Here is a 111808-nt window from a genome sequence, read left to right on the forward strand (position 1 = left end):
AGCTGCGCCCGCAGGCAGATCGAAACGGGTGTGCGTGTTTTCATCGAGGCCGATGAGCAAGGCCTCCAGCGCCGGGCTGAGTTGCCCCTGTCCCAACGTAAACGTGGCGGGTGTGCCGCCGAAGGTGTTGACCGCATCGACGCCGCCCGGATCGCTGAGGCGGTAATGCAGGGTGAGATAGGAATCAGGCTGGACGCAAGGCACGATGATGGGCGGGCAGGCAAAATAGCTGCTGAAAGCGAGCCGCAAAGGCGACGTAAACCGCATTTTAGGGGGAACCCTGCATGGCCACACGTATCGCCGATCTACCTGCTGATGCGCGACCGCGCGAAAAATTGCTGGCGCGAGGTCCGCACGCCCTGGCCGACGCCGAACTGGTCGCCATCGTGCTGCGCACCGGGGTGCGCGGGCAGAGCGCCCTCGATCTGGCCGCCGCCTTGCTCGATCAGTTTGGCGGCCTGCACGGCCTGCTCAACGCCTCATCCGAGCAACTCCGCAAAATCAAAGGGCTGGGCGCGGCCAAATATGCCGAGATTGCCGCCGTGCTGGAACTCGCTCGCCGCACCCTGAACGAGCAGATGATGCAGCAACCCCTGCTCGATTCGCCCGCTGCGGTGCGCGACTATTTGCGACTCTGGCTCGGGCCGCAACCGGTGGAAATTTTCGCGGTGCTGTTTCTCGACAGCCAGCACCAGCTCATCGCCTCGGAAGAGCTTTCTCGCGGCACGCTGGCGAGCACCAGCGTCTATCCGCGCGAGGTCGTGAAAGCCGCGCTGCGCCTGAACGCCGGTGCGCTGATTCTGGCGCACAACCATCCCAGCGGTCTGGCCGAGCCGTCCGCTGCCGACCGCGCGCTGACGCAAACCCTGAAATCGGCGCTGGCCCTGGTGGATGTGCGCGTGCTCGATCACCTGGTGGTCACCCGGCATAGCGTGGTTTCGTTTGCCGAACGGGGTCTGTTGTGAAACCCGCCGCGTCTGCGCTCAAGGCAAGCAGCCAGGACGCATTGCGCGACTTGCGCCGACGCCTGCGCCAGCCGCCGCAGCCTGCGCGCACGAAACCTGGGCCAACTCCACCGCCCATCGCGGCCGCTCCCGCCGCGGCTGTGCCCACCTCCGCAGATCGCGCCCTATTTCGCGCGGCCACTGCGGGCGCCAAGGTCTTGGGGGCATCGATCCACCCTCCCCCGCCAGGATTGCAGCCCGCGCTGCCCAAACCCATTCCGCACCAATCGCTGCGCGACGAACGGTTGGTGCTGTTAGAGGCGATGTCCGACGAACTCGATCTGGATCATTTGCTGGAGACCGACGCCGCCCTATCCTGGCGGAGAGAAGGCGTGGGATCGGACACCCTGCGCAAGCTGCGCCGGGGGCACTGGACGATCCAGAACGAAATCGATCTGCACGGTCTGCGCCGCGACGAGGCGCGTGAGGCTCTGGGTCAGTTTTTACGCACCGCGCTGCAGCGCGAATGGCGCTGCGTGCGGGTGATCCACGGCAAGGGGCTGAGTTCGCCCTTGCGCGAGCCGGTGCTCAAACACAAGGTGAGAAGCTGGCTGATGCAGCGCGACGAAGTGATGGCCTATGTGCAGGCCCGGCCCAGCGATGGCGGCGCCGGTGCTCTGGTGGTGCTGCTGCGCTCGGCCCGGCGCACTGAACGCGGCGGTTGAAACAATGCTTAAAACAAGCCCGCGATTTGAGAGCGAAGTTGAGAGCACAGAGCGGCGGGCTCATTGGGGCAAAGCGGTCAACCATGCACCACATTGCCCGCCGGCATATTGCCGGGCTCGGCTTTGTTGCGCATCCAGTCGGCCGTACCGGCGAAGGCTTCGTGCAACTGGCGGCGCAGTGTGTCGTCCATCTCGACTTCGTTGAGGGTCTGCACCATACAGGCCATCCACTCGTCGCGCTCCTTGGTGCCGATGGCGTAGGGAAAGTGGCGCATCCGCAGGCGCGGATGCCCATATTGCGGGGAATACAGATCGGGCCCGCCCAGCCAGCCGCTGAGAAACAGGTAGAGCTTCTCCCGCGTTTCTTCGGAATTCGTGGGATGCATGGCCCGCAGATCGGCATATTGCGGCTCCAGATCCATCAAGTCGTAGAAATGATCGACCAACCGACGCACACCCTCCGCGCCGCCGAGGCGCTGATAAGGCGTGCTGGAAACCGGCTGGGGGACAGGTGCGGCGGGCGTGATGGCGATGGTTTCTGACATGGAGCGGAGCAGTTTGCAAACAAGGCTGAAACAAAAGAACCGCGATTATGGGAGATGCGCCCCGGCAGAACTTGCCTCAGGTCAATCTGCAATCAATCGTCCCGCAAAGCGGCAAAAGATTTTCAGCTCATTTTCAAGTCAAGGTGCGCAAACTCTGACCCGGCGCCCGGCGCAGCACATCGCGCAGACTCCACCACCCGGCCGCCATCGCCAGCATGGAGGCCGCCAGCATGGCCGCGGGCCAGAGCCACCACGGCGGCTGCCAGGGAAACAGAAACACCCAGTGCGCCAGCGCGGCGCTCACCCCCGCCGCCCCAGCGGCGCCGAGCAGTCCGGCCAGCGCGCCGACCCACATCATTTCCACCAAGGCCATACGCCGCAGCAACTGCGAAGAGGCGCCCAGGGCGCGCCACACCGCCATTTCGCGCGAGCGGTCCTGCCGCGACAACGCCAGCGAAGCGGCGAGCACCGCCAGCCCGGCCGCCAGGGCGAACAAAAACAAAAACTGCACCGCAGTGATGACCTGCTCGACCAGCTTGCGCAAATGCGCGAGCAGGCTGCCGACATCGACCACGGTGAGATTGGGAAACTGCCGCACCAGGGTGTCGTCCATGCGCTGCGCATCTCCGGGGGCGCGATAGGCGGCCAGATAGGTCACGGGCTGATTTTTCAGCAGGGCCTGCGGCAGCAGCACAAAGAAGTTGGCATGCATGGAGCTCCAGTCGACATGCCGCACGCTGGTGATGGGTGCGGTCACGCGCTGTCCCGCAATGTCGAAAGTCAGGGTGTCGCCGAGTTTGAAGCCCAGGGTTTTGGCGATGCCCTGCTCCACCGACAGGCCTTTGGCATCGGGCCCGCCGGTATCGTTCCAGTCGCCTGCGACCAGGGTATTGGCCTTGGGCAGGGTGGCGCTGGCTGAAAGATTGAATTCGCGGTCGATCAGGTCGCGGGCGCGGATGCTGTCGTAGTCGCGTCCAAAGACCGGCTTTTCGTTGATGGCCACCAGACGGCCGCGCAGCATGGGATACCAGTCTTCGTGGTTCACGCCATCGCGGCGCAGCGCGGCCAGAAAATCCTGGCTCTGCGCGGGTTGGATGTTGATGACAAAGCGATCGGGCGCGTTGGCGGGTATGGAGGCACGCCAGGCGTCGATCAGACTGGTGCGCATGAGCACCAGCAACACCAGCGCGAGCAAACCCAGACTCAGCGCCGTGATCTGAATCACCGCGCTCCACGGCCGGGTGGCCAACTGACGCGCCGCCATATGCATCAAACCGCCGGCGGCGACGGATGACGCCGCATGGCCGCGTATCCAGCGCCGCAAACCCCGCATCATCAGCCAGGCCAGCAAGGCGAACACCAGCGTCAGGCCGATGAAACCACCCGCGGCAATCAGCCCCAGGCGAAGGTCGCCGGCCTGCAGCCAAAGCAACAGGCCGAATGCCCCCACACCTGCCAGCACCGTGATGAACGGCGCGGACTGCAGGCGGCCCAGACTGCGGCGCAACACCGCCAGGGGCGGTACGCGCGCCAACTGCAGAATCGAGGGCAGGCCAAAGGCCAGCAGCAGCACCATGCCCGTCGCCCCGGCGAACAACGCGGGCGCCCAACCGGGCGCGGGCAGCTCGCGCACCTGAACCTGTATCAGCCCGTGCAGCAGCCCGATCATCGCCGCCTGCACCGCCAGGCCGAGCAACACCCCCAGCGCCGCCGCAAAGCCGCCCAGCCAGACAAACTCGGCAGCGTAGCGACGGAGCAAAACACCCTGACGCAGCCCCAAAGCCTTGAATACCGCGCAGGGCTGCAAACGTCGGCGCGCAAAGTCGCGGGCCGACTGCGCCACCGCCACAGCGGCCATGAGCGCGGTGATCAGCGCCACCAGATGCAGAAAATCAGAGGCGCGCTTGAGCGTCTGTTCTTGCGCCGGGCCGCTGTCGGCCACGGTTTCCACCCGCATGCCGCGCGCGGAGGTTTGGCGAATCTGCTCCTGCGCCCACTTGGCGTAGGCAGCTGCTGCCTGCGACGGCCCAGACAGCGCGAGGCGATAAGTCACCCGGCTGGCGGGCTGGATCAGCCCGGTAGCAGGCAAATCGGCGCGATTCATCATCACCCGCGGGGCGAAATTGATGAAGCCCGCGCCGGTATCGGGCTCGCGCACCAGAATGGCCGCGATGCGCAACCGCGCATTGCCCAACTGCAACAGATCACCCACCTGCAGCCGCAGAGCGCCAAGCACACTGGCATTCACCCAGACCGTACCGGGCTCGGGCGGCCCGCTGCGCGACACTTCCGGGGCCTGCAGCCCGTCGCGCAGCACCACCTGCGCGATCAAGGGGTAATGCGCGCCCACCGCCTTGAGCGAGACCAGCCGGGTGCGGTCACCCGTGACGTCGAGCGCCATGCTGGGAAACACCGCCGTCTGCATAGAGCGCAGTCCCTGCGCCTGCGCGTGCTGCAAATACAGCGGTTTCAGCGGATGATCGCTGACGATCACCACGTCGCCACCGATCAACTGCGCAGCATCACGCACCAGCGCGCCCTGCAGCCGCTGGGCCACGAAGCCCACGGCCGACAACGCGGCCACGGCCAGCACCAGCGAGAAGAACAAGAGCCGCAGTTCGCCGCTGCGCCAGTCACGCCAAAGCTGTCGCAAGGATTGCATAGAGAGATAGACCGTGGAGTGAATAAGCGGGGTGGAAAGAAGCCGTATTGTCCACAGCCCCCCATCTCTGTGCCGGGGCGAGGGTTTGAAACCGCTGAGGAACGCGCGCTACTTGGTCAGCGCCAGGAACACTTCCGGCAATCTCTCGGGCAGGCGCTCGATGTTGTCGATCACGGTGTAGCGGCGGCCAAAAATGTCGGACACATAGGCATCGGCGCGCGGGTCGAGGCTGATGCAGTAAGTGAAAAGACCGTTGCGTTCGAGCTCTCGCACCGCCTGGCGGGCGTCTTCGATGAGCAGGCGCTCGTCTTGCACGTCGATATCGGCGGGTTCGCCGTCGGTGAGGATGAGCAGCAGCTTTTTGTCGCTCTTGCGCGCGCGCAGCGAGTGGGCGGCGTGCCGCAGCGCCGCCCCCATGCGGGTGGAATAGTTGGCCTGCATCGCCGCGAGACGCGCCTTGACTTCATCGCCCCACGGCTCGCCAAAGCCCTTGAAGTGCTGGTAGCGCACCTCGTGCCGGGTGTTGGACTGAAAACCGGCGATGGCCAGCGGATCGCCCAGGCGGTCTATCGCCCAGGCGAGCAGCGAGACGGCTTCCTGCGAGAGTTCGAGGATGGTCTGGTCTGATCCTTTCACCTTGTCGTTGAGCGAGGCGGAGAGATCGAGCAGCAGGGTCACGGCAATATCGCGCCCGTTGGTGCGGTGGCTCAGATTGATGCGCGGATCAGGGTTGGAGCCTGCCTTGAAATCGATCAGCGAACGAATGGCCACGTCGAGATCGAGTTCGCTGCCGTCCTCCTGATAACGAATGCGCACTTTGTCCTGCGGCTTGAGCAATTCCAGCATTCTTTGCAGGCGCTTCGCCAGCGGGGCGTGCTTTTGCAGCAAGCGGTCGATGTCGCCCGCCTGTGCAGACGGATGCAAACCCTCGTACACGCTGACCCAGTCGGGCCGATAGGTTTGGCTGTGATAGTCCCATTCGGGATAGTGCCGCGGCGGCAGGCGCGGCAAGTCGTCCTGCGCATCGTTGCGGCGGGTTTCGTCGAAGCGCTCTTCCTCGTCCCCTTGTTCGATGAAGCGCCAAAGATGCCGGTTGTCGTCGCGGTAGTCGATAACGGTGTTTTCGAAGTGCACTTTGGCAAACTGGTCGCTCTGGCGGCGGGTTTTCGCCACATAGGCCAGAGCCAGCGCGGCGATGTCTCGGGTGGATGAGGTGCCCTGCGCCATCAGCGCGTGAAAGCGGGCAACGAAGGTATTCAGATCGGCGTCGCGGTAGCCGTGCTCGGGATCGAGCAACGCCCGCGACAACATCGCCAGACGGTGGCGCAGACAGGACGTGGTGGCGGGATCGCAGGCGTCTTCGACAGGCCGGGGATGCAGGGCGAGAAACAGCCGCCGCAGTCCGGCGTATTCGCGGATCAGCAGGGTTTCAACCCGGCAGTCCTCGAAAAACTCGACCGCCATGCGCTGAAACGGGCTCCAGTTGTCGGCAATCTGCGGGGTGGACCAGCGGCGGTGGCCGACCATGTGGGCGAGCATCGCCCGGTAACGATCGAGGCCCGAGACGCCAGAAGCATCGTCTTGCACATCAGGCAGACGAATGCCCAGCGGGTCGTAATAGGGAACCGGCTTGCGCAGTTCGTCGAAGGCGGTGGAGTAAGGAATCAGCAGATCGCCGTCCCGCCACAAGGCGCGCAGATACAGATCGAGATGGCGCTCTACATCCACCAGCAGCGTGCCGTGGCGCTCGCGCTGCAGCACGGCGCGCGCGTCGGCCGATTGCAGGCTGAAGTAATCTTTTTGCCGTTCGGGATGGGTGGCATAGTTGCGCACGCCGTAATCGACCCAGCGGCGCAAGCCGCCGATGTCGAGCTGGGCCAGCAAGGTCGGCGCCTGATTGAAAAAGTCCGGCAGCCCCGGACTGGGATAGGTGGTGTGAAAGCCGTGGATGGAGCGCGTGGTGCGCGCCATCAGGTCGAGCGTGAGATCGAGATAGTGCTGGAGTTGCTCGCCCGCTTGCAGGCGCTGCGCCACGGGGGCCAGGGTCTGCAAAAAGGGCGTGATGGCCCGACCGTTGGGCGATTTTTGCAGCCCTTGCACCACGGCCATCACGGGCGCCAGCAGGTCTTCACCCACGGCGCGGGCGGTGGACGGCCAGGCTTCCAGAAAGGCCAGCAAAGGCTCGGCGCCCCGCCCAAGTTTGCCGATGATGCGGCCCGCTTCGAGGAAGGCGCTCAGTCCATCGGGTGTGAGCGCGCCTTGGGCATCAGCCATGCAGGCCGGGAAGATGGCCTCCACGAGAGGAAAGCGCGTGTCGAGCTGCGCCCAACTGGCGCGTATCGAATCGTCCGTCAGGGCGTCACTCATCATGGTTCGGCTTGGTTTGCCGCACTCAGGCGAAAGTCACGTCGATAGCGTGATCGAGCGTCTGGCGAATGTCGGCATCGTCGGTGATGGGGCGCACCAGCGCCATGCGGCAGGCGTCTCCTGCATCAACGCCGTCGCGGATCAACTGCGCGGCGTACACCATAAGGCGTGTGGAAATGCCCTCGTCGAGACCGTGCCCCTTGAGATTGCGCGCGGCGTGGCCGATTTTCACCAGCTTGGCGGCCGTCTCGGCGTCGAGGCCGCTTTCCTTGCACAGAATGGTGGTTTCGAGCCCGGCCTCGGGGTAGTCGAAATCGAAGGCGGTGAAGCGCTGTTTGGTGGACTGCTTCAGATCCTTCATCAGCGACTGATAGCCCGGGTTATACGAAATCACCAACTGAAAATCGGGATGCGCCTGAATCAGCTCGCCCTTCTTGTCGAGCGGCAGGGTGCGGCGATGGTCGGTCAGCGGGTGGATGACCACGGTGGTGTCCTGACGCGCCTCGACAATTTCGTCGAGGTAGCAGATCGCGCCGATGCGCGCGGCGGTGGTCAGCGGCCCATCGAGCCAGCGCGTGCCGCCGCCTTCGAGCAGATAACGTCCGACCAGATCGCTCGCCGTCATGTCTTCATTGCAGGCCACGGTGATGAGCGGCTTGCCCAGCCGCCACGCCATGTGCTCGACAAAGCGCGATTTGCCGCATCCCGTCGGCCCCTTGACCATGACCGGCAAGCGATTGCGGTAGGCGGCCTCAAACAAGGCCACCTCGCGGCCCTGCGGCTGGTAATAGGGCTCTGCTTGAACCCGGTACTGCTGCGCGTCAATGCTCATGCATCCACCTCCAAAACAACACGCCCCCGTGAAACCGGGGGCGCTGAAACCTTCAAAAACGACGTCGTCAGGAGCGGCTTACTTGTGGACGCCCAGTTTGTCGCGCCAGCCCGGGAAGAGCTTGTCGGCATCGCCCGGGAAGGATTCGAATGCGCGCGCGAACTCTATGTGCTCCTTGGCGTACTCGATCGGATCGGCTCCGGCCTTCCAGCACTCATAGGCCTGGCGCAGCGACTTGGCGCCAGCTGCCGGCGAGTCGATATGGCCGTAGGAGCCGCCGCCCGCGGTGTTGATCACGTTGCCGTGGCCCAGGTTCTCGAAGAAGCCGGGCAGGCGCAGCGCGTTCATGCCGCCGGAAATGATGGGGGTGGTGGGCTTCATGCCGTACCACTTTTGATAATAGACCGGGCCTTGGCACTCGTCGCGCTCGATCATGTAGGCGATGTTGCGGTCGTCGCCCTCGCCTTCCATCTTGCCGTAACCCATGGTGCCGACGTGGATGCCGGAGGCGCCTTGCAGGCGGCTCATCTTGGCCAGCACAAAGGCGGTGTAGCCGCGCTTGGAACTGGGCGAGGTGATGGCGCCGTGACCCGCACGGTGATAGTGCAAGTACTGGTTCGGATACTGGCGACGCGCGGTGGTGACCATGCCGGGGCCGCCCACGTAGCCGTCCACCAGGAAGGCCAGCTTGTCAGCATCGGGACCGAAGACTTCCAGCGCGAAGTCCGCGCGGGCGCACATCTCGTGATAGTCGTCCGCGGTGATGTTCATGGAGAACAGCTTGGCCTCGCCAGTCTCGTCTTGCGCGCGTTTCATGGCGTCGTAGACCAGCGGAATCACCTTTTTCACCGGGGCGAATACCTGATTGCCCTGCGGCTCGTCGTTCTTGATGAAATCGCCCCCCAGCCAGAACTGATAGGCCGCCTGGGCAAATGGCTCCGGGCGCAGACCCAACTTGGGCTTGATGATGGTGCCGGCGATATAGCCGCCGTCCTTGATCGGCCGACCCAGAATGCGCCACAGGTTGGAGATGTCGGTGGCCGGGCCGTCGAACATCTGGATCGCGCGCTCGGGCACATAGAAATCGATCATCTTGCCGTACTCGACATCGCCCATGCCCTGGTTGTTGCCGATCACCAGCGTGAGGAAGGACACGATCATGAAGCGGCCGTCGATCACATTCCGATCGAACAGTTCGATCGGATAGGCGATGCGCATGTCTTCCGTGGCTTCATCGATGAAATAAACCAGGGCATCGACCCCCTTGGTGAAATCGTCCGTCGTGCTGACTTCCACATTGGTGCCGGTGGACGATTCGGCCGCAAAGTGCGCCGCCGTCGCCAGATAGTCATAGCCCGCTTTGGGCTTCATTTTGTAGGCAACAAGGATGTGCTTGCCACCGGCGATCAGATCCGATTCCTTGAGATCGAGATTGGCGTAGCGGCTGGATTGATCGTGAGCCATGTCGTTCCTCTGTGCGTTGGCCTTTGTCGGCCGGGTGGGTTGAAAAAAATCAACTATAGGATCGCTTAGTTCATAAGGTAAACTAAGACTTTTTTGCAGTTAGAGAATTTTTCACTGATGATCAGAATCACCTTCCGGCAACTCGAAATTCTCCAGGCTGTAGCGGACTGCGGCAGTTTTTCGCGCGCCAGCGAAAAGCTACATCTCACCCAGCCTGCTGTTTCGATGCAGATCAAACAATTGGAGAATTTGCTCGATATGCCCCTGTTCGAGCATGCGGGCAAAAAAATCCGACTCACCGAAGCTGGCAACGTCGCCCTGCGCAGCGCCGGAATCGTCACCCGCGAACTGAACGACCTCGAACAGTCTCTGGCCAACTTGAAAGGACTCAGAGGCGGCGTGCTGACGGTGTCTGTCGCCAGCACGGCCAGCGTATTTGCCGCTCGCCTTATGGCGCTGTTTCGACGCCAGTTTCCAGACGTCGAGGTCAGCCTGAATGTCGTCAACCGCGAAACCCTGCTGCGTCACTTAACCGAGAACGTCAGCGATCTCGCGCTGATGGGCACGCCGCCCGAGGGATATCAACTCAGCGCGCAGCCCTTCATGGACAACCCGCTGGTCATCATCGCCGCCCCCGACCACCCGCTCGCCAGAAAACGCGCAATCCCCCTAAAGCGCCTGCTCGAAGAGCCCCTGGTCGTGCGGGAACCCGCATCAGGCACCCGCGGCGCCCTGGAGAACTTCATCCGAGAACGACAGTTACCGTTCAAGCCGACCATGGAAATGAACAAAAACGAGGCGATCAAACACGCCGTCGAAGCCGGTCTGGGCGTGGGATTGGTCTCGCTGCACACGGTGCAGGCGGAACTCACCTCTGGCCAGTTGAGCGTTCTCGACGTCGAAGGTTTTCCGCTCAAGCGCCAGTGGTTTCTGGTGCAACGCGACGGCAAACGACTCAGCCCCGCCGCCCAAGCCTTCGCCGAACTCGTGCTAAGTAAAGGGCCAAGCATCATGGCAGCCGCAGAAACAAAAACGGGTTAGCGAAATCGCTAACCCGTTGATTTTATTGGCGGAGTGGACGGGACTCGAACCCGCGACCCCCGGCGTGACAGGTCTAAATACAGTATGCTTGGAACCCGCGTAAATGCTTGATTCCAACACCTCAATGCATGCATTTGGGGGAATCTAGGGGGAATCGGCCATTCTTTGGGAACATCCATGGCCTACATCGAAAAACGAAAAAACGGATACCGTGCGCAGGTGCGCAAGCGCGGCTTGCCGTCGATCAGCCGCACCTTTGACCTGCTCGCCGACGCAGAAGCTTGGGCGCGGGAAATCGAGCGGGAAGCACAGCGAGGCAACGTTGCCGTGCTACGACAAGATGCGCAGCGGGTGACAGTCGCCGAAGCGATGGATCGCTACCTTGCCGGGCCGGTGCAGGCCATGAAGTCGGCGAAGGATGTTCGCACGCGCCTCGGCAAGGCACGCGAGCGCTTCGGCGCTCACTACTTGTCCAATGTGCGAGGGGTGGACGTGTCGGCCTGGCGCGATGATCTGCTTCAGGAAGGGCTGGCACCGCAGACCGTTATTCACCACATCAACGCGTTCTCCGCCCTCTTTTCGTTCGTCGAGAAGGATTTGAGCATCGATTTGCCCGCAGGCAACCCGGCGAGCAAGGTGCGCAAACCAGCCGCGCCGCCAGCGCGGGATCGTCGGCTGCGAGCAGGCGAAGTCGATGCGCTGCTGGCCGCTGCCGCGCAGGCGCGTGCGGTTGGGCTTCGACAGATCATCATTCTTGCCGTCGAGACTTCGATGCGCCTTGGGGAACTGCTCGGGCTAGAGTGGTCGCGTATCGACTTGGCCAGGCGCACGGCGCACCTGGTGGACACCAAAAACGGCAGCGCCCGCACGGTGGCGCTGTCCAGCGCGGCGGCGGCGGCGCTGCAAAGCCTGCCTCGTCGCCTCGATGGGCGAGTGTTTGGCTGGCAAGCCAAGGACTCTTTTGAAAAGACGTGGCAGCGATGCATCGCCCGCGCCAAGGCTGCCCATGACGAAGATTGCGCCAGGAATTGCAAAAAGCCCGATCCGGCATTCATGGATGGGTTGCACTTCCATGACCTGCGCCACGAAGCCACGTCGCGCTTGTTCGAGAAGGGTTTGGGCATCATGGAAGTGGCGAGCATGACGGGGCACAAGAGCCTGAGCATGCTCAAGCGGTACACGCACATCGAGGCGGAAAAGCTGGCGAAGAAGTTGGGGTAGGTGACCTGCCACAAGTTTTGCCAACATTATCCTCACCATGGCCCGAGATGCCACAAAAATGAATAAAAATAGATTTTTTGAACTATATTATCCATACCTACCATCGTTAATCACTATAATTGGCGCCATTCTTATGGCCGCTGGATTATTGATAAATGATTCCACTGCGCGTTTCATTGGAGCACTATTTGCAGCCGCGGGAACATTTTGGTCTGGACACCGCCAGATAAAATCCAGCGCCGAAGCAAGGATGCGCAATGAGAAAATTTTAGAACTTTCTGAGAAATTGAGAGAAGCGCTCACGGGTGGCAATTCATTTTGCTACGGTACGTTGCTTTATGCTGGTCCAGGTCGTTTTTTATGGTCATTTTTACATGTCGGGGAATCGCCGCTATATGACACTCAGGTACGCATATGCGATCTGCGAAAACAAGATCAGATTCTAGATACAACGCTGCATCTTGGAACTTTGTTCCCAGGGCGAAGCCACTTCGACTATAGCGGCAAACTGAACTCCAGCATCGAGCACGGAACGCACATTCAAGCCTTTAATCTATTTTTTGTAGCCAGAAATGGAAGCTGGACCCAGGAGATTCGCTGGAATGAAATAAAGGGCGGCGGAATAGCGGTTGCGAATCGTGTTATTCGTGACGGAACGGCGCTTAATACACCACTTCTCCTCCAAATATCTCCCGACTACCAAGGTCAAACCCCAGCAGATAAAGCGTGGCCCGCAGGTTAGCAATTGCGGATTCGAGCACGAAGCGCGGTTGGAGAGCGAGAACCCCCTTCGGAGCCGGGCCGGGGGTGTCTGAAGCCCCCTGCCCGGTGGTGGCGGCCCGCTGGCCGCCGCCAGGGTTGCCCCTGGTTCTGCTCGCGCGGGGAGTCTGCACTGATCAGGCTGCCTTTTTCGTTGGGGCTTTTGCCTCACTCTCCGCCGCTTTGGCTTTCTCCGCTGCGGCTAGGGCGTCCATGTGCTCTTGCATGATTTCCTTGAGCGCTTGAGGCACAAAGCGCCCGAGTACATCGCGCATCAACGGCTGATAGCCAACCTTGTGATGATTCGCAATGATCTTGTACTGTTCAATGAGTTGCTTCGGCAATCGAATCGAGATTGATTGCAGGCCCAGTGCTTCGTCGAGAGACTTGGATGCGTCCTCACCGGAATTCTGGGCATTGACGAGGCTCGCTCCGAGGGCGCGCGTATCCCATGCGTCGTTATCCAGCTTGGGGCGTGCCGGAGCCTTGGTTGCGGTTGCCATGTTTTCTCCTTGTGTGTGTGTTTACTAGAAATATTCAGTCAGCGTGTTGATGCTTTGTCGCGATAGATGTCAATTTCAGTCCGGTTTGGCTCGTAGGCAGTCTTAAGTTGAATAGTTGGGCCGTTTTGGACAAACACAATCTTGAGTAGGCGTCCTCGATTCGTTCTCGCCAAAAACCATTGCGTGGGCGGATCAGTGCGATGTTGCTCTCGATCATCGGTGAGCAATCCTCCATCCCTGCTGAGAAAGCACTGTTCGATCTCCTTCCGTTCAACAAAGTGCTTTTTCTCGATCTTTGCAAGAACTTCCGGGGTGATGAGCAGAGCTTCCATGGGCGTCTCTTTCTTGACATGAGAGTTGAATCATAGTCGATCTGTATATACAGACAATCTGTCCGGTCTTCATGCGTGCGGTTGCGCAACACAAGCCGTGGAATTTGTGCGAAGCCTATTGCAATCATCCTTTTGTACGATCACAATAATCTCTGTTTAATATTAAACGGAGATGTTATGATCGTTTGCGTGGGGAACACAAAGGGCGGCGTGGGAAAGACGACGCTCGCCGTGAATTTGGCGATTGCTCGGGCGCTCACTGGGCGCGATGTGTGGCTGATCGACGGCGACCGACAAGGCACGGCGCAGACGGCCATCAGCATCAGGGCAGAGGGTGGGCACAGCCCAGGCATTGCCTGCTCGCAGTATTCAGACGGGCCGACGCTACGGGCGCAGGTGCAGCAGCAGGGGCGCAAGTTTGACGACATCATCATCGACGCTGGCGGGCGGGATTCCACGGCGCTGCGTGCCGCCTTGGTGCTGGCCGATGTGCTGGTGGTGCCATTCCAGCCTCGGTCCTACGACGTTTGGGCACTCGCCGACATCGCCGGTCTGGTTGATGAGGCGCGCAGCGTGCGAGATGGGCTGCGGGCGTTCGCGGTCTTGAACTGTGCCGATCCGGGGGAGAGTTCGGCGGATAACCTGGAAGCTGCGGCAGCGGTCGCCGATGTGCCGCAATTCAAGTACCTGGCGACACCCCTGCGGCGGCGCAAGGCTTACGCGAATGCGGCGGGCTCGGGGCTGTCGGTGCTGGAAGCCAAGCCGGTTGATCGCAAGGCCGTCGATGAGCTGCAAGCCCTCGTCAACGCATTGTTTTAATATCAATCCGAGATTGAAAAAGACTGAAAGGACAATGCAATGGCGATTGTGAAACCGAAGGGCAAGGCATCAGTGGTGGATGCGTTTATCGGCGGGGCGCCCGATGCGGCGCCTGCGCCGAAGGTGGTCAAGGGCGTGATGCTAGGCAATAAGCGTCAGATCACGTTGACCATCGCACCAGAGCTGCTGGCCAGGGTAGACGCGCTGGCCGGGCAGATCGGCCAGTCAAGGGCGGCAGTCATCAATCTGGCGATTCGTCAGGCGGTCGAGCGCGGGCTGACGATCGAGGGGCTAACCAAGGCATCGTGACGCTACAGTGCAGTTAGCCGGAGGAGTTCGCCCATGACTTTTTTTGAAACATACGGGAAAGAGATTTTTTCTTTGCTCGTGCCTGTGGTGACGTTTTTACTCAACCGCCACTTCAAATCCAAGGCAAGGCTTTTGGTGGCTTTGCCTCATCAGTTCACTTTCTTGGTGCAACAACCGCTCTTGAATGAGAAGGGCGAAGTAATTTCCCAAACACAAACCGTCAAGACCAACTCGTTTATCGTCCGCAATGCTGGGCGAGAGTCCGCAACCAAGGTTGAACTCGTCTTCAACTGGAAGCCTATGTGCCTCAATCTCTGGCCGGTCCGTCATTACGAAGAGCACGTTGAATCAGATAAGCGCTACGTTCTGATTTTTGACAACCTTGCGCCTGGCGAGGCACTTGGCCTTGAGGTGATGTCGGTCAACATCGACTTACCAAGTCTCGTGAATGTTCGGAGCGAGCAGTGCATCGCACAGAACATCAACATGTACCCCCAGCCTGTTGTTAGCAATGCTGTTCGCGTCGCAGCAACGGGATTCATGGCCCTTGGGCTCGGCGCGGCTGTCTATCTTGCGATCATTCTGGTGCAATTTCTTGTCCTCCGCACGCCGTTTGGGCACTAAATAAAAAGCCGGGCACACAGCCCGGCAAGCGACGCCAGGATAAACAGTTATCCGCGCCGAGTGCGCAGCAGCTTGGCTGCAATCCAGACTGCCGCCAAGCCAACGGCGGCGGCGAGGACGGCCGTACCGACGCTCAGGTAATGGAACAGCTTGAAGATGGCTGCATAGATCAGCCCATGGATCAGCGAGCTGACGATCATGTTTGCGATGTCGAAGTGATGCATGGTCAGCCCTCCCCGCGCAGTTTGTCGCGCAGCTCGATCAGGGCCAGCCAGGCGGCCACGCCACCAGCGGCTCCGGCCAGCGCCCAGAGCGGGCCGCCGGCCATGGCGCCTGCGATGGCGCCCAGCAGGGCAAACCAGAAGGCGGGTAGGCGCAGGGCTTTGATGAGCAGCAGGGCCGCGCCCTTCTTCAGGGCCACCCAGAACAGCAGTCCCGCCATGGCGCCCAGAAGCGCCCATGCAGGGCCTGCGAAAGCGCCGACAAGAACAAGGCCCAGCAAGGCGAACAGCAGTTCGGCTTTGAAAATCCGCGAACGCATGGCGGCCTCCTTCAACCCAGCGGCAAGGCCCGAGCCTTGCCGGTGCGGTCCATCAGGACTTGCACGCGCTCGCCCACGTTGAGCTGCACGTCAGCCGCCTGGGTGATGGCGAGCATCCGGCCGTCATCGAGCTTGACGGTCACGAGCAAGCCCGATTCCTTGGCGGCGGCGCCTTCGAGCGCCTGGCCGCCCATCAGGCCAGCCAGGGCGCCCGCGATGGTGGCGAGCTTCTGCCCTGTGCCGTTGCCGATCTGGTGGCCGATGGCGCCGCCCGCCAGGGCGCCGCCGAGCGCCCCAGCGCCGGAGCCTTGCCCGGCGATGACGACGGCGTGCACGGCAAGCACGGTCCCGAGCTGGACACTCTGCACGGATTGCGCACCCTGCATGGTGTAGCCCTGGGCGCTGGCCTGGGGCGTGCCGGTGCCCATAAGGGGATTGGTGGCGCAGCCGCCGAGCATCGCTACGGCGAGCGCTGCGGCAGCGAGGGAAAGGGTTTTCTTCATGTTGAGACTCCAAGGAGACGCGGCCCACGTCGAACCGCATGGGTATTCAGCGGGCGGCGAAATGCCCCGGCACAAAGCCGGGGGCTGGGGGGTCAGTCTTCGCTGGGAAGCATCACCGTGATGCAGGGCCGCCCGTTGTCGCTTGGGCCGACGATGAACTTGAGTGTCACTTTGCGGGGCTGGACGCCCCGGCCTGCCGTGGGCGTGCGCAACAGGCTGAAATAAAGAGGCTGCTGGCTGGCGTCCAGGCCGCGATGCAGTGCCTGGCGAACCGCGATGCTGAGCATCCACACCACGTCCCACAGCCTGCCCGATTCGCTCTGGCCGGCGTAGCCCTTGCGTGCTTCGGTTTGGTCTGTCCATTCCACACAATCGGCCCATGCGGCGCTGGTCAGCGCCACGGGCCAGACAATGCCGGCCTCGCGGGCGGTGGTGGATACGTCGATCAGTTGCCCGTCCTCGATCGCTTGCGCGCGGGTGTAGACGTGAATGGGTTCGCCGAAGATTTCTTGCATGGTGGCGGTCGTTGTTTGCATGGTGGTTGCTCCTGGAATTGGCCCGGCCAACGAGCCGGGCGGGTATGGTTAGCCGGTGATGTGCACGGGGTAGAGGGTGACGCCCTGCGGACCTGCGCGCATGACCCAGCGCCCAGCCCGCCCGTACAAGCTGGTCAAGCGGTAATCCTTCGGGGTTGCGGCCCATTCGGCCCAGCTCATCAGCACCAGTTTTGGCTCGGTGTTCACCCCCTCATTAGGAGTGAGGGCCTGCGTGGACGGGGCGGCGCTCTGCGCGGTGCGGGGGGTGTTGAGGGTTGCTGTGTGCATGCTGGTTCTCCGGGGTGGTTCAGGTTCTCATCGGTCGGTCGGGCACTCACCCAACGACCTTTCAAGCCGGTGCCTGACACGACCGAAGGGAGTGACTGGCATGAAGGGCGGCAAGGGGCATGACAGGCGCAGGTTCATCGCGCCTGGCGTGACACTTGCAGAGGGCTTTAGCCCGACCCTGAAAGGCGCAGAAAGTCGCGTGCCCGACCGACCGATGAGAACCGCCCGGCGGACTCGCACGCGGCGAGTCTCACCCGCACCATGCGAAGCAAAGCCCCGTTGGCGCCGCGCAGCGGCGTTGCCTCGCCCGCGTGCGGGCGCTGTATGGGGTGTGGCCCCGTCGCAGACGGGGGGCTTTCGGCCTGGCGCTGCGCGCCTGGCCTGCCGTTGGTGTTTGGCACTGGTGCGCTTGCGCACGGGTGCTGCAGTGGCCTTTGCGATAGGGATGGAAGCCGGTAGGCCGAGACCCGCAGGGGCTCGGGGCGCAGCCCGACAGCCCGGCCATCGCCCACAAAATCATCACTGTCATGTGCAACCTCGCAAAGCCTTGCCGCACAAGGAAAACGCACCGCACCATCCCCAGCCTTACCCACAGAATCTGTGGACAAGATCGCGATGGCGGCGCAAGCCGCTATCGCGGTTAGGTGTTGGTGTCGTGATCTGCAGGCGTGTCAGGCAATCGCTCGGCCCAGCGTTCCCGGATCACCTCACTGGGTGCCGCGTGCGGCCCCAGAGATTCCAGAAAATCCACTTCCGCCCGCAACACCTCGCGCAGGTCGGCTGGCAAAGCCAGCACGGCGCGCAAGACGCCGAGCGGATACGCCTCGCCGGGTGCGCAGGCGATGCGATGGCCGCGCAGCCGCAGAATGCGGCCTGCAAGGACCAATCTATACGCTGCGCGGGGATTCATCGCGCCAGCGCCGGCGTAGCTCGGCGCGTATTTTGCGCAGCGCCCGCCAGTCACTCGGGGTTGCGGACACATACACCGGGCCCATGGGCGTGGAGATCACCCAGTGCCCGCCCCGCGTCGGGCGGACCTGGGCCTGCGGAAACTCCTCCAAGAGTTGCCGCAGGGGCTTCTTCATGCGCGGCGCAATCATGCGGCACTCTCCTGCCCAGAAACCCGAGCCTGCGCCAGGGCGAGCGCGGCATCCAGGATGCGCTCAGGGGCGCAGCCGCACATGCAGGTCAGCGTGTAGCGGCCCTGGCTCAGTATGACTTCCAGGCTCGCGGCGCTTGCGCCCGCGTGGCTCGGGCACTGCATCAACCAATGCCCGGAGTCGATGGCTTCGGCGGCGTGCATCAGGGCCAACAGCGCAGCCCCGTCTGTTTGGATCAGGGGCCGCATGGTCAGAAGCTCACGCCGTAGGTCAGGCCAAAGCGGTCCTGGCTGGGCAGCGCTCCATCATCGATGTGCTGGTAAGCCAGGCGCACGGTGCCGCCGTCGATCTCGAAAAGATCGAGGCCGATGCCGGCGGCGGCGTAGCGCCCGCCGAGCAGGCCAGTCGAATGACCGAGCTTGAGCGTGCTGTCCAGCGCCACGGCGGGCGCGATGGCGTAGGCGGCGCGCAGCACGCCGGCGACGTGGCGGGCCGTATAGCCCGCATCTTTCCACCGGCCGGCTTCGGCCCCGGCCTCCAGGCGCCATGCGTCGGCCGGGTCGGTCATGCGGTACAGGCCAAGACCGAAGGTCTGCCCGGCCTGGTCGCCAGACCGCAGGCCCTGCACGATGGCCAAGCGGGCGACCAGCGGCAAAGCCGCTGGGTCGGTCGCTGACACGGCGGCGTGCAGGGTGACCAGCGGCTGGTCGCCGACACCGGCGATGTGGCCGATGGCTGTGCCGCCGGACAAATCGAGCTGAGCCGCATGCGCTGCGCCGCAGGCGAGCAGCGCGGCGGTGGCGATAAGGGTATGGAGTTGCTTTTTCATGGAGTTGCCTTTCAGGTTGCGCAGGGGCAAAACGCCCCCGCTGTACGTATTCAGCGGCTGGCGAAATGCCTCAGATCGGGGCGACCAGTTGCAGACCGATGAAGCCCGAACCGCTTTGAGTGTTTGGAACCGCCAGCAGATTGATGCCAAAGCCTTGCGCGGTGCGCAGGCGCAGCACTGCGCCTGCCGCTAGCGGTTCGCATGGCACCTCGGAGCGGTGATAGCCTGAGACCAGGCCAGCGGCGAGGCCCGCGCTGGCCGTCAGGCCGCCGGGTAGATCAAGCCGCATGGGCGTCCAGACGCCCAGCGCGTAGGCGCTGGTGCGTCGGTAGCTGTTGCGGTAGAAGCCCACGGCAGCGCCCCAGTCCGGGCTGGCCTGGTATTCCAGGCCCAGCCCCGGATTGACCTGGTTCAACTCACGTCGCGCCCACGCTTCGGTGTGGACGCTGGCGAGGTTGAGATCGAGCGAGAGCCGCGACGCCGGTGCGTCGGCGGCGTGTGCTGCGGTGGTGATGGCCAGCAGCGACGCTGCGGCCAGGGTTTTCAGGTGAGACATGCAAGGCTCCAAGTGAGTGGACTTGCATCTCTTCAGCAGGTGGCGAAATGGGTCAGCTCGCCGGTGCCGGTGAGGCAGAAAAAACCCCGCCGAAGCGGGGTGTAGTGAAGTGGCTGGCGTCTAGCGGTTGCTGCGAAGCCAGCGAACTGCGCTGACTGCCGCGAGGAATGCGAGAGTGCCGCTGGCCGTCCAGTAGGTGGCGAAATGCAGCGCCGTGATGTAGGCGATTGCCGCGACGCCGCCCGCGATCCAGAGGGAGAGAGGGGCTTCGTGCTGAACGTCAAGATGTTGTTGCATATCGATCTCCTGATGCCGGTGCCTCCGGCGTGGTCTGGGCGGGTTGCCCTCAAAAAACGAGCTTTTCTCCCGTGGGCTTTGAGCGGCAGGCAACGTGCCAGGCTTGCCCTGGCGCGAGGCGTGCCAGCGCTTGCACGGGGGAAAAGTCGGGGCAACCTGCACAGGCCACGCTTGCCCGCTGGGGAGATATGCATCAGGTCGAGATGCAGGGGGCGAGCCTGGCCGCTTGGGCATTCTGAGGAGGTGCGCACCGATTGACGCATTCTTTCGACCTGTATACGATGCGTCGTCCTTACGCGCTTCTACGTTTCGGGTTACGTAGAAAATGTCGGGCGTTTCGCCAGACTCGTATTGATTGGGTGCATTTACCGCTGCGAAACCGGATTCGGGTTTTCCTGCGGGCACTCGGAAAACCCGAATCCGGTTTCGCAGCGCATTTCTGGTAAGGACTCTTTGAAGAACGAGATCAGATGAGGGAAGCTCTTCTCGAAAAAATTGATCTTCCCGCATCACGCTTGAAGCCCTATCAGGGCTTCATTTTTTTGTGCGGCGGACCAACAGATATTTGCTCCACAAAACCAACATCAATTCGCGATGCTATTCACCGGGAACTCGTGAAAGATCGCGAAATAGATCGCCGCATACGTCTTGCAGAGGACTACAAAGACTGGTCACACGAAGCGGTCTATCGGGATCTAGTGTCTTTCGAACGCCATCTCGCCGAACTGTCCTCAGTTATTGTCCTGGTGCTTGAAAGTCCTGGCTCCATTGCTGAACTTGGTTTGTTTTCAGTGATTGATGAGTTCAAGAAAAAGCTTCTAGTCTTTGTCGACACGGTTCACTACCAAAGCGACTCCTTCATTAAGCTAGGCCCGATCGACTACTTGGAGAAGGTTTACGACAACAATGCTGAATGCCATCGGTGGATGCAACGCACCGGTTCACGAACCACCTTTGATCCATCTGCTGCCGAACAGCTTCAGCCGGAGTTAGCAGACGCAGTCCGAGCGCGCGCAGCGAAGCCAACTCCGGAACGCGGCTTTAATCCAACAAACTGGCTTGATGGTGCTCTACTTGTCTGTGATCTACTGAGTCTTTGCTCCGCACTCACCCTTCGGGAGCTTCGCCAGTTGTTGGGCGACATAGGCTGTGCGCGAACTGAGACCGAGGTCAAGCAGCTTCTGTTTTTACTCCAGCGCGTCGGCCTGATCGCGATGGAGCCGAAGGGCGATCAGCGCTTCTACGTCGGCATTGAAGACAGGCAGTTTGTTCACTTTGATCTTCGCGACAAAACCTTTGACGTAATGCGCTTTCGGTCGGACCTTTTGACACATTACGAAAAGGACGATAAGAAGCGCTTCCGTGCGATTCAGGAAGTCAGGAGCCGCCGTGCTTAGTCAAGCCGACATTCTCCAGCGTATGGCTGCCGACCTTGCGATGCTTCCATCGCACTTGGCGAAGATCATTCAAACGGCCCCACTGCGATACAAGCTTTTCGAAATCCAGAAGAAATCTGGCGGCAGGCGCGAAGTTGCCCAACCGGCGCGTGAGGTAAAGGCAATTCAGCGATGGTTAATTCGAGAACTGGGTCCACGCCTGCCGGTACATGAGTGCGCAACCGCGTATCGTGAAGGTTCGTCGATCAGAAAAAACGCTGAGGCACACGCAAGCAGTCGCTACATGCTAAAGCTGGACTTCACAAACTTCTTTCCATCAATTGTTCGAAGCGATCTACATGCCCACCTTGATCGTCACTGCTCCGACTATCTTGATCCCTCTGCTCGAAAGCTAATTGCGCACGTAAGTTGTTGGGCTCGCCACCGAGAGCCACCGTTACGGCTCTGCATTGGTGCGCCTAGCTCACCGCTACTTTCAAATAGTTTGATGTTCGAGTTTGACAACCGCCTTGCTGCCGTAGCCAAGGATGATGGTGTCGTTTACACGCGCTACGCTGATGACATTACCCTCTCTTCGCGGGACCGAGGCAAGATCGACCGCTACACGGAGATAGTGCAGACTCTGCTAGAGAGTCTGCAGTACCCCAAGCTCACTCTTAATGAAGGCAAGACTGTGCTCGCGTCTCGGGCAGGCAAGCGGGTCGTAACTGGACTGATCTTGACTCCAGAGGGCAGTGTGTCGATCGGCCGCGACAGGAAAAGGCTCATACGGGCGATGTATCACCGCAGCCTCACCAAGCAGCTTGACTCCAAGGAGACTCAGGTACTTGCGGGACTCATCGCGTTTGCAGATAGCATCGAACCAGGCTTTTCTCAGCGACTAAAGGGCTCTGTTCGACCATAGCCCAATCATCATTCGACCCGCGCTTGGCCATCACGCCCTGCTGTCCACGGGCGGGGGCTCAGCGCCGTGCGCCCGGAGCCGCCCCCGGCGCAGCCGGGGTGGACGCAGACCACTGCGGCACCATGGCCGACGGCATCGCCGCGGCCTGGGGCTTAATGTAGAAGTCCAACGTTGGGGCGTGGGCTGCCTGCGTGGCCGCAGTGGTGTCCAGCACGGACTCGATGCTGTGCAGGCCAGCGGCAAGCGTCACGCTGGCTGAACCGACCTGCGCGGGCGCGTCAGCGGACCACAGCGCGTTGAAATTCCGCTTGAGAGAAAACAGCGGATCAGCACGCCCGTCGAGCATCACACGAGCAGTCGCCGAAGCATTGCCTGCAAGGTTGGCAGTGATGAGATAACTGCCGGTCGCGGGTGCGTTGAAGTCGAAGGAATAGGCAAGCCGAACCGGCTTGCCTGCGGTCACAAAATTCGCCATGCTGGTCGGCACTGCGCCAGAAAAACTCGCCGTCGGTGACGAATTGATGACCGTGCCGACGGTCTGACCTGCAAGGGTCGTCGGGTCTTGCCCCTGTGCTGCAGCGACGGTTTGGACAGTCAGTTGCCAGGCCCCGGACTTCATCTGGCTTGCGGGTGCTGGCAGGGCCGGAAGCTCCACCTGCAGCGGGGCAGTGGGCGCGGTTGTGGTGGCGCTCGTGACGGCTGACTGGGGCTGCACCGGGGCGGGCGCCGGGGTCCGCAGAACTGCGGGCGCTGGCTGTGGCGGCGGTGTGATAACCCGATGCGCTGATTCGATCTGGGCGGGCGTCGGATGCCCGGCCAGCAGCCCGCTGATCAGCGCCACGGCGAGCAAAAGGATGAAGGCACCGCCGGCATACAGCAGCCGGGGAGACACGCCGAATCTCTCGGCGATTGGGTTGATGCGCTCTACGGCGAGCGCCCGGATGTGGTCGATGGTGTCGGAGATTTTGTCTTGAGACATGGTGAGGTTCCTTCCGTTGACATTGAGCGCGGCACATGCCGCTATTGCTATTCAGCGGGTGGCGAAATGCGCCGCGCATGCGGCTGGTCTTGGCCGCGAGCGGCTCTTACTCCGCGCATGCGGGTGGGTTGGGCCGACTATCGAGGCGGCTTGCTTGGTGCCGTTCCGCTTGCGGACGGCTTGCTGTTCGGGGAGCCAAGCCAGCCAAGATGCGCGCTGTGCGCGCTTACTTGGCTTGGACTTGGGGCGCGTCCGTTCAGGACGCCGCCCCCTGAGTGCCCGGCGGTTCGCGCCGAGCAAGGCCCGGGGCAAGCAGCCGACATGACAGACCCGCAGGGGCTGGCGTGGCGGGTGCTGCCCTGGGCCGCGCCGAGGCCGACCGCCGTGGACACGAGGGGCGGGGGGAGCCGACATCATGACGCGCGGACGGGATGTGGCTTGACAAGCGACAGCGCAGTCGAGCCCCCATCCCGCCAGCGACATGATGTTGGGGGGCTTGCCCCGGGCTGCAGCGTAGGTCCCGACTGGCCCGCTTGCGGGCGTGACGGGAGTCTCGGGCTGGCGGGGAGTGGCCGTGGCCACGAGCCGACAGTCTGAGACCGGAGGGGCTTCCTCATGCCCCGGAGCCCCTGACGACGCAGTCGGCAGGGCGAGTCTGTTCCCGCGCCGCGCAGCGGGGTGGGAACAGACTCGCCCTGCCGCAGGCGGGGGTGCAGCCCCTCTTTTGACTTACCCGAAGTAAGCCCTCCCGCAGGGAGGGGCCGCCAGGCGCCCGTCCAGGGCCGTCTTCGGGGCAGTTGCGCTGCTCATCGCGCGTTGCGCCGACGATTCGCGCCGTGCGTATCGCGCCGAGGTGACGACACGAGCGGACGGGCGACGCTTGCGCATGGGTGCGGCGCGAAGCGTGCAGGCGCTCGCAGGACACGCTGCAAACAAAGTGTGTGACAAGCGTCACACACGGCGTTTACAGAGCGGCGCTGTCCAGGCGCTGCGGCGTGGCCTGGGGCGGCGTCGCGGCGGCAAGCTCGGCACGGGCCGACTTGACGGCAGTGGCGAGGGCGCGGGCGCAGACTTCAGCCGTGTCGAACTCGAAGCCTGCGGCTCCGGCGTCGATGCGCAGGGCGTCGATCTGAGCAAGCAGGTCGGCATCTACCCGCACGCTGAGCGTGCGGGTCTTAACTTGGTTTTTCGCTTTCAGGATTGCCATGGTGATGCTCCTTTCGGTGGGGGTCAGGCGAGGGATTCTGTAAACATGTTGTATAGACAGAAGCGGAAATTCTGGTGATGCTTGGCGGGGTCGATCAGGGTGTCAATCCCCGCGATGCGCACGCGATTGACACCCAAGACCATGGCCTGCACGCGCTCCATCGTGTTGGCCTCGGGAAACGTCCAGACCACACGTTGCCACTTGCCTTGATGCATCGCGTTCAGGTGACCTTCGACGATGGCGGCATAGCGTTTCGGCGACTTGATCGACCGCTCGGCCTCGATGGCGATGCGCAGGCCGTCGCAGGTCAGGAGCACAGCGTCGGGCTTCTTCTCGCCTTGCTTGACTGCTGCAAGCCGGTCGCCATTGACCCATTGCTTGACCTGGCCGCTGGCGGTGGCCTCGATGCGCAGTCGCTGGATGTCCAGCGTGTGCTGCAAGAACATCACACTGAACCGCGCGGGGTCAAACTGGCGGTCGATGACCTTCTCTGTGGCTGGGTCGAAGGCGTGCGCCTGGCCCAGCGTCGTGATGCCGACGATGGTGATGCTCTGCAGGCCCTCGAACAACTGGATGGGCCAGCGTTTGATGAGTCCGGCGGCTTCCAGGGGTGCGAGCGTCTGGCGGGCGGCACGCTCGCCGACGCCCATGACCAGGCCGGCGACTTTCGGGGTGGTGTATAGCTCTTCGCGTAAAAAACGCAGCAGCAGGCGGCGCTTTTCGGCGGCCCGCGCGAAGCGCTGGGCGTGGTTGGTGATGATGGGCATGGAAGCTCCTTTTGTTTGCAGGTTGTGGACGCGGTGTAAACACCACACCACTATTCAGCGGGTGGCGAAATGCAGAAATGCACGGCGGGGGGGGGGGCGGGGAACCCGCCGCCTACCGGCGGCTGCGGTGGCGGCGTGCCCCGCTGCTACCGCAGCTCGGGGGAGTTGGTCTGCAAGGCTGTAGCGGGCGCCGGTCAGCGCGGGCGGCTCAGGTCGCGCAGGAGGTCGCTCAAATCGTTGGCCGTGGTGCGCGTGGGCTCGGGGGGCGCTTCGTTCTCCACTGCATCCGCCTCGGCCTGGCGCTCATCCGGCTGCTCATGGTCATCGTCAGCCGCGACGATGGGGGCGTCTGTTTCGGGCTGCGGGGCCTGCGGCTCGGCGCCCGGCTCTGGCACGATCACGGGCGCGGGCGTCGGGCCAGAGCGCAGCCACCTCGTGGACAAAAAGCTCGCCGGCCCGCGCCCGATGATGACGCCGACGCTGGCCTCACCAGACTCGGGCTTGGGCAGGTGGGTGAAGATGTGGCCGGGCATGTGTGACGACTTCTCCATGCGCCGGCTGACGGACTCGCCCTGCGAACTGCGGGTGATAGATGTGGTCTCCGAGCTGGCTTGGCCGGTGATCGCCTCCAGCTCGCGGGCCGTGGCGGCGTCAAGCATTTTGTAAACAAATTTCAAACCGCTGTTGCCCCAAATCGCCCCTCTGACTGCCTTGGGGTTCAACCCTGGGCAGTCGTCGAGGTCGCCGAGACTTTGGTGAGCAAAAATCAAATGCGCATTTCTGTCTCTGATGGTGCCGGCGGCTCGCAGGGCAGCGGGGGACAAGAGATATTTCAGCTCGTCCAAAAACGCGGTGACCGGCCTCGATTGCTCGGGTCGCTCCTCCAAAATTTGCAGCACGCGCTGCAGGATCAACTTCTGTGCCGCCACAATCTCAAGGCGAGTGGTCGATCCCATGATGTAGATGACGCCAGGCTTACTGAGCGCGGCGGCCAGGTCGAAGCCGCCGGAGGGCACGTGCAGCGCCCTCACCCGCCCGAGCTGCCGCAGCTCACGCCAGAGGTTTTCCTTTTCTGTCACCCGCTCGTCCCCGCTGGCGGTGGCGATCAGGGCCTGGATGTCCGCGCCCTCCATCGCCGATTGGGCAATCCAGCTCGTGGCCTCGCGGTCGCCCCCCCTATAAAAATCTACCCCTGCGTCCCCAGTTTTTCCTAATTCGAGCCCGACTTGAAGCAGTTCTTCCACCTGGTCTGGGCGGCATCCAAAGAAGGGGTTGATCTGAGGCCCAGCTTGCGGGCGCAGGTCTATGACATGCACGGGGAAACCGTGCCGCTGGCCCATCCGAGCCAGCGTGCCGGGGAGCATGCGGTCCGGTTTTGGATCAAACACCACGACCGTTTCACCCGCCGCCGCGAGCTGGGATAACAAAACCCCTGCCAACGACGATTTACCGACTCCACTCTCTCCCAAAATCTCAATGTGATTCTTGTCGATGACGTGCTGCGGGTAATAGACGGGTTTTCGATTACCATCGAGGCCAAGGAAAATCCCTTTTTTCAGGTTGATGTAATGCTCGGGGTCAAAGCCTTTTGCCAGTTTCTTGAGGTTGGCGGCGTCGGTTTTGACATCTGCGACGGAAGATTTAACCCCGCCGCGATAGGTCAGGGCATCCCACGCAAAATACAGGGCGAGAATAAATCCGCCGATAGCAGTTAATGACGATGCAGCCGGGTGATTGAATATTTGCAGCAGTTTGGCGGCGAGATAAGCTGCGCCGAAAATCAAAATGAAATTCCGGGCTGCGGTGAAAATTCGAGATAGGAAGTTCATTCTTCGGCCTCCCGGCGACGGAACACCCCAGCCAAGACGGCCATAGCGGCCATTGCAGGGGCGAACGCGCCTGCGGCAAGGGCTACCCATGTTGCGCCCCAATCAAACCCGCCCTGCGCCTCTTGGATGCGCTGATAATAATCGACTGCAATGGATAACCAGTTGCCAAGGCCCATAAAATAATCGGGGGCGATGCGGAATAATACAGAGCCGACGATATAGGCAATTGCGGGTTCCAGCAGGTGAGAATATGAGAGATAAAACAAGCCGCCTGCGATACCGCCGAGAATAAACACCCCGAAAATCACTTTTATTTTCCAGTGCAAAAGTTTTACTTGATCGTATTTGTCGAACATTTTTAATCCTCCAAGAATTCAGGAAATGCGTTGAGAAAATCGATTATGCGAGACAGAAAACTCGTGCCGTCGGGTTTCTGATAGGTCAGAAACACTTCTGGGTTTTCTTCTGGCGGTGCTTGGAAAATGCGGCCGCCATTTCTAACCGCGATGCCCTCATCCCCAGCCTGAGCCAGGCGGTCGATGAACCGCTGCCTGGCCTTGTCGGCTTGGGTAGCCTGTTCTGCCTGTGCTTCCAGCTCGACATTGCGCCGCGCCTCCCAGGTCCAGTCGCGGCCTGGGTTTTGGAGAAGGCACTTTTTGAAATACAGGAATGCTTGTTGTCCTTGCAGGCCCTTGGATTTGATATGGGGTGCCAGGGAGCGATGCGCGTCCTGTAGCTTGCAGTTCTGGCCCTTGCAGATGCCAGCCAGTTTTCCAAGCTGGCCGCTAGACAAGTTGAGCGCGTCTTTTATCGCTTCGAGTTCATCCCCCGGCGTGCCTTGGGGTTCTGGGTCTTGGTTATCCACAGGCTCGGCCGCCAGGCCGGTTCTTATTTGTTCCTTTCCTTTGTTCCTTTCATTACTTACATAGTCTCGGGTTTTCCAGGATGCTTGTTTCGGCTCTTCAGGGAAGCAAGTTTCCGGGATTACCGGAAACTTGCTTCCAGCATCCCCGCAAAGGAAGAGCAGGTACTTTTGTGGATCGACCCTGTAGTGCAGTTTGGCTGGGATGCCCTTCAGTTTTTCTTCTAGAAGGCCCATGCCGCGCAGCTTGCGACGGACCGCAACCTGGGCATCCGGCCCGAGCTGCAGCATGTGTTGCCAGCTCCCGAGTTTCTGAAAAAGTGACCCCCTTTCGTCGTTTGGCGCAGCGGCTGGTGCGCCAGACTGAGGAAGGAAAAACCAGCCATCGGTGCTGCGACAGGTCGCGGAAAGGAAGGCCGCCTGCTGGAGAAAAGCGGCGATTTGCAGGTCGCCGCAGGCCGCGACCAACGCGGTGGGGATGGAGAGGCGCGGCCCATCCAGCTTCTGGATGATGTCCCAAGCGTCCATCATCAGCCCTCCAACAGGCTGAGCTGGCCTGGCAGCGCCATGCGCGGGCCGCCCCTTACCCCTCGCGAGGTGCGGGCCCTGCGCGCTGGTGGGATCGAGTAAAGAGCTTGGTGAAGGGAGTGAAAGTCGTCGAAGCCCAGCAGGTCCCCATGAAGCGCCAGCGCGACGCGCTGGCGCTTGGCCGCGATCTGCGCCATCCGAGGAGTGCATCGGTCCCTGGTGGCGAGCCGGTGGGTGTCCAGAAGCGCCCGGAAGTCGTCCATCAGCTCGCGCAGGTGCAGGTCGTCCCTAGCCTGCTCCTCCTCCTCGGCCTGAATGAAGCCTTCCTGCCCGTCTTCCTGCTCCTCTCCCCACTCCACAGGCTGGGCGGGTAGGTTTGCAGTCAGCCGACTGGCCGACTGGCAAGAGGCAGGGCGGCCGCCGCCGACAATGCGGCTGCCTCGTTGGCGGCGCCGCAGCGAGCGCCCCTGCTCATCAAGCTCTGCGAGCGAGTCGGCGTTGAGATCGGCCAGGTCGATCCCGCCGGCCGCCAAAAATCGATCAGCCAGCGCCTCGATTTGCTGGTGAGTGAGTTTCATGCTGCACCCCCTGCCATGGCCTTGCGAGGGCGGCCCCGCCGCGTGGGTGGAGGCGTCACTTCGTCGCGCAGTGGTGGTTCAGGCTGCTGGCCCAGCAGGGCCGCCTGAATGTCGGCCACCAGAATTACCTTCTTCACCTGGTCCCCAATTCTCAGATGACGGATTGGAAAGGGGAAAACGCGCCGCGCCTGCAAGTTTGTAGCTGACTTGTTTCCAGTCGTCACAGAAGCAGAATAGCCTGCCAAAAAAAGCGCCTCGCCTGGTGTAACGGCCAGTCTTTGAGGCATTTCATGTAATTTCGTTTCCATGTTCCCCGGTTCGCCTTGTGATGCGATGGGGAAATTCTCAAGCTGACCGAGTTTGCATTCCAGGGTAATTCAGGCTAGAATTTGTCCTAGGTTATCTGTCTGTTTTATTTACTGTATTTCATCATGCGCGCAACATCGGAAATGAAAGAGGCGTGGCGGGCCTGCGCATCAGAAATTCGGCAGCTCAGTGGGCTTGGGACTGGGTTGCTGGAGCGGGCGCTGGGGGTGGGTGATGGCAGCGGCCGTAGCTGGCGGCGCTGGATGGCATCGGCGCCGCCGATGCCCCGCCGCTGGTGGGATTTGGTGGAAGAAGCGCTGCGCCGGGGGTGGGTGTCAAACCAGGCCGTGCAGACCCTGCTGGGCAGCGTAGAGGGCGCCGAGAAGCGCCTGGAGGGATTTCTCCAGCGGGAGATCGAGCGGCGCGCTCCGCCGCAAATCGAACATCCCGAGCTGCCGTTTGATCTCCCCCCGACTGTCCCGTCGGCAGAGATTGCACACCTGCACAAAAGAGCAAAGCAGTATGGCGATGAGGCATTTTTTTGCCTCGTCACCCAGATGCACTCAGAAATGAACTCTCGCGAGGCGGCGTGGTTGCTGATGCGTGCCGCCGAGCGGCAGGCTCAGCGGGTCGGAACCCGCGCGGCCCTGGCCGGTCTCCAGAAAGACCCACAAGGGGCAGAATGGCTGCATGCTGCTGAACTTCTCAAGCCCCTGATAGGCCCCACGTTGAAGTCGGCGGAGATGGAGCAGGGTCGGCCAAAGGGCAATCCAGGGCGCGGGCGCTGGCGGCAGCGCGATGCGCTGCTCGACGCATTGCAAGCCGCCTATGAGCGGATGGGTTACCCGCCACCGCCGGCAGCATGAAGGCCCGGCGTGGGGGAAACGTGGGGGAGCGCCCTAGGGAATGATGGGGCACCTTGGGGGAATTGTGGGGGAATCGTTCCCCCAAAAGGGCGAAAAAAAGCCCACATTGTTAGTGTGGGCTTGTTCTGTAAGCACTTGATTTACTTCGTTTTATTGGCGGAGTGGACGGGACTCGAACCCGCGACCCCCGGCGTGACAGGCCGGTATTCTAACCAACTGAACTACCACTCCATGCAGATTCGGTTTGTTGAATCTGGCGTCCCCTACGAGATTCGAACTCGTGTTATCGCCGTGAAAGGGCGGTGTCCTAGGCCTCTAGACGAAGGGGACTAAACCTTCAAATATTGCTTGAATTTACTTGGTGGAGGTAAGCGGGATCGAACCGCTGACCTCTTGCATGCCATGCAAGCGCTCTCCCAGCTGAGCTATACCCCCGAAAGCAAACCAGCATTCTATACCGATTTTTTCCGTCGTTGCAAGCGCTATTTCGTTGTGCTTATAGTGAACCGCTCAGTGACGCGCAGTCTCGGAAACCGGCGCATCCACAGGCGCGACTGACACTTCAACGGCCTTGGCGGGAATTTCGTCTTCCAGTGCCACAGGAACGCGCTCAAGCGCTAGGTCCAAGACCTGATCAATCCATTTCACCGGGATGATGCTCAGGTTGGCTTTCACGTTTTCGGGCATCTCCTGCAGGTCCTTGACGTTTTCTTCGGGAATCAGCACCGTCTTGATCCCTCCTCGCAGCGCCGCGAGGAGCTTCTCTTTCAGGCCGCCGATTCCGAGCACCTCACCTCGCAGGGTGATTTCTCCAGTCATGGCAATTTCAGCCTTGACGGGAATGCCCGTCATCGCGGAGACGATCGCAGTCGTCATGGCAATACCGGCGCTCGGACCATCCTTGGGCGTCGCGCCTTCGGGGACGTGAATGTGCAGATCGCGTTTCTCGAACAACTCGTCCTTGATGCCAAGGCGTCGTGAGCGAACCCGCACCACGGTGCGAGCGGCCTCGACCGATTCTTTCATCACATCGCCCAGAGATCCGGTGCGCAAAATGGCACCCTTTCCGGGCATAGCGGTAGCCTCGATGGTCAACAAATCGCCGCCGACTTCGGTCCAGGCCAAGCCCACCACCTGACCGACTTGATTCTGTTTTTCGGCGATGCCAAAGTTGAAACGCCTCACGCCGATGAAGTCGTGAAGGTTGTCTTCGGTGACCACAACCTGATCGGTGTAGGTTTTAAGCAAGCGTCCTTTGACGGCTTTGCGGCAGATGCGCGAAATCTCACGCTCCAACGAGCGCACCCCCGCCTCGCGCGTGTAGTAGCGAATCAGGCCTCGAATGGCGCTTTCCGTCACATCGAGCTCGTCTTTCTCTACCCCGTTGTTCTTCATCTGCTTGGGCAGGAGATAACGCTGGGCGATGCTGACCTTTTCATCCTCGGTGTAGCCGGCCAGACGAATGACCTCCATCCGGTCGAGCAGCGCTGGAGGAATGTTGAGCGAATTCGAGGTGGCGACGAACATCACATCGGACAGATCGAAATCAACCTCGACGTAGTGATCGCTGAAGGTGTGGTTCTGTTCGGGATCGAGCACCTCCAACAAGGCAGAGGACGGATCGCCGCGGAAATCCATGCCGAGTTTGTCCACCTCGTCGAGCAGGAACAGAGGGTTGCGAACCGCCACTTTGTTCAGGCTCTGCAGGATCTTGCCGGGCATGGCGCCGATGTACGTGCGGCGATGGCCACGAATCTCGGCCTCGTCCCGCACGCCGCCCAGGGCCATGCGCACGAACTTGCGCCCGGTCGCGCGAGCGATGGATTGACCCAGCGAGGTCTTGCCCACCCCCGGAGGGCCGACCAGGCAAAGAATCGGCGCCTTGACCTTGTCCACGCGCTGCTGAACCGCGAGATATTCCAGGATGCGTTCCTTGACCTTTTCGAGGCCGTAGTGATCTTCCTCCAGCACCGCCTCGGCAAATGCCAGATCGTGGCGCACCTTGCTCTTCTTGGACCAGGGCAGGCTGATCAACACGTCGAGGTAGTTGCGCACCACCGTGGCTTCAGCCGACATCGGGGACATGAGCTTGAGTTTTTTGAGCTCGCCTTCGGCCTTCTTCTTGGCCTCTTTGGGCATGCGCGCAGCCTTGATCTTTTTCTCGATCTCCTCGATGTCCGCGCCGTCTTCGCCCTCGCCCAGCTCTTTCTGGATGGCCTTGACCTGTTCGTTCAGGTAGTACTCGCGCTGGCTTTTTTCCATCTGGCGGCGCACCCGACCACGGATGCGCTTTTCGACTTGAAGAATGCCGACTTCACGTTCGAGTTGTTCAAGCAAATTTTCCAGACGGGCATGCACGTCGTGCAAATCGAGCACAGACTGTTTCTGTTCCAGCTTGAGCGGAAGATGTGCGGCGATGGTGTCAGCCAGACGGCCCGGATCGTCAATGCCGGAAATCGAGGTGAGAATTTCAGGCGGGATTTTTTTGTTCAGCTTCACATACTGGTCGAACTGCGCCACCACCGCGCGCCGCATCGCTTCGGATTCCGCGCTGGTTTCCGAACTGGATTCGATAGGCACAGCTTCGCAGGCGAAATAGTCGCCGTTGTCCCGGATGTTCAGGGCGCTGGCCCGCTGCGCGCCTTCAACCAGCACCTTGACCGTGCCGTCGGGCAGCTTGAGCATCTGCAAAATGCTCGATAGACAGCCCACATCGAACAAATCGTCGGGCTTGGGCTCATCTTTGGCTGCGGCCTTCTGCGCGACCAACATGATCTGCTTGCCGCTTTCCATGGCCGATTCCAGCGCCTTGATCGACTTGGGACGCCCCACAAAAAGGGGAATCACCATGTGGGGAAAAACGACCACGTCTCGCAAAGGCAGCAGCGGCAACGCAGTGAGGTCGGTGTTTTGCTCAGGGGTATCGGACATGTAGGTCACCCGAAAATAAGTTGGTGTGCAGATGGGGACTCAGGCTGAATTTGCAAGCAGGCGATGCTGGCAACCTCCTGCTTGCAACCGCCGGCTGGCTGCCGTCAGGTTCCCGACGCCTTTGCCGCATCCTGGTAAATGAGCAGCGGTTTGGCGCCGGACGCAATCACGTTTTCGTCAACGACGACGCTCGCCACGCCTTGCGCATTGGGTAGGTCGAACATGAGGTCAAGCAAAGCCTGCTCAACGATGGAGCGCAGCCCGCGGGCGCCAGTCTTGCGCTCAAGCGCCTTGTGCGCAATCGCATCGAGTGCGGCCGGACGAAACTCAAGTTTGATGCCATCCATCTCGAACAGCTTCTGATATTGCTTGACCAGCGAATTCTTGGGTGCCGTGAGAATTTCGATCAGCGCGGGCTCATCAAGTTCTTCCAGCGCGGCCACCACCGGCAGACGGCCCACCAGTTCGGGAATCAGGCCGAACTTGACGAGATCGTCCGGCTGAGCCTGAAGGAAAGTCTCCGAGACACTGCGCTCAGACTGAGTTTTGACCGTGGCCGAAAAACCGATGCCCGACTTCTCGGAACGATTGCGGATCACCTTTTCCAGACCGTCGAACGCTCCGCCGCAGATGAACAGAATATTGGTCGTATCGACCTGAATGAAATCTTGATTGGGGTGCTTGCGCCCGCCTTGTGGCGGCACCGAAGCCATCGTGCCTTCGATGAGTTTGAGCAAAGCCTGCTGCACGCCCTCGCCCGACACATCCCGCGTGATGCTGGGGTTGTCCGATTTGCGGGAGATCTTGTCGATCTCGTCGATGTAGACAATGCCGCGCTGCGCCCGCTCGATTTCGTAATTACAGTTCTGCAGCAGCTTTTGAATGATGTTCTCGACATCTTCGCCCACATAACCGGCTTCGGTCAGCGTGGTGGCGTCGGCGATCACGAAGGGTACGTTGAGCAACCGGGCCAGCGTCTGCGCCAGCAGGGTCTTGCCGGAACCCGTGGGCCCCACCAGAAGAATGTTGCTCTTGGCCAGCTCGACATCGCTGGTCTGGCCGATGTGCTTGAGCCGTTTGTAGTGGTTGTACACCGCGACGGCCAGAATGCGTTTGGCCGCCTCCTGCCCGATCACATACTGATCGAGAATGGCCTTGATTTCAGCCGGCGTCGGCAAATCGGAGTTCACCACCTTGCCATTGGCGTCCGTCGCAGTCACTTCATCGCGAATGATCTCGTTGCACAGGTCGATGCACTCATCGCAGATGAAGACCGAAGGGCCGGCGATGAGTTTCTTGACCTCGTGCTGGCTCTTTCCGCAAAACGAGCAGTACAGGGTCTTTTCACCGGAAGATGATTTTTTCTCAGCCATGGGCGTGTATCTACTTGGAGGGTGAGGATCAGGAGCGCTTGGAGATGACCTCGTCAATCAGGCCATAGTCCTTGGCCTCGTCGGCCGACATGAAAAAGTCGCGTTCCGTGTCGATGCCAATTTTTTCAAGGGTCTGGCCCGTGCGCTCGGCAAGAATGCCGTTGAGTCTTTCGCGCAGATAGAGAATTTCGCGCGCCTGAATCTCGATGTCCGTCGCCTGGCCCTGCGCCCCGCCAGAGGGTTGATGAATCATGATGCGCGAATTGGGCAGCGAGTAGCGCTTGCCCTTTGCGCCAGCCGCCATCAGGAAGGCGCCCATGCTGGCGGCAATGCCGGTGCACAAGGTGGACACGTCGGGTTTGATGAACTGCATGGTGTCGAAAATCGCCATGCCGGCAGACACCGAGCCGCCGGGCGAATTGATATAGAGCGAAATATCCTTGTCGGGATTTTCCGACTCGAGAAACAGCAATTGCGCCACGACCAGATTGGCCATCTGATCGTTGATGGGGCCGACCAGAAAAATCACCCGCTCGCGCAGCAGCCGCGAGTAAATGTCATAGGCGCGTTCACCGCGGCCGCTTTGCTCGATGACCATGGGCACCAGGCCCAGGTTTTGAATGTCAGTAGCGCTCATGGAAGAAAAAAACGTGAAGGTGGACACAGATTAGCACGCACTTTGCTCTACCGATGCCAGCGTGCGAGATTTCCGCACCGGGTTTGCGGTGGGCGCAACAGCGTCCTTAAAACACAAAAGCCGCTGCACGCCTGGGCGCACAGCGGCTCTCAAGGAAACGTAGGGCCGCCCCAAGTTTCCTTGACCCCTGCCTGCGGGGGCGGGCTGGGCGCAGCCCGGCCCTGGGGCGCTCATCAGTATGGCCAACGGGGTCAGTTCTGGCCCATCAGCTCATCGAAACCGAGCGATTTGTCCGTCGTCTGCGCCTGTGCGAACACGAAGTCGGTCACGTTGTTTTCCATGACGATGGCTTCGGCCTGCGCCATGCGCTCCTGATCGGCGTAGTACCAGCGCACCAGATCCTGCGGCTGTTCGTAACTGGCGGCGAGTTCTTCAACGTAGGCGCGCACCTGTTCGGGCTTGGCTTGCAGATCGTGTTGCTTGACCAGCTCGGAAACGATCAGGCCCAGACGCACGCGGCGTTCAGCCTGCTCCTTGAACAATTCGGGCGGCAGCGGAGCTTTGTCGGCATCTTTCATACCGCGCTCGGCCAGATCTTGACGGGCGCTGGCCATCAGCTCATTCACTTCGTTTTGCACCAGCGCACTGGGCAGATCGACCGCGACGGCTTTTTGCAGCAGATCCATGACGGCCAGCTTGTTGCGCTGCGTGAGACGCGATTTGACCTCGCGGCTCAGGTTACTGCGGATATCGTCGCGCAGATGCTGCACGTCGCCATCTTCAACGCCCAAGGCCCGGGCGAAATCGGCATCGACTTCCGGCAGCAGCGGCCATTCGACCTGGGTGACTTTCAGGGTGAATTGCGCCGTCTTACCGGCAACGGCGCGCCCCTGATAGTCCTCAGGGAAGTGCAGTTCGAAAATCTTGCTTTGCCCGGCTTGCAGCCCTTTGGTGGCGGCTTCGAACTCGGGCAGCATGCGGCCTTCGCCCTGAACGAAAGTGAAACCTTCGGCCTTGCCGCCTTCGAAAGCGGTGCCGTCGATGCGACCTTCAAAATCGACGGTGACGCGATCTCCGTCTTGCACTTCCAGCCCTTCGGACGTTTGACCGTTCGGCGCGGCTTCGCCACGCGTCACAAACTGGGTGCGCTGCTTGCGCAACACTTCGATGGTCTTGTCGATGGCGGCCTCGTCCACCTCGGCGGTCACGCGTTCGATAGCCTGGGTGGAGAGATCCGGGATCTGCACGTCGGGATAGACCTCGAACACAGCGTCGAACGCCACCACGTCCGCTTCGACCCCTTCGGTCTTGGGGCTGAATTCCGGCGCACCCGCCACGCGCAGACGGGCGCTGGTGGCGATGTCGTAAAACGCGTTGCCGATCTTGTCTTGCAGCACTTCCATCTCGACGGACGGCGCGTAGCGCTGCGTCACCATGGACATCGGCACTTTGCCCGGGCGGAAGCCGGGCAGGCGCAGCGTGCGGCTCAGATTCTTCAGGCGGGAATTGATTTCGTTCTGCACAGCGGCCTTGGGCACGGTCACGGTCACACGGCGCTGCAGTTTGTCCAGGGTTTCGACAGTCATGGGAAAGTCCAGTGTTCAAAAAAGGGATCAAAGACCGCCAAGCCTGCGCTTGCCGGTTGGTGCGAGGGGGGGGACTCGAACCCCCACGCCCGTGAAGGCGTCAGGACCTAAACCTGGTGCGTCTACCAATTTCGCCACCCTCGCGGGGTGATCTGTCGCCAAAAACTTTACGCTCGCGCCTTATGTTTCAACTCGGTCTCAACTGAGGCCCACCTCGGAAGGCGGCTATTCAGTGTGGCCTATTCACTGCGGCTTTGATTTTTGGGCAATCGGCTATTCTAGCTGCCTCCAGCCTGCCTGATGCAGCGCTCAACATGCACCCGCCTCAAATCCCTGATTCCTGCGCCAAACCGCCCCCCGGCTCGTCGACTTATTACGCGCTGCAACGCTGCCCGCCCGCGCGCCGTGCGGCGCTGACGCTGTTGCTGGACGTGCATGTGCGGGTGCGCAGCATCGTCACCACGGTCAGCGACCCGGGTGTCGCACAAGCCAAGCTGGCCTGGTGGCATGCGCAGATGCTGGCGCTCGATCAAGACCAGGCAGAGCACCCTTGCCTGCGTGCTCTCGGGAGATGTTTTCGGGATCAGGGTCTGCGGCCACAGGCGCTGCTCGGCCTGATCGAAAGCGTAGACATCGATCTACGACAGAACCGGTGGATGGATCGTGCCGCGCTCGTGCACTATTGCCGGGCGGGCAGTGGGCAGACGCTGCGCAATGCGGCAGCGCTGCTGGGGCTGACCGCGCGCCCCGCCCTGGACGCTGCGGAGGAACTGGGCGTGGCGCTGAAATTGACCAGCCACATCCGGCATCTGGGGCGTGATGTCGCGCAGGACCGGGTGTATCTGCCGCTCGATGCCCTGCAGCGGCATGGGGTCAAGGCGGTGGACTTGCAGCAGCGCGTGGTCAGCCCGCCCATTCGTGCCTTGCTGCAGGAACAAACCACACTGGCCCGCACGGCTTTGAGCACAGCTCGCGGCGCGCTCACACCCTACCCTGCCGCGCAGACCGCACCTCTACTGGCTCTTGGCGCCATATCGGAGGCGCTGCTGAGCGAAATCGAGCGGGCCGACTTTGCGGTACTGCACCAACGCATCAGCCTGACGCCATTGCGCAAGCTCTGGATCAGCCGCACCTGTACCTTACGGCGCAGGAGTTAGCCGTTCAAGCCCGCTCAAGTTCGGCACGCAAGGCGCGGTATTCGTCGAGCGCCTCGGGATTGGCCAGCGCCGAGACGTTTTTCACCGGGTCGCCGTGAATCAGGTTGCGCACCGCGATTTCCACAATCTTGTTGCTCTTGGTGCGCGGAATATCGTGCACCTGCACGATCCGCACGGGCACATGGCGCGGCGTGGTGTTGTTGCGAATCTCACGCTTGATCGCGTCGATCAGCGCCTCGTCGAGCACCACGCCGTCGCGCAGACGCACGAACAGCACCACGCGCACATCGCCGTAAGTACCGGGCGGCCAGTTCTGGCCGATCACAATTGATTCGAGCACCGCGTCGATGCGCTCGACCTGGCGGTAAATTTCCGCCGTGCCGATGCGCACGCCGCCGGGATTGAGCGTTGCATCCGAGCGACCAAAAATGATGAAGCCGCCATGCGACGTGCGTTGAATGTAGTCGCCATGCCACCATACATTCGGGAACTGCGCGAAGTAGGCGTCAAAGTATTTTTGGGCGCCTTTTTCCAGACTGCCGTCCACCAGAAAACCCAGCGGCATGGAGGGAAAGGGCTTGGTGCAGACCAACTCGCCTTTTTTCCCGTCCGGCAAAGGCTTGCCGTCGTCACCCGCCACGATCACCGCCATGCCCAGAGCGCAGGCCTGAATCTCGCCGCGCCAGACCGGGTTCATGGGCGACCCGGCGATGAAGCAAGCCACCAGATCGGTGCCGCCCGACAGGGAACTGAGGCAGATGTCGGCCTTCACCTTGCCGTAGATGTAGTCGAAGCCTTCGGGCGCCAGCGGCGAGCCGGTCGACATGAGGGTGCGAAGATCGCTGAGGCGGTGCGTGTGCATCGGCGCGATGCCCGACTTGCCCAGCGCCTCGATGAACTTGGCCGAGGTGCCGAGGTGCGTGAAACCCACCGCATCGGCGTAGTCGAACAAAATGGCGTTGTCGCGCACACCGGGCGAGCCGTCGTAAAGGCAAACCGTGGCCCCCTGGCTGAGCGCAGACATCAGCCAATTCCACATCATCCAGCCGCAAGTGGTGAAGAAGAACACGCGGTCTTCGGGATGAATATCGACCTGCAGCCGCATCTCGGCCAGATGCTTGAGCAGCACCCCGCCCGCGCGATGCACAATGCATTTCGGCGCCCCGGTGGTGCCGCTTGAATACAGGATGTAGACCGGATGATCGAAGGGCTGCGCCGCGTATTGCACCGCCTGCGGGGTGAATGGCGCGAGCGCATCCTCCCACACCTGAGCGTCGGCAATCGGCGCTAAGCTCAAGTTATGCCCGCGCGCCTGCGCCACATAGGGCACGACGACGGTTTTCACCAGCGAGGGCAATTGCGGCACGAGTTCGGCCAGCTTCTCCAGGTTGGAAAAGGTTTTGCCGTTGTAGAAATAGCCGTCGCAGGCAATCAGCACCTTGGGCAGGGTCTGGCCGAAACGATCGAGCACGCCTTGCACCCCGAAGTCGGGCGAAGCGGAGGTGAAGGTGGCGCCGAGGCTGGTGGCCGCGAGCATGGCAATCACCGTCTCGGGCATATTGGGCATATAGGCCGCAACCCGGTCTCCGGGCTGGACGCCCCAATGCTTCAAGGCTTGCTGCAGCCGAGAGACTTCGGCGTGCAATTCGCGCCAGCTCAGACGGCGTTGCACCTGATCTTCGCCCCAGAAATGCAGCGCTATGGCATCGTCATTGCGGCGCAGCAGGTTCTGGGCGAAGTTGAGGCGGGCGTCCGGGAAGAATCGCGCGCCGGGCATGCGCTCGGCGTCGATCAGCACTCGCTCGCCTTTGTGCTCGGCGATCACGCCGGAGGTCTCCCACACCGCGTCCCAGAACTGGGCCTGCTCGGCGATCGACCAATCGAGCAAGTCTTGGTAAGTCTGCAAATGCAGGCCGTGGCGCTCATTCACCCAATGACGAAATGCCTCGACGTGCGAAGCGGCGATGCGCTGCGGCGAGGGCAACCAAAGCGGCTGGTTGGTTTCGGAATCTGGCATGACGCAATCTCTCGAATAGAGGTCAGTTTGAGTCGGCATGCTGCGTGAGCAATTCGCGCAGCCTATCGGGCAAGGGCGCGCTCTTGCGCCGCGGAAAATCCACCCAGACCACGCGCGAACCGCCACTGGCGTAGATCGTGTCGGGATCGTCGGTGCGGCTGAGTAAGGTGTAGGTGTCGAAGCTGGTACGCCCCACATCGGTGGTGTAGAGCCGCGCCAGCACCTCGCCCGGATACTTCAATTCGATCTGAAAATTGCAGAAAGCGTTGACGATCACTGGCCCCAGCCCTGCGGGGTTGGCGGGTACGCCGGTTTCGCGCAGCCACTCCAGGCGGATGATTTCCATGTAGCGGAAATAGATCGTGTTGTTCACATGGCCCATCACATCCATATCGCCCCAGCGTATGGGCAGGGTCAGGGTGTGGACCAGTTGTTTTTGTTCAGGGATTTCGAATCGCATCGGGCTTTTCCTCAAATGCCAAAGCCATCATCAGCCGTCAGAACGGCGCCGTTGACCAGGCTGCTTTGCCCGCTGGCGAGCATGACCAGCATGGCGTCGAGATCTTCGGGCTTGCCCAGGCGTTTGCGCGGCAGCATCTGCATCAGACGCTGGCCCGCCTCGGTCTGCCAGTGATGGTGGTTCATCTCGGTATCGATATAGCCGGGACAGATGGCGTTGACATTGATGCCGTATTTGCCCCACTCCACCGCCATCGCCCGCGTCATGTGAATCACGGCGGCCTTGCTCATGGCATAGACCCCCAGCTTGGGTATCACCCGCAGCCCGGCCACCGAGGCCACGTTGATGATGCGCCCGCCGGCCCAGGTGCCCGGCGTCACGCCCAGCGAACGCGCCACCATGCGCCGCGCCACCTCCTGCGCCACAAAAAAGGCTCCGCGCACATTGGTGCCGAAAACGTCATCGAAATCTTCGGGCGTGGCGTCGAGCAGTTTTTGCTGCGCAGAAATGCCCGCGTTGTTCACCAGGATGTCGATCGGCCCCATCTCGGTCTCGGCATGCGCCACCGCCGCGCGAATGCTGGCGCTATCGGTGACATCGAGTTCGACCACATGGGCGTCGCCCCCCTGCCCTTCGATGCGGGCCCGCAGTTCCTTGAGCCGCTCCATGCGCCGACCGCTGAGCACCACGGCGGCCCCCGCCTGCGCCAGCACCTCGGCAAATCGCCAGCCGAGCCCGCTCGATGCCCCAGTGACTAGGGCGACGCGGCCCGAAAGTTCGATGGTGTATGCCATGTCTATCCTTGAGAATAAAGCGCAGCAGGCCGTCAGTCGATTCTTGGCTGACTGCCTTGCGCTGATGACACAATGGTAGAGGCAGCCGAGATGCGCGTCGGCTCGACCGTGGCTAAGTCTGCAGTGCAACAATCTCGCCACGCCTCCTCCATCCCGCAACCGCGCCCCAGATCAACCATGCAACAGCGACAGCCCAGCCTGCTTCAGCGTTATCTGCAATGGGAGGAAGGCTTGACCCTTGCGGCCAATCGTTTGAGTCGGCAGGCCTGGGTGCGCCGCTTCTTTTCTGCCATCAGCCGCCTTGGCAACGGCTGGGGCTGGGCGGCCATTTTGTGTTTGCTGCTCTGGCTCGATGGGCGCGAGGCGATCTCGCCGATCCTCTGGTTAATCGTGACCACGTTCATCGGCACCGGCCTGTACTGGTCGATCAAGCGTCTGGCGGCCCGTCCGCGCCCGAGCGAACATTGCCATCGCATCGTGCTCAGCGAACCCCCGCTCGATCAGTTCAGCTTTCCCTCCGGCCACACCCTGCATGCGGTGAACTTCACCCTGCAGATCCTGTTTTTCGCCCCGATACTGGGCTGGATTGCTGTGCCGTTTGCCCTGTTGATCGCTGCGTCGCGGCTAATTCTGGGGCTGCATTACCTCTCCGATGTCCTCGTCGGCGCAGTGCTCGGCATGCTGCTCGCCACCTTCGCCCTGGCCTTGCGAATTTCCGTGATGTGAACAGGCCCGGGGGCCGAAACAGCGCGGCGCTCGCCCGCTTTGTCGATAATGGCGTTATGTCCGAACGCATAATTCCCATCGTCGACCATCATTACGCGACAAGCGTGCCGTCCGTCCCTGCCGACACCGGCAGCGCGCCGCAGCAGCCGACCGACCGTTTTCACCGCCCTCTGCACGATTTGCGGATCTCGGTGACCGACCGCTGCAACTTTCGCTGCACCTACTGCATGCCGAAAGAGATATTCGACAAACACTATGAATTCCTGTCGCATGCCGACTTGCTGAGCTTCGAGGAAATCACCCGCGCGGCCCGGATTTTCATGTCCCTTGGCGTGCGCAAAATCCGGCTCACTGGCGGTGAACCGCTGCTGCGCAAAAACCTCGAACGACTGGTGGAGATGCTGCACGGCCTGCGCACCCCGGAGGGTCTGGCGCCCGAACTGACGCTGACGACCAACGGCTCCATTCTCGCCCGCAAGGCGACCTTGCTCAAGGAGGCGAGGCTCGATCGCGTCACCGTCAGCCTCGACGCGCTGGATGATGCGGCCTTCCGCCAGATGAACGATGTCGACTTCCCCGTGGCCGAAGTGCTGCGGGGCATCGACGCCGCCCTAGCCGCGGGCCTCGGGCCGGTGAAAGTCAACATGGTGGTCAAGCGCGGCACCAACGACGCGCAGATACTGCCGATGGCCGAACATTTCCGCGGCACCGGCGTAGTGCTGCGTTTCATCGAATACATGGATGTGGGCAACACCAACGGCTGGCGCATGGACGAAGTGCTGCCGTCGCAACAGGTCATCGACCGCATTCACGCCGTCCATGCGCTGCATCCGCTGGAGCCGCACAGCGCCGGCGAAACCGCCCAGCGATGGGCCTATGACGATGGCGCGGGTGAGATCGGCGTGATTTCCAGCGTGACCCGCGCCTTTTGCGGCGACTGCAACCGCGCCCGGCTGTCGATGGAAGGCAAGCTCTACCTCTGCCTGTTCGCCACCCACGGCCACGACGTGCGCGCCCTGCTGCGCGGCGATCCGCGCAGCGGCCTGGCCCCGGTCAGCGACGAGCAGCTGCGCGCCGCGCTGGCGCAGGTCTGGACGGCGCGAGATGACCGATATTCCCTGCTGCGCGGCACGGCAGCAGGTCTGGCCCAGCGTGCCGAGCGCAGGGTTGAGATGTCTTACATCGGCGGCTGAAAGCGGCCATGTGCGGCATTGCGGGTCGCCTGAACTGGAACGCGCCCATCGATCCCGCGCAGCTTGCCGCGATGATCGGCCAGCTGCATCACCGCGGGCCTGATCAGCAGGGGTTCTACAACAAAGGACCGATCGGTCTGGCCCACGCCCGCCTGAGCATCATCGACCTGTCCGGCGGCGACCAGCCGATGTGCAACGAAGACGGCACGGTATGGGTGGTCTTCAACGGCGAGATTTTCAATTACATCGAACTGCGCGCCGAGCTGCAGCGCCGCGGCCATCGCTTCGCCACGCAGTCCGATACCGAAGTGCTGGTGCACCTGTATGAAGACCACGGCGACGCGCTGGTCGATCAGCTCAACGGCCAGTTCGCCTTCGCCCTGTGGGACGTGCCGCGTCAGCGCCTGCTGCTGGCCCGCGACCGCACCGGCATCCGGCCGCTGTTTCACACTCGCGTGCCGGGCGGTCTGGCCTTTGCCTCCGAGGTCAAGGCCTTGTTCGCCCTGCCCGAAGTGCCGCGCCGTCTGGATGCGAAAGCGCTGGGCGAAGTCTTCACCTACTGGGCACCCCTGCCGCCACACGCCGTATTCGAGGGCATCGAGTCTCTGCCGCCCGGCCATATGATGTCGGTCGACGCTCGCGGCACGCAGACGCGCCGCTATTGGGATTGGAGCTTTCCCCCAGCCTCGATCGAAGACGAGCGCTCGGCCGCCGCCTGCGCCGACGAGCTGCGCGACCTGCTGATCGACGCGGTGCGGCTGCAACTGCGCGCCGATGTGCCCGTGGCCGCCTATCTCAGCGGCGGCCTCGATTCTTCCATCGTCACCACCCTGATCTGCCACTACACCGACACGCCGCTGCGCACTTTTTCCCTCACTTTCGACGACGCCGAATTCGACGAAAGCCCCTGGCAGCAGCAACTCGTGCGCCACCTGGGCACCGATCACACCACGGTGCACTGCACCCGCGCCGACATCGCCGCCGCCTTCCCGCGCACCATTGCCCACACTGAGACACCCATCGTGCGCACCGCCCCCGCGCCCATGATGCTGCTGGCCGCAGGGGTGCGCGCCGCGGGCTACAAGGTGGCGCTCACTGGCGAAGGCGCCGACGAAGTCTTCGGCGGCTACGACCTGTTCAAGGAAGCCCGGGTGCGCCGCTTCATGGCCCGGCAGCCCGCTTCGCGCTGGCGCCCTCGCCTGCTCGAACGCCTCTACCCCTATCTCAAACACTCCCCGGCCGCCGGCCGCGCGATGACCGAGCGTTTTTTCCGCGAAGGCGAAGCGCATTTCCGCGAGCCCTGGTTCGCCCACCTGCCGCGCTGGACCACCACACGGCGCATCACCGGCTTTCTGTCGCCGGAATGGCGCGCCGCGGCCACGGCGGCCGACCCCATCGCCACCCTCGCCGCGCAACTCCCCGCCGACATCTCGCGCTGGGAGCCGCTCTGCCAGGATCAGTACATCGAGGCGCATACCCTGATGTCGGGCTATCTGCTGTGTTCTCAGGGCGATCGCATGGCCATGGCGCAGTCCATCGAGACCCGTTTTCCCTTCCTCGATCACCGGCTGATCGCCTTCGCCAGCCAACTCCCTCCGCGCTACAAACTCATGGGCTTGGTGGAAAAATACCTGCTCAAACGCAGCATGGACGGCCTGCTGCCCGACGCGCTGCGCCATCGCACCAAGCAACCTTACCGCGCCCCCGACAGCCAGAGTTTTTTTCACAATGGCGAACCCGTCGATTACGTGGCCGACCTGTTCAGCGTGGCGCGCCTCAAAGAGGCGGGCTACTTCGACCCGGAGGCGGCGATTCGCCTGTTCGACAAGGCACGCGCTGGAAAAGTCATCGGCTTTGGTGACAATATGGCCTTTGTCGGCATGCTCTCCACCCTGCTTCTGCACGACCAGTTCATCCGGCGCTGACCCTTCGCGAACCCGCGCTCCTCCATGACCGCCGCACCGTCCAGTTACGCCGCGTTGCCCGCCGACCTGCAGACCGATCGCAGCATCATCGTGTCGCTCTGGGTGACCAATCTCGGTCACCCAGAGCGTCGCCAGGACAAATACGACTGGTTCTACCTGCGCAACCCGGCCGGTTTACCGCAGGTGTTGCTCGCCCATTCTCCGGCCGAAAACGGAACAGCCGTGGGCGTCATCGGCCTCGCAACCCGGCAGATGCGTCTGGCTGGCCAAACCTTGAATGCAGGACTTCTGGCTGACTTCGGCGTGACGGCGGAACATCGCACGCTGTATCCGGCGATGCTGCTGCAAACTTCACTGCGTGACCGGTTTTTGCCGCAGTGCGGGCTGATCTACGGCTTTCCCAACCCGAAGTCCGAACCCGTGGTCAAGCGCCTGGGCTACAAGGTGGCGGGGCGCATGGTGCGCTACGTTCGCGTGCTGCGCAGTGCCAACTATCTGCCCGCGCAAATCCCCCACTTGGTGCGCCGCGCCGTGGGGCGCACCGCAGACTGGTGGCGGCATACCCTGCGCAGAACCTGGTACGCCCACGACTTTCGTGGCCGACGGGCTCAATGGATGGACCAGCCCGATGCCCGCTTCGATGCGCTGTGGGCCGCGCAGAAAGACCCGGCCTTGCTCATCGGCGTGCGTGATCGCAGTTACCTGGCCTGGCGTTTCGAGCCGAAGCCCTGGAGAAAATTCCGCTTCCTGACCTTGAGCGCCCAAAACGACGGACTTATCGGCTATGCCGTCTGTGAGGTCGTCGGCAAGGTGTTGCATGTGCGCGATCTGCTCTGCCACCCAGGGCATCCGGATAGCCTGAATTTGCTCTTTGACACCCTGTTTCGCGACGCCTATGTCGACGGTCGCAGCAGCGTATCGTTTGAATTCCTCGGCCCTGCCGACATCCAGAGCAAGCTGCATCAGTTGGGCATGTTGGCGCGTGATGCCCGCAATGTGTTCTGCACCATGACACCCGAACAAGCCCAAGCGCTTGAGCAGGCGCAGTGGTATCTCACCAGCGCCGACGAAGATTATTGAGCCGTATCGCGCAGGCCGCTGCAACCGCCCGCACAGAGAAAACTTTGGTCACACGCACGGCACACTCCACACCCAATCCCACGGAACTGTCTGCTCATGTTGAGCACTCACTCTTCATGACTTGTGCGCTTTGGGCGCTCTTGAAGGAGAGAGAAGATGTCTCTGGCTGAACTGGTGCTCTACCTCTTGGCGATAGGCGTGATCGGGCTCGGCGTCGGGCTGCTGGTGCAGTTCTGGCGTGAGGCGCGCTCGACGCCCCGCGATTCATCCCTGTGAACTCACAGGTTTAACTCACAGATTTTCCGCACCCAGGGCCTTGGCCCGTTCGCGAGTTTGCGCGAGTTTTTTGGGATCGGCAGGTACGGTTGTATTCCAGCCCTGCAGATGAGAGGTCAGCAGACGGCTGAAACCCTGCGCCCAGTGCGTCTCGGCGTTCAGGCAATCGATGTAATTAAAGACCTTGCCGCCACTGGACAGAAACGCTTCCTTGCCTTCCATGGCGATTTCTTCCAGCGTTTCGAGGCAATCGACACTGAAGCCCGGGCAGGTCACATCGACCCGAGCCACACCTTCTTTGGCCAGTTGGCGCAAGGTGGGTTCGGTGTAGGGCTGCAACCACTCCTGCTTGCCAAAGCGCGACTGAAACGTCACCGCGTAATCAGCAGCGGCCAACCCCAGGCGCTCGGCGAGCAGGCGCCCGGTCTTGTGGCACTCGCAGTGGTACGGATCGCCCAGCTTGAGCGTGCGCGCCGGCATGCCGTGAAAGCTCATGACGAATTTGTCAGGCCGACCCTGCTGCTGCCAGTGCGCCTCGATTTTTCGCGCCAGGGCCTCGATGTAAAGCGGCTCGTCGTGAAAGTGATTGAGCACCCGGAGTTCGGGCATGCGCCGGCTGCGCCGCATCCAGGCCGTCACTGCGTCCAGCGTGGAGGCCGTGGTGGCCGCGCAATATTGCGGATAGAGCGGCACCAGCAGGATGCGAGTGACGTTTTGCTTGGCCATCTCGTCGAGCACACTGGCCACAGACGGGTTGCCGTAGCGCATGGCATATCGCACTTGCACATGATGACCCAGCCGAGCCATTTCAGCGGCAACGGCTTGCGTGAGGTCGGCCGTGCCCGACTGCAGGGGCGAGCCGCGCTCGGTCCAGACCGAGGCGTACTTGGCCGCGGATTTGGAGGAACGAATCGGCAAAATGATGCCGTTGAGGATCAACCACCAAACCGGCTTGGGAATTTCGACCACCCGAGGGTCGCTGAGAAACTCACCGAGGTAGCGACGCAAGGCCGATGCCGTCGGCGCATCGGGCGTGCCCAGATTGACGAGAAGGATGGCAGTTTTCGGTGCGGAACCGTGCGAATACGCCGTAGGGTCGGACAAGGGCATGAGAACCTGAGTTCAGTGAGGATGGATCTGGAACATCACCGTGGGCGCGGTCGGGTCGGACGGCTTAGCGCCCAGGGTGATTTCGCCCTGGCCATGCAGCACGCACTCGTTGCGCCGCAGGGCCAGCGTGGTGTCATTGCCCGTGTAGCGCACCCAGGTGCCGTTGCTGCTGAGGTCAGTCAGCATGAAATAGCTGCCGCGCCAGTCGATGCGCGCGTGCTGGCGCGATACCCGCAGATCGTTGACCGGAAAGTCTGCACCGTTCGTGCGCCCGATCACGATGGGCATCTGATCGGCGGCATAGTCCACGCTGGTATCGAGCCAGGCGAGATTGAGCAACTGGCTGCTGTAGTCGATGCGTGAGGGCACTTGCGGCATGGTCTGGCCCATATCGACCTGCGCCTCCCAATCGACCTGATGCACCGGAACCGGCACGTCGTAGCCGCGCAGAAAAATGGCGCCGAGGCTGCGCAGCCGGGCCAGCAACTCCAGCGGCAGCGCTTCCATCACGGCGTCGCCGATGAGAATTTGTCCGGTTCCGGCCGAGTCGGACAGGCGCGAGGCCGCATTGACCGGATCGCCAAAACAGTCGCCCGGCGCCAGCACGACCACGCCGCGAGCAATGCCGATTTTCAGAGGTAGTTTTTGTCGGGCGCCCGTGGCATCGACCGCGCCTGAGGTGGAGCAGGTGCGCTGAATGTCGATGCAGGCGTTGAGCGCGGGGGTGTTGTGCTCGAAGGTGGCGAGTATGCCGTCCCCCAGCGTTTTCACCACATCGCCGCCCGCCGCCTTGAAGCTGCGGGCCATGTTCGACACGACCTGAGTGACCAGCGCCGTGGCTTCGGTATTGCCAAGAGATTGGAACAATGCCGTGCTGCCGACGACATCGGCAAACACGATGGTGCGGACAGCCGTTTTTCGCGCGTTGGTCATGCCCGAAGTCTAGCGTGTGCTCCTGTCCGCCGCGTGGCGGGCAGGAGCGTCCGGATCAAAGCGTGTCGAGAAAGCTGCGCAGCTTGTCCGAGCGAGTGGGGTGCTTGAGCTTGCGCAGCGCCTTGGCCTCGATCTGGCGGATGCGCTCGCGGGTGACGTCGAACTGTTTGCCCACTTCTTCTAGCGTGTGGTCGTTGGCCATCTCGATGCCGAAGCGCATGCGCAGCACCTTCGCTTCGCGCGGCGTGAGCGAATCGAGAATCTCCTTGACCACGTCGCGCAAACCTGCCTGCATCGCCGCTTCGGTCGGCGCCAGCGTGCCCGAGTCTTCGATGAAATCGCCCAGGTGCGAGTCATCGTCGTCGCCGATGGGCGTTTCCATGGAAATCGGTTCGCGTGCGATCTTGAGGATCTTGCGTACCTTGTCCTCGGGCATTTCCATCTTCTCGGCCAGCACGGCGGCGTCGGGCTCGGTGCCCGTCTCCTGCAGATGTTGGCGCGAGATGCGGTTGACCTTGTTGATGGTCTCGATCATGTGCACCGGAATCCGGATGGTGCGCGCCTGATCGGCAATCGAGCGGGTAATGGCCTGACGGATCCACCAAGTGGCGTAGGTCGAGAATTTGTAGCCGCGGCGGTATTCGAATTTGTCCACCGCCTTCATCAGGCCGACGTTGCCCTCCTGAATCAGGTCGAGGAACTGAAGGCCGCGATTGGTGTACTTTTTCGCGATGGAGATGACCAGACGAAGGTTGGCCTCGATCATTTCGCGCTTGGCTTCACGCGCGGCCTGCTCGCCCAGGCTCATCTGGGTGTTGATTTCCTTGAGGTCGTCGAGCGGCACCACGACCCGGGTCTGGATATCGATGAGCTTTTGCTGCAGCTCCTTGATGGCCGGCACATTGCGGCTGAGGATGACGGAATACGGCTTGCCAGAAGCCACATGCTTGTCCACCCACTTCAGATCGAGCTGATGACCGGGGAAGGACTTGATGAACTCCTCCTGCGGCATACCGCAGCGATCCACCGCATAGCGCCGAATCTCACGCTCGTAGCGCCGCACTTCGTCCACCTGGGCACGCAGCAGATTGCAGAGTTTCTCGACGGTCCGCGCGGTGAAGCGCACTTCCATCAGCGCGGCGGAAATCGCCTCCTGCGCCTTCAAATAGCTGGCAGAACGGTAGCCGTCCTTGTCGTAGGCGCGGCGCATTTTCATGAAGGCGTCGTGCACGTCGGCAAAGGCTTCCAAGGCTTTGCCCTTGAGTTCTTCGAGCTTCATGGAGGTGGCGCCGGCACCGCCGTCTTCGTCTTCTTCGCCGCTCTCGTCGAGCGAGTAGTCGACGTCTTCTTCGGCCACGTAGTCGTCGGATTCGTCGTCCGACACCATGCCGTCCACCACTTCATCGACCGGCAATTCGCCGTGATGAATACGCGCGGCCATGGCCAGAATCTCGGCCACAGTCGAGGGCGAAGCCGAAATGGCCAGCATCATCTGGCGCAGGCCGTCTTCAATGCGCTTGGCGATAACGATTTCGCCTTCTCGCGTGAGCAGCTCGACGGTGCCCATTTCGCGCATATACATGCGCACAGGGTCGGTGGTGCGGCCGAATTCAGAGTCGACGTTGGACAGCGCCGCTTCGGCCTCTTCCTCCGCTTCCTCTTCGCTCGACGCGGTCGGGCCGTGCTGGTTGAGCAGCAGGGTTTGCGCATCGGGCGTGGTTTCGTACACCGCGATGCCCACGTCGTTGAGCATGGAAACAATGGTTTCCATCAACTCGGGATCGGCCAGATTGTCCGGAATGTGATCGTTGATTTCCCCGTAGGTCAGGAACCCGCGGGTCTTGCCCATTTTGATCAGGCTCTTGAGTCGAGCGCGCCGACGGCCCAACTCTTCATCGGTGATGTTGGAGTCGTCATAGCCGAACTCCTTGAGCAGTTGCTTCTCACGAGCGCGCGAAGCCTTGCGTGTCTTGGGCACGGGCGCGGCGGCTACTTCTTCCACCACCTCGACTTCAGCGACTTCGGCAGCGACATCGACTACTTCAACCTCTTCACTCAGGTCATCCGACAAATCATCGGTCGGCTCTTCCAACTTGCTCTTGCGGCCGCGGCGCGCGGCAGAGGTATCGGCCTCGGCCGTCACAACGCCCGCCTTGGGCGGACGACCCCGCTTGGGCGCTGGGCTGGTAACCGATGCGGCCGACTTGGTGGTTGCCTTGGCCGCATTGACCTCCACAGCACCCCCTTCTTTTGCCGCCACACGATGGACCTTGCCACGCGGTGCGTCCACAACGGGACGCACCTCGGCGGGACTCACCTCGGCGACCGCGGTCTCTTTGCGGGATGCGCCCCGCGGGGTGGGAGTCTGCGTTTTGGATGATGCTTTTGTCATGGTGGACCTCAACCGACCGTTGGTTCGGAAGGAAATATAGAAGGGGGATTGCTAACAGTATGTAGGGTGAATCGCCAAAATTCAAAGAGCCCGAGCGCAACGGCCATTTCGCACCAAGCCCGCACGGCAAGGGCGATACCGAGCCGAATCAGCAAACGTCTTGGCAGCTCCAAGAAGGTTTTATCGCTTTGACCCGCATCGCTTCGACCCAAATTCGTGGCCTCGGTTCGATTGGGTTTTCCTTGATGACCGCGCCCCCACGGCGCTTATGCCTTGCTGCCGAACCACTGCCCAGTACTCTGTTTTGGCAGATATTCACCCCAGAGTGGTGGATTTTACAAAAAACCGAGCATTGTCTGCCTGTGCGCCTAAACCGTCAACCTCGCGGCGCTTGGTCGATCTCTTTGAGTCGTAGCGCCAGACTGCGGTATTCCGTGCGGTCGGCGTCTGCCACCAGGCCACCGGCAACCAGTTCGTCCTGCCGTCTTTTCAGCGTGGCGCGCTCCAGGCGCGACAGAATGGCCAGCAAATCCTGTTTGGCTGCGGCTTCGTCCAGTTCCAGCGGGTCTGGCGACTCGGCCAGCACCTCCTCAGGCGCGTGCCCGGCCGCGCGCAAGGCTTCCCACAGCGCTGCGGCAGACAGTTCGGGCTGATCTTCCAGAATGGATTCGAGCGTCAGCACCAGCCCCTGCAGCGGCCCGGGCTCCAGCGAGAGTAGCGCATGCTGCGCCGGGTTGATGCTCCACCACAACTCGGGTTGCGACAGCAGCAAAGGAAGCAATTGCCGCAGGGGATCTTTCGGCACTGCAGCAAAGGCCCGCAGCGCCTCGCGACCGCCGCGCACGCGCGGCGCCGTCTTCATGCCACGCATGCCGAACGACTCCGCCGGAGCGGATGGCTTGCGCGAGGGCGAAGACAGGCGAAGCACCTCGCGCAACTCGGTGGCGGGCATCTCCAGGCGGCGTGCCAGATCGGCCACCAACTGACCGAGCAAAGCAGGCGCCGTGATTTGCGACAACAACGGCCCGGCCTCGTGGATGGCCTGCGCGCGCCCCTCGGCGGTGGTCATCGCCACGCCATCGAACAGGCTGGAAAACAGAAATTCCGACAAGGGCTGCGCCCGGCCGATCTCGCGCTCGAAGGCTTCGGCGCCTTTTTCGCGCACATAAGAATCCGGATCGTGCTCGGCGGGCAGGAACAGGAACTTCACCACCCGCGTATCGCTGAGCAGAGGCAGGGCCTGCTCCATCGCCCGGCGCGCGGCGCGGCGGCCCGCGGTATCGCCGTCGAAGCTGAAAACCACCTGGCCGGTATGCCGAAACAGCTTTTGCAGTTGCTGTGCCGTACAGGCGGTACCCAGCGTGGCCACGGCCTGTTCCACCCCGAATTGGGCGAGCGCCACGACGTCCATATAGCCTTCGACCACCAGCGCATAGCCCGCGCGCGAAATGGCGCTGCGGGCCTCGAACAGGCCGTACAGCTCCTCGCCCTTGTGGAACACCGCGGTTTCCGGCGAGTTGAGGTATTTCGGTTCACTCTGGTCGATGATGCGTCCGCCAAAGCCGATGACTTCGCCGCGCAGATTGCGAATCGGAAAGGTGATTCGGTCGCGCAGCCGGTCGTATCGACGCTGCGCCGAGGCAAACGACTCGGCTTGCGGATCGAGGGTGTCGCCGGCCGCGTCGCGGGCCACCACCAGGCCGGACTGCACCAGGGCATCGGCGTTGTAATTCGCGAACGCGCCGGCCAAGGGCTGCCAATCGTCCGGGGCGTAGCCCAGGCCAAATTTTTTGGCGACCTGGCCTTGCAAGCCACGGGCGATGAGGTAGTTCTTCGCCCGTTCGCTATGCCGCAGGCGGTGCTGATAAAAGCCGTCAGCCGTCTGCAGGGCGTCGACGAGCGTGGCCTGCAGACTACGCTGCTGTTGGATCTGGCGAAGTTGCTGCGGGTCGAGATCAGGCTCGGGCACGGTCATGCCGTAGCGCCTGGCCAGTTCCTTGACCGCATCGACGAAGCCCATGCCCGCATGCTCCATCAGGAAGCCGATAGCCGTGCCATGTGCGCCGCAACCGAAGCAGTGATAGAACTGCTTGCTCGCACTCACGGTGAACGAGGGCGTCTTCTCGCCGTGGAAGGGGCACAGGCCCTTGTAGTTGGTACCGGTCTTTTTCAGCTCGACATACTGGCCCACGACCTCGACGATGTCGGCGCGGGCGAGCAGATCCTGAATGAAACCGGGCGGAATGCGTTGCTGCATGGATCGGTCGCCGTCATCGTGGCGGCTGGGGCGGCGGCCGCGAAACGGCTGGATCGGGCGAGACTACTTGGGCTGCATGCGAATGGCGCCATCGAGCCGGATGACTTCGCCATTGAGCATGCGGTTGGTGAGGATGGATTCGACCAGGGCCGCGTATTCCTCGGGCCGTCCCAGACGCTGCGGAAACGGCACCATCTGTCCCAGCGCCGCCTGCACCTCGGCAGGCATGCCCATGAGCATCGGCGTCTCGAAAATGCCGGGCGCGATGGTCATGACGCGGATACCGTCCCGCGAGAGATCGCGCGCCAGCGGCAGGGTCATGCCGGCGATGCCAGCCTTGGAAGCGGCATAAGCTGCCTGGCCTATCTGCCCGTCGAACGCCGCCACCGAAGCGGTATTGACGATTACGCCTCGTTCGCCATCTTCCAGCGGCGTTTGCTGGGCCATCACGGCGGCGGCAAGGCGGGCGAGGTTGAAGCTGCCAACCAGATTGATGTTGATCACCCGCTGGAAAAGCTCCAGGGCATGGGGGCCTTGCTTGCCCAGCGTGCGCGCAGCCGGGGCGATGCCGGCGCAACTCACCGCCACCCGCAGCGGGGCCAGCGCGTTGGCCGCTTGCACCGCCGCTTCCACGTCGCCTGCCTGCGTCACATCGCAACGCATGAACTGGCAGCCGATGTCTGCTGCGGTTGCTCGCCCGGCGTCTTCTTGCAGATCGGCGATGACCACCCGCATGCCCCGTGACGCGAGCAAGGCGGCGGTGGCGCGGCCCAGACCTGATGCGCCGCCGCTGATGATCGCACTGTGACCAGAGAGTTGCATAGGGTGCTCCGTCCGTTCAATCCTGCAATGCGGCGAAGATGCGCTGCTGCACTTCGGCCACCGGCCCGACCCCGGAGATGGTGACCAGACGCGGCGCGCCGGGCTGCGCCATGCGCTCGGCGTAGAACTTCACCAGCGGCAGGGTCTGGGCGTGATAGACGTCCAGGCGTTTGCGCACGGTGTCTTCCTGATCGTCAGCGCGCTGCACCAGCGGCTCGCCGGTGAGGTCGTCCACACCGGCCGTCTTGGGGGGATTGAAAGCCAGGTGATAGGTACGTCCTGAGGCCGGATGCACCCGGCGGCCGCTCAGCCGCTCGATGATGTCGGCGTCGGGCACGTCGAATTCAAGCACTACGTCGATGCCGATTCCCGCCTGCTCCAGACCTTCGGCCTGGGCGATGGTGCGCGGAAAGCCGTCGAGCAGAAAACCCTTGGCGCAGTCGGGCGCCGACAGGCGCTCGCGCACCACGCCCAGCATGATCTCGTCGGGCACCAAGGCGCCGGCTTCCATGATTTTCTGCGCCTGCTGGCCCAGCGGCGTACCGGCCTTCACCGCGGCGCGCAGCATGTCTCCGGTGGAAATCTGGGGGATGCCGAAGCGCTCGGTGATGAAGGCGGCTTGCGTGCCCTTGCCCGCGCCCGGTGCACCCAAAAGTATCAATCGCATGAAGGTCTCTCAATCGTAAAAACGCACATTTCAGAATAGCAGACCGCTCTGCCACGACGCTGACTCGGCGTCCTGTTCAGCGCTCAAGCCACATCGCCCGCACGCGCTCCAGATCGGCCAGCGTGTCGACGCCGGGGCCGGGCGCCTGTTCGGTCACATGCACCGCAATGGAGTGCCCGTGCCAGAGTACGCGCAATTGCTCCAGCGCTTCGGCCTGTTCCAGCGGCGCCGGGGCCAGCTTGGCGTAATCGCGCAGAAAACGGTGGCGATAGGCGTACAACCCGATGTGACGATAGACCGGATGCGGGGGCTGCCCCGGCATCGCCCAGCCGCCTGAACCCGCCGTGTAGGCGTCGCGCTGCCACGGAATCGGCGCGCGCGAGAAATACAGGGCCCTGCCCTGCGCATCGAGCACGACTTTCACCACATTCGGGTTAAAAATCTCGGCCGCTTCGGTGATGGCATGCGCGCAGGTGGCCATCGGGATTTGCGGAGTGCGCTGCAGCAAGGCCGCGCAGGCCGCGGGCAACTTGGGGTCGATCAGCGGCTCGTCGCCCTGCACATTGACCAAGATGGCGTCTTCGGGCAGACCCAGCGACTCGGCGGCCTCGGCCAGCCGGTCGGTGCCGCTGGCGTGATCTTCGCGGGTGAGAACGGCGCGAACGCCGTGCGCCGCACAGGCCTGCGCAATCAACGGACTGTCACAGGCCACCACCACTTCCTGCGCGCCGCTATGCGCCACGCGCTGCGCCACGCGCACCACCATCGGCGCCCCGGCAATGTCCGCCAGGGGCTTGTTGGGCAGGCGCGTGGAAGCCAGCCGGGCCGGTATGAGCACCCAGAACGCAGCCGCCATGCTCAGGCCGCCGGTTCGGCAGTGGCGGCGTGGGACGGACTCGGCGTTGCGTCGGCGGGCAGGGTCATGTCGCGGGCGAGATCGACCAGCATCAGCGGAATGTCGTCGCGCACCGGGTAAGCCAGCTTGTCGCGCGGGCAGATCAGCTCCTGCGCGGCGGCGTCGAATTGCAGCGACCCTTTGCAGATGGGGCAGACGAGCAGGTCAAGAAGTCGGGAGTCCACGGGCTTTCTCCAATTGTTGGTGCAACCAGGGCAGCAGGTCGGCGGGCAGTTGCAGCCGCAGGCCGACAACCCAGAGACGCTCGCGCAAAACAGGCGGCAGATGGGCCGATTTTATGGCGTCCTTTTCCGTCAGCAGAATGGGGCCGTCTGGCGGCAGACCGGCCAGTGCGTCGGTGCTCAGAGGCTGATGGTCGCCCAGCGCCCGGGTCTGCACCGTCAGCCCGAGAGCTTGCAGCATGGCAAAAAACTGCCTCGGATGGCCGATTCCGGCCACCGCACCCAGCGGTTTTGCACCAAAACGCTGCACGAACTGCGCAGCGCTGAGCGTTTGCGCACTGACGATGTGCGTGATGTCGCCCAGACTGCGCACCAGCGCGAAGTGCCGCCCCCCGCCGGACACCTGCTGCAGCGCCGCCTCGGGGCCGAGCGTAGCGTCGCGCCGTCTGCCGGGCGATTCGCGCAGCGGCCCGGCAGGCAACAGCCAGCCATTGCCCCAAAGTCGCTGATCGACCACCACCAGTTCGACATCGCGAGCCAGCGCCAGATGCTGCAGGCCGTCGTCGCTCAGAATCACATCCACATCGGGCCATGCGGCCCGCAGAGCGAACGCGGCCTGAGCGCGCCGCCGTCCGACCATCACCGGGCAGCCGGTCAATCGGGCCAGCAGCACAGGCTCGTCGCCACACTCCGCCGGATCGCTCTGCGCGTCCACGCGCAATGGAGTGTCGTCGGCTGAGCGGCGGCCATACCCTCGAGAAACGATCCCTGGCCGCCAGCCCACCTGCTGCAAGCCGCGCGCCAGCTCGGTGATCAGCGGCGTCTTGCCCGCGCCGCCCACGGTGAGGTTGCCCACCACGACCACCGGCACGCCCACGCGTTCAGCACGCAGCACACCCGCGCGATACAGGCTGCGGCGCCCGGCGCTCAGCAGCGCGAACAACCGGGAGAGCGGCCACAGCGCCCAACTCAGCAGGCTGCGGCGCAGCCACCAGTCCGGCCAGCCGCTGTGCCCCGCGGGTTGCGCCATCAGGAACCGGGAGACTTCTGCGTGGCGAAGGTCAGGCGGCTCAAGCCTGCGGCGCGCGCGGCCTCCATCACATTCACCACCGATTGCTGCGTGGCCTGGGCGTCGGCGCTGATCACCACCATGGTGTCGGCCTTGCCTTTGGACGCATCGAGCAGCGACTGGGTCAGCGCACTCACCGTGCGGCTCGGGAGCAACTGCTTGTTCACCGCATACTCGCCGCCGCTGCTCACGGCCACGATGATTTCCTGCGGATGGTTCTGCAGCTTCTCGGCGTCGGCCGTGGGCAAGGTGATCTTCAGCTCGGTGAACTTGGAATAGGTGGTGCTGATCATCAGAAAAATCAGGATGACCAGCAGTACATCGATCAGCGGAATGAGGTTGACCTCGGGGTCTTCCGTGGTCTGTCGTTTGAAATTCATGGCAAGCGGCGCAGGTCGGAGGCGCGGTTCATTTCAGCGGCGCGGCAGATAGCTTTGCAGATGCGTGGCCAGACGCCGCGCGGCCTGCTCGAGTTCGACCGTGTAGTCGTCCACGCGGCTGCGGAAGTAACGGTAGAAAATCAGCGAGGGCACCGCCACGATCAGCCCAAGCGCCGTGTTGTAAAGCGCCACCGAAATGCCATGCGCCAGCACCGTCGGATCGGTTCCGGCCGTGGACTGCGAGCCGAAAATCTCGATCATGCCCACCACCGTGCCGAGCAGACCGAGCAAAGGCGCCGCAGAGGCCACGGTGGCCAGCGCGTTGAGATACTTCTGCAGCCGATAGACCTGATTCCTCCCGGCGTTTTCCAAGTCTTCCTGCAGCCCCGCCGCGCTGGCATGCGGCCGCGCCACCGAGCGGAACCCGCTGGCCAGCACGGCGCCCAGCGGCGAATTCTGTTCGAGCTTGTCGATCACATCCGCCGCCGGCAGTTGCTTGGCCGACACATTCAGCGCCTCGTCCAGCAATTTGGTCGGCAGAATGCGAGCGCGACGCAGCGAGGCCAGCCGTTCGAAAATCACCGCGAGGGCCACAATCGAGCACAGAATCAACGGCCAGATCGGCCAGCCTGCGGCTTCCACCATCTGCAACATGGGTCTTTTTCCTTTGCGTCTTTGCGCTGCAAAATCAGTCGCCGTGCGTGCCCAACCCGTCACGCACGAGCCTTCAGCGCCGCATTATGCCGGGTCAGAGAAGTGGCGGACAATGAAACAGCGGGCGCCGGTCAAGAGTCAAGATCGCGGGCTTCGAAAGTTATCCCGCCTTTCTGTGGACAACTCTGTGGGAAAGCGCTGAACGGCAGCGCCAAATCGCGCAAAATCAAGCGCCCGGCTTAATGTGACGCTTTTTTAATCAATAACTTCTCATTGTTTTTCAATAACTTGGCATGCAAGCACGTTACCTTCGGGCGCATTCTGGCAGCGAAAGCATCTGCTGGCAAAGTGTGCACATCCTCTTGACGTTTCGCACCTGGCGACTCGATATCCACCTTGAAAACTTCAACTAACGGCGTCCTGGTGTGGACAGTTTCTGCTCTGGTTCAGGCCTTCTCGGACGCCCTCAACGCCCGCTTCAACAGCCTGAGCGTGCGTGGCGAAATCTCGGGCCTGGTTCGGGCCGCAAGCGGCCACCAGTACTTCAACCTCAAGGACGGCACGGCGCAACTGCGCTGCGTCTGGTTCCGCCAGCGCGCAGGCTCTGCCGCCACCGCGCTGCGCGACGGCATGAGCGTGCGGCTGCGCGCCACCGTGGCGATTTACGAACCCCGCGGCGACCTGCAACTCATTGTTGAGAGCGTGCAGCCCGACGGCGAGGGTGCGCTGCTCGAAGCGTTTTTGCGCCTGAAGGCCAAACTGCAGATCGAGGGCCTGTTCGACCCCGAGCGCAAACGCCCGCTGCCGGCCCTGCCGCAAGCCGTCGGCGTGATCACCTCGCTACAGGCCGCAGCCCTGCGCGACGTGCTCACCACCCTGCGGCGGCGCAGCCCCCATGTGCGCGTTGTGGTCTATCCCGCCAGCGTGCAGGGGGCCGCGGCGCCCGGCGAGCTGCTCGCCGCCCTGCAGCGCGCACAGGCGCGGCGCGAAGTCGATCTCATCCTGCTGGTACGCGGCGGCGGCAGTCTCGACGACCTCTGGGCCTTCAACGACGAGGCGCTGACCCGGGCGATTGCCGCCAGCACCCTACCGGTGATCAGCGGCGTGGGCCACGAGACCGACTTCACCCTGGCCGATTTCGTCGCCGATCTGCGTGCGCCCACCCCCACCGCCGCCGCCGAACTCGGCGTGCCCGCCCAGGCCGCGTTGCTCGACGCGCTCACCCACACCGCGCACCGCGCCAGCAGTGCACTCAGCCGCCATCTGCAGCGCGAACAGCAGCGCTGCGACCGCCTCGCCCTGCGCTGGCCGCAACCTGCCGCGCTGCTGGCCGCACCGCAGCGCCACCTCGCGCAGTTGCAGTGGCGACTGCGGCAGGCCTTGAACGACCTGCCGAGGCTGCATGCGCAACGGCTGCAACTCTTACAGCACCGCCTGGCCCATGCGCTGCGCCAGCGCGCGCCCCGGGAACGCGAGCGCCTGAACCGATGCGAGCGCAGCCTGCCAGAAGCGCTGTCGCGCCAGATCTCCAACAGCCAGCTCCGCCTCGACCGGGCCGCGCAGCACCTGCAACTCCTCAGCCCGCGCGCCACCCTCGCGCGCGGCTACCTGCTGGGCATGAACGCGAACGGCCAAGTGCTGCGCGACCTCACGCAACTCGCGCCACAGCAGCCCCTGCTGCTGGCCGACGCGCAACGCGCGGTGCGGATCGACATCAGCCGCATCGACGCGCAGCCCCATCCTCTCGAAGCGGACATCCCGCCGAATTGAGCGCCCCCAGGGTCGGCTCGCCGACCCGCCCCCCGTGGGGATCAAGGAAACTTGGGGCGGCCCTGCGTTTCCTTGAGTGAGCAAAGTCAAACGGCTATTCCTAGAATGACTTTGGTTTGATTTATGCAACCGCCACTCACTCAAGGAGAAGCCCATGCAACACGAACTCCCCCCCCTGCCCTTTGCCCCCGACGCGCTCGCCCCGCATATGTCGCGCGAAACGCTGGAATACCACCACGGCAAGCACCATCAGGCTTATGTCAATAACACCAACAACCTGATCAAGGGCACCGAGTTCGATAACATGTCGCTGGAAGACATCATCAAAAAATCCAGCGGCGGCCTGTTCAACAACAGCGCCCAGGTGTGGAACCACACCTTCTTCTGGAACTGTCTGAAAGCGGGCGGCGGCGGTGAACCCAAGGGCGCGCTGGCTGCGGCCATCAACGCCAAATGGGGCAGCTACGCTGCGTTCAAGGAAGCCTTTCACAAATCCGCCGTCGGCAACTTCGGCTCGGGCTGGACCTGGCTGGTGAAAAAGGCCGACGGCAACGTGGACATTGTCAACACTGCCAACGGTCAGACCCCGCTGACCACCGCCGACAAGGCCCTGCTGACCATCGACGTGTGGGAGCATGCCTACTACATCGACTTCCGCAACCGCCGCCCTGACTTCGTCACCACCTTCCTCGACCACCTGGCCAACTGGGACTTCGCCGAAAAGAACTTCGGCTGATCGCGCCCAAATACATGTCGCAGAAAAGCCCGCAGTGCGGGCTTTTCTTTTTGCCCGCTGCCGCGCGCCTCATACCAGCCGCAGATCGACTGGCCGAGCCCCCGGAAAAATGGTCTGAATTTGCGATGGCCTGAGCCCCCACTGCCGCTGGAACAGGCCGCCGAGCAAGTCGCGGTAGTCGGTCAGCACCGGATCGTCGCGGTTCTGGTTGAGGGTAGAGGGCGATTGCACGATCTGCTCACCCGCGATGCGCCCGCCCCGCACCGCGCCGCCCAACACCCAGTACACCGAGCCGTGGCCGTGATCGGTGCCGCGATTGCCGTTTTCGCGGAAGGTGCGGCCAAACTCGCTGAGTACGACCACGGTGGTCTGCTGCCAGGCGGGGCCCAGCGCCTGCGCCATGCCGGCTAGCCCCTGGCCGAGCGCGGCGAGTTTGTCGGCAAGCTGGCCTTTGGCGCCGTTGTCGGTGGCTTCGTTGACATGGGTGTCCCAGCCGCCCACGTCGATGAAGCCGACGTTGAAGCTGTCGCGCATCAATCCGCCGATGCGCACGGCCTCGGCGACGAAGCCCTTGGGCGCGACCGCGCCGCGGCTGGCGGCCACCATCTCGGCCTGCCAGCCGGAGGCCTGCATATCGTCGGCGACGGTCTGGTGCACGGCGAAGCCTTCACGCACCGCCGCGCCCTGCGACGAGCCGTTCCACATGCTTTCGATCAGCGCGCGCTGGCGGTCGTCTATGCCGGTGTGCCCGGCTTGGGCGATGGCGAGATTGGGCACGCGCTGGGCGCCGCGCAGCGACAACGGCAGCTGCGCGGTGAAGGCCATGGGCTGGGCGCGCGCGCCGAGCTGCTGCACCAGACGGTTGAGAAAACCGTCGTTGAAATTGCGCGTCTGCGGGCCCTGGCCGAGTTCGATGTGATCTTGCGTTTCGAAGTGGCTGCGGGTGAGGTCGCGCGTGCCGGCAAAGGGCACGAAAGCCAGTTGCCCGGCCTGCCACAGCGGCAGCAGGGATTCGCGCAGCGCCGGATGCAGCGCCCAGTCGGCGTTCAGCGCGATGGATGCGTCGGCGCCCTCGCCCGGCCGGGGCACAGCGATATGCGGCCGCGACTCGTAATAGAAGCTGTTGGCATGGGGCACGAGCAGATTGGTGGCGTCATACGCGCCGCGCAGGAACACCAGCACGAACTTGGGCTGCCCCTGTGCGGCGGGCGCGGCCCACAGGCGGGTCATCGGTGTGGCCAGCGCGGCGGCGGTGGCGGTTTGCAAAAAATGGCGGCGTTGCATGGCAGTTTCTCCTGAGCAATTCACCGGGCCGCACCAAGAATTTCTCGCCCCCTGGGGGGAGAGCCGAGTGCGGCGAGGCTTTCGGGGGGCATTCACGCGTTCATGAATTCGGGCGATGAGAGCCACAGCGTGTTCCAGCGCAGGCGGTTGTCGGCCTGCGCCAGCGCGCGCAAGGTGGCGATGCTGAGCTGGTTTTGCTGGGCGAGATAGACCGGGCTGCGCGCGAGATCGGGCGGGGGACGGTGGGGTGGCTTGGCCGCGGTTTGGGGAGCAGTCATCGCCGCCATTGCTTCACCCGATTCTGCGGCCACCAGCGGCGCGCTCTGCTGCAGGGAAGCTGGCGGTGGCTCGAACATCGCCGGTGCGCCACTGCCGATCTGCCGTGCGACTTCAAAGCGCGCGGTGAGCTGGCCCGAGCCGTCCCAGGCGCTCGCGTTCAGCGGGTAGCCGTCGGGCGTCTGGCGCCCGAACAGCGGCTCGCCCAGGCGGGCCAGCATGCCGAGCACCGGCTGCGGGTTGCGGATCGGTTCCTCGCCCAGGCTGGCGCGCAGCGCCGACAGCACATAGCGCATCGGGTCTTTGAACTGCGGCTGGCCCAGACTGGCGGCGAATGCCGCGCTGGTGAACATCGCGCGCAGCACTTCGGCCATCTGACCGCCGCTGGCCTGCCAGCGCCGCACCATGACATCGACCAGAGCGGGCGGAGCGGGATCGGCGACGAAGTACTGCGCCAGTTGCGTGCTGACGTGCCGCGCGGTGGCGGGGTGGTCGGCCAGCAGGGTGATGACCTCGTCGATCTCTTCCAGGCCGTGGCCTTGCAGGGTGTAGCCCAGCACGGTCTTGGGGTCGGGGTCGTGCCGCGCGGGGTTGAACACCACCAACCCCTGCCGCCAAACATCGGCGCGCAGGGCCGGGCGCACCCGCACCGGCTGATCCATCAGGTCGACGCCCGGGCCGGTGAGTGCGCGGGCGAGGTTGGTCACATCAGTCTGGGTGTAGCCGCTGCCCACGCCCAGGGTGTGCAACTCCATGACTTCGCGCGCATAGTTTTCGTTCACATGGCCGCGGGCGTTTTGCGCGTTGTTCAAGTACAGCAGCATCTGCGGCGAAAACATCGTGGCGCGCAGCAAATCGCGAAAGCGGCCGAGCGCGTGCGGAGCGATGACGCGCTGGGTGTAATCGCCCATCATCGGGCCGATATTGCCACCACGGAACACATTGAAATGATTCAGCCAGAACCAGCTCAGCCGCTGCTGCAGGGCATTGGGGGCGTACAGACCGAGCCACACCTGTTGCGCCGCTGCCTGTTGCGCAAGGGCGTACTTGAAGCGGTTGAGCGCCTTCAGCCGGGCCTCGGTATCGGCAGCGGCCTGCGGGTCATTTTTGCGGGCCTGGAACAAGGCGCGTTGTTCACGCACGATGGGCGGAATGAGCGCGTCGAGCGGCTGATTCACCGGCAAGGCGGCAAGCCGCGCCGCCAGCTCGGATGGCAGCACTGCACCGGGCTGAACGCGCAGTTGCAGGTCCAGATAGGCCGTGGCGCCCAGGCGGGACAGCGCCTGCAGTTGCTCCGCGCTGGCGCCCCAGCTCACCCGGTCGAGAAAGGTCACCGCATCGGCCTGCGCAGCGGCGTCCAGCGCAGCAGGGCCAGCCTCGTCAGCGGTCTGCAAGGTTTGCGACAGCGCAGCCGGCGCCAAACCCCACAAGCCCAGTCCCGCAGCGCCAAGCCCCCCGATGAAACGGCGGCGCGAAAGCCGCCCGGCAGCGTGCAAACAATGTTCCATGATGAGCGCTCCGTTCAGCCGCACACGCCCCAATGGCCCGGATGCCAAGCGCCGTAGGGGCCGCGCCAGCCGGGGTGCCAACAGCCGCCGCCTTCCGGCCGAACGATTACCGCCCCTGAAACCCTCGCCGGGGCAAGAGGCGCCACATAACACCCGCCGAGCAGCAGACTCCCTGCGACCGCCACTGAAACCAGTTGCAGGCGGCGCGAGCGTGCGACGCGCCCCAAGACTTTCATGGCGCGCGTCATGGTGTGATCTCCCGGCTGATGGCGTCTTCCTGACGGTTCAGCGCCCAATACTGGGAACGCACCAGCGCGCCGCCCTGAGCTCGCGCCAGCACGTCCTGCCGCCAGCGCACCTGCGCCACCTGGTGTTGCAGCGCGGCGGCCCGCCAGGGCGTGAGGGCGCCGGTCCATCTTGCGTAGGCAATGCGCTGATCGAGATGATTGGCGCGTTGGAGCACTTCGGCACGCGCCGGATGGGCGGCCTGCCAGGGTGTTTCGGCCATGGCCAGCGGTGCAGTGAGCAAGGCGCTGGCAGCCAGCAGACCGAGCGCCAACGGCTTCCAGTGCCCGGCGTTTGATAGAGAGCGCCCCCAGGGTCGGCTCGCCGACCCGCCCCCCGCGGGGGATGAGGCCCGCGGCTCCAAGCTGCCCTGCGGCAGCTTGGACGGAGCCGAATCCGAGCAGCTTGCAAGCTGCGAGGTGGACAAGAAAGCTTGGGGCGGCCCGGCGTTTTCTTGAGAATGATGCAGAAAAGAATGCATGATGAACTTCCTTTGAAATTCGACGAGAACAATGGCGGCCGTGTCGAATCAACGAAAGTCCTGCCTGCCCGGTGACAACTGCACCGCACGCAGTTGTCACCGCTTGTATCGCGTCAGCGGCTTGGGGCGGGCAGCCCCAGCACGCGCGCACCCGGCCGGATGCCGTGCTGCGCAAACCAGTGCAGCGGGGTTTCCAGCGCATAGCGCACATCGGTCTGGCCGCAGTGCACGTCTTCGGTCTGCGGCTGCATGTCGGCGATATTGACAATGCGGCCATCCGTGGTGATGAAGGCGACCGACAGGGCAATGAGCGTGTTTTTCATCCACATGCACACCGGCTGAGACTCGGCAAACACAAACACCATGCCGCGATTCGCGGGCAGACTGCGGCGGTTCATCAGCCCGGTCTGCTGCTGCTCGGGGGTAGAAGCCACCTCGGCGGTGAGGGTGTGGCCGTCGATCTGCAGGCGCACCAGCGGCAGGCCGGTATTGACCTCGGGCTGCGCGGCCCAGGCCGCGTTGGAACTGGCCAGTACAAAAGCCAAGGCGATGCGGTGGATGAAACGAGACTTGTGCATGGTTCGGTCCTTGTTCGGTGGCGTTCGTCAATCGCGCTGCAACAGGCACACCGCGCTGGCGGCGATGCCTTCGCCCCGGCCGACGAAGCCCAGACGCTCGGTGGTCTTGCCTTTGACGTTGACCTGCGCCGCGTCCAGCTCCAGCAGCGCGGCGATGCGCTGGCGGATGGCGTCGCGATACGGCGCGAGCTTGGGCGCCTGCGCGATCACGGTGCAGTCCACATTGCCGATCGCCCAGCCCTGCGCCAGCACGCTCTGGCGCGCCTGCCGCAGCAGTTCGCCCGAATCTGCGCCCTGGTAGCGCGCGTCTGTATCGGGGAAATGCTGGCCGATGTCGCCCAGCCCGGCCGCGCCCAGCAAAGCGTCGGTGATGGCGTGCAGCAGCACGTCGGCATCGGAATGGCCGAGTAGGCCGAGGGGATGGGGGATGGTCACGCCGCCGATGATGAGTTTGCGGCCGGGAACGAGAGCGTGGACGTCATAGCCCTCGCCGATGCGGATTTGCGTCATGTCGATACTCCTGCGCGCGCGGCAAGCAAGGCCTGCGCGAGTTCGAGGTCGGGGGAATAGGTGATCTTGAAATTCCACGACGCGCCGGTGACCAGCAACGGATACGCGCCCTGGCGCTCCATCGCGCCGGCTTCGTCCGTAGGTGGCGCGTTGACAATGATCGCCGCCCGCAGCGCCTCGCGCAGCGCGCCGATGCGAAACATCTGCGGCGTCTGCGCCAGCCAACGGCCCTCGCGTGGCTCGGTGTGAGCCACACGGCCTGCGGGATCGGCGGCCTTGAGGGTATCGGGCAGGGGCAGCGCCAGCAGGCCGCCGACGTCATCGGGCAGGCAGGCGTCGATCAGGCGATCGATCAGCTCGGGGGTGATGCAGCAGCGCGCGGCGTCGTGCACCAGCGCCCAGTCGTCATGTGCCGCGCCCGCATCTAACAAGGCCTCCAGCCCGCCGAGCACGCTGTGCGCCCGAGTCGCGCCGCCGCGTGGCACCAGATGCAGCCGGGGATCGGGCTGCAAGGCGTCGGCCGCCCACACGTCGCCCTCCTGCACCACCACCGATACCGAGGCGATGCGCGGCGTCTGCAGAATAGCCCGCACCGTGTGCTGCACCACCGACTCGCCCAGCAGACGCCGGTATTGCTTGGGCGCATCGCCAGGCAGGCGCGAACCGCTGCCCGCGCTCGGAATCACGGCATGGCAACGGGAGGGTCGGGCGGGAGAAGCGGGCGGTATTTGCATCAAGACACACGGGCGCCCACGACTTTGGGCGAAAATTTGAACAATGTCTATTGTCCATGCCCTGCGCGCGCAAGTGCCCGCGCTCAAGCCCGGCCAGCGTGTGAGCTGGCCGCTTCCCGCCGGAAGTGCCGATGCCCTGTTGCTGGCCGAGTTTTGCGCGCCGCGCGATGACGCCGCGCCCTGGCTCGTCGTCACCGCAGGCGCAGCCGATGCCCAGCGTCTGCTCGGCGAGTTGCAGTGGTTCGCCCCGCAGTTGCGCGTCGGCTTGCTGCCCGACTGGGAAACCCTGCCTTACGACAGCTTTTCACCGCACCAGGATCTGATCTCCGAGCGGCTGGCCACCCTCTGGGCCATCCACAACCAGCAGATCGACGTGGTCATCGCCCCGGCCAATACCGCCATCCAGCGGCTGGCCCCGCCCGAGTTCCTCGCGGCCTACACCTTCGATTTCCGCCAGGGCGAGGCGCTCAACGAAGCCGCGCTGCGCGCCCAGCTCGTTCTGGCCGGGTACAACCACGTCAGCCAGGTGATGGCCCCGGGCGAATACGCGGTGCGCGGCGGTCTCATCGACCTGCATCCCATGGGCTCGCCTGTGCCCTACCGCGTGGACCTGTTCGGCGACACCATCGACGCCATCCAGGCCTTCGACCCCGACACCCAGCGCAGCCTTTACCCGGTCAAGGAGGTGCGACTGCTGCCGGGCCGCGAATTTCCGCTCGACGATGCGGCGCAGAAGCGCTTTCGCGCCCGCTGGCGCGAGGTGTTCGAGGGCGACCCGAGCCGCAGCCCACTCTACAAGGACATGGGAAGCGGCGTAGCCGGGCCCGGCATCGAGTACTACCTGCCGCTGTTCTTCGAGCACACCGCCACTCTGCCCGACTATCTGGGCGAACGTACCCGCGTGGTGCTGCATGGGGACATTTCCACCGCCATCCAGAAGTTCTGGACCGATACGCAGGAGCGCCACCGTCTGTTGCGGCACGACCCGGAGCGCCCCGCCCTCGCTCCCGACCAGCTTTTTCTCAGTGAAGAAGCGTTCTTCAGCCGCATCAAACCCCTCGCCCAGCTTGCGCTGCGGCCCAAGGCCGATGCGCCGCAGACCGACAAACCCACCAGTGCCGAGCTACCCGACATCAGCGCCGACCGCCGCGCCACCCGCCCACTGGCGCGCCTGGCGCAATGGCTGGAAGAGGGCCGCCCGCAACACCGACGCGCGCTGCTGCTGGCCGAATCCGCCGGCCGCCGCGAAACCCTGCGCGAGCTGTTGCAGGAGTCCGGCTTGTCGGCCCAGCCTGCGGAAAGCTGGGACGAATTCGTACAGGGCACCACCGGCTTCGCCCTGGCCGTCGGGCCGCTGGCGCGGGGTTTCTCGCTGCCCGCCGACCGATTGGCCGTGCTCACCGAGACCGAGCTGTTCGCCCTCAACCCGGCCCAGCGCAGGCGGCGCAAGCAAGAGCAGGCCAGCAATGTCGATGCCCTGATCCACGACCTGGCCGAGCTGCAGCCCGGCGACCCGGTGGTGCATGCCAACCACGGCATCGGCCGCTATCAGGGCCTGGCCGAGCTCGATCTGGGCGACGGCCCCGCGGAGTTTCTGCATCTGGTCTATGCGAACGATGCGGTGCTCTACGTGCCTGTGTCGCAACTGCATCTCATCGGCCGCTACAGCGGCGCGGCGCAGGATGACGCGCCGCTGCACATCCTCGGCTCGGGCCAGTGGGACAAGGCCCGGCGCAAAGCCGCCGAACAGGTACGCGACGCCGCCGCCGAGCTGCTCAACATCTACGCCCGCCGCGCCGCGCATCAGGGCCATGCCTTCCGCTACTCGCCGCAGGACTATGAAGCCTTCGCCGCGAGTTTCGGTTTCGAGGAGACGCCCGATCAGGCCGCGGCCATCCATGCGGTGGTGCAGGACATGATCTCCCCCAAGCCGATGGATCGCCTGGTCTGCGGCGACGTCGGCTTCGGCAAGACCGAAGTCGCGCTGCGCGCCGCGTTCGTGGCGGTGATGGGCGGCAAGCAGGTGGCCGTGCTCGCCCCCACCACCCTGCTCGCCGAGCAGCACTGCGAGACCTTTCGCAACCGCTTCGCCGACTGGCCGGTGCGCATTGCCGAGATGTCGCGCTTTCGCAGCACCAAGGAGATCAGCGCCGCACTCGACGGCCTGGCGCGCGGCACGGTGGACATCGTCATCGGTACCCATAAGCTGCTGTCGCCCACGGTCAAGTTCGACCGGCTCGGCCTGGTCATCGTCGATGAGGAGCACCGCTTCGGCGTGCGCCACAAAGAGGCGCTCAAGGCCATGCGCGCCTCGGTCGATTTGCTCACCCTCACCGCCACACCCATTCCGCGCACCCTGGGCATGGCGCTCGAAGGGCTGCGCGATCTGAGCGTGATCGCCACCGCGCCGCAAAAGCGGCTGGCGATCAAGACCTTCGTGCGCAGCGAAAGCGGCGCGGTGATGCGCGAGGCCATCCTGCGCGAAATTAAGCGCGGCGGCCAGGTGTATTTCCTGCACAACGAGGTCGAGACCATCGAAAACCGCCGTCGCCAGCTCGAAGAACTGGTGCCCGAAGCGCGCATCGAAATCGCCCACGGCCAGATGCACGAGCGCGATCTGGAACGGGTGATGCGCGACTTCCACGCCCAGCGCTTCAATATTCTGCTGTGCACCACCATTATCGAAACCGGCATCGACGTACCCAGCGCCAACACCATCGTCATGGCGCGGGCCGACAAGTTCGGCCTGGCGCAGCTGCACCAGTTGCGCGGCCGCGTCGGGCGCTCGCATCACCAGGCCTACGCCTATCTGCTGGTGCCCGATGTGCAGAGTTTGACCAAGCAGGCCAGCCAGCGGCTCGAAGCCATTCAACAGATGGAAGAACTGGGCTCGGGCTTCTATCTGGCCATGCACGACCTGGAGATTCGCGGCGCCGGCGAAGTGCTGGGCGAGCAGCAATCGGGCAATATGCAGGAGATCGGCTTCCAGCTCTACAACGACATGCTGGGCGAGGCCGTGAAGGCGCTGCGCGCAGGCCGCGAGCCCGACCTGCTCAACCCGCTGGGCGTGACCACCGAGATCAATCTGCATGTGCCCGCCCTGCTGCCCAACGACTATTGCGGCGATGTGCATGCCCGGCTTTCGCTCTACAAGCGACTGGCCAGCGCCGCCACCAGCGCCCAGCTCGACAGCGTGGCCGAGGAAATCGTCGATCGCTTCGGCCGCCTGCCGCCGCCTGCGCAGGCGCTGGTGGACACACACCGTCTGCGGCTGATTGCGCAGAGCTACGGCATCACCAAGATCGACGCGGCCGAAGAAGTGGCCATTCTGCACTTCCGCAAGGACGCCCCGGTGGACGCCGCCCGCATCATCGACCTCATCCAGAAGAACCGCCACATCAAGCTCACCGGCAACGACCGACTGCGGATCGAACGCCCGACGAAAGACGCCACGCAGCGCGCCCAGCTCATCCGCGACACCCTCAAGCAACTCGGCGCGCCGCGGACCGAGGTGGCGATTGCCTGAGGCGCTGGCGTAAAGTCCGACGCAAACCTCCCAACAGCCCTATCGCATCCGCACACGCACACACCATGTACCACCTCGTCATTCAGCGCCACACCGCCCCGCTCTCGCAAGACAACCTCGACCATCTCTGCCACATCGCCGCGCCGATCAGTCTGGAAAAATTTGCCGACGACCACGGCCCCAACCGCGGCCATAACGGCGCGCGCCTGCGCGACATCCGCAGCGCCGGCCCCGGCATGCGCCGCGCACTCAATGCCCATTGCCGCGAACACCATATCGACTGGGCCATCGTGCCCGCCGGGTTGCATCTGGGTGATTTCAAGCTGCTGGCGATGGACATGGACTCCACGCTGATCAACATCGAGACCGTCGATGAAATCGGCGCCGCCGTCGGCAAGAAAGACGAGATCGCCGCCATCACCGCCGCCGCCATGCGCGGCGAAATCGCCGACTACGCCACCAGCCTGCGCCAGCGCGTGGCCCTGCTCTCCGGGGTGCCGCTTGCCTCACTCGACAAGCTCTACACCGACACCCTGCGCCTGAACCCCGGCGCCGAAACCCTGCTGGCCGCAGCCCTGGCCGCCGGACTGAAAACCCAGCTCGTCACCGGCGGCTTCACCCACTTCACCGACCGGCTGAAACAGCGCCTAGGCTTCGATCGCGTTGCCGCCAATGTGCTGGGCGTGAGGGGCGAGGCGCTCGACGGCACACTCATCGGCGACATCATCGACGGCGAAGCCAAGAAAAAGGCCGTGCTCGCCTTCTGCGACGACCTGGGCTGCGATCCCGGCGAAGTGCTGGTGATTGGCGACGGCGCCAACGACCTGCCCATGATGAACGCGGTGGGCTTCAGCGTGGCTTACCACGCCAAACCCAAGGTGCGCGAAGCCGCCACCGCCGCCATCGACCATGGCGGCCTCGACAGTCTGCTGCACTGGTTCGAATAAACGGGCCTCAAAGCCGCATTACGGCGGCATCACGGCAGGCTGACTGCCGGATACTGCGACCCCGCCATCGCCCCCACGGCCGCGCCCAGCGCTGCAGCCGCCGTCTTGCCATTGCCATGGCCGAAGCGTGATCCCACCAGCCCACCGACCACCCCGCCGATCACCGTACCCGGCGTGATCTGCGTGGCATAGGGATTGGCCGCATTGGCCCCCACCACCGCGCCCAGCGCCGCGCCCGTGGCCGCCATGGCCGTGCGGCCATTGCCCGCACCGAAGCGCGAACCGATCAGCCCGCCCGCCACCGCCCCCAGCGCTGCGCCCGGCAAAGCCGATTGCGCCACCGGCGCGGGTGCGTAGCCCGGCTGCGCCGCGTAGGCAGGCTGCTGCACATAGGCCGGTTGCTGCGCATACTCGGGCGGCGCCGACGCATAAGCCCCGGCATACCCCGGCTGGGCATAAGGCGCATAACCCGGCTGCTGATAAACAGGTTGCTGATAGCTCGGCTGCTGCGCAGGCGCATACGCCGTGGAATAGGACGGCGGCACGACAGCGCAACCCCCCAGTAGTGACAACAACACTGCGCCGCTGATCAACAGACTTGGCCGAAACATGATGGGTTCCCCGTAAAGTTAAGCTATGCAGCCTCAACGGAGTTTGGGCGCTGTTGGGTGACAACGCTTAGAACATTTGTTGCATCGCCTGCCGCAAGTCGTCGATCAGGTCTTGCGGGTCTTCGAGGCCGATGGCCAGGCGCACCAGGCCGCCTTGGTGCGGCCAGCGTCCCGCCGGGCGCATGGCCTGCACGTCGTAGGGCACGGCCAGGCTCACCGGGCCGCCCCAGGAATAGCCGATCTTGAAGAGTTGCAAGGCGTCGACGAAGGCATCGACCTGAGCGGCGGTGTAGCGCGCATCGAACACCACGCTGAACAACCCGGCGGCGGCGGTGCAGTCGCGCTGCCAGTGCGCATGGCCGGGGCTGCCGGGCAGCGCCGGGTGGAGCACCTGCGCCACCTGGGGCTGGTCCTGCATCCACAACGCGATGCGCCGCGCGCTGGCGTCTTGCGCGGCATAGCGCAGCGGCAGGGTATGCAGGCCGCGCAGCACGCGGGCGACGTCGTCCGCGCCAACGCCCAGGCCGAGCCGCATGTGGGTGAGCAGCAGGCGTTCGTGCAGGGCATCGTCGCGGGTGGTCACGCTGCCCATGAGCAGGTCGGCGCCGCCGCTTTGGTATTTGGTAAGGGCCTGCATCACCACATCCACGCCGAGATCGAAGGGCTGCAGCGCGATGCCGGCAGCCCAAGTGGCGTCGATGGCGGTGAGGATGCCGTGCTGCCGTGCCACGGCGATGAGTCCGCGCAGATCGGGCATTTCCATGGTCACCGAACCGGGCGCTTCCAGCCAGAGGAGCTTGGTTTGCGGCGTGATCAGCTTGGCGAGTTCTTCAGGGGTGCAAGTGGCTTCGTAGATTTGGTGCTGAATGCCCCAGGCCCCGAGAAAGCGCTCGGCCAGTTCGCGGCTCGGGCCGTACACATTGCCCGGCAACAGCACCGTGTCGCCTTGCTTCAACAAAGTGAGATCGACCAAGGCGATGGCCGAAAGACCCGAGGGGCAGAGCACGCAGTGGCGCCCGCCATCGAGCACGGCCAGACGCTCCTCCAGGATGAACGTGGTGGGGGTGCCGTGCAGCCCGTAGGTATAGCCGGCCTTGCTGCGCCAGTCGCGCGCGCGCATCGTGGCCACATCTGGGAAGATCACGGTGGAGGCATGGTGCACGCCGGGCTCCACCGCACCAAAACCGGCTGGAGGTTGATACGGGTGATGTTGCAAACGGGTGGACAAATGTTGCATTTCGGAGGGCGACTGGGGTTTTTGGTCTAATTGGGGCTCTTGTTGACTCGACATGGAATGGGCTCCGCGATGTTTGGATCTTGTTTTGCGGGTTTGCGTAGGCGATCAGCCCGCTGCGCAAACCAACGTGAAGCATAGGCCGAATGCCAGCCCGCTCCGACACCCACTCCTTGGATCCTGACCCTGCGTCTTTGTTACCCGGCCCTTTGTTCCCTAAGCTCTGTGCCGGGTTTGCAACCACCGCCCAGCGCTCTGCGCAGCCCTTGCGCACCCGCCGCCCCGCCTGCCCGATCTTGCCCTGTGCCTCTTTGCATCTTCGCTGGGCCGCTGCACAGGCGACTGCTTTTTTCCGTGTTTCGTCCGCTCTGGAGCGCCCGTCATGGAAGTGCTGATTCTGTTCGGTCTGATTCTGCTCAATGGTCTGTTCGCCATGTCGGAGATCGCGCTGGTCACGGCGCGCCGTGCTCGCCTGACCGCGCTGGCGGAGGCCGGCAATGAAAACGCCCGCACCGCGCTGCATCTGTCCGAGCAGCCCACGCGCTTGCTGTCCACGGTGCAGATCGGCATCACCTCCATCAGTGTGCTCAACGGTATTTTGGGCGAGGCGGCGTTTTCCGAGCCGGTGGCCAACTGGCTGATCTCGCTGGGTCTGCTGCCCAAGTTTGCCGGGGTGTCGGCCACGGCTATCGTGGTGCTGATCATCACCTTCGCCTCCATCGTCATTGGCGAGCTGGTGCCCAAGCGGCTGGGGCAACTCGCGCCCGAGCGCATCGCCATGGTGATGGCGCGGCCCATGACCTGGATCGCCCGCGGCGCGGCGCCCTTCGTCAAGCTGCTGTCCATTTCCACCGACCTGCTGCTGACCTTGCTGCGCGTGCGCCACAACACCATGCCGCAGATGACCGAGGCCGAGATCAACGAGGTGCTCGAAGAAGGCTCGGACGCCGGGGTGATCGAGGAGCAGGAGCACGAGATGGTGCGCAATGTGTTCCGCCTTGACGACCGGCAGATCGCCTCGCTGATGACGCCGCGCAACGAGATCGAATATCTCGACGTCGATCAGCCGCTGAGCGAAAACCTGAACAAAATCGCGCAGTCGACGCATTCGCGCTTTCCGCTGGTCAAACGCGGGCTGGAGGAAGTGGTCGGCATCGTCTCGACCAAGGATTTGCTGGGCCGTTTCATCCGCCGCGAGGGTATCGACGATCTAAGCAAGGCCGCCGTACCCGCGACCTTCGTGCCCGAAAGCCTGACCGGGCTGGAGCTGCTGCAGACCTTCCGCCAGAGTCCCGAGCACACCGCCGTGGTGATCGACGAATACGGCCAGACCATGGGCATCGTGACCGTGCAGGACTTGATGGAGGCCATTGCAGGCGAGTTCAAGTCGCATCCGTCCGAAGAACCTTGGGCGATACAGCGCGAAGACGGCTCTTGGCTGATGGACGGCCTCATCACCGTGGAAGACCTCAAGACCCGCCTGGGCCTGGCCCGTCTGCCCGACGAGGAAAAGCAGCGCTACAACACCCTATCGGGCATGCTCATGCTACTGCTCGCACGGCTGCCGGCCACTGGCGACATCGTGCAGTGGGGCGACTGGACTTTCGAGATCGTCGATATGGACGGCAAGCGCATCGACAAGGTGCTGGTGCAGCGCCGCCCCACCGAAGCCGCAGACGAATTCTCCGACCCCGGCGAAGGACGCGACTCGCGGCTTTGAAAATAGGTGCGGCTCCCGCCATCGTGGGCTGCCGCACCCGTGCTGCTTCTGATCTCACTCCATGCTGCACGACGCCCTGCTCCTGCTGCCTGACTTCATCTTGATCGTGCTGGGGCTGCTGCTCATGCGCTTCACCGCGCTCAACCGCAGCGTGTGGGACGGGGTGGAACGGCTGGTGTATTTCGTGCTGTTTCCGGCTCTGCTGTTTTCCACCACCAGCCGCGGCCATGCCAGTCTGGGCGACACGCGGGACTTCGTCATCGCGGGAGCGGCCATGCTGCTCATCGGCATCGGCCTGTCGTATCTGGCCTTCTGGTCGCGCAAGGCCGACCGACGTTGCGTGGCCAGCGGCGTGCAGACCGCCTTTCGCTTCAATTCCTACATTGCCCTGGCCGTCGCCGATCGGGTGGGCGGCCCGCCCGCGGTGTCTTTGGTCGCGGTGCTCATCGCCGTGGGGGTGCCGCTGTGCAATGTCGCGGCGGTGTGGGCCCTGGCGCGTCATGCACAAAGCAATGTCTGGCGCGAACTGTTGCGCAACCCCCTGCTAATCGCCACCGTCGCCGGGCTGACGGTGCACAGCCTCGGCCTGTCGCTGCCCGAGCCCATCGTGCCCGCGCTGGATCGGCTCGGCCATGCCTCCATCGCACTAGGGCTGATGACCGTGGGCGCCGGTCTGCAATGGCGCGGCCTGCACCGGGAATTGCCGGTGGGTCTGTGGTTTCTGAGCATCCGGCACCTGCTGCTGCCCCTGTCTGCGATGGCGCTGGCTTGGGCGTTTGCACTGCCGCCGCTGCAGGCTCTGGTGCTGGTGCTGTTCGCCGCCATGCCCACCGCGTCGAGCGCCTACGTGCTGGCGGCCCGCATGGGCGGTGACGGCCCCTACGTGGCCGGCCTCGTCAGCCTGTCCACCGTACTCGGCGCCTTCTCCATTCCGGTCTTTCTCGCCGTGATGCAGCATTGATTTATTTCCGATTTTGAGCCTTGTGATGTAACGCATACTGAGTGTTTCAGTGTGGTTTACAGTGAGATGACATTTTTGCCATGTATCCTTCAAGGATTGAAATGACACTCACTTCCCTGTCTAACATGCCGAATTTCCACGTTATTTTCTGGCGACACGCCGAGGCCGAAGACGCCGCGGGCTCTGCGCAGGGCGACGAGGTCGATCTGCGCCGCAACCTCACCAAGCAAGGCCGACGCGACGCGGCCCAGGTCGCCGGGTGGATCAAATCGCAGTTGCCCAAACCCTGGACGGTGATCTCCAGCCCCGCCCAGCGAGCGCGCCAGACTGCGCAGCATCTCAACGACTATCCGGTGATCGACCCGCGCCTGCGCCCGGAATCGTCGATGGAGGAACTGCTCTCGGTGGTGTCCGAATTTCCGCGCGAAGGCGGTGCGCTGGTGCTTGTGGGCCATCAACCCATCCTCGGCCGCGCCGGGCTTTACTGGATCACCGGCTGCGACCAGCAGTTCTCATTGCGCAAAAGCGGCCTGCTCTGGGCGGTGGAACGCAGCCGCGAAGTCGGCATCCAGCGCAGTCTGCGCGCCTGCGTCAGCCCGGATTTGCTGGGCGATTGAGGCCCTGCTCACAACTCGTCAGCTTGCTTGCACTGTCACACCAAATTCACGAGACCTTCACTGAACTGTCACGGCGCGTTCTTATCTTTCACTCAAGAAAACGCAGGGCCGACCCAAGTTTTCTTGACCCCCACGGGGGGCGGGCTGGGCCTAGCCCTGCCCTGGGGGCTCCTATCCGATATGGAGGAAAGACAATGTTCGACGACGAACAAGCGCGTCCGCTGGACAGGCGCACTGAGCACAACGCGGCGGGCCTGAACGCCGCAGCCGGACAAGCCTCGCAGAGTCTCAGCGTCGCCTGGGCGCGTCATGGCGATGAAGTGCGCGAGGCGCAGCGCCTGCGCTACAAGGTGTTCGTCGAAGAAATGGGCGCGCAGATCAAAACGCCCGAGCCCGGCCTCGACATCGATCTGTTCGACGCCTACTGCGACCACCTGCTGGTACGCGACGGCGACGGACGCCTGATCGGCACCTACCGCGCCCTGCCCCCGCATCAGGCCAAACGCGTGGGCACGCTCTACACCGAAACCGAATTCGATCTCACCCGCCTGTATCACCTCAAGCCCCGCCTGCTCGAAATCGGTCGCTCGTGTGTGCACCGCGACTATCGCAGCGGCGCCGTCATCATGGCGCTGTGGAGCGGCATCGCCACCTATATGCAACGCCACGGGCTCGATGCGCTGATCGGCTGCGCCAGCATGTCGATGCGTTGCGGCGGACATACCGCCGCCAGCCTCTGGGCCCAACTTCAGAAAAGCCATCTGGCCGCGATCGAAGACCGGGTGCACCCGCGTCTCGCCCTGCCGGTGCAGCACCTGCGGCAAGACCTCGCGGTGGAGCCGCCGCCGCTGCTCAAGGGTTATCTGCGTGTCGGCGCCAAAGTGTGCGGCGCTCCCGCTTGGGACCCGGACTTCGGCGTGGCTGATTTCGCCTTACTGCTGCGTCTGAGCCAGGTCAACCGGCGCTACGCGCGGCATTTCCTCGGCGAGTAAGCGCCGCTTCAACTGGTTCTCACCATGTCCTGCGGCCGCACCCAGCGGTCATAGTCTTCCGCACTCACCAGCCCCGAGGCCAGCGCTGCTTCGCGCAGGGTGCTACCGCTGTGGTGGGCCGACTTGGCAATGGCCGCCGCCTGGTCGTAGCCGATGTGCGGCGCAAGCGCGGTAACGAGCATCAGCGAACGCTGCATCAACTCGGTGATGCGCGCCCGGTCGGCCTCGATGCCGCGCGCCAGATGATGATCGAAGCTGTTCATCGCATCGGCCAGCAGCCGCAGGCTTTGCAGCACGTTGTGCGCGATCAGCGGCTTGAACACATTGAGCTCGAAGTTGCCGGAAGCCCCGCCGATATTGATCGCCACATCGTTGCCGAACACCTGCGCGCACACCATGGTGAGCGCCTCGCACTGCGTGGGGTTGACCTTGCCCGGCATGATGGAACTGCCCGGCTCGTTCTCGGGAATGCGAATCTCGCCCAACCCGCTGCGCGGACCGGAAGCCAGCCAGCGCACGTCATTGGCGATTTTCATCAGTGCCGTCGCGAGCGTTTTGAGCGCGCCGTGCAGGAACACCAGCGCCTCGTGCCCGGCGAGCGCGGCGAACTTGTTCTCGGCGCTGGTGAACGGCAGCCCGGTCTGCCGCGCCAACTCGGTGGCCACGCGCACGCCGAACGACGCATGGGTGTTGAGCCCGGTGCCCACCGCGGTGCCACCCACGGCCAGTGCATAGACCGGCCCCAGCGCGGCGTCGACGGCGCGCCTTGCCAGATCGAGTTGGGCGACGTAGCCCGAAAATTCCTGCCCGAGGGTGAGAGGCGTGGCGTCCTGCAAATGGGTGCGGCCGATTTTGACGATGTCGGCGAAAGATTCCGCCTTGGTCTGCAGGGTGGTGCGCAGGGCGATGAGTGCGGGCAGCAGATATTGCACGGTCTGCGAAGCGGCGGCCACATGCATGGCCGTGGGGAAAATGTCATTCGACGACTGCCCCATATTGACCTGATCGTTGGGATGCACGCTGCGCGCCAGACCCACGCCACCGCCCAGCAGCACCGAGGCGCGGTTGGCGAGCACCTCGTTCATGTTCATATTGGTCTGCGTGCCCGAGCCGGTCTGCCAGACCGCCAGCGGAAACTCGTCGGGATAGCGTTCGGCAATGACCTCATCGGCCGCCTCGATAATGGCCTGCGCGGTGCGCAGATCGAGTTTGCCCAACTCGGCATTCACGCCGGCGCAGGCCCGCTTGACCAGCGCCAGGGCGCGGATGAACTCGCGCGGCATCTGCTCGGTGGAAATCGCGAAATGCTGCAGCGAGCGCTGCGTCTGCGCGCCCCACAGATGCGCCTCGGACACTTCGATGGGACCGAACGAGTCGGTCTCGATCCGGTTGCCCTCGCTGGGCTCTATCAACTGCTGGGTAGTGTTGCCGTTACGGTTCATGCGTCGTCTCCCGCGTGTATTTCTAAGTTTGTAGCGCCTGCGGCCCAGCATTGCCAGTGGCGAGGTTGTGACCGCATCATTCAGCCATCTCGCTAGGGTAAAGTTTGGTCGCCATATTTTCGTTTTGAAACGGATGTCAGCTTGACCCTTTTCGGTTTGAACTCCTAGACTGCACAGCAACCATTAGGCGATGGAGTTCGCCAAAACCGCGTGGGGCTGCCCCCAAGCTAATGACTCCTACCTGCCGCAAGCCATGCAATCGCTTGCGTTTCACGACAGGGAGGAGCCATGCGCGGTGACGTCATCTTGCAGCAAGTGTGCCAGGTACTGGCCATTGTGCTGCTCTCGCCTTTGCTGCACGGTTTCATCGTCACGATGGAAGAGAAGGTGCAGCGCGGCCGCGGCCCCAGCCTCTTTCAGCCTTACCGCGATCTGTTCAAGCTGCTGCGCAAAGAGATCGTGGTGCCGCAGACGGCTTCGTGGATTTTCTGGGCCGCGCCCATCGTGGCGTTCTCGGCCATGCTCACGGTGCCCATTCTCATTCCGGTGCTGACCAACTATCCGCTGCCGCTCTCCGACATGGGCGACATTCTCGGCGGCGGGCTCATTCTCACCCTGGGTGGCTTCGCCATCCTGCTCGCCGGGCTGGACAGCGGCCATCCCTACGGCGGACTGGGGTCGAGTCGTGAGGCCATGCTCTCCATTCTGGCCGAGCCCACGCTGATCATGGTGTTCGTCGGCATCACCCTGCTGGCGCAGGCCATGCTGCCCTTCGTGGTCAACCATCTGCTGGTGGCCAGCGCGGCGGTGTTCTGGAGCCCGGCGCATTTGTTCCTGGTTGCGGCTTTTTTCATTTTGCTGACGGTGGAAACCGAGCGGCTGCCCATCCATTCGAGCATCCACTACGAGATCTACATGATCGGCGAGGCCCGCATCCTCGAATACTCCGGCCCGCTGCTTGCGCTGCTGAAGTGGGCGTCGTGGATGAAGCAGGCCATTCTCTACACCATTTTTCTCAACGTGCTGACCATTCCCTGGGGTTTGTCCATCAAAGGCACGGCGCTGGGCATTCTGGGCGCCACCCTTGCGCTGCTGGCCAAATGGGCGGTGGTTGCGCTGATCATGGTGTTCGTCGATACCGCGCAGTCGCGCCTGCGCTTCTACCGCTATCAAGAGCCGCTGGCGCTGTCTTTCCTGATGGCAATTCTCGCCATCGTGGCGCGTCAGGTGTGAGGGACCAACCATGCTGATCTTCCACCTCGGCGGCGTGCAGGCCTCGCTCTTCAGCCTGCTGACCATCGTCGCGCTCATCCTGGCTTTTGTCATGCTGGGATCGCACTGGATCAAGAACCACATTCTGGCGTTCGCCGCGGAATCTTGGGTGATCGCGGCGCTATCGGCAGCTATCGGCATCACCGGCCATTACCCGGAGCTGGTGTTCATCGCCGCGCTCACCGCGCTGTTTCGCGGCACGTTGCTGCCTTATCTGCTGGTGCGCATCGTCAACGGGCTGGGGCAGAACCGCGAGTTCACCCCGCTGCTGCAGCCGGCGTCGAGCATCGTGCTGGGCGGCTTTCTGGTGCTGTTTTCCTATGCGCTTGCGCACAAGCTGGGCGTGCGTATGAATCTGGTGGACAACATCGCGGTGCTGGCGCTCACCGCCATGTTCTCGCTCAAGCTCATCGGCTTTCTCATGCTGGTGCTGCGGGCAGAGGCGGTGAGTTCCATCCTCGGGCTGCTGGTGATCGAGAACGGCATCTTTCTAGGCTCGCAGATTCTGGTGCCGGGCATGCCCTTGCTACTGGAAATGGTGATTCTGTTCGACTTGCTGATCATCGTCTCCACCTTCGGCATGCTGATCCGCTTCCTGCACAAGGAAATCGGCACCACGAGCAGCCGCGAACTCACAAGGCTGGTGGGGTGAGGCGATGATCTGGAACGCGTTATATGCCATCTGGATCGTCACCGCGCTGGCGATGGCGGGGAGCTGGGTGTCGCGTCGCAGTCGCGTGGCCGAAGCGCTCAACCTCGCCGCGGCCATCATCGACTTCGTGCTGGTCGTCGTGTTGCTCATCGCCACGCCCAGTCAGCCCATCACCGCGCTGAACCATTACCTGCTGCTCGACACCTTCGGCGTGTGGGTGATGTTCTGCCTGGCCATGGTGTATCTGCTGGCCAGCGTGTACGCCATCGGCTATATGCGCTGGATGCACGGCGAGCAGGCGCGGCTGCACCGCTTCTATTCGTTGTTTGCGGCGTTCGCGCTGACCATGTTCTTCGCCCCGGCGCAGAACAATCCGGGCCTGTACTGGATCGCCATCGACCTCACCACCATCGTCAGCGCCTTTCTGGTGGGCTTTCAACGCGCGCCCGAAAGCATCGAGGCGGCGTGGAAGTACATCGTCATCGTCTCCGCCGGGCTGGGTTTGGCGCTGCTGGGCACGGTGCTGTTTTACTGGGCCGGCACCTTCATCCTCGGCCCGGTGTACGACATGACCTGGGCCAATCTCGCCGCCATCGCCCCCAAGGCCGAGCCCTTGCTGCTGATGCTTTCTTTCCTGCTGGTGCTGGTGGGTTTTGGCACCAAGGTGGGCCTGGCCCCCATGCACACCTGGCTGCCGGATGCGCACAGCGAAGGCCCGGCGCCTGTCTCGGCCATGCTCTCGGGCGCGCTGCTCAACTGCGCCATGCTGGGCATCGTGCGCTATCTGCACATTCTGCAAGGCACGTCCATTGAAACGATGGCGCGCACCACCTTGGTGGTTCTGGGCGCCTTCAGCCTGCTGGTGGCGGCGCTGTTCATCAGCCGCCAAACCATCGTCAAACGGCTGGCGGCGTATTCGAGTGTGGAGCATATGGGCGTGATCGCGCTGGGCTTCGGCTTCGGCGGGCCGCTGGGCGTGATCGGCGCGCTCTATCACATGCTCAACCACTCGCTGACCAAATCGCTGGTGTTTTTCGGCGCTGGCAACATGATGCACGCTTATGAGAGCAAGGAGATCGCCAAGATTCGCCGCGTGCTGCGCTTTTTTCCGCGCAGCGGCGCGATCTGGCTGGCCGGGGCGGTGGCCATCACGGGCGCGCCGCCGTTCGGGCTATTTCTGTCGGAACTCACCATCCTGCGCGGCGGCATGCAGAGCGCCAACCCCTGGGCGGTGTGGTGGATGGCGGTGCTGCTCATTGTCATTTTCATCAGCTTTCTCAACCACTTCCGCGCCATGTTCTTCGGCCCGCGCCCCGACCATGAGCCGCATCTGGAATTGAAATTCGTGCATGTGGCGCCGATGGCGGTGGCGCTGGCCGCCATCCTGCTGCTCGGCCTGTGGTGGCTGCCGCCGATCTGGAATCATCTGGCGAGCATCGCCACGCAACTCGGAGGGGTGTGACATGCGTTTTTGCGACACCACCCGCCTGAGCCCCGCCGAATTGCTGACGGCGGCCGACAGCCTGCTCACCGAACTGGGCGACACGCCCAGCGCCCACGGCCGCATGCAGATGGCCTACGCCTGTATTTGCGCCGAGGGAGGCATGGAGGTCATTTACGTCAGTAGCGCCCCCACGGCGCCGCAAGCGGTGCCTGCCCCCCAAGGGGGCGAGCAAACCTTGGGGCGGCCCGACGGTTTGCTCAACCAGGGCACGAACCAACCCTACAAGGTCTGGCGCGTGCGGCCGAAAGACCGCACCCTGCCCTCGCTGGCCAACAAGCTGCCGCTGCTGGGCTGGTACGAGCGCGAGATGATGGACTTATACGGCCTGCGCTTCGAAGGTCATCCCGAGCCGAACCCACTGGTTTTGCACGAGGGCGAGCCGCGCGATCCGGCGCCCTTGGCATCTGGCTTCGACCCCGCAGCCCCTGCAAGAGACTATTCGCCGCTGCCGCCCATCGTGCCGCAGGTGCAGGGGCCGGACATCCAGCGTCTGCCTTTCGGCCCGGTGCGGGCCGACATCGTCGAGTCGGCGCAGTTTTTGTTTTTCTACATCGGCGAAGGCATCCTGCACTATCACCCGCGGCTGTTCTACAAGCACCGGGCGATGGAAGGGCGCTTTGAAGGCGCCACGCTGGCGACGGGCGCGGTGCTGGCCGAGCGCGTGAGCGGTATCGACTCGGTGGCGCATGCGCTGGCATTTGCCCAGGCTGTGGAGGGCGCCATGGGCTGGCGCCCACCGCCGCGCGCCCGCTATCTGCGCGTCGTCCTGGCCGAGCTGGAGCGTCTGTACAACCATCTGCATTACCTCGGCCATCTGTCCAAGACCACCACGCTCAAGGTCGGTGAGACCGAAGGCCATCTGCTGGAAGAGAGGGTGAAGCAGATCAACGGCAGACTCACCGGCAGCCGCTTTCTGCGCGGGCTCATCACCCCCGGCGGCCTGCGCCGCGACCTCGACATCTCGGGTCTGGACAAGGCGCTCGACAGCGTCAATGACGAGATCGACCGCTATCTGCAGCGCCTGGAAAACACCCGCAGCCACCTCGACCGGCTGATGACCACGGGCCGCTTGGAGCGCCAGGTGGCCTTCGACCAGGGCGCCTGCGGCCCGATCGAGCGCGCCAGCAACCTGGACCGCGATCTGCGCCGCGATCATCCCTACGCCAACTACGAGAAGGTGCGCTTCTCGGTGCCCGTGCAGCAAGGCGGCGACGCCCACGCGCGCTCACTGGTGCGCATGGAAGAAATCCGCGAATCGCTGGCCATCATTCGTCAGACCATCGGCCGCACCAAGCCGGGCGAGGTGCTGCGCTTCGACGTGATGGAAGACGCCGATCCGCAGGGCGAAGGGCTGGGCTGGGTGGAGGCCACGCGCGGCGGTCTGCTTTACGCCGTGCACTTGAGCGAAGACCGCACCCGCCTGCAGCGCGTGAAAATCAAAGAGCCGTCGTTCTCGAACTGGCGGGTGTTTCCGTTCACTGTGGAGGACAGCAACATGATGGATTACGCCATCAACGAAGCCAGCTTCGGCCTGTCCATCGCGGGCGCTGACCGCTGAAAGAGGAGAGCCGCCATGCCTGTATGGACTTGGTTTAGCCTTCAAAAAGGCCGCGCCACCACCCCCTGGCCCGAGCGCCCCGGCCCGGACGGGCAGGAGGGCGTGCTCGGCCTGCCGCGCTTCGATGCCGCGCGCTGTTCCAGCGAGCAAAGCGGCTGCAGCGATTGCGTCGCGGTCTGCCCTGCCTCGGCCATCAAGCGCAGCGAAGCGGGCGCGGTTCAGCTCGATTACGCCCGCTGCGTCGGTTGCCAGCTCTGCACCGAGGTCTGCCCGGAAAGCGCGTTCAGCGTCAGCCATGACTGGGCGTTTGGCGTGCGCGACAAGTCCGATCTGCTCAACCCCGCCCAAGCCGCCCCCACGAACCCCGACGCCGCGAAAGAAGCCGAACTCGCGCAAGCGATGAAAGGTTTCGGCAAAAGTCTGCACATCCGCCATGTGGACACCGGTTCGTGCAACGGTTGCGAAAGCGAGCTGCAGGCCCTGCTCAACCCCTTCTACAACCTGCACCGGCTGGGCGTTTTTTTCACACCCTCGCCGCGGTTTGCCGACCTGTTGCTGGTCACCGGCCCGGTGACTGCCGCCATGCGCGAGCCGCTGCTGCGTACCTATGAGGCCATGCCCCAGCCGCGCTGGGTCATGGCCGCCGGCACTTGCGCCACCGGGGGCGGCACCAATGGCGGCGGTTATGCCTGCCACGAGGGGCTGGACGGCATTCTGCCAGTGGACGTGTGGCTGCCCGGCTGCCCACCCAACCCGGCGGCGCTGATCGAAGCGCTGCTTTTGCTGCTGCGGCGCAGCCCGCAGCGGGTGCACGGAGGCGTTTATGAATCTGCCTGATTCCGTCTCGTTGACCGCTTTCGGCTTGGCCGCGTTGGCCTGGTTGCTGGCGCTGCTGGCCGATCTGCTCATCGGCACCGCCCTGCCCCGTCTGCTGCTGGCGGCAGGCTGCGTGCTGGCGGCGCTGGGCGCGCTGTGGGGTCTGCCCGAAGGCGGCGCCAGCCAGACCTTGCTGCTGCTGGGCAACTCGCCAGTGGTGTTTCAACCCGATGCCTCCGCACTGTGGCTGATGCTGCCCGCGCTGCTGCCCGCCTTTTTTGCCAGCCTGCTTGGCGGCACGGGGCACGCCCGCGGCTGGGCCGCTGGCGCGGCACTGTCGCTGCTCGGTGCGCTCGGGTTGTATGGCTTGCAGGACGGCGCGAGCTTTCTCATCGCTTGGGAAGTGATGGGCTTCGGCGGCGCGCTCATGCTGCTGGCCGACCATCGCAGCGTGCAGGCCGGGCGCGACAATCTGTTCATGCTCGCGCTGCTCGAAGTCGGCGGCGTGGCGCTGCTGCTGGCCGTGCTCATGCTGGGCCAAAGCCTGGCCTTCGGCACCTACGCGCTGCAATGGACGCAGTGGGGCGTGGCTTCGGCCTTCTTCCTCGGCCTGCTGTGGCTGGCGGGCTTCGGCGCCAAGCTCGGGCTGCTGCCGTTTTACGAGTGGTACCCAGGCGCCTACGGCAGCGGCAGTGGCTCCAGCGGCGCGCTGATGTCCGGGGTGGTGATGAATGCGGCCTACTTCGCCCTTGGCCGTGCGCTGCTGCAGTGGATGGGCCATCCGCCCTGGCTGGCCGCGTTCGGCGTGGTGGTGCTGGCTGCGGGCACGTTCACCGCCATTCTGGCGATTCTCTATGCCTTCCAGCAGAGCGACTGGCGGCGCTTGCTCGCCTTCTCCTCCGCCGAAAACGCCGGGGTCGCCGTCACCGCGCTGGGGGCGGCGCTCATTTTCCGCGCGGGGGGGCAAGACGCCCTCTCGGCCCTTGCCTGGACAGTGGGCATGCTGCACCTCATGGGCCACAGCCTGGCCAAGGGCACGCTGTTTCTCAGTGCCGATGCCGCCGCCGCGCTGCAGGGCAACCATCACCTGCGGCAAAGCGCCATCCTGCGCCATGCGCCGCTCACCCTCGGGCTGGGCGCAGTGTTCGGCGCCATGAGTCTGGCCGCCATGCCGCCCACCGCGGGCTTCGTCAGCGAGTGGTATCTGTTCCAGAGCCTGTTCCACGACTTCACCCTCAAGACCGATGGTTCGCGCATCGCTCTGGCGCTGGCTGGCGCCGGCATGGCGCTGACTGCGGCCATTGCGCTGGCAACCATGGTCAAGCTGTTCGGCGTCGGCCTGCTCGGGCAGAACGAGGAACACGCCGCGCAGCACCGCAAACACCAGACTGCGCTCACGCCGCTGCAACGCGGGGCCGTGCTCGTCACCGGGCTGGCCGTGCCCGCGTTCGCGGTGAGTCTGGTGTTCTGGCTGCCGCAGATGGCCGCCTCGGCCTGGCCCGCCGCGCAAGCCCCGCAGAAGATGACGCATGACTGGCTGCTGGTGCCGCTGTCGGCCGGGTTCGCATTCATCTCACCGGCCATGCTGGTGATCGTCGTGCCCTTGCTCGCCCTCATTCCTTTGGCCCTGGTATGGGGTCGGCGCCGCTATGCCGTACGCCGTGCGCCGCTGTGGTGCGGCGGCGAGGACTACGCCGCGCACGCCGGGGCGACCACAGCGCTGTCGTTCTCCAACGCGCTGCGGGTGTTCTACAACTTCATCTACCGGCCGCAAAACGCGGTGGCGCGGCAGTTCGAGGGCAAGGCCTATTTCCTGAAAGAATTGCAGTTCGATTATTCGCAGGCGCCGCTGTTCGGCCCGCTGCTGTTCAACCCTGCGGTTCATGCGGTGCAATGGCTGGCGCGCAAATTGCGATTCCTGCAGAACGGGCTGATGAACGCCTATCTGGCTTATATCGGCGTGTTGTTGCTGGTGATTTTTGGCTTGGTGCTGGTGTGGAGTCCAGGCTGAGTCAGGCTTCTGCGGCGTTTCTTGGGCTGCGTCTCACGGCGTGGCAGTTCTTTCACTTCCAACCTTTTTTGGATGTTCCCTATGACTTACGTCTTCATCGCCCTCTTCGCCATCATCGGCGCGTTTGCGCGCTACGGCCAGAGCATCGTCGTTCAGGGCGTGCTGGGACGCTCGTTCCCTTTTGCCACGCTGTCGATCAACGTACTAGGCTCATTCCTGATGGGCTTTCTGTTTTTCGAAACCCTGGAACGCATCAACCTCAGCCCTGAGCTGCGCACTGGCATTCTCACCGGCGGCCTGGGGGCCTACACCACCTTCTCGACCTTCTCCCTGGAATCGCTCAATCTGATTGAAAACGGCGAGATGGTGAAGGCCGGGTTGTACATCGGCGCCTCGGTTGTGCTGTCTGTTGCAGCGGCCATGTTTGGCGCCTATCTGTCACGCAATATGGGAGTCTCAGCATGAGCGCCAAATCCGTCACCATGGTTCGCGTCTATATCAAAGAGGGCGACAAGGACACCGATCACCACGACCTGATGCGCTCGATCTTCAAGCTGCTGCACGAACAGCACAAAGTGCACGGCGTCACCGTGTTTCGCGGCGTGGCCGGGTTCGGCAGCAAGGGCGAAGTGCATGCCGACGACCTGCTGCGGCTGAACGTGCATCTGCCGCTGGTGCTGGAGTTCTATGACGAACCCGAGGTGGTCGAGTCGGTATTGCCGCGGATTCAGGAAATGGTGCCGCCGGGCCACATCGTCTATTGGTCGGCGCAGTGCGGCTGCAACTGATTTCAGCCTTGCGGTCCGGCTCAGGGCCGGACCGCTTTTTTCCCGCTTTCTCTTTTTATGTCAGAGGCGCGGCCTAGGCCGCGAATGCCATGAATCCTTCGAAACACGCCGCGGTCTGGATCGACCACAACGAGGCGCATGTGTTCTTCGTCGATCCAGAACATGTGCGCGAATCCATCGTGCACTCGCCGCACCCGCATCAACATCTGCATCACAAGGCCAACACCATCGGCTCGGGCAAGGCGCAGGAAGATGAACATTTCTACCACTCCGTAGCAGAGTCTCTGCGCGACGCGCATGAAATTCTGATTACCGGGCCGGGGCAGGCCAAGCTGTGGCTCATCAAACACCTGCACAGCCACGACCCGGAGGTGTTTGATCGGGTGATCGCGGTGGAAACGGTCGACCATCCCTCGAACAATCAACTGGTGGCGCATGCGCGGCATTACTTCGACGTGAGCGACCGGCGCATCACCTTCTGACCACTGGAGCACGTCATGGGCGAGCGCAGCGCTTTTCAGTATTGCACCTGGTGCTTTGCCGAAATTCCGCTCGATGCCCAGGTCTGCCCCGACTGCGGCACCAACCTCGACGATTACGCGCGGCACACGCCCTACCCCGACCGCCTGATCCACGCCCTGCACCATCCCCTGAGCGAAACGCGCATGGGCGCCATCATCGCGCTGGGCAAACAGGCCGATCCGCACACCATCGGGGCGCTGGCCGACTGTGCGCTGGAGCATGACGGTGATGTGATCGAGGGGCTAGAAATCCTGCATAGCCTGGCCGAGATGCCCACGGCCGACCCGCGGCTCAAAGCCGCGTTGCAGCGGCTGGCTGAGCAGCATCCGGCGCACGCCGTGCGTACCCGCGCCCAGTACCTGCTTCAAACCCATCGCCAAGCGGACAAGGCCGATTTACAGAACGATCAGGATTCATCCGGCCCGAAGACTTCGGCGTAAAGATCGGCGCCAAAACTGGTCTGCAGGGCATCGCCCGCCTCAAGCCGGAAGCTGCGGCTGCCGTCGTCGCGGCGTTCGGCGCGCAGCATCAGCACCTGATCGGCGTTCTGGCCTTGCAGCCGTCTTGCAGCGTCGAACAGGTGCGTGACCAGCGCCACCTTGATGTCGCGCTGACGCAGCGCATCGACCGCCTGCAGCAGCAGTTCGGAGCCTTCGCGCTCGTTGGTCGAGGCAAACGATTCGTTCGACAGCCAGAGCGCACCGGGGCGAATCTGATCGGCAATCACGCTCATGCGGTCGAGCTCTTCGTCGAGTTTGCCGCCCTGCATGCCGGCATCTTCTTCGCGCTTGTAGTGGCTGAACAGACCGCTGGCCAGCTCGCCGCCATACGATTCGGCCGCGACGAACAGACCGGCATGCAGCATGAGCTGAGCCAGCCCGACAGAGCGCAGAAAGGTGGACTTGCCGCCCTGGTTCGCCCCGGTCACGGCGATCAGGTTCTTGCCGTTTGCATCGAGCGTATTGCCCACCGGGGCGCGCTGCAGGGTAAGTGCCAGAGTGGGGTCGCGCAGCGCCTGCGTGCGCAATTGCAAGGCGCCGATCGGCTTGAACGTGGGGATGCACACCGGCACGTCCAGCGCCGCCAACCGCTGTTGCAGATTGAGGCAGGCGACGTAAAAGCCCAGTTCGGCGCGCAGCAGTTCAAAGAAACTCAGCACATGATCGGTGGCCTGCGCCATGGCGTTGGCCACGTCGTTGATGCCGCGATCGACCAGTTCAGACAGCGCCTGCGCGCCCGCCTCGTCGCGCTCGGCCAGGCGGAAGGTGTATTGCGGCGGGGCCTGGTGCAGCAGCCGCGCCAGCCAGCCGGGACGGCTGCCATTGCCCGCATGCAGCACGTAGCCGCTGCCCGCATTGCCCGGGCCAAGGCCCGAGCTGAGCAGCACGCCATGCCGGAATCGCAGCGTCTCCAGATGCTCCTGCACCGTATCGAAATAGTCATCGCTGATGTCGCGTTTGAGGCTTTCGAACAGCGTGCCAAAGGCCTCGGAGCGGAAGCTGCCGCTCAGCGCATCAGCCTGCTGGCGCAAGCGGCGCAGGTATTGCACAAAGGTCTGCAGCAGCTCGACCGCGCCGCGCAGATTGAAGCTTGGATAACGCCCGAACAGCCCCAGGCCGAACAGATGCTTCTTGCGGCTGTCGATGGCTTCAACCACCAGCGCGTAGAGCGCCCTCATCTGTTCGGGATGATTGAGCGCATCCTGCAATGCGGACTGCCGGTAGGAGATGACGCGGGCATCGCCTGCGCCGCTGGCGGCCATGAGGGTGCGCGCCGCCACGTCGAGCAAAAAAGCGTCACCCTCGGTCATTGCGCCCAGCAGGGTATCGACCTCCAGGTCTTGCGCCAGCTCGGGCCATTGCGGCGGCGGATCGGCCTTGGGATCGAAGTCACGATCGGGAAACAGCAGATGGGCTTTCATGTGGGAATGCGTTCGAGCAGTTGCTGCCGGGTGACGCCGAATTTCTGCGCCAGCGCCAGCGCGTAAGACTTGCCATCGGCGGCGCGTCGCACCACTTTGAAGGTGCGCAGGGTCGGGTCTTGGGCATCGACCGTGCCCACCATGCTTACGGTGTGCGCATCAAAGGTGGAGAGCTCGTCGAGAAAGGTGACGAACACGCAGGCCGCGCCAATGGCGGCGAGCCGCGCCATGATGTGCCGCGCCAGCCAAAGCGCATCATCGAGCGTGGTGGACGAAAAGATCTCGTTCATCAGCACCAGGCTGTGCGGCGTGGCCGCGGCCAGAATGCGGTGCATGCGCACCAAATCATCCTGCAGTTTGCCGCGCTGGTTGCTGATGTCTTCGACCCGCTCGAAGTGAGTGAACATCTGGTCGGGCAGCAACAGGCTGGCGCTGTGCGCGGCCACGGTCAAACCCAGCGAGGCGATGTGGTGCAACTGGCCGAAGGTGCGCGCCAGCGTGGTCTTGCCGCCGTGGTTGGGGCCGGTGACGACCAGCATGCGCTCGTCGCCTTGCAGCGCCATGTCGTTGCACACCACCGGTTTTTGCGCATCGAGACACTGCCAGGCCAGCGCCATGTCGTAGGCCTCGCGGGCGTCTATATGGCCCTGTTCGAGGTTGAGGGTGGGAAAACACAGCGGCAGTCCGGCGCGCTCGAGGCGCTGGGTGTAATCGATCCAGGACAGATACCAGGCCAGCTCGCGGTCCAGACGCACGATGCGGGCCTCGGCAAAACCTTCCTGCGCGCTGCGAAACTGCGCCAGCCGCTCGAACACCTCCGGGTGCAGCAGGGCGACACGGTCGAGTAGTTGCCCTTCCACATGGTTCAACCGCGAAGCCGGGTTGAACTGCACACGGTAGTCTTTCACCTCGCCCTGGCGAAAGCGCGCGAAAGTATCGGCGATGGTGGCGCTGTAGTCCGGCTCCTGCGGGTCTTGCAGCACGGTGACTGCGGTGCCGTCCACGCGAAAGGCGTAGCGCACCTGCGCCAGCGCTTCGATCAAAGCCTGAGCTTCCTTCATGCGCTCGGTGTGTGCGGGCGAGGCCAGCAAGTCGGCGACATGACCCTGCAAGGATTGCAGCGCCTGCGACTGCAGCTCCGCGCCGGCCAGCGTCTGATGCAGGGCTTGCAGCGCATGGCCGTAAACCAGCGCGGCGTCCACAAACCAGCGCTGCCCCTCGGCGGCGTAATCCGCTTTTTCTGCGCGACGCAGCGAGGTGCGCAACTCTTGCATGCCGCGCTGAAACGCGCGCATGCCCTTGAGCAGCGGCGCCTGTTTCAGGTCGCGTAGCGCGGCCTGACGGTACTGCACCACGCTCAGCTCATGCAAGGGCGTGCCGAACAGCGCCTGCAACAAAGCCAGCACCTCGGCGCGATAGGGTGCTTCGTCATCTCCCTGATGGACCACATAGAGCGACGGCTTTTCGCGCGGGGCAAAGCTGCCGTAAGCCCCCATGAAAATCGCCTCTAAGAACAAGTCGTGGAACACATCACGAAGATCGGGGCGAGACTGCGCGGCCTCCTGCTCCGGGGAGGGATAGACGATGCTGTGAAACCCCGACGTGCCCGTCATGCCAGGTCTCAACGGTAGGGGTTGACGAATTCGGCCCGATCACCCAATTCGGCTTCGATCTCCATCAGCCGGTTGTACTTGGCCAGCCGCTCGCTGCGCGCCGTTGCGCCCGACTTCATCTGCCCCGCGCCCACGGCCACGGCAAAGTCGGACAGGAAGGCGTCTTCGGTCTCACCGCTGCGGTGCGACATCACCGTGCCCCAGTCCACTTTCTGGCACAGGCGCACCGCGGCGATGGTCTCGCTCACCGTGCCGATCTGATTGAGTTTGATGAGCGAGGCATTGGCCGTACCTTCGTCGATGCCGCGCTGGATGATGCGGGTATTGGTGACGAAGTTGTCGTCGCCGACGATCTGAATCTGACCGCCGAGTTGGCGCGTCATCGCAGCGAAGCCAGCCCAGTCGTCCTCGGCATGGCCGTCTTCAATCGAGACGATGGGAAAGACGTTGAGCCAGCCCTGATACAGCTCGACCATCTCCTGACTGTCGAGCACCTGATTGCCACTGCGGCTCAGGTGGTAGCGGCCATTTTTATAGAACGAGGTCGAGGCCGGATCGAGCGCAATGGCGATATCTTCTCCCGGCCGATAGCCCGCGCGCTCCATGCCGCGCACCATCAGCTCGCAGGCCGCCTGATTGCCGCCCATCAACTTGGGCGCGAAGCCGCCCTCATCGCCCACCGCGGTGGAATGTCCTTGCGAGATCAGCAACTCCTTGATGGCGTGATAGGTCTCGGCGGCATAGCGCACCGCTTCGCTGAAACTCGGCGCGCCCATCGGCACGAGCATGAACTCCTGAAAATCCAGACTGCTGCCCGGTGCGTGCAGGCCGCCATTGAGCACGTTGAACATGGGCATGGGCAGCAGGTTCGACGGCTTCTCGCACAAGCTGCGATGCAGCGGCTCACCGCGCACCAGCGCGGCGGCGCGGGCGGCGGCCATGCTCACCGCCAGCAGCGCATTGGCGCCCAGACGCGCCTTGTTGGGCGTGCCGTCTAGGGCGATGAGCGCCGCGTCGATCGCGGCCTGATCGCACACGTCGCGCCCTTTGAGCGCCTCGGCGATTTCGCCCTCGATATGGGCAATCACCTTGCGCACCCCTTTGCCGAAATAGCGCTTCGGGTCGCCGTCGCGCAGTTCCACCGCATCGTTGCTGCCGGTGGAAGCCCCCGAGGGCACCGCCGCCGAGGCGCGCGCCCCCGACTGCAGCGTGATGGTGGCCTTCACGGTCGGCGTGCCGCGGGAATCGAGAATTTCCTGCGCGCGAATCGAAGAAATAAGAGCGTCTGAAGCAGGCATGGCCTCTCCTTGAAGGGTGGACATCGGTGGCGCGAAACCGCACCGCCGCACTCGCAAAATTACGCGCAACTACGCCGTCTGCGCTTCGGCCGACGCCGCAACGACTTGCGGTTTTTCTGCGTTTGTCGAGCCTGCGCTTGCCTTGCCCGCATACTGGTAGCTGCGGTTGAACGGATACTCGGACTGCCGGGCCCGCAGCAGGCGGTCGCAATCGATGCGGTCTTCCACCACGCCATCCGGACGGCTTCCAAGAATCTGGAACAGCGAAATCCACCCCTGCTCAAAGCCCATGGCCGATCCCGCGAGGTACAGCCGGTAAGCGCGCAAGGTCTTTTCAGCATGCTCGCCCAGCACGCGGCGAGCTTCGTCGAGATGGCCTTCGAGCGCATCGACCCAGTACCACAGCGTTTTGGCGTAATGCGGCCGCAGACATTCGAAATCCAGCGGCTCCAGGCCGCCACGCGTCATGGTCTCGGCCATTACGCTGACATGCACGAGCTGCCCGCCCGGGAAGATGTACTTCTCGATGAAGTCGCCCATGCCGCCGGCGAGCTGGCTGTTGTCCACGCCTCCGGCGGTAATGCCGTGGTTCATCACCAGCCCGCCCGGCTTGAGCAAGCGGCGGATTTTGCTGAAATACAGCGGCAGATTCGGGCGGCCAACGTGTTCGCACATGCCCACTGAAGCCACTTTGTCGAAGGGCTGCGACTCGTCCACATCGCGGTAGTCCTGCAGCAACATGCGCACTCGTCCCTGCAAGCCTTTTTCGACGATCAGCCGGTTCACATGGTTGTACTGATTCTTCGACAGGGTGATGCCGGTCGCGTCCACGCCGTAGTGCTCGGCGGCCCACAACAGCAGCCCGCCCCACCCTGCGCCGATGTCGATGAAGCGCTCGCCCGGCTTGAGCATGAGCTTGGTACAGATGTGATCGAGCTTGGCTTCCTGCGCCTGCGCCAGGGTCATCGACGGCTCGGCGAAATAAGCGCAGGAATACACCCGGCGCGGATCGAGCCACAGGGCATAAAAATCGTCGGACACGTCGTAATGGCTCTGAATCTGCGCGGCGTCTTTTTCGCGGCTGTGGTGGCTGTGCTCCCACAGGGTGCGGCGCAAGCCGTGCCATATCCGCGCGGTGGCGGCCGAAGGCTCGTTGCGCGGGTCGTCGTCGAGCAGCACCGGAGCGATGCGCATGAGGTCGCGCAGATTGCCCAGAATGTCCACCATCCCCTCGACATAATCTTCAGCCAGTTTGCCGATCTGCCCGGTGGTGATGTGCCATAGCGCGCGTTTGTCGCGCAGGCGCATTTCGATTTGCGCATTGCTCGGGCCCACGCGCTGCCCGCCCGGCAGCACCACACTGCAGGGCAGCGGAAGATGGGACAGACGCGCGTCAACCCGGCCAAGAAGAGAGGATGAGATCGAAGACATACGGAACTCCTTTCAGATGTTGGCAAGCACGAACCGACGCCCCAGCAGACACAGACGCTGCGAACAAAGCGGAAGCATGAGTTGTTTTTGCGCGGACCGAGGGCGCTGGGCGGAAGCCCCGTCTTGCGCCTGCGGCAAGACACTCCTGATCAATGGGGATGTAAACATCCGCAACTCCTCCCTGAAGGCGGCGCCCGCTGCACGGGCAGCGGGTCAACCGGAACATGGGTAGGAGTCATCAGCCTGGGGCGAAACCCCTATTGAGGCAATTGCACGGCGAACTCCATCGCCGTTTGTTGATTTGAATTTAGGCCATGAAATGCGCAGGGTCAATGTCCGGGGCGCTCAAGGTTGCTTCGAAATGCAATCGCTCAATACTTCTGCCGCGCCGGAATCACGCCGCGCACGCCGCCCAGCGGCTCAGCCATGTCGCCGTCGTAACGCGGGATGAGGTGTAGATGCACATGGAAAATGCTCTGCCCGGCCGCGCGGCCGCAATTCACGCCCAGGTTGAAACCATCCGGCCGGTGCTCGCGCAGCAGCAGAGCGCGGCCTTGAGCAGCTAGTTCGAGCAGCGCCTGATGTTCCTGCGGGGTGCAGTCGAACCAGTCGGCTACATGGCGAAAGGGAATGAGCAGCAGATGCCCCGGGTTGACCGGCGTGCGGTCATACACCGCAAAGCCCAGTTCGTTGTGTAGCGCCCAGGGCATGTCCTGGCAGAACGGGCACCGGGAATCGCCGCCGGATTTCATGCCAAGCCTCGCAGGTGCGTGGTGTCGTTGACGAGTTGCAGCGCGACCTTGCCTAGTGCATCCACGCTGAACAGATTGAGGCAGCAAGGCTTTTGCGTGATGCGCCAGTAGCCCGATAGCGGCAGATCGAGCGCGTGCAGCAGCAGCGCGCGGTTGACGCTGTCGTGCCCGACCAGCACCACGGTGTGCTCGGCATGGCGCGAGAGCAACGCCCTCAGGCCGTCGGCAGTGCGCAGCGCCAAGTCCTGCAGCGACTCGCCGCCGGGAAAGCGCACCCACTGCGGCGCGCTTTTCCATAAGGCGTAGGTCTGCGGATGCGCTGCCTTCACCTCCTCGTGCGTCTTCCACTGCCACTGGCCGTAGTCGAGATCGTTCACCCCTTCAAGCACCTGTGCGCTCAGGCCGCAGGCTGCGGCAATGTCGGCGCCGGTTTCGCGGCAGCGTCCCATCGGGCTGGTGTAAACCGCCTGCGGGGAAAACTCGGCCGCAATGCGCTGCGCCACCGCCTTGGCCTGCTGGCGGCCGAGTGCGGTCAACTCCAGTTCCATACGCCCACGAAAACGCTCGGGATGAATGCCTTCAACTTCACCATGCCGTGTGAGGATGATCTGCATCGTCAGCTCCAGTTTGTAGCTCAGTACCGCTTTTGCGGCTTGTGCTCAAACATTACGCGGCAGGCATGACGCGATCAAGAAGGACTTTGTAACGCGACGTTCCAGTTCAGCCGCGTCCACTCGGCGGCCTCTTGCCGCAGGCTGTATTCGGTCAGCGGATTGCCTTTGAGCCAGGATTCCGGGGCGACGATATCGAGCGGCGGCCGCAGGCCGGAGAGCTTGACTCCGGCTGGTTGGTAACGCAGATGCAGTCCATCGATATCAACCGCGGTGCGGTTGCGCGCCAGAATGACCGCCAGACGCAGCGCCAGGACGGCGTCGAGATCAATGTTTTCAAGATCAGTAGCGCTGAGTTTTTTCAGTTTGCCGGTGTGAGTCAACACCAGTTGCGCCAGCGCCGCCTGCTCGCCGCGCGAGAAACCCGGCATATCGGCGTTGGCCGCGATATAGGCCGAATGCTTGTGATAGGCGCTGTGCGAAATCGACAGGCCGATTTCGTGCAACTGAGCGGCCCAGCGCAGCAGGCGCTGATCGGCTTCGGTAGCGTTGGGGCGCAACTGCGCATAGAGCCGCAGCGCCAGTTCCGAGACCCGTCGCGCCTGTTGGGCATCGGCGCCGTAGCGCTGCGTGAACTGCAGGGCGGTGACTTCGCGCATGTCTTGCGACTGCTCGCGCCCGAGCAGGTCGTAGAGCACGCCCAAGCGCAGCGCGGCATCCGTCACTTCCATCGACTGTATGCCCAGTTCCTCGAAGACGCCGAGCATGATGGCCAGCCCGCCGGCCGCCACCGGCACGCGGTCGGGTTTGAGCCCCTCCATGCGCAGCTTGTTGAGATTGCCCGCCCGCACGAAGGTGCGACGCAGTTCGCGCAGCCCTTGCAAGGTGATGTCGCCCGGCTGGTCGGGCGGGTTGAAGCCACTGCCGCCGATCATGTCGGCCAGGGCGCGCGCCGTACCGCTGGAACCCACCGCATGGTTCCAGCCATTGCGCTTGAAGTCGGCGGCGATAATCTGAATCTCCTTGCGCGCCGCAATCTCGGCCGCGCGCATGGTGGTCTCGTCCACCTGATTGCCCGGAAAGAAGCGCTGGCTCATCGACACGCAGCCGATGTAGAGCGACTCCATCATCCCTGGCTCATAGCCCTGGCCGATGATGAACTCGGTCGAGCCCCCGCCGATATCGACCACCAGGCGTTTGCCCTGCACCACCGAGACCGAATGCGCCGCACCGATATAGACCAGCCGCGCCTCTTCCCGCCCGGCAATGACCTCGATCGGAAACCCCAGCGCCGCCTGCGCGCGCTGCAGAAACTGCGGCGCATTCTTGGCCACGCGCACCGTGTTGGTGGCCACGGCCCGCACCCGGTCCGGATGAAACTGGCGCAGGCGCTCGCCGAAGCGCTGCAGGGTTTGCAACGCGATTTGCTGCGCGGCTTCCGACAGATACTTTTTGTCATCCAGCCCCGCTGCCAGACGTACCGGCTCGCGCAAGGAGTCGATGGCATAGACCTGCACCCCCGCCGCACTGTCCTGCGCCCGTCCGATAAGCATGCGAAAACTGTTCGATCCAAGATCGACGGCGGCAAGGTGTTGATTGAGCAGGTTGGGCATAAGCAGCAATTGAACGTTGGTTTGATGACAGGTTTTTGAAAAATGTCATCAAGATTTCATGCTAAACCGTCATTCTCGCTCGGTTTGTTCCCGGCACTGGCAAAATGCCAGTCGCTTTTCCGCCAGAGTCATTCATGTCCCATCCCGCCACCGCACCTCGCCTGCTCAATCGTGAGCTGGGCACTCTCGAATTCAATCGCCGCGTGCTGTTTCAGGCGCTCGACGACACCAATCCCCTGCTCGAACGGTTGCGGTTTCTCAGCATCGTGTCGAGCAATATGGACGAGTTTTTTGAAACCCGCGTCGCCACCCTGCAAGACATGCTGGAAGCCGACCCGGCTTCACGCACGCCTGATGGCATGCTCGTCAGCAAAGCCCTGACCGAGATTTCCGAACGCGCCCACGCCCTGATTGCCGACCAGTACCGCGTGCTGCAACAGGCCGTGCTGCCGGCACTCGACAAGCAGGGCATCCGCCTGTACCGGCTGCCCGACTGGACCGATGCGCAGCGCGCCTGGGCGCAGCATTATTTCGAGACCGAAGTTTCGCCCTTGCTCACGCCGATCGGCCTCGATCCGGCGCATCCCTTCCCCCGCGTCATCAACAAGAACCTGGTGTTCGCCGTGCAACTCGGCGGCACCGACGCCTTCGGCCGCAATATCGAGCTGGGCGTGGTGCAAACCCCGCGCACCTTGCCCCGGGTCGTGCCCCTGCCGCCGGAGTTGTGCGACGCGCGATACGGGTTCATGCTGCTGTCGTCGTGCATGCAGGCGTTTGCCGGGCAACTGTTTCCGGGACTCGAAGTGCTCGGCGTGCATCAGTTTCGCGTTACCCGCAACAGCGAGTTGTTCATCGACGACGACGACATCACCAATCTGCGCGCCGCACTGCAAGGCGAACTACGCGCCCGGCACTTCGGCGATGCGGTGCGGCTGGAAGTGGCGGCCGATTGCCCGCACGCCGTCATCGACCGCCTGCTGCGCGAAAACAATATCGTGCCGCAAGACTGCTACCGGGTCGACGGCCCGGTGAACTTGGTGCGACTGCAGGAAATTCTTGACTACGTCAACGAGCCGCAACTGCTGTTCAGCCCTTATCTGCCCGCCCTGCCGCGAGACTGGCCCGGCGTGGATACCGAGATCTTCGACCGCATCCGGGCCCGCGACATCCTGCTGCACCATCCCTACGATGCCTTCGCTCCCGTGGTCGATCTGGTGAAGACGGCCGCGCGCGATCCGTTCGTGGTCGCCATCAAGCAGACCATTTACCGCACCGGCGGCAATTCCGAGCTGATGGACGCCCTCATCGAAGCGGCGCGTAATGGCAAGGAAGTCACCGTGGTGCTGGAACTGATGGCGCGGCTAGACGAAGAAACCAATATCAACTGGTCGTCGCGGCTGGAGGCGGCGGGCGCGCATGTGGTCTTTGGCGTGGTCGGCTTCAAGTGCCATGCCAAGATGCTGCTCATTGTCCGCCGCGAAGCCGCCGAGGGCACCGGCCGCAAGGTGCTGCGCATGTACGCGCATCTGGGCACTGGCAACTATCACGCCCGCACCGCGCGGCTTTACACCGACTTCGGCCTGATGACCGCCAACCCGGAAATCTGCGAAGATGCGCGCCGCGTGTTTCTGCAAATCACCGGCTCCAGCCAGGCGCAGGAACTCAGGCGGCTGTGGCAGGCCCCGTTCACCCTGCATGCCAATGTGCTGGCCGCCATCGCCCGCGAGGCCGACCACGCGCGCAGCGGCAAGCCCGCGCGCGTCTGGGCGCGAATCAACGCACTGCTCGAACCCACCGTGATCGAAGCACTCTACGCCGCCTCGCAGGCCGGTGTGGAGGTGCGTCTGCTGGTGCGCGGCGCCTGCATGCTGCGCCCGGGCGTAGAAGGTTTGTCCGACAACATCCGGGTGCGTTCGACCATCGGCCGCTTTCTCGAACATTCACGGGTGTTCTACTTCCACAACGGCGGCGAAGCCGAGGTCTATATCTCCTCAGCCGACTGGATGGAGCGCAATCTGCTTCGCCGGGTCGAAATCGCCGTGCCCTTGCTCGACAACAAGATCAAGGCGCAGGTCATCCGCGAGGGTCTGCGCATGCAGTGGCAACACCCGGGCAACGCCTGGGAGATGGACAGCGAGGGCAATTACCACCGTCCGCGCGGCTCACGCAGCCGCCTGAGCTGCCATCAGGTGCTGATGCACTCGCGGATGGAACGCAAAAATTAGACGGCGTTTCAAGCGGCCTTGAGCGCGCCGTCTTTAGGTGAAACCTCCGCGGCACGTCCTGCAGAGGGTGTGCCTGCGGGGGCCAGCCGGGCGGCCGGGAAGCGCACCACAAACCGGCTGCCCTTGCCGGGGGTGCTGTGCACCAGCAGTTCGGCCTGATGCCGCACCAGCACATGCTTGGCGATCGCCAGCCCCAGCCCGGTACCGCCAGACTCGCGCGAACGTCCACGATCGACACGGTAGAAGCGCTCGGTCAGCCTCGGAATATGCTCCGCGGCAATGCCGATACCGGTGTCGCTCACGCTGAACTCTGCGTAGCGGGGCTGGCCGTCGATCAAAACGGCGTCCCATGCCAGGCTGATGGCGCCGCCGTCCGGGGTGTAGCGCACCGCGTTGCTGACCAGATTGGAGAGCGCGGAATGCAGCTCTTGCGGGCTACCGCGCACCCACAGATCGGTACGCGCTTCCATCTTGATCTGATGCCTTCCGCCGGACAGCGCCTGCGCCTCGTTCTGGTACTGCGTCATCATCGACGGCATGTCGATGACCATTTCGGTCGGAGGATAGGGATCGCCCTCCAGCCGCGCCAGCACAAGCAGATCGTCCACCAGATGCCGCATGCGGTCGGACTGGGTCTGCATCATGTCGAGCACGCGCAGGCGCTGGGTTTCGTCGAGCGGCATGTCGCGCATGGTTTCGACGAACCCCCCCAGCACGGTCAGCGGGGTCTTGATCTCATGCGACACATTGGCCACGAAATCGCGGCGCATCGACTCGGTGCGCTCGAGCTGCGTGATGTCTTGCGACAGCAGCAGTTTCTGCTGATCGCCGTAGGGAAAGACCTGCACGCTCAGCGTGAACTGCGACCGAGAACCTGCGCGGTGCATGTGCAAGGGCTCGTGAAAGTGCGCCGCCTGGAGATAGGCGACAAACTCGGGGGTGCGAATCAGGTGCACCGCATGTTGGCGAAGATCGCGCTGCGCGTCCAGACCGAAGTGCTGCGCCGCAGTGGCGTTGCACCAGTCGATCTGGTTGTTTTCATCGAGCAGAATCACCCCGTTGGGCGAGACCTGCAGCGCCTCGATGAAGCGGTGCAGCTTGGACTCCTCGTAGCCCAGACGCCCCGTCCACAGCCGCAATTGACGCGATGCCCGGTAAAACACTTCGGCCCAGGCGCCAGAGCCATTGGGCACCGGTGTCACTTCGGGCGCCTTGAGCCAGCGGATCAATCGCGACAGCGCGATGGAATCACGCGCCACCGCGCCGATGAGCACCAGCAGCGCCGCCACCATGGCGCCAGAGCGCCCGTCGATCAAAGCCCCAACTCCTGCGGCCACCAGAACCAGCAGCAGGATAAGGGAGATGCGCCAGGCGACAGAGATCATGGGGAAATGAGCGAAAGGCTGCGCTCAGGTGTCGTACTTGTATCGAATCACACTGTAAAGCAGACGAAGCCCGTTTCGGCCAGGCGGCATCAAGCGGCGACGTGGGTGGGTGTGGCTACCTGAGGGTGGCCACCTCAGGCAGCCGAGACCTGCGGTGAGCGCGACTGTGCGGTAAAGCGATAGCCCGCTCCGCGCACCGTTTCCACCATCTCGGCGCATTGCACCGGAGACAGCGCTTCGCGCAGACGCTTGATGTGCACGTCCACCGTGCGCTCTTCGATGAACACGTGGTCGCCCCACACCTTGTCGAGCAGCGCGCCTCGGCTGTGCACTCGCTCGGGATGCGCCATGAGGTAGTGCAATAACTTGAACTCGGTGGGCCCCAACCGGATTTCCAGAGGCTCGCTTCCCGGCTTCTTGAACAAGGCGCGACGGCTGGACGGATCGACAGACAACCCGCCGATCTGCACCTGCTCGGCAGTGAGCTGCGGCGCGCGACGGCGCAGCACCGCGCGAATGCGAGCCAGCAGCTCCTTGGGTGAGAACGGCTTAGTGATGTAGTCGTCCGCCCCGGCGTCGAGCCCTTGCACTTTGTCGCCCTCTTCGCTGCGGGCGGTGAGCATAATGATGGGAATGGCCTTGGTGCGCGCATCGGTGCGCAAGGCCCGCGCCAACGCCACGCCCGACATGCCCGGAAGCATCCAGTCGATCAGCAGCACGTCGGGCAACACGTCGCGAATGACCCGCAGCGCCTCTTCGGCACTGCCAGCGCGAATGGGGCAATGGCCGGCATGCTGCAAATTCATCGCCAGCAATTCAGCGATGGCGGGCTCGTCTTCGACGATCAGAATATTGCTCGACAGACTCATGGCAGGGTGCTTTTCAGAACAAAACGCTGAATCAAAGCGCGGATCCAAGCGAGCCCGCCACTTCGCGGAAGGCTTCCTTGTTGTGCCGCACATCGGTGCCGCGCACGATATAGATCACCAACTCGGCGATGTTCTTGGCATGGTCGCCAATGCGCTCGATGGCCTTGGCCACGAACATCAGATCGAGCATGGTGGAAATGGCGCGCGGGTCTTCCATCACATAGGTGATGACCTTGCGGGTGAAGCCATCAAACTCCTCGTCGATGCGGAAGTCGGATTCGACGATGTCAACCGCCGCCTTCTCGTCAAGACGCGCGAAGGCGTCGAGCGATTTGCGCATTTGCTCGATGGCGAGATCAGACGCATGCTGCAGATCGCTGATGCCGATGGTCATGGGCGTACCCGATTCGACAATGTCGCGCGCCATGCGGGCGATGCGGGCCGCCTCGTCACCAGCCCGCTCCAGATTGGCGATGGCCTTGGAGATGGCCACCAGCAAACGCAGATCACGCGCCGTGGGCTGGCGCTTGGCGATGATTTGCGTGATGTCGGCGTCAATATCCACCTCCATCTGGTTCACCCGCTTCTCGACCTGCAGTACGGTGCGCGCGGCCTCGACATCGAGGTGGCGCAGTGAATAGATAGCCTGCGCCAGTTGCGATTCAACCTGTCCGCCCATTTCAAGCACACGGGTGGATACAGCGTTGATTTCAGCGTCGAACTGTGTCGACAGATGGGGTTTGTCATCCATGGTACGAAGTCCTTTATTGGAACTATCTGGGCTTGAGGCAAGGGTTCTGCCGAAGTATGGAAGTACTTTTAGTACCACATCATCCGAAACGACCGGTTATGTAGTCCTCGGTCTCCTGCTTCTTGGGTTTCAGGAAAATCTGATCGGTTTGCCCGAATTCAACAAGCTCCCCAAGATACATATAAGCCGTGTAATCTGAAACACGGGCCGCCTGCTGCATATTATGCGTCACAATAACGACCGTGTAGTCCTTCTTCAGTTCGGTGACCAACTCTTCGATCTTACCCGTTGATATCGGATCGAGCGCGGAAGTCGGTTCATCAAGCAGCAAGACCTCCGGTTTAATCGCAATACCCCGTGCAATGCAAAGCCGCTGCTGCTGCCCGCCGGACAGTCCCATGCCGCTTTGCTGCAATTTATCCTTCACTTCATTCCACAAACCGGCCCTGGTCAAACTTGTCTCGACTCGTTCATCCATCTCCGAACGAGACATACTTTCATAAAGTCGGACGCCAAACGCGATGTTTTCATAGATTGACATCGGAAATGGCGTAGGTTTTTGGAACACCATACCGATTTTCGCGCGAATCAGCGAAACATTTTTTTTGCTGGTGAGGATATTTTCGCCATCAATATTAATTTCACCCTCTGCGCGTTGACCCGGATAGAGTTCATACATCCGGTTGAACATACGAAGCAGGGTTGATTTTCCACAGCCAGACGGCCCGATAAATGCCGTAACTTGATTGCCTGGAATATCAAGTTCGACGTTGTTGATGGCCTTAAAGTTGCCGTAGTAAAAACATAGCTTCCTGGTCTGAATCTTGACGGGGTTATCTGACGGGCCAGATTGGCGGGTCGGAGTAACGGAAGGGCGAGGAGGGGCGATAGTCGTTTCCATAATTAATTCCAATATGATAGTTTCAGGTCAGGATTTCACACCGCCGCGGCTGATCAACCACCGTGAACCCAGGCTGAGAATCAGGATGAACACCACCGCCACAAACGCACCAGCCCAAGCCATTTGTTGCCAGTTCGCATAAGGACTCATAGCAAACTGAAAAATAACTACAGGCAAATTCGCCATCGGATGCCACACATCTGAACTAAAGTACTGATTGTTTAGCGCTGTGAAGAGCAGAGGTGCCGTTTCACCACTGATTCGCGCTACCCCAAGAATCACACCCGTCAAAATGCCGGTAGAGGCGGCCTTCCAGGTGATCTTGGTCACCATTTTCCAATAGGGCGTGCCAAGGGCTATGGCCGCTTCACGTAATGAACCGGGCACAAGACGCAACATTTCATCTGTCGTGCGCACCACAACCGGGATCAGAATCAGTGCGAGAGCAACACCGCCTGAAAACGCCGAGAAATGGCCTAACGGATCGACCAAAATTGCATAAGCGAACAAACCAACGACGATGGAGGGTGCGCTCAGCAGAATGTCATTAAGAAATCGCACTACCCCACCGAGCTTGCGCTTGACGGCAAACTCGCCCAGCCAAGTTCCCGCCAGAATGCCGATAGGCGTTCCGATCACTAAAGCAATACCTAGAAGAATGAAACTCCCGACAAAGGCATTGCGCAATCCGCCACCTTCTGCGCCCGGAGGAGGCGTATCCTGCGTAAAAAGGTGAAGATTTAGTGCTGGCGAACCATACCGTGCGGTGGTCCAGAGAATCCAGATCACCCAAAAAATTCCGAATGCCGTCATCAATACGGCAATAATCATGTTGATTTTATTGATCAATTGGCGGCGTGTGTAAAGCGACATCATGATTTTTTGCCTTCTTGGCTGGACTCAAGACGCATCAGCAGTAGCTTTGCCAAAGCGAGCACAATAACGGTGATCACAAAAAGTACCAAACCCAAGGCGAGCAGTGATGACTTATATAAGCTTGTGGTCGCCTCGGTGAATTCGTTTGCAATAACCGAAGCAATCGATGCACCGGGCATCAAAAGACTAGCGCTCAGGTTATTGGCATTGCCGATGATGAAGGTGACCGCCATGGTTTCGCCCAGCGCCCGACCTAGGCCGAGAAAAATTCCGCCCGTCACCGCCGTGCGTGTGTAAGGGAGAATGACATTACGGGCGACCTCCCAAGTCGTCGCACCCAGCGCATAAGCGGACTCTTTCAAGGGCGGTGGAGTAATCAGAAAAACATCGCGCATAATCGAGGCGATGAACGGAATGATCATGATGGCAAGTACGATACCCGCCGTCAACATACCAATGCCCATGGGCGGGCCCTGAAACAAAATACCAATTCCAGGTACTGCACCTAGATTATTGTTGATCCAAGGCTCTATATTTGCAAACCGGGGTGCAAAAACGAGTAAGCCCCACATACCGTAAATAATACTGGGAATGGCGGCCAGCAGTTCAATCGTTGCAGAAATCGGACCGCGCATCCAGTTTGGCGACAGCTCAGAAATAAACAGCGCAATACCGAAACTCACCGGAACTGCGATCACCATGGCGATCGCCGAACTGACCAGCGTGCCCACAATAAACACCAGCGCGCCGTATTCATTGGTCACGGGGTCCCAGGTTGAAGTGACAAGGAACTTCCAACCGAAGGTGTGGATGGCTTGCCAGCCATCGATAATGAGGGAAATCATGATGGCGATCAAAGCGATCGCTACGATGAAGGCAATGAAACCCGTCCCCTTGCGGAACAAAATATCTGCAAAAGAAGAGCCAATCTTCTTCGCAGGATTTTGCTCCGAAGTGTTTTGGTCAAGTGATTTGTTTGCCACCGCTCCGGATGCGCTCATGTCATTTCACTTTCTGATCTCTTATAAAACAAACCAGGCACTCCAAAGCTTTTTCGCTTGAAAGTGCCTGGTTCACAGCCATCACGCTGAAGACAACCTCAGGCGAACTCAGATGCCGAGGTTTTTCTTCCAGTAAGTCTTGATGACATCAACCGTGCTAGTCGGCAATGGGCCAAAGGCAATCGACTCGGCCATTTTCTGACCATGTTCGAAGCCCCAAGTGAAGAATTTGGTGACTTCCTCATTGGTCGCCTTGGGAGCCTTCTTGCTCAGGATCTGCCAGGTGCAGCCCGAAATCGGCCAGGTGTCCGGGCCAGTGTGATCAGTCAAAATGACGTAGAAGTCTTGCGCCTTGTTGAAATCAACGTGGGCAGCGGCATCCTGAAAGCCCTTGAGGCTAGGGCTCACGACCTTGCCATCGCGATTGATCATGCGGGCATAGGACATCTTGTTTTCGAGAATGTAAGCATATTCAACGTAACCGATGGAGCCGGAAATGCGCTGCACATAAGCTGCCACACCCTCGTTGCCCTTACCGCCTACCCCGGTGGGCCAGTTCAGCGAGGTGTTGGCACCGACTTTTTGTTTCCACTCAGGGCTGACCTTGGAGAGGTAGTCAGCAAAAGTGAACGTGGTACCGGAACCGTCCGAGCGGTGCACCACGGTGATATCCATGCTGGGGAGCTTGAGGCCGGGGTTGAGCTTTTCGATCGCCGGATCATTCCACTTCTTGATCTTGCCAAGATAGATGTCAGCAACGACGGGGCCGCTAAGAATCAACTCACCCGGCTTAATGCCCGGCAGGTTGTACACCAGGTCTTCGCCTGCAACCGCCGTAGGGAACTGAATCAGTCCATCTTTTTCCAGTTCTTCAGGTTTGAGGGGCATATCGCTGGCGCCAAACGCCACCGTGCCGGCCTTGATCTGAGCAATACCGCCACCAGACCCGATGCCTTGATAGTTGACCTTGGTGCCAGTCTCTTTCTCATAGACGACGGACCATTTCACCACCAAGGGGTACACCCAGGTGCTGCCCGCGCCAGTCAGGCTGGTAGCGGCAAAAGCCGTGGTCATGATGCCGGTGCTCAATGCACCAGAGACGGCAATGGCCAGCGCAGCCTTGCCAAAAGATCGACGATTCCAGTTCATGTGTCATTCTCCTTGTGAGGGTTTCAGAAATGGCTTTCTGCCACACAATGGATCGTAGAAATTGATTGTGACAATCATATGACGTTGTCAAGCATGCTGGAACAGACCCAATCAACCAAGAGACTGGGCAAGTTCTCTAGCGATGCGCTCCCCTGCCTGTGCGTCGCGGTGTTCGACCATGATGCGCAACACGGGCTCGGTGCCTGATGGGCGGATGAGCAGCCTGCCACTCCCATTGAGCTGAGTCTCAGCGGCAGCGCGCGCACTCGCAAACTTGGCATGTGTTTTCCAGTCGAGCCCGGGCGGCAGCTTGACGTTGAGCAGCGTCTGCGAAAACAGTTGGACGGCCTGCAATTGCTCACCCAGGCTGCGACCGGTTCGCACGACAAGCTCAAGCATCTGCAGCGCGGCGACGATACCGTCGCCTGTCGTATGCCGATCGAGCAGCAGCATGTGACCAGAGCCTTCGCCGCCAAGCTGCCAGCCGCGTGCGAGCAGTTCTTCGAGCACATAGCGATCGCCAACGGCCGCGCGCACGAATTCCATGCCCTGCTGCTCAAGCGCTTTTTCCACCGCGAGATTGGTCATCAGCGTGCCAACTACTCCAGCGGGCTTGCGATCCATCGCCAGCAGATAAAGCAACTCGTCACCGTTGAACAGGCGACCGTGACGGTCGACGAGTTGCAGGCGGTCGGCGTCGCCATCAAGGGCGATGCCGTAGTCGGCCTGGTTGGCGCGCACCGCGCGAATCAGCGCATCCGGCGCCGTTGCGCCGACCTCTTTGTTGATATTGAAACCATCAGGCTGCGCCCCGATGGAAATGACCTCGGCCCCCAGTTCATGAAACACCGCGGGCGCGATGTGATAGGCCGCGCCATGCGCACAGTCCACCACGAGCCGCAGGCCCTTGAGGGTGAGGTGATTGGGAAACGTGCTTTTGCAAAACTCGATGTAGCGCCCCGCGGCATCATCGAGTCGGCGGGCCTTGCCGAGTTGCTCGGAGGGCACGCAGCCCTCGGCCTCGGGCAGGGTTGCTTCCACTTCCAGCTCCCAGACATCGGGCAACTTGCTGCCGCCCGCCGAGAAAAACTTGATGCCATTGTCGGCAAACGGATTGTGCGAGGCACTGATGACCACGCCCAGATCAAGGCGCAGTGCGCGGGTCAGATAGGCCACTCCGGGCGTGGGCAATGGGCCAACCAGCACCACATCGCAACCGGCGGCAATGAAGCCGCACTCCAGCGCAGCTTCGAGCATGTAGCCCGAGATGCGTGTGTCCTTGCCGATCAACACCGTCGGCCGGCCGACACCCTGGCTGCGCAACACCTTGCCCGCGGCATGCCCCAGGCGCATGCCGAACTCTGGCACGATCGGGCTTTTGCCCACATGGCCACGGACGCCATCGGTCCCGAAATACTGTCTGCTCATTCCTTCTCCCAAAGGTTGTAATGCGGTTGTTGTGCGCGTTTGAGCAAGCCCGAACTCAGGCGCGCATGGCGCTCCACACTTTAATCGCGTCGCATGTCGGGCCAACGTCGTGGACGCGCACGATCTGCGCACCGGCCGCCAAGCAAGCCAGCACTGCGGCCAAGCTGCCCGGCAGGCGCTGCCCGACATCGCGCCCCGTCAGTGCGCCGATCATCGATTTACGCGAAAGTCCCACCAGCACCGGATAACCCGATTGCACGAGAGCAGGCAAACCTTTCGCAAGAGTCAGATTGTGTTCCAGCGTTTTGCCAAAGCCAAACCCCGGATCGAGGGCGATGCGGGATCGGTCGATACCCATCGACTCGGCGGCAGCGGCACGGCTCCACAGAAATTCCCTGACTTCGCCTAAAACGTCCGCATAGTGCGGCGCCTGCTGCATGCTGGCGGGATCGCCCTGCATGTGCATGAGACAGACCCCGGCCTTTGAAGCGGCGACCACTTCAAGGGCGCCCGGCCGCTGCAAAGCGTGAATGTCGTTGATGATGTCCGCGCCCAGATCGAGTGCACGGCGCATGGTTTCGGGTTGGTAAGTATCCACCGAAACCGGGACGTTCCAGCGCACGGCCTCCTGTAAAACCGGGGCGATGCGCGCCCATTCCTGCGCATGGCTCAGCCGCGGAGAGCCCGGGCGGGACGACTCGCCGCCAATATCCAGAATATCGGCCCCCTGCTCCACCAAAGTCTGTGCATGTCGCAAGGCGAGCACCGCATCCGCATGCTGCCCGCCATCGGAAAATGAATCCGGCGTGACGTTGACGATGCCCATGACCAGGGGCCGATGCAATTGCAGGGTGAAGCGCCCTGCTTGCCAATGACTTGCCATCGGAGATGATTCCTAAAAAAAACGGCCCGGTTTTAGACCGGGCCGTTGCTGAACTCGCTGTAGCGAGCTGAATATGAATACCGCCAGTGAAGCCCGAAAATCAGGCCGCCGTCGCCGAAGGGGCGTCAGGCGCAGCGCCGGTTGCGGGCGCCGAGGGCGTACGCGGGGCGGACGTCGGGCCGCTGCTGGGCGGCAGCTTGGGCGGACGGGGCTCGCGGCCCGCCATGATGTCGGCCAGTTGATCGGAGTCGATGGTTTCCCATTCGAGCAAGGCTGCCGCCATTGCGTGCATCTTATCCTGGTTTTCCTCGATCAGCCGACGAGCCAACGCGTACTGCTCGTCGATGATGCGACGGATCTCCGAATCGACCTTCTGCATGGTCTGCTCAGACACATGCGTGGTCTTGGTAATCGACCGTCCGAGGAACACCTCGCCTTCGTTCTCCGCGTAAACCATGGGGCCCAGCGACTCGGTCATTCCGTAGCGCGTGACCATGTCGCGTGCCAGCTGCGTGGCGCGTTCGAAGTCATTGGAAGCGCCCGTGGTCATCTGATTCATGAACACTTCTTCGGCAATGCGGCCGCCGAACAGCACGGAGATCATGTTGAGCATGCGGTCACGATCCATGCTGTAGCGATCGGTCTCAGGCAACTGCATGGTGACGCCCAGTGCGCGGCCGCGCGGAATGATGGTGACCTTGTGCACCGGATCGGTCTTGGGCAGCATCATGGCAACCAGCGCGTGGCCCGACTCGTGATAAGCCGTATTGCGGCGCTCTTCTTCCGGCATGACCATGCCCTTGCGCTCCGCACCCATCATGATCTTGTCTTTGGCGCGTTCGAAGTCTTCCATTTCAACCACGCGCGCACTGCGGCGAGCGGCGAACAGAGCGGCTTCGTTGACCAGATTGGCCAGATCGGCGCCGGAGAATCCGGGAGTGCCTCGCGCCAGAATGTCGGCCCGGATATCGGTGCCCACGGGAATCTTGCGCATATGCACTTGCAGAATCTGCTCGCGACCGCGGATATCCGGCAGCGTGACATAGACCTGCCGGTCGAAGCGGCCAGGACGCAGCAGCGCCGGGTCGAGAATGTCGGGCCGGTTGGTCGCTGCGATCACGATCACCCCGAGATTGGTCTCGAAGCCGTCCATCTCCACCAGCATCTGGTTGAGGGTCTGCTCGCGTTCATCGTTGCCGCCGCCCAGACCAGCGCCACGATGGCGACCCACGGCGTCGATTTCATCGACGAAGATGATGCAAGGAGCGTGCTTTTTCGCGTTCTCGAACATGTCGCGCACACGAGCCGCACCCACGCCGACGAACATTTCGACAAAGTCAGAACCCGAGATGGTAAAAAACGGCACTTTTGCTTCGCCCGCAATACTCTTGGCTAGCAGCGTCTTGCCGGTACCGGGCGGGCCGACAAGCAGCACGCCCCGAGGAATGCGCCCACCGAGTTTCTGGAATTTCTGCGGATCTTTGAGAAAGTCCACCAGTTCCTTCACGTCTTCCTTGGCTTCGTCGCAACCGGCGACGTCGGCAAAGGTTACGTTGTTGCTCGATTCATCGAGCAGACGGGCCTTGGACTTGCCGAAGCTGAACGCACCGCCGCGGCCACCGCCCTGCATCTGGCGCATGAAGTACACCCAGACGCCGATCAGCAACAGCATCGGGAACCAGGAAATGAAGATCTGCGTCAGGAACGATTGCTCTTGGCGCGGCGCGCCGACGACATCGACACCGTCTTTCACCAGATCGCCCACCATCCACAGGTCGCCGGGCGAGGTGAGATTGAAACGACGCCCTTCCGTGGTCGTGACGTCCAGAATGCCGCTCTGGTGCACGATGACTTTTTTGATGCGCCCGGCTTTCGCGTCTTGCATGAACTGGGTGTAGCTCACGGCATCTGCGGTCTGCTGGGGACGATCGAACTGCTTGAACACGGTGAACAGTACGAGACCGATCACCAGCCAGATCGCAATTTTGGAAAACCATTGATTATTCAAAACCAACCTCCTGAAACAGGGCAAGCGCAGATGCAAGACATGCAGCGCATTTTAGGCATTTCAAGAGGCGGGGCGCAGCGATTGTGGAAAACCGATCCGACAAAATGGGCTATTGATTCTGTCAATCTGATCGAATTTGACAAATAGCAAGTCTGTCGCGGTTGCTGCAATCATGTTGAGCGCTTACGCAACCGACTTTTTCAGCGTGCGCGCCAGGATGAAAGTTTCCGCCGACTTGTCGCGCGATGCTTGCGGCTTGACCGCCTTCACCTGCTGGAATACCAGCTTGAAAGCCTTCACGATCTGACTGTAGTAACTGCCGTGAAAGGTCTTGATCACCATCGCGCCCTGGGGTTGCAGCCAGCGCTGGGCAAAGTCCAGGGCGAGTTCGCTCAGATGTTCGATTCGGGCCGCATCAGCCGACGGAATGCCGGTGAGATTGGGCGCCATATCGGACAACACCACGTCGACCTTGCGCCCTTCGAGAAGCGCCTCCAACTGATTCACCACCGCCTCTTCGCGGAAGTCACCCAGCAGAAAATGCACATCGGGCACGGGCTCCATGGGCAGCAAATCCAGCGACAAAATTGTGCCCTGAACCGCGCCGCCACGCATCAGCCGGTTGCGCGCATATTGCGACCACGAGCCCGGCGTGCTGCCCAGATCGACCACGATCTGCCCGGGCCGCAACAGCCCCTCGGCCTCGTCGATTTCCTTGAGTTTGTAGGCGGCGCGGGCTCGATAGCCCTCACGCTGCGCCATTTTCACATAGGGATCGTTGAGATGATCCTGCAGCCAGGCTTTGCTGAATTTGTTTTTCTTCGCACTCGACATGGGTTCTTCAAGGACAATAGCGGATTAAGACTTCAGAATGCGCGCACAAAGATGTTGCACCGCGCTTGGCAATCATGACCCCATTGGAACTCACTCCGCCCTTTCGCAGCAGCCTGCGCGCCCAGGCACATGGGCTCAAACCCGTCGTGATGATCGGCGAGCAAGGGCTCAATCCGGCCAATCTGGCGGAAATCGACGTGGCGCTCAAGGCGCACGAACTCATCAAGGTGCGCGTGTTCGGTGACGATGCCGCGGCGCGCCTGGCCATGCAACACACCATCTGTGACACGCTGGGCGCCGCTCCTGTGCAGGCGATCGGCAAACTGCTGGTGTTGTACCGGCCACGCCCGAAAGAAACCCGGCAGGCGCCTGGAGAAGAAACTCTAGTTGCCAAGCGCGGCAAATCGCCCCGCACCGTCAAAGTGGTCGTGCCTGCCAGCAGCCCGACACACCGGGCCAAGGTCAAGCGCATCACCCTGCTGGGCAATCAGCGCCTTTCGGCCACGGGCAAGGTCAAGCGCGCCAAGCCGCGCCAGACCAGCGTGAAAAAATCGTCTCGCGGCTGAAACGCGTTCAAAAGAGGTTTCAGGCCGTTTTGCGGCGTGTTGGCAGCCGCCACACATACGCCGCCACGCACAGGGCCTGCAGGGCGAACACCAGACTGGCAATACCGTGCCACATGCCTGCTTGCGGCGAATGGCTATAGGCGGCCTGCAGCAACCGAGGCACCACGCCGAACTCGCCCAGGACGGCAAAAAACACGCCACCCAGCGGCAGCAGCAGATCCGCCGACATCGCCCTTTTGTCGGCAAACCGTTCGAGCGCGACAATCAGCACGCCGAAAACGATTGCGGCCAGCGCCATGAGGTAGAACATGCGACTGGCCACGGCGGCGGCGATCATTTTCTCGGGCACCGTGGCGAACGCCGTAGGTGCGCCGATAAGGCCGACGGCCACCATGCCGCCCAGCCAGAGCGCGGCGAGAAACCAGCGGGTGCGCAGACTGCTCATCGGTAGTGCACGGCAAGAATTTCGTAGTGGCGCACGCCACCTGGCGCGGCGACCTGCGCAACTTCACCGGACTCTTTGCCGATCAGCGCCCGAGCGATGGGGGAGTTGATGGAAATGCGTCCCTGCTTGAGATCGGCTTCGTCATCGCCCACGATCTGGTAGGTGATTTCGTCGCCGCTGGATTCGTCGCTTAGTTCCACCGTAGCGCCGAACACCACGCGGCCGTCGGCCTGCAGTTCGCTCGGATCGATGATCTGCGCTGTGCCGAGCTTGCCTTCAATATCGGCAATGCGGCCTTCGATAAAGCCCTGCTTGTCGCGGGCCGCGTCGTATTCGGCGTTTTCAGACAAATCGCCTTGCGCACGCGCCTCGGCGAT

General features: G+C 62.9%; 111 protein-coding genes, 4 tRNA genes and 2 riboswitches (2 of these 117 cut by a window edge). Of the genes, 36 read left to right on the top strand and 79 right to left on the bottom strand.

From position 1 onward, the window contains the following. Positions 1-204: the 5' end (the start) of an FKBP-type peptidyl-prolyl cis-trans isomerase gene (locus THI_RS09310; RefSeq protein WP_013106000.1), read on the bottom strand. It extends 261 nt beyond the left edge of the window; the window shows 204 of its 465 coding nt (coding positions 1-204); its start codon is at positions 202-204; its stop codon lies off the left edge, out of view. 80 nt (positions 205-284) lie between these two features. Here THI_RS09310 and radC point away from each other — a divergent pair, with 80 nt between their 5' ends. After that, positions 285-965, top strand: coding sequence for a RadC family protein (radC, locus tag THI_RS09315; RefSeq protein ID WP_013106001.1), 681 nt, complete (start codon positions 285-287; stop codon positions 963-965). Next, a complete protein-coding gene (locus tag THI_RS09320; protein WP_013106002.1) occupies positions 962-1669 on the top strand; it encodes a Smr/MutS family protein in 708 nt (235 codons plus the stop codon). The genes radC and THI_RS09320 overlap by 4 nt, the downstream gene beginning before the upstream one ends. Before the next feature lie 77 nt (positions 1670-1746). Here the strand turns inward: THI_RS09320 and THI_RS09325 are convergent, their stop codons facing one another. From THI_RS09325 to THI_RS09345, 5 genes are all read right to left on the bottom strand, one after another. Next, the gene (locus THI_RS09325) at positions 1747-2214 is read right to left on the bottom strand and encodes a group II truncated hemoglobin (protein ID WP_013106003.1); all 468 of its coding nucleotides are present in this window, start codon (positions 2212-2214) and stop codon (positions 1747-1749) included. Between the two features lie 133 nt (positions 2215-2347). Next, positions 2348-4876, bottom strand: a complete 2529-nt coding sequence (locus THI_RS09330; RefSeq protein WP_013106004.1) for an ABC transporter permease — start codon at positions 4874-4876, stop codon at positions 2348-2350. Positions 4877-4984: 108 nt separating this feature from the next. After that, positions 4985-7243, bottom strand: a complete 2259-nt coding sequence (locus THI_RS09335; RefSeq protein WP_013106005.1) for a nitric oxide reductase activation protein NorD — start codon at positions 7241-7243, stop codon at positions 4985-4987. 25 nt (positions 7244-7268) lie between these two features. Further along, a complete protein-coding gene (locus THI_RS09340; RefSeq protein WP_013106006.1) occupies positions 7269-8075 on the bottom strand; it encodes a CbbQ/NirQ/NorQ/GpvN family protein in 807 nt (268 codons plus the stop codon). Between the two features lie 78 nt (positions 8076-8153). After that, positions 8154-9539 (bottom strand): ribulose-bisphosphate carboxylase, encoded by a 1386-nt coding sequence (locus THI_RS09345; protein ID WP_013106007.1) that lies wholly within the window; start codon positions 9537-9539, stop codon positions 8154-8156. Between the two features lie 117 nt (positions 9540-9656). On the opposite strand from THI_RS09345, the gene THI_RS09350 reads away from it, so the two are divergent. From THI_RS09350 to THI_RS18825, 3 genes are all read left to right on the top strand, one after another. Beyond that, a complete protein-coding gene (locus THI_RS09350; protein ID WP_013106008.1) occupies positions 9657-10580 on the top strand; it encodes a LysR family transcriptional regulator in 924 nt (307 codons plus the stop codon). Positions 10581-10757: 177 nt separating this feature from the next. Then, positions 10758-11801, top strand: coding sequence for a tyrosine-type recombinase/integrase (locus tag THI_RS09355; protein ID WP_013106009.1), 1044 nt, complete (start codon positions 10758-10760; stop codon positions 11799-11801). 37 nt (positions 11802-11838) lie between these two features. Then, positions 11839-12543, top strand: coding sequence for a hypothetical protein (locus THI_RS18825; protein WP_013106010.1), 705 nt, complete (start codon positions 11839-11841; stop codon positions 12541-12543). A gap of 154 nt (positions 12544-12697) precedes the next feature. On the opposite strand, the gene THI_RS09360 is transcribed toward THI_RS18825, so the two are convergent. Both THI_RS09360 and THI_RS18445 read right to left on the bottom strand, forming a co-directional pair. Continuing rightward, on the bottom strand, positions 12698-13063 hold the full coding sequence (locus THI_RS09360; protein WP_013106011.1) for a hypothetical protein: 366 nt from the start codon (positions 13061-13063) through the stop codon (positions 12698-12700). Positions 13064-13101: 38 nt separating this feature from the next. Next, entirely contained in the window at positions 13102-13395 is a 294-nt protein-coding gene (locus THI_RS18445; RefSeq protein WP_013106012.1) for a hypothetical protein, read from the bottom strand. A 177-nt stretch (positions 13396-13572) separates the two neighbouring features. Between THI_RS18445 and THI_RS09365 the strand changes: the two genes are divergently transcribed. From THI_RS09365 to THI_RS09375, 3 genes are read left to right on the top strand one after another with little or no spacing between them, the layout of a single operon-like run. Beyond that, positions 13573-14214 carry an AAA family ATPase gene (locus THI_RS09365; RefSeq protein WP_013106013.1) on the top strand — a complete coding sequence of 214 codons (642 nt, stop codon included), beginning with the start codon at positions 13573-13575 and terminating at the stop codon, positions 14212-14214. Between the two features lie 39 nt (positions 14215-14253). Next, positions 14254-14523 carry a CopG family ribbon-helix-helix protein gene (locus THI_RS09370; protein WP_013106014.1) on the top strand — a complete coding sequence of 90 codons (270 nt, stop codon included), beginning with the start codon at positions 14254-14256 and terminating at the stop codon, positions 14521-14523. A gap of 33 nt (positions 14524-14556) precedes the next feature. Next, positions 14557-15147 (top strand): hypothetical protein, encoded by a 591-nt coding sequence (locus THI_RS09375; protein WP_013106015.1) that lies wholly within the window; start codon positions 14557-14559, stop codon positions 15145-15147. A gap of 47 nt (positions 15148-15194) precedes the next feature. Here THI_RS09375 and THI_RS18830 read toward each other — a convergent pair whose 3' ends face one another. The 11 genes from THI_RS18830 to THI_RS18835 all read right to left on the bottom strand — a co-directional run bounded on the left by THI_RS18830 (position 15195) and on the right by THI_RS18835 (position 19797). After that, entirely contained in the window at positions 15195-15371 is a 177-nt protein-coding gene (locus THI_RS18830) for a hypothetical protein (RefSeq protein WP_013106016.1), read from the bottom strand. A gap of 2 nt (positions 15372-15373) precedes the next feature. Continuing rightward, positions 15374-15688 (bottom strand): hypothetical protein, encoded by a 315-nt coding sequence (locus THI_RS09380; protein ID WP_041608972.1) that lies wholly within the window; start codon positions 15686-15688, stop codon positions 15374-15376. Between the two features lie 11 nt (positions 15689-15699). After that, positions 15700-16191 carry an outer membrane lipoprotein gene (locus THI_RS09385; protein ID WP_013106018.1) on the bottom strand — a complete coding sequence of 164 codons (492 nt, stop codon included), beginning with the start codon at positions 16189-16191 and terminating at the stop codon, positions 15700-15702. 92 nt (positions 16192-16283) lie between these two features. Further along, entirely contained in the window at positions 16284-16727 is a 444-nt protein-coding gene (locus THI_RS09390) for a DUF6573 family protein (protein ID WP_013106019.1), read from the bottom strand. A gap of 48 nt (positions 16728-16775) precedes the next feature. Continuing rightward, on the bottom strand, positions 16776-17015 hold the full coding sequence (locus THI_RS09395) for a hypothetical protein (protein WP_013106020.1): 240 nt from the start codon (positions 17013-17015) through the stop codon (positions 16776-16778). Between the two features lie 640 nt (positions 17016-17655). Beyond that, on the bottom strand, positions 17656-17901 hold the full coding sequence (locus tag THI_RS09400) for a hypothetical protein (protein ID WP_013106022.1): 246 nt from the start codon (positions 17899-17901) through the stop codon (positions 17656-17658). A gap of 1 nt (position 17902) precedes the next feature. Further along, positions 17903-18115: a hypothetical protein gene (locus THI_RS09405; protein WP_013106023.1), complete on the bottom strand. Its 213-nt coding sequence runs from the start codon at positions 18113-18115 to the stop codon at positions 17903-17905. Further along, on the bottom strand, positions 18112-18363 hold the full coding sequence (locus tag THI_RS09410) for a hypothetical protein (protein ID WP_013106024.1): 252 nt from the start codon (positions 18361-18363) through the stop codon (positions 18112-18114). The genes THI_RS09405 and THI_RS09410 overlap by 4 nt, the downstream gene beginning before the upstream one ends. 2 nt (positions 18364-18365) lie before the next feature. Further along, positions 18366-18944, bottom strand: a complete 579-nt coding sequence (locus tag THI_RS09415) for a hypothetical protein (protein WP_013106025.1) — start codon at positions 18942-18944, stop codon at positions 18366-18368. A gap of 70 nt (positions 18945-19014) precedes the next feature. Beyond that, complete coding sequence (locus tag THI_RS18100; RefSeq protein ID WP_013106026.1) at positions 19015-19500, bottom strand: hypothetical protein; 486 nt, start codon at positions 19498-19500, stop codon at positions 19015-19017. A 120-nt stretch (positions 19501-19620) separates the two neighbouring features. Then, positions 19621-19797, bottom strand: coding sequence for a hypothetical protein (locus tag THI_RS18835; protein WP_013106027.1), 177 nt, complete (start codon positions 19795-19797; stop codon positions 19621-19623). Between the two features lie 470 nt (positions 19798-20267). Between THI_RS18835 and THI_RS09425 the strand changes: the two genes are divergently transcribed. Next, the gene (locus tag THI_RS09425) at positions 20268-21194 is read left to right on the top strand and encodes a retron St85 family effector protein (RefSeq protein ID WP_013106028.1); all 927 of its coding nucleotides are present in this window, start codon (positions 20268-20270) and stop codon (positions 21192-21194) included. Positions 21195-21216: 22 nt separating this feature from the next. Continuing rightward, positions 21217-22098, top strand: coding sequence for a retron St85 family RNA-directed DNA polymerase (locus THI_RS18450; RefSeq protein ID WP_269450361.1), 882 nt, complete (start codon positions 21217-21219; stop codon positions 22096-22098). Between the two features lie 58 nt (positions 22099-22156). Here the strand turns inward: THI_RS18450 and THI_RS09435 are convergent, their stop codons facing one another. The 8 genes from THI_RS09435 to THI_RS18840 form a co-directional block, all read right to left on the bottom strand. Further along, positions 22157-23077: a hypothetical protein gene (locus tag THI_RS09435; RefSeq protein ID WP_013106030.1), complete on the bottom strand. Its 921-nt coding sequence runs from the start codon at positions 23075-23077 to the stop codon at positions 22157-22159. A gap of 964 nt (positions 23078-24041) precedes the next feature. After that, a complete protein-coding gene (locus tag THI_RS09440; protein ID WP_013106031.1) occupies positions 24042-24284 on the bottom strand; it encodes a hypothetical protein in 243 nt (80 codons plus the stop codon). Between the two features lie 23 nt (positions 24285-24307). Further along, positions 24308-25051, bottom strand: coding sequence for a MobC family replication-relaxation protein (gene mobC, locus THI_RS09445; protein ID WP_013106032.1), 744 nt, complete (start codon positions 25049-25051; stop codon positions 24308-24310). Positions 25052-25245: 194 nt separating this feature from the next. Further along, positions 25246-26880, bottom strand: coding sequence for a type IV secretory system conjugative DNA transfer family protein (locus THI_RS09450; RefSeq protein ID WP_013106033.1), 1635 nt, complete (start codon positions 26878-26880; stop codon positions 25246-25248). Beyond that, a complete protein-coding gene (locus THI_RS09455; protein ID WP_013106034.1) occupies positions 26877-27236 on the bottom strand; it encodes a hypothetical protein in 360 nt (119 codons plus the stop codon). The genes THI_RS09450 and THI_RS09455 overlap by 4 nt, the downstream gene beginning before the upstream one ends. 2 nt (positions 27237-27238) lie before the next feature. Beyond that, complete coding sequence (locus THI_RS09460; protein ID WP_013106035.1) at positions 27239-28270, bottom strand: hypothetical protein; 1032 nt, start codon at positions 28268-28270, stop codon at positions 27239-27241. A gap of 2 nt (positions 28271-28272) precedes the next feature. Then, positions 28273-28848, bottom strand: coding sequence for a hypothetical protein (locus tag THI_RS09465; protein WP_013106036.1), 576 nt, complete (start codon positions 28846-28848; stop codon positions 28273-28275). Beyond that, positions 28845-29156 carry a hypothetical protein gene (locus THI_RS18840; protein WP_157869587.1) on the bottom strand — a complete coding sequence of 104 codons (312 nt, stop codon included), beginning with the start codon at positions 29154-29156 and terminating at the stop codon, positions 28845-28847. Before THI_RS18840 ends, THI_RS09465 begins: the two co-directional genes overlap by 4 nt. Positions 29157-29279: 123 nt before the next feature. Between THI_RS18840 and THI_RS09470 the strand changes: the two genes are divergently transcribed. Continuing rightward, positions 29280-30020 carry a hypothetical protein gene (locus THI_RS09470; protein ID WP_013106038.1) on the top strand — a complete coding sequence of 247 codons (741 nt, stop codon included), beginning with the start codon at positions 29280-29282 and terminating at the stop codon, positions 30018-30020. 154 nt (positions 30021-30174) lie between these two features. Here THI_RS09470 and THI_RS09475 read toward each other — a convergent pair. The 8 genes from THI_RS09475 to THI_RS09510 all read right to left on the bottom strand — a co-directional run bounded on the left by THI_RS09475 (position 30175) and on the right by THI_RS09510 (position 36691). Continuing rightward, positions 30175-30251, bottom strand: a tRNA-Asp gene (locus THI_RS09475). A gap of 23 nt (positions 30252-30274) precedes the next feature. Beyond that, a tRNA-Glu gene (locus THI_RS09480) sits at positions 30275-30350 on the bottom strand. A gap of 29 nt (positions 30351-30379) precedes the next feature. Continuing rightward, a tRNA-Ala gene (locus THI_RS09485) sits at positions 30380-30455 on the bottom strand. A gap of 75 nt (positions 30456-30530) precedes the next feature. After that, positions 30531-32951, bottom strand: coding sequence for an endopeptidase La (lon, locus tag THI_RS09490; RefSeq protein ID WP_013106039.1), 2421 nt, complete (start codon positions 32949-32951; stop codon positions 30531-30533). Between the two features lie 104 nt (positions 32952-33055). After that, positions 33056-34324 (bottom strand): ATP-dependent Clp protease ATP-binding subunit ClpX, encoded by a 1269-nt coding sequence (clpX, locus tag THI_RS09495; protein WP_013106040.1) that lies wholly within the window; start codon positions 34322-34324, stop codon positions 33056-33058. Between the two features lie 28 nt (positions 34325-34352). Then, the gene (gene clpP / locus THI_RS09500; RefSeq protein ID WP_013106041.1) at positions 34353-34961 is read right to left on the bottom strand and encodes an ATP-dependent Clp endopeptidase proteolytic subunit ClpP; all 609 of its coding nucleotides are present in this window, start codon (positions 34959-34961) and stop codon (positions 34353-34355) included. Between the two features lie 251 nt (positions 34962-35212). Further along, the gene (gene tig / locus THI_RS09505) at positions 35213-36547 is read right to left on the bottom strand and encodes a trigger factor (RefSeq protein WP_013106042.1); all 1335 of its coding nucleotides are present in this window, start codon (positions 36545-36547) and stop codon (positions 35213-35215) included. Between the two features lie 57 nt (positions 36548-36604). Further along, a tRNA-Leu gene (locus THI_RS09510) sits at positions 36605-36691 on the bottom strand. A 170-nt stretch (positions 36692-36861) separates the two neighbouring features. On the opposite strand from THI_RS09510, the gene THI_RS09515 reads away from it, so the two are divergent. Next, the gene (locus THI_RS09515; RefSeq protein WP_013106043.1) at positions 36862-37704 is read left to right on the top strand and encodes a squalene/phytoene synthase family protein; all 843 of its coding nucleotides are present in this window, start codon (positions 36862-36864) and stop codon (positions 37702-37704) included. A 4-nt stretch (positions 37705-37708) separates the two neighbouring features. Here THI_RS09515 and THI_RS09520 read toward each other — a convergent pair whose 3' ends face one another. From THI_RS09520 to THI_RS09530, 3 genes are read right to left on the bottom strand one after another with little or no spacing between them, the layout of a single operon-like run. Continuing rightward, entirely contained in the window at positions 37709-39721 is a 2013-nt protein-coding gene (locus tag THI_RS09520; protein WP_013106044.1) for an acetoacetate--CoA ligase, read from the bottom strand. Positions 39722-39743: 22 nt separating this feature from the next. Then, positions 39744-40181 (bottom strand): acyl-CoA thioesterase, encoded by a 438-nt coding sequence (locus THI_RS09525; protein ID WP_013106045.1) that lies wholly within the window; start codon positions 40179-40181, stop codon positions 39744-39746. 11 nt (positions 40182-40192) lie between these two features. Then, entirely contained in the window at positions 40193-40975 is a 783-nt protein-coding gene (locus tag THI_RS09530) for an SDR family oxidoreductase (RefSeq protein ID WP_013106046.1), read from the bottom strand. 177 nt (positions 40976-41152) lie between these two features. On the opposite strand from THI_RS09530, the gene THI_RS09535 reads away from it, so the two are divergent. The 4 genes from THI_RS09535 to THI_RS09550 are packed head-to-tail and all read left to right on the top strand — an operon-like array spanning position 41153 to position 45899. Next, positions 41153-41701, top strand: coding sequence for a phosphatase PAP2 family protein (locus tag THI_RS09535; protein WP_231836145.1), 549 nt, complete (start codon positions 41153-41155; stop codon positions 41699-41701). Positions 41702-41757: 56 nt separating this feature from the next. Further along, positions 41758-42894, top strand: a complete 1137-nt coding sequence (gene moaA / locus THI_RS09540; RefSeq protein ID WP_013106048.1) for a GTP 3',8-cyclase MoaA — start codon at positions 41758-41760, stop codon at positions 42892-42894. A gap of 8 nt (positions 42895-42902) precedes the next feature. Next, the gene (gene asnB / locus THI_RS09545) at positions 42903-44819 is read left to right on the top strand and encodes an asparagine synthase (glutamine-hydrolyzing) (protein WP_013106049.1); all 1917 of its coding nucleotides are present in this window, start codon (positions 42903-42905) and stop codon (positions 44817-44819) included. 24 nt (positions 44820-44843) lie between these two features. Beyond that, the gene (locus tag THI_RS09550; RefSeq protein WP_013106050.1) at positions 44844-45899 is read left to right on the top strand and encodes a GNAT family protein; all 1056 of its coding nucleotides are present in this window, start codon (positions 44844-44846) and stop codon (positions 45897-45899) included. A 291-nt stretch (positions 45900-46190) separates the two neighbouring features. On the opposite strand, the gene hemH is transcribed toward THI_RS09550, so the two are convergent. From hemH to THI_RS09605, 11 genes are all read right to left on the bottom strand, one after another. Continuing rightward, the gene (gene hemH / locus THI_RS09555) at positions 46191-47285 is read right to left on the bottom strand and encodes a ferrochelatase (RefSeq protein WP_013106051.1); all 1095 of its coding nucleotides are present in this window, start codon (positions 47283-47285) and stop codon (positions 46191-46193) included. A gap of 12 nt (positions 47286-47297) precedes the next feature. Then, positions 47298-48218 (bottom strand): adenylate/guanylate cyclase domain-containing protein, encoded by a 921-nt coding sequence (locus tag THI_RS09560; RefSeq protein WP_013106052.1) that lies wholly within the window; start codon positions 48216-48218, stop codon positions 47298-47300. Between the two features lie 55 nt (positions 48219-48273). Continuing rightward, positions 48274-50610: an RNA polymerase sigma factor RpoD gene (gene rpoD / locus THI_RS09565; RefSeq protein WP_013106053.1), complete on the bottom strand. Its 2337-nt coding sequence runs from the start codon at positions 50608-50610 to the stop codon at positions 48274-48276. A 376-nt stretch (positions 50611-50986) separates the two neighbouring features. Continuing rightward, a complete protein-coding gene (dnaG, locus tag THI_RS09570; RefSeq protein ID WP_013106054.1) occupies positions 50987-52867 on the bottom strand; it encodes a DNA primase in 1881 nt (626 codons plus the stop codon). A 63-nt stretch (positions 52868-52930) separates the two neighbouring features. Beyond that, positions 52931-53689, bottom strand: a complete 759-nt coding sequence (locus THI_RS09575) for a 3-hydroxyacyl-CoA dehydrogenase (protein ID WP_013106055.1) — start codon at positions 53687-53689, stop codon at positions 52931-52933. Between the two features lie 16 nt (positions 53690-53705). Beyond that, complete coding sequence (adk, locus tag THI_RS09580; protein ID WP_013106056.1) at positions 53706-54356, bottom strand: adenylate kinase; 651 nt, start codon at positions 54354-54356, stop codon at positions 53706-53708. A 76-nt stretch (positions 54357-54432) separates the two neighbouring features. Next, the gene (gene kdsB, locus THI_RS09585) at positions 54433-55212 is read right to left on the bottom strand and encodes a 3-deoxy-manno-octulosonate cytidylyltransferase (protein WP_013106057.1); all 780 of its coding nucleotides are present in this window, start codon (positions 55210-55212) and stop codon (positions 54433-54435) included. Between the two features lie 2 nt (positions 55213-55214). Continuing rightward, on the bottom strand, positions 55215-55436 hold the full coding sequence (locus tag THI_RS09590) for a Trm112 family protein (protein ID WP_013106058.1): 222 nt from the start codon (positions 55434-55436) through the stop codon (positions 55215-55217). Next, positions 55417-56463: a tetraacyldisaccharide 4'-kinase gene (gene lpxK, locus THI_RS09595; RefSeq protein WP_013106059.1), complete on the bottom strand. Its 1047-nt coding sequence runs from the start codon at positions 56461-56463 to the stop codon at positions 55417-55419. Before lpxK ends, THI_RS09590 begins: the two co-directional genes overlap by 20 nt. Next, the gene (locus THI_RS09600) at positions 56463-56882 is read right to left on the bottom strand and encodes an ExbD/TolR family protein (protein WP_013106060.1); all 420 of its coding nucleotides are present in this window, start codon (positions 56880-56882) and stop codon (positions 56463-56465) included. Before THI_RS09600 ends, lpxK begins: the two co-directional genes overlap by 1 nt. A gap of 33 nt (positions 56883-56915) precedes the next feature. Continuing rightward, positions 56916-57536, bottom strand: a complete 621-nt coding sequence (locus THI_RS09605; RefSeq protein ID WP_013106061.1) for a MotA/TolQ/ExbB proton channel family protein — start codon at positions 57534-57536, stop codon at positions 56916-56918. 396 nt (positions 57537-57932) lie between these two features. Between THI_RS09605 and xseA the strand changes: the two genes are divergently transcribed. Both xseA and THI_RS09615 read left to right on the top strand, forming a co-directional pair. After that, positions 57933-59306 carry an exodeoxyribonuclease VII large subunit gene (gene xseA, locus THI_RS09610; RefSeq protein WP_013106062.1) on the top strand — a complete coding sequence of 458 codons (1374 nt, stop codon included), beginning with the start codon at positions 57933-57935 and terminating at the stop codon, positions 59304-59306. 154 nt (positions 59307-59460) lie between these two features. Next, positions 59461-60042, top strand: a complete 582-nt coding sequence (locus tag THI_RS09615; protein WP_013106063.1) for a superoxide dismutase — start codon at positions 59461-59463, stop codon at positions 60040-60042. Between the two features lie 69 nt (positions 60043-60111). Here the strand turns inward: THI_RS09615 and THI_RS09620 are convergent, their stop codons facing one another. The 7 genes from THI_RS09620 to ispD all read right to left on the bottom strand — a co-directional run bounded on the left by THI_RS09620 (position 60112) and on the right by ispD (position 65650). After that, entirely contained in the window at positions 60112-61326 is a 1215-nt protein-coding gene (locus THI_RS09620; protein WP_013106064.1) for a DUF1501 domain-containing protein, read from the bottom strand. A 92-nt stretch (positions 61327-61418) separates the two neighbouring features. Next, complete coding sequence (locus THI_RS09625; protein WP_141130568.1) at positions 61419-63110, bottom strand: DUF1800 domain-containing protein; 1692 nt, start codon at positions 63108-63110, stop codon at positions 61419-61421. A gap of 14 nt (positions 63111-63124) precedes the next feature. Next, positions 63125-63358, bottom strand: a complete 234-nt coding sequence (locus THI_RS18845; protein WP_141130569.1) for a hypothetical protein — start codon at positions 63356-63358, stop codon at positions 63125-63127. Beyond that, positions 63355-63876 carry a hypothetical protein gene (locus tag THI_RS19180; RefSeq protein ID WP_013106066.1) on the bottom strand — a complete coding sequence of 174 codons (522 nt, stop codon included), beginning with the start codon at positions 63874-63876 and terminating at the stop codon, positions 63355-63357. The genes THI_RS18845 and THI_RS19180 overlap by 4 nt, the downstream gene beginning before the upstream one ends. 113 nt (positions 63877-63989) lie before the next feature. Beyond that, positions 63990-64454 carry a DUF192 domain-containing protein gene (locus THI_RS09635; protein ID WP_013106067.1) on the bottom strand — a complete coding sequence of 155 codons (465 nt, stop codon included), beginning with the start codon at positions 64452-64454 and terminating at the stop codon, positions 63990-63992. Between the two features lie 27 nt (positions 64455-64481). Continuing rightward, positions 64482-64964, bottom strand: coding sequence for a 2-C-methyl-D-erythritol 2,4-cyclodiphosphate synthase (gene ispF / locus THI_RS09640; RefSeq protein WP_013106068.1), 483 nt, complete (start codon positions 64962-64964; stop codon positions 64482-64484). Continuing rightward, positions 64961-65650 (bottom strand): 2-C-methyl-D-erythritol 4-phosphate cytidylyltransferase, encoded by a 690-nt coding sequence (gene ispD, locus THI_RS09645; protein ID WP_013106069.1) that lies wholly within the window; start codon positions 65648-65650, stop codon positions 64961-64963. The genes ispF and ispD overlap by 4 nt, the downstream gene beginning before the upstream one ends. Before the next feature lie 91 nt (positions 65651-65741). On the opposite strand from ispD, the gene mfd reads away from it, so the two are divergent. Together mfd and serB are read left to right on the top strand one after the other, a co-directional pair. Beyond that, positions 65742-69224 (top strand): transcription-repair coupling factor, encoded by a 3483-nt coding sequence (mfd, locus tag THI_RS09650; protein WP_013106070.1) that lies wholly within the window; start codon positions 65742-65744, stop codon positions 69222-69224. 65 nt (positions 69225-69289) lie between these two features. Further along, positions 69290-70171 carry a phosphoserine phosphatase SerB gene (gene serB, locus THI_RS09655; RefSeq protein ID WP_013106071.1) on the top strand — a complete coding sequence of 294 codons (882 nt, stop codon included), beginning with the start codon at positions 69290-69292 and terminating at the stop codon, positions 70169-70171. A 29-nt stretch (positions 70172-70200) separates the two neighbouring features. Here serB and THI_RS09660 read toward each other — a convergent pair whose 3' ends face one another. Together THI_RS09660 and THI_RS09665 are read right to left on the bottom strand one after the other, a co-directional pair. After that, complete coding sequence (locus THI_RS09660) at positions 70201-70782, bottom strand: glycine zipper 2TM domain-containing protein (protein ID WP_013106072.1); 582 nt, start codon at positions 70780-70782, stop codon at positions 70201-70203. Positions 70783-70849: 67 nt separating this feature from the next. After that, a complete protein-coding gene (locus tag THI_RS09665; RefSeq protein ID WP_231836147.1) occupies positions 70850-72019 on the bottom strand; it encodes a cystathionine beta-lyase in 1170 nt (389 codons plus the stop codon). Between the two features lie 379 nt (positions 72020-72398). Between THI_RS09665 and THI_RS09670 the strand changes: the two genes are divergently transcribed. The 4 genes from THI_RS09670 (at position 72399) to THI_RS09685 (ending at position 76306) form a co-directional block, all read left to right on the top strand. Beyond that, positions 72399-73736, top strand: a complete 1338-nt coding sequence (locus tag THI_RS09670) for a hemolysin family protein (protein ID WP_013106074.1) — start codon at positions 72399-72401, stop codon at positions 73734-73736. 61 nt (positions 73737-73797) lie between these two features. Further along, positions 73798-74697 (top strand): AEC family transporter, encoded by a 900-nt coding sequence (locus THI_RS09675; protein ID WP_013106075.1) that lies wholly within the window; start codon positions 73798-73800, stop codon positions 74695-74697. Between the two features lie 101 nt (positions 74698-74798). Next, positions 74799-75314: a SixA phosphatase family protein gene (locus THI_RS09680; RefSeq protein WP_050985938.1), complete on the top strand. Its 516-nt coding sequence runs from the start codon at positions 74799-74801 to the stop codon at positions 75312-75314. 194 nt (positions 75315-75508) lie between these two features. Then, positions 75509-76306 (top strand): GNAT family N-acetyltransferase, encoded by a 798-nt coding sequence (locus THI_RS09685; RefSeq protein ID WP_013106077.1) that lies wholly within the window; start codon positions 75509-75511, stop codon positions 76304-76306. 8 nt (positions 76307-76314) lie between these two features. Here the strand turns inward: THI_RS09685 and fumC are convergent, their stop codons facing one another. Then, positions 76315-77748 (bottom strand): class II fumarate hydratase, encoded by a 1434-nt coding sequence (gene fumC, locus THI_RS09690; protein ID WP_050985939.1) that lies wholly within the window; start codon positions 77746-77748, stop codon positions 76315-76317. Between the two features lie 177 nt (positions 77749-77925). Beyond that, a riboswitch (Fluoride riboswitch) is annotated at positions 77926-77995 on the top strand. Between the two features lie 41 nt (positions 77996-78036). Here fumC and THI_RS09695 point away from each other — a divergent pair. The 10 genes from THI_RS09695 to THI_RS09740 all read left to right on the top strand — a co-directional run bounded on the left by THI_RS09695 (position 78037) and on the right by THI_RS09740 (position 87311). Continuing rightward, the gene (locus THI_RS09695) at positions 78037-78981 is read left to right on the top strand and encodes a respiratory chain complex I subunit 1 family protein (RefSeq protein WP_013106079.1); all 945 of its coding nucleotides are present in this window, start codon (positions 78037-78039) and stop codon (positions 78979-78981) included. A 10-nt stretch (positions 78982-78991) separates the two neighbouring features. Next, a complete protein-coding gene (locus THI_RS09700; RefSeq protein WP_013106080.1) occupies positions 78992-79672 on the top strand; it encodes a HyfE, hydrogenase 4 membrane component (E) in 681 nt (226 codons plus the stop codon). Positions 79673-79676: 4 nt separating this feature from the next. Beyond that, positions 79677-81134 carry a proton-conducting transporter transmembrane domain-containing protein gene (locus THI_RS09705; protein WP_013106081.1) on the top strand — a complete coding sequence of 486 codons (1458 nt, stop codon included), beginning with the start codon at positions 79677-79679 and terminating at the stop codon, positions 81132-81134. A 1-nt stretch (position 81135) separates the two neighbouring features. After that, positions 81136-82734: an NADH-quinone oxidoreductase subunit D gene (locus THI_RS09710; RefSeq protein WP_013106082.1), complete on the top strand. Its 1599-nt coding sequence runs from the start codon at positions 81136-81138 to the stop codon at positions 82732-82734. 15 nt (positions 82735-82749) lie between these two features. Beyond that, on the top strand, positions 82750-83571 hold the full coding sequence (nuoB, locus tag THI_RS09715; RefSeq protein ID WP_013106083.1) for an NADH-quinone oxidoreductase subunit NuoB: 822 nt from the start codon (positions 82750-82752) through the stop codon (positions 83569-83571). Next, positions 83558-85561, top strand: a complete 2004-nt coding sequence (locus THI_RS09720) for a proton-conducting transporter transmembrane domain-containing protein (RefSeq protein WP_013106084.1) — start codon at positions 83558-83560, stop codon at positions 85559-85561. Before nuoB ends, THI_RS09720 begins: the two co-directional genes overlap by 14 nt. A gap of 81 nt (positions 85562-85642) precedes the next feature. Further along, positions 85643-86026, top strand: a complete 384-nt coding sequence (gene crcB / locus THI_RS09725) for a fluoride efflux transporter CrcB (protein ID WP_013106085.1) — start codon at positions 85643-85645, stop codon at positions 86024-86026. Further along, on the top strand, positions 86023-86349 hold the full coding sequence (locus THI_RS09730; protein ID WP_013106086.1) for a DUF190 domain-containing protein: 327 nt from the start codon (positions 86023-86025) through the stop codon (positions 86347-86349). The genes crcB and THI_RS09730 overlap by 4 nt, the downstream gene beginning before the upstream one ends. 89 nt (positions 86350-86438) lie before the next feature. Further along, positions 86439-86831 (top strand): translational machinery protein, encoded by a 393-nt coding sequence (locus THI_RS09735; RefSeq protein WP_013106087.1) that lies wholly within the window; start codon positions 86439-86441, stop codon positions 86829-86831. A gap of 15 nt (positions 86832-86846) precedes the next feature. Beyond that, entirely contained in the window at positions 86847-87311 is a 465-nt protein-coding gene (locus THI_RS09740; protein WP_013106088.1) for a HEAT repeat domain-containing protein, read from the top strand. Here THI_RS09740 and THI_RS09745 read toward each other — a convergent pair. From THI_RS09745 to THI_RS09775, 7 genes are all read right to left on the bottom strand, one after another. Continuing rightward, positions 87278-88792, bottom strand: a complete 1515-nt coding sequence (locus THI_RS09745) for a MutS-related protein (protein ID WP_013106089.1) — start codon at positions 88790-88792, stop codon at positions 87278-87280. The genes THI_RS09740 and THI_RS09745 overlap by 34 nt on opposite strands. Next, positions 88789-90405, bottom strand: coding sequence for a MutS-related protein (locus tag THI_RS09750; protein WP_013106090.1), 1617 nt, complete (start codon positions 90403-90405; stop codon positions 88789-88791). The genes THI_RS09745 and THI_RS09750 overlap by 4 nt, the downstream gene beginning before the upstream one ends. 8 nt (positions 90406-90413) lie before the next feature. Beyond that, positions 90414-91703 carry a phosphopyruvate hydratase gene (gene eno / locus THI_RS09755; RefSeq protein WP_013106091.1) on the bottom strand — a complete coding sequence of 430 codons (1290 nt, stop codon included), beginning with the start codon at positions 91701-91703 and terminating at the stop codon, positions 90414-90416. A gap of 69 nt (positions 91704-91772) precedes the next feature. Further along, positions 91773-93134: a class I SAM-dependent methyltransferase gene (locus tag THI_RS09760; protein ID WP_013106092.1), complete on the bottom strand. Its 1362-nt coding sequence runs from the start codon at positions 93132-93134 to the stop codon at positions 91773-91775. Positions 93135-93356: 222 nt separating this feature from the next. Then, a riboswitch (Fluoride riboswitch) is annotated at positions 93357-93434 on the bottom strand. Positions 93435-93505: 71 nt separating this feature from the next. Beyond that, positions 93506-93886, bottom strand: a complete 381-nt coding sequence (locus THI_RS09765) for an HIT family protein (protein WP_013106093.1) — start codon at positions 93884-93886, stop codon at positions 93506-93508. After that, positions 93883-94500 (bottom strand): histidine phosphatase family protein, encoded by a 618-nt coding sequence (locus THI_RS09770; protein WP_013106094.1) that lies wholly within the window; start codon positions 94498-94500, stop codon positions 93883-93885. Before THI_RS09770 ends, THI_RS09765 begins: the two co-directional genes overlap by 4 nt. Before the next feature lie 74 nt (positions 94501-94574). Next, positions 94575-96119, bottom strand: coding sequence for a Ppx/GppA phosphatase family protein (locus THI_RS09775; RefSeq protein ID WP_456154929.1), 1545 nt, complete (start codon positions 96117-96119; stop codon positions 94575-94577). Between the two features lie 125 nt (positions 96120-96244). Here THI_RS09775 and ppk1 point away from each other — a divergent pair, with 125 nt between their 5' ends. Next, the gene (gene ppk1, locus THI_RS09780; protein ID WP_013106096.1) at positions 96245-98335 is read left to right on the top strand and encodes a polyphosphate kinase 1; all 2091 of its coding nucleotides are present in this window, start codon (positions 96245-96247) and stop codon (positions 98333-98335) included. A gap of 8 nt (positions 98336-98343) precedes the next feature. Here ppk1 and phoR read toward each other — a convergent pair whose 3' ends face one another. The 11 genes from phoR to THI_RS09835 form a co-directional block, all read right to left on the bottom strand. Next, the gene (phoR, locus tag THI_RS09785; RefSeq protein WP_013106097.1) at positions 98344-99720 is read right to left on the bottom strand and encodes a phosphate regulon sensor histidine kinase PhoR; all 1377 of its coding nucleotides are present in this window, start codon (positions 99718-99720) and stop codon (positions 98344-98346) included. A 134-nt stretch (positions 99721-99854) separates the two neighbouring features. Next, positions 99855-100583 carry a phosphate regulon transcriptional regulator PhoB gene (gene phoB / locus THI_RS09790; protein WP_172979069.1) on the bottom strand — a complete coding sequence of 243 codons (729 nt, stop codon included), beginning with the start codon at positions 100581-100583 and terminating at the stop codon, positions 99855-99857. 37 nt (positions 100584-100620) lie between these two features. Then, positions 100621-101340, bottom strand: coding sequence for a phosphate signaling complex protein PhoU (phoU, locus tag THI_RS09795; protein ID WP_013106099.1), 720 nt, complete (start codon positions 101338-101340; stop codon positions 100621-100623). A 79-nt stretch (positions 101341-101419) separates the two neighbouring features. Continuing rightward, positions 101420-102241: a phosphate ABC transporter ATP-binding protein PstB gene (gene pstB, locus THI_RS09800; RefSeq protein WP_041608978.1), complete on the bottom strand. Its 822-nt coding sequence runs from the start codon at positions 102239-102241 to the stop codon at positions 101420-101422. Positions 102242-102268: 27 nt separating this feature from the next. Then, complete coding sequence (gene pstA / locus THI_RS09805; RefSeq protein ID WP_013106101.1) at positions 102269-103117, bottom strand: phosphate ABC transporter permease PstA; 849 nt, start codon at positions 103115-103117, stop codon at positions 102269-102271. Next, positions 103114-104118, bottom strand: coding sequence for a phosphate ABC transporter permease subunit PstC (gene pstC / locus THI_RS09810; protein WP_013106102.1), 1005 nt, complete (start codon positions 104116-104118; stop codon positions 103114-103116). Before pstC ends, pstA begins: the two co-directional genes overlap by 4 nt. A gap of 108 nt (positions 104119-104226) precedes the next feature. Then, the gene (gene pstS, locus THI_RS09815) at positions 104227-105267 is read right to left on the bottom strand and encodes a phosphate ABC transporter substrate-binding protein PstS (protein ID WP_013106103.1); all 1041 of its coding nucleotides are present in this window, start codon (positions 105265-105267) and stop codon (positions 104227-104229) included. A gap of 111 nt (positions 105268-105378) precedes the next feature. Beyond that, entirely contained in the window at positions 105379-106695 is a 1317-nt protein-coding gene (gene glmM / locus THI_RS09820) for a phosphoglucosamine mutase (protein WP_013106104.1), read from the bottom strand. Between the two features lie 55 nt (positions 106696-106750). Continuing rightward, the gene (gene folP, locus THI_RS09825; protein WP_013106105.1) at positions 106751-107578 is read right to left on the bottom strand and encodes a dihydropteroate synthase; all 828 of its coding nucleotides are present in this window, start codon (positions 107576-107578) and stop codon (positions 106751-106753) included. Positions 107579-107678: 100 nt separating this feature from the next. Then, complete coding sequence (gene ftsH / locus THI_RS09830) at positions 107679-109586, bottom strand: ATP-dependent zinc metalloprotease FtsH (RefSeq protein ID WP_013106106.1); 1908 nt, start codon at positions 109584-109586, stop codon at positions 107679-107681. 183 nt (positions 109587-109769) lie between these two features. After that, the gene (locus THI_RS09835) at positions 109770-110420 is read right to left on the bottom strand and encodes an RlmE family RNA methyltransferase (RefSeq protein WP_013106107.1); all 651 of its coding nucleotides are present in this window, start codon (positions 110418-110420) and stop codon (positions 109770-109772) included. 74 nt (positions 110421-110494) lie between these two features. Here THI_RS09835 and THI_RS09840 point away from each other — a divergent pair, with 74 nt between their 5' ends. Continuing rightward, positions 110495-110986, top strand: a complete 492-nt coding sequence (locus THI_RS09840) for a YhbY family RNA-binding protein (protein ID WP_013106108.1) — start codon at positions 110495-110497, stop codon at positions 110984-110986. Positions 110987-111005: 19 nt separating this feature from the next. Here THI_RS09840 and THI_RS09845 read toward each other — a convergent pair whose 3' ends face one another. Beyond that, positions 111006-111431 carry a DUF4149 domain-containing protein gene (locus THI_RS09845; protein ID WP_013106109.1) on the bottom strand — a complete coding sequence of 142 codons (426 nt, stop codon included), beginning with the start codon at positions 111429-111431 and terminating at the stop codon, positions 111006-111008. Beyond that, positions 111428-111808, bottom strand: the 3' portion of a protein-coding gene (gene greA / locus THI_RS09850) for a transcription elongation factor GreA (RefSeq protein ID WP_013106110.1). Its footprint extends 93 nt past the window's final position; the window shows 381 of its 474 coding nt (coding positions 94-474); its start codon lies beyond the right edge, outside the window — the gene reads right to left on this strand; the stop codon is at positions 111428-111430. The genes THI_RS09845 and greA overlap by 4 nt, the downstream gene beginning before the upstream one ends.

The sequence above is a fragment of the Thiomonas arsenitoxydans genome (genome assembly GCF_000253115.1).
Taxonomy (GTDB): Bacteria; Pseudomonadota; Gammaproteobacteria; order Burkholderiales; family Burkholderiaceae_C; genus Thiomonas; species Thiomonas arsenitoxydans.

Excerpts from the sequence above, each read along its gene's own strand:
- radC (WP_013106001.1), top strand. The coding sequence starts at position 285 with ATGGCCACACGTATCGCCGATCTACCTGCTGATGCGCGACCGCGCGAA.
- THI_RS09325 (WP_013106003.1), bottom strand. The coding sequence starts at position 2,214 with ATGTCAGAAACCATCGCCATCACGCCCGCCGCACCTGTCCCCCAGCCG.
- THI_RS09330 (WP_013106004.1), bottom strand. The coding sequence starts at position 4,876 with ATGCAATCCTTGCGACAGCTTTGGCGTGACTGGCGCAGCGGCGAACTG.
- THI_RS09335 (WP_013106005.1), bottom strand. The coding sequence starts at position 7,243 with ATGAGTGACGCCCTGACGGACGATTCGATACGCGCCAGTTGGGCGCAG.
- THI_RS09340 (WP_013106006.1), bottom strand. The coding sequence starts at position 8,075 with ATGAGCATTGACGCGCAGCAGTACCGGGTTCAAGCAGAGCCCTATTAC.
- THI_RS09345 (WP_013106007.1), bottom strand. The coding sequence starts at position 9,539 with ATGGCTCACGATCAATCCAGCCGCTACGCCAATCTCGATCTCAAGGAA.
- THI_RS09350 (WP_013106008.1), top strand. The coding sequence starts at position 9,657 with ATGATCAGAATCACCTTCCGGCAACTCGAAATTCTCCAGGCTGTAGCG.
- THI_RS09355 (WP_013106009.1), top strand. The coding sequence starts at position 10,758 with ATGGCCTACATCGAAAAACGAAAAAACGGATACCGTGCGCAGGTGCGC.
- THI_RS18825 (WP_013106010.1), top strand. The coding sequence starts at position 11,839 with ATGGCCCGAGATGCCACAAAAATGAATAAAAATAGATTTTTTGAACTA.
- THI_RS09360 (WP_013106011.1), bottom strand. The coding sequence starts at position 13,063 with ATGGCAACCGCAACCAAGGCTCCGGCACGCCCCAAGCTGGATAACGAC.
- THI_RS18445 (WP_013106012.1), bottom strand. The coding sequence starts at position 13,395 with ATGGAAGCTCTGCTCATCACCCCGGAAGTTCTTGCAAAGATCGAGAAA.
- THI_RS09365 (WP_013106013.1), top strand. The coding sequence starts at position 13,573 with ATGATCGTTTGCGTGGGGAACACAAAGGGCGGCGTGGGAAAGACGACG.
- THI_RS09370 (WP_013106014.1), top strand. The coding sequence starts at position 14,254 with ATGGCGATTGTGAAACCGAAGGGCAAGGCATCAGTGGTGGATGCGTTT.
- THI_RS09375 (WP_013106015.1), top strand. The coding sequence starts at position 14,557 with ATGACTTTTTTTGAAACATACGGGAAAGAGATTTTTTCTTTGCTCGTG.
- THI_RS18830 (WP_013106016.1), bottom strand. The coding sequence starts at position 15,371 with ATGCATCACTTCGACATCGCAAACATGATCGTCAGCTCGCTGATCCAT.
- THI_RS09380 (WP_041608972.1), bottom strand. The coding sequence starts at position 15,688 with ATGCGTTCGCGGATTTTCAAAGCCGAACTGCTGTTCGCCTTGCTGGGC.
- THI_RS09385 (WP_013106018.1), bottom strand. The coding sequence starts at position 16,191 with ATGAAGAAAACCCTTTCCCTCGCTGCCGCAGCGCTCGCCGTAGCGATG.
- THI_RS09390 (WP_013106019.1), bottom strand. The coding sequence starts at position 16,727 with ATGCAAACAACGACCGCCACCATGCAAGAAATCTTCGGCGAACCCATT.
- THI_RS09395 (WP_013106020.1), bottom strand. The coding sequence starts at position 17,015 with ATGCACACAGCAACCCTCAACACCCCCCGCACCGCGCAGAGCGCCGCC.
- THI_RS09405 (WP_013106023.1), bottom strand. The coding sequence starts at position 18,115 with ATGATTGCGCCGCGCATGAAGAAGCCCCTGCGGCAACTCTTGGAGGAG.
- THI_RS09410 (WP_013106024.1), bottom strand. The coding sequence starts at position 18,363 with ATGCGGCCCCTGATCCAAACAGACGGGGCTGCGCTGTTGGCCCTGATG.
- THI_RS09415 (WP_013106025.1), bottom strand. The coding sequence starts at position 18,944 with ATGAAAAAGCAACTCCATACCCTTATCGCCACCGCCGCGCTGCTCGCC.
- THI_RS18100 (WP_013106026.1), bottom strand. The coding sequence starts at position 19,500 with ATGTCTCACCTGAAAACCCTGGCCGCAGCGTCGCTGCTGGCCATCACC.
- THI_RS18835 (WP_013106027.1), bottom strand. The coding sequence starts at position 19,797 with ATGCAACAACATCTTGACGTTCAGCACGAAGCCCCTCTCTCCCTCTGG.
- THI_RS09425 (WP_013106028.1), top strand. The coding sequence starts at position 20,268 with ATGAGGGAAGCTCTTCTCGAAAAAATTGATCTTCCCGCATCACGCTTG.
- THI_RS18450 (WP_269450361.1), top strand. The coding sequence starts at position 21,217 with ATGGCTGCCGACCTTGCGATGCTTCCATCGCACTTGGCGAAGATCATT.
- THI_RS09435 (WP_013106030.1), bottom strand. The coding sequence starts at position 23,077 with ATGTCTCAAGACAAAATCTCCGACACCATCGACCACATCCGGGCGCTC.
- THI_RS09440 (WP_013106031.1), bottom strand. The coding sequence starts at position 24,284 with ATGGCAATCCTGAAAGCGAAAAACCAAGTTAAGACCCGCACGCTCAGC.
- mobC (WP_013106032.1), bottom strand. The coding sequence starts at position 25,051 with ATGCCCATCATCACCAACCACGCCCAGCGCTTCGCGCGGGCCGCCGAA.
- THI_RS09450 (WP_013106033.1), bottom strand. The coding sequence starts at position 26,880 with ATGAACTTCCTATCTCGAATTTTCACCGCAGCCCGGAATTTCATTTTG.
- THI_RS09455 (WP_013106034.1), bottom strand. The coding sequence starts at position 27,236 with ATGTTCGACAAATACGATCAAGTAAAACTTTTGCACTGGAAAATAAAA.
- THI_RS09460 (WP_013106035.1), bottom strand. The coding sequence starts at position 28,270 with ATGGACGCTTGGGACATCATCCAGAAGCTGGATGGGCCGCGCCTCTCC.
- THI_RS09465 (WP_013106036.1), bottom strand. The coding sequence starts at position 28,848 with ATGAAACTCACTCACCAGCAAATCGAGGCGCTGGCTGATCGATTTTTG.
- THI_RS18840 (WP_157869587.1), bottom strand. The coding sequence starts at position 29,156 with ATGGAAACGAAATTACATGAAATGCCTCAAAGACTGGCCGTTACACCA.
- THI_RS09470 (WP_013106038.1), top strand. The coding sequence starts at position 29,280 with ATGCGCGCAACATCGGAAATGAAAGAGGCGTGGCGGGCCTGCGCATCA.
- lon (WP_013106039.1), bottom strand. The coding sequence starts at position 32,951 with ATGTCCGATACCCCTGAGCAAAACACCGACCTCACTGCGTTGCCGCTG.
- clpX (WP_013106040.1), bottom strand. The coding sequence starts at position 34,324 with ATGGCTGAGAAAAAATCATCTTCCGGTGAAAAGACCCTGTACTGCTCG.
- clpP (WP_013106041.1), bottom strand. The coding sequence starts at position 34,961 with ATGAGCGCTACTGACATTCAAAACCTGGGCCTGGTGCCCATGGTCATC.
- tig (WP_013106042.1), bottom strand. The coding sequence starts at position 36,547 with ATGACTGTCGAAACCCTGGACAAACTGCAGCGCCGTGTGACCGTGACC.
- THI_RS09515 (WP_013106043.1), top strand. The coding sequence starts at position 36,862 with ATGCACCCGCCTCAAATCCCTGATTCCTGCGCCAAACCGCCCCCCGGC.
- THI_RS09520 (WP_013106044.1), bottom strand. The coding sequence starts at position 39,721 with ATGCCAGATTCCGAAACCAACCAGCCGCTTTGGTTGCCCTCGCCGCAG.
- THI_RS09525 (WP_013106045.1), bottom strand. The coding sequence starts at position 40,181 with ATGCGATTCGAAATCCCTGAACAAAAACAACTGGTCCACACCCTGACC.
- THI_RS09530 (WP_013106046.1), bottom strand. The coding sequence starts at position 40,975 with ATGGCATACACCATCGAACTTTCGGGCCGCGTCGCCCTAGTCACTGGG.
- THI_RS09535 (WP_231836145.1), top strand. The coding sequence starts at position 41,153 with ATGCAACAGCGACAGCCCAGCCTGCTTCAGCGTTATCTGCAATGGGAG.
- moaA (WP_013106048.1), top strand. The coding sequence starts at position 41,758 with ATGTCCGAACGCATAATTCCCATCGTCGACCATCATTACGCGACAAGC.
- asnB (WP_013106049.1), top strand. The coding sequence starts at position 42,903 with ATGTGCGGCATTGCGGGTCGCCTGAACTGGAACGCGCCCATCGATCCC.
- THI_RS09550 (WP_013106050.1), top strand. The coding sequence starts at position 44,844 with ATGACCGCCGCACCGTCCAGTTACGCCGCGTTGCCCGCCGACCTGCAG.
- hemH (WP_013106051.1), bottom strand. The coding sequence starts at position 47,285 with ATGCCCTTGTCCGACCCTACGGCGTATTCGCACGGTTCCGCACCGAAA.
- THI_RS09560 (WP_013106052.1), bottom strand. The coding sequence starts at position 48,218 with ATGACCAACGCGCGAAAAACGGCTGTCCGCACCATCGTGTTTGCCGAT.
- rpoD (WP_013106053.1), bottom strand. The coding sequence starts at position 50,610 with ATGACAAAAGCATCATCCAAAACGCAGACTCCCACCCCGCGGGGCGCA.
- dnaG (WP_013106054.1), bottom strand. The coding sequence starts at position 52,867 with ATGCAGCAACGCATTCCGCCCGGTTTCATTCAGGATCTGCTCGCCCGC.
- THI_RS09575 (WP_013106055.1), bottom strand. The coding sequence starts at position 53,689 with ATGCAACTCTCTGGTCACAGTGCGATCATCAGCGGCGGCGCATCAGGT.
- adk (WP_013106056.1), bottom strand. The coding sequence starts at position 54,356 with ATGCGATTGATACTTTTGGGTGCACCGGGCGCGGGCAAGGGCACGCAA.
- kdsB (WP_013106057.1), bottom strand. The coding sequence starts at position 55,212 with ATGGCGGCTGCGTTCTGGGTGCTCATACCGGCCCGGCTGGCTTCCACG.
- lpxK (WP_013106059.1), bottom strand. The coding sequence starts at position 56,463 with ATGGCGCAACCCGCGGGGCACAGCGGCTGGCCGGACTGGTGGCTGCGC.
- THI_RS09600 (WP_013106060.1), bottom strand. The coding sequence starts at position 56,882 with ATGAATTTCAAACGACAGACCACGGAAGACCCCGAGGTCAACCTCATT.
- THI_RS09605 (WP_013106061.1), bottom strand. The coding sequence starts at position 57,536 with ATGTTGCAGATGGTGGAAGCCGCAGGCTGGCCGATCTGGCCGTTGATT.
- THI_RS09615 (WP_013106063.1), top strand. The coding sequence starts at position 59,461 with ATGCAACACGAACTCCCCCCCCTGCCCTTTGCCCCCGACGCGCTCGCC.
- THI_RS09620 (WP_013106064.1), bottom strand. The coding sequence starts at position 61,326 with ATGCAACGCCGCCATTTTTTGCAAACCGCCACCGCCGCCGCGCTGGCC.
- THI_RS09625 (WP_141130568.1), bottom strand. The coding sequence starts at position 63,110 with ATGGAACATTGTTTGCACGCTGCCGGGCGGCTTTCGCGCCGCCGTTTC.
- THI_RS18845 (WP_141130569.1), bottom strand. The coding sequence starts at position 63,358 with ATGACGCGCGCCATGAAAGTCTTGGGGCGCGTCGCACGCTCGCGCCGC.
- THI_RS19180 (WP_013106066.1), bottom strand. The coding sequence starts at position 63,876 with ATGCATTCTTTTCTGCATCATTCTCAAGAAAACGCCGGGCCGCCCCAA.
- THI_RS09635 (WP_013106067.1), bottom strand. The coding sequence starts at position 64,454 with ATGCACAAGTCTCGTTTCATCCACCGCATCGCCTTGGCTTTTGTACTG.
- ispF (WP_013106068.1), bottom strand. The coding sequence starts at position 64,964 with ATGACGCAAATCCGCATCGGCGAGGGCTATGACGTCCACGCTCTCGTT.
- mfd (WP_013106070.1), top strand. The coding sequence starts at position 65,742 with ATGTCTATTGTCCATGCCCTGCGCGCGCAAGTGCCCGCGCTCAAGCCC.
- serB (WP_013106071.1), top strand. The coding sequence starts at position 69,290 with ATGTACCACCTCGTCATTCAGCGCCACACCGCCCCGCTCTCGCAAGAC.
- THI_RS09660 (WP_013106072.1), bottom strand. The coding sequence starts at position 70,782 with ATGTTTCGGCCAAGTCTGTTGATCAGCGGCGCAGTGTTGTTGTCACTA.
- THI_RS09665 (WP_231836147.1), bottom strand. The coding sequence starts at position 72,019 with ATGCAACATTTGTCCACCCGTTTGCAACATCACCCGTATCAACCTCCA.
- THI_RS09670 (WP_013106074.1), top strand. The coding sequence starts at position 72,399 with ATGGAAGTGCTGATTCTGTTCGGTCTGATTCTGCTCAATGGTCTGTTC.
- THI_RS09675 (WP_013106075.1), top strand. The coding sequence starts at position 73,798 with ATGCTGCACGACGCCCTGCTCCTGCTGCCTGACTTCATCTTGATCGTG.
- THI_RS09680 (WP_050985938.1), top strand. The coding sequence starts at position 74,799 with ATGACACTCACTTCCCTGTCTAACATGCCGAATTTCCACGTTATTTTC.
- THI_RS09685 (WP_013106077.1), top strand. The coding sequence starts at position 75,509 with ATGTTCGACGACGAACAAGCGCGTCCGCTGGACAGGCGCACTGAGCAC.
- fumC (WP_050985939.1), bottom strand. The coding sequence starts at position 77,748 with ATGAACCGTAACGGCAACACTACCCAGCAGTTGATAGAGCCCAGCGAG.
- THI_RS09695 (WP_013106079.1), top strand. The coding sequence starts at position 78,037 with ATGCGCGGTGACGTCATCTTGCAGCAAGTGTGCCAGGTACTGGCCATT.
- THI_RS09700 (WP_013106080.1), top strand. The coding sequence starts at position 78,992 with ATGCTGATCTTCCACCTCGGCGGCGTGCAGGCCTCGCTCTTCAGCCTG.
- THI_RS09705 (WP_013106081.1), top strand. The coding sequence starts at position 79,677 with ATGATCTGGAACGCGTTATATGCCATCTGGATCGTCACCGCGCTGGCG.
- THI_RS09710 (WP_013106082.1), top strand. The coding sequence starts at position 81,136 with ATGCGTTTTTGCGACACCACCCGCCTGAGCCCCGCCGAATTGCTGACG.
- nuoB (WP_013106083.1), top strand. The coding sequence starts at position 82,750 with ATGCCTGTATGGACTTGGTTTAGCCTTCAAAAAGGCCGCGCCACCACC.
- THI_RS09720 (WP_013106084.1), top strand. The coding sequence starts at position 83,558 with ATGAATCTGCCTGATTCCGTCTCGTTGACCGCTTTCGGCTTGGCCGCG.
- crcB (WP_013106085.1), top strand. The coding sequence starts at position 85,643 with ATGACTTACGTCTTCATCGCCCTCTTCGCCATCATCGGCGCGTTTGCG.
- THI_RS09730 (WP_013106086.1), top strand. The coding sequence starts at position 86,023 with ATGAGCGCCAAATCCGTCACCATGGTTCGCGTCTATATCAAAGAGGGC.
- THI_RS09735 (WP_013106087.1), top strand. The coding sequence starts at position 86,439 with ATGAATCCTTCGAAACACGCCGCGGTCTGGATCGACCACAACGAGGCG.
- THI_RS09740 (WP_013106088.1), top strand. The coding sequence starts at position 86,847 with ATGGGCGAGCGCAGCGCTTTTCAGTATTGCACCTGGTGCTTTGCCGAA.
- THI_RS09745 (WP_013106089.1), bottom strand. The coding sequence starts at position 88,792 with ATGAAAGCCCATCTGCTGTTTCCCGATCGTGACTTCGATCCCAAGGCC.
- THI_RS09750 (WP_013106090.1), bottom strand. The coding sequence starts at position 90,405 with ATGACGGGCACGTCGGGGTTTCACAGCATCGTCTATCCCTCCCCGGAG.
- eno (WP_013106091.1), bottom strand. The coding sequence starts at position 91,703 with ATGCCTGCTTCAGACGCTCTTATTTCTTCGATTCGCGCGCAGGAAATT.
- THI_RS09760 (WP_013106092.1), bottom strand. The coding sequence starts at position 93,134 with ATGTCTTCGATCTCATCCTCTCTTCTTGGCCGGGTTGACGCGCGTCTG.
- THI_RS09765 (WP_013106093.1), bottom strand. The coding sequence starts at position 93,886 with ATGAAATCCGGCGGCGATTCCCGGTGCCCGTTCTGCCAGGACATGCCC.
- THI_RS09770 (WP_013106094.1), bottom strand. The coding sequence starts at position 94,500 with ATGCAGATCATCCTCACACGGCATGGTGAAGTTGAAGGCATTCATCCC.
- ppk1 (WP_013106096.1), top strand. The coding sequence starts at position 96,245 with ATGTCCCATCCCGCCACCGCACCTCGCCTGCTCAATCGTGAGCTGGGC.
- phoR (WP_013106097.1), bottom strand. The coding sequence starts at position 99,720 with ATGATCTCTGTCGCCTGGCGCATCTCCCTTATCCTGCTGCTGGTTCTG.
- phoU (WP_013106099.1), bottom strand. The coding sequence starts at position 101,340 with ATGGATGACAAACCCCATCTGTCGACACAGTTCGACGCTGAAATCAAC.
- pstB (WP_041608978.1), bottom strand. The coding sequence starts at position 102,241 with ATGGAAACGACTATCGCCCCTCCTCGCCCTTCCGTTACTCCGACCCGC.
- pstA (WP_013106101.1), bottom strand. The coding sequence starts at position 103,117 with ATGATGTCGCTTTACACACGCCGCCAATTGATCAATAAAATCAACATG.
- pstC (WP_013106102.1), bottom strand. The coding sequence starts at position 104,118 with ATGAGCGCATCCGGAGCGGTGGCAAACAAATCACTTGACCAAAACACT.
- pstS (WP_013106103.1), bottom strand. The coding sequence starts at position 105,267 with ATGAACTGGAATCGTCGATCTTTTGGCAAGGCTGCGCTGGCCATTGCC.
- glmM (WP_013106104.1), bottom strand. The coding sequence starts at position 106,695 with ATGAGCAGACAGTATTTCGGGACCGATGGCGTCCGTGGCCATGTGGGC.
- folP (WP_013106105.1), bottom strand. The coding sequence starts at position 107,578 with ATGGCAAGTCATTGGCAAGCAGGGCGCTTCACCCTGCAATTGCATCGG.
- THI_RS09835 (WP_013106107.1), bottom strand. The coding sequence starts at position 110,420 with ATGTCGAGTGCGAAGAAAAACAAATTCAGCAAAGCCTGGCTGCAGGAT.
- THI_RS09840 (WP_013106108.1), top strand. The coding sequence starts at position 110,495 with ATGACCCCATTGGAACTCACTCCGCCCTTTCGCAGCAGCCTGCGCGCC.
- THI_RS09845 (WP_013106109.1), bottom strand. The coding sequence starts at position 111,431 with ATGAGCAGTCTGCGCACCCGCTGGTTTCTCGCCGCGCTCTGGCTGGGC.